The following is a 109735-nucleotide window of genomic DNA, read 5'->3' on the forward strand; positions in this document are numbered from 1 at the left end:
CATTCATCCAGCGCGGCCGCTACGTCATGCCATTCAACAAGGATGGCCGCTTTGCTCCGCTGGCCGCGGCCGATACGGCGAAGATCATCGCCAACATCCTGGAGAAGCCGGAAGACCACGGCGGCCAAGCCTACCAGCTGCACGGCCCGAAGGAGTATAGTCACGAGGAGCTCGCAGCAGAGGTTGGTCGGGTCCTCGGAGTCGATCTGCCCTTCGAGCAGCTTACCGTATCGGCCTTTCTGGAGCTCGCGGGGCTCGAGGATGACACCGTCTTGCGGCGGCACTTCGAAGCTGCGGAGCTGGACCAGCAAGAGGGTCTCCTCGCCGGTCTCGATGACATCGGCACGAAGATTATTGGTGGCCCGCTGATGACCGTAGAAGCTTTCGTCAACGCGAACCGGGCGCGCTTCGTCCGTGAAACGCAAACGTCAGTCGACCGAAATTAGAATCCTGTGCGTTTTGGGGCGGATATATCAGGGTGACTAATCCAGGTCGCTAACCGGGGCGATCCGGAACGCATGTTTCGGAGCTGCATCGTCCACCTCGAAAATGCCATGGTTTTGCGATTAATTCACCGGCCACTGAGCTGAATCCTCGAGTGCGTAGCGACTGGCAGCTGCGCACTCGATGGACGATAGCTTTTGGCCGAAGCAGATGCTCACATCCAGGTCAAGGTACGACCTGGAGGGGTCGACAGCAGTCAATGGCCGACCTGCTGATTTAAGCCGATAGCGAATGTCCGCTTTATCAATGCTGCTGCCCGGAACCTGCCGTCCCGCTCTCGGCCCCATATCGGCCACGGCGCCGCGGTCGGCGAATGTCTACTGTTGGCGGATACCGTTGAAAAACTCGGCATTGCGGGCACTTGGGACGCGTGATTCAATCCTCTGAGTGATTTGGCAGGGGATCAGGCGAATGATGGGAACGCAGGCGGCTCCGGCGCAGCTCTTTTACGATTTCAGTCTCGATGAGCACGTGCCAGCCGACCATCTTCTCCGCCGGATCGACAACCACCTGGACCTCGATGGCGTCCGCGCGCAGTTGAAGCCCTATTACAGCAGCACCGGCCGTCCGTCGATCGATCCGGAACTGATGATGCGGATGCTGATCATTGGCTACAGCATGGGCATCCGGTCGGAGCGCCGGCTGTGCGAGGAGGTTCATCTCAATCTCGCCTATCGTCTGTTTTGCCGGCTTGGACTGGACGGCAAGGTGCCGGATCATTCCAGCTTCTCGAAGAACCGCCACGGACGTTTCCGGCAAAGCGATATCCTTCGGCATCTGTTCGAGACGGTGGTTGAGCGCTGCCTGGTACAGGGTCTTGTCGGTGCTGAAGGCCTTGCCGTCGATGCCAGCTTGATCGCCGCGGATGCCAACAAACAGCGCTCGGTATCTAGTGCAGAATGGAGCGCGCAAGAAGCGAAGGAGAATGCAGGCCGCTCCGTTCAGGAATATCTGGCGGTGCTTGATGACGCTGCTTTTGGTGCGGCTTCGCCGGTAACGCCGAAGTTTATTTCCCCGTCAGACCCGGCAGCCCAGTGGACGGGTGCCCATAAAGGCCATGCCTTCTTCGCCTACGCCACCAACTATCTGATCGACACCGACCATGGCGTCATTCTCGATGTCGAGGCCACCCGTGCCATTCGACAGGCTGAGGTTGGCGCTTCGCGCACCATGATCGACAGAACAGAGAACCGCTTTGGCCTGAAGCCAGGCTATCTGGTCGCCGACAGTGCCTATGGCTCCGCTGACAATCTGGCCTGGCTTGTGAAGGAAAAGGAGATTGCTCCGCACATTCCTGTGTTCGACAAGTCCAACCGGACAGACGGGACTTTCTCGCGTGCCGACTTCAATTGGGATGGCGAGGCAGATCGCTACATCTGCCCGGCGGGCAAGGAGCTGGTTCAGTTCCGTCGCACCTACGCGACGCCCCGATCGGGCATCACCAGTGAGGGCACCCGGCTCTATCGGGCCAGCAAGAAGGACTGTGATGTGTGCGACCTGAAACAGCGCTGCTGCCCGAATGCAGTTGCTCGCAAAGTCCCTCGTGATCTCAATGAGGATGCCCGTGACGTCGCCAGAGCCATTGCCGGCACGCCCGATTACGAGCGTTCACGGCATCGTCGCAAGAAGGTCGAGATGCTCTTCGCTCACCTCAAGCGCATCCTGCGGATGGCCAGGTTGAGACTGCGTGGTCCGTGTGGTGCTCGCGATGAATTCCTGCTCGCAGCAACGGCACAAAACCTCAGAAGGCTGGCAAAGCTTAGACCTTCTCGCCTCCCATCCGCCGCCATGGTGGCATAACGGCCGGTTGCCTGGAGCCATCCCACCGCATCACAACGAGAGACACCTTGCCAACTCTTCGAAAAACCGCGTGGAGAGCGTCGCGGATGCTCAAACTACGAGTTTTTCAACGATATCGACGCAAAGCGGCCAAGGCCACCATGACCGATTGGTGGGATTGCTGAGCAACTCCGAGCTTTTCCTACAATAGGGCAGCCTCAGACCCGCCTGAGAAAAGCAAGCACCCGATCCGTCAGCAGCGCCGTTGCCGTCGCGTCGTAGGACGGCAGCGAGCTGTCGGCGAAATAGTGCTGGTCGCCCGGATAGAGGAAGAGCTCGGCATCGTCGGCCTTCTCGACGAGTTCGCGGGCAGCGTCGATGTCGCCTTCGCCGACGAAGATCGGGTCATTGTCCATGCCGTGGATCTGGACGGGCACGCCATCCGGCCAGGGGCCGAAGGACCACTGACCGCTGATCGGGATGCAGGAGTAAAAGAGCAGGGCGCCGCGGGCGCCGGGCCGGGTCTGGGCGAGCTTCTGTGCCGGCAGGACGCCGAAGGAGAAGCCGGCATAGACGAGGCCCTGGGGAAGAGCGTCGGCGAGGCGAACGCCGCGCTCGCGCATCTCATCGAAGCCGACCTCGCCGATATAGGCAAGGCCTTCTTCGATGCTGTTGAAGGTGCGCCCCTCGAAGAGATCGGGCAGGTGCACGGTGTGTCCGGCGGCCCGGAGGTCCTCGGCGAAAGCGTGCATTCCCGGGGTCAGCCCCTGGGCGTGATGGAAGAGCAGGACCTCGGCCATGGACGACTTCTCCTTCAAATTATCCTTCGCGTTCCAATTGTGTCTCGCCGCCTGAAGGGTCAAGCGGTGTTGCGGTCGATTGAGAAAATTTTCCTGTCGCAGCGATAGCACGTTTCCTTGACGTCTTGTTGCCATCTTCGACCGCTTCCTTGCGGATCAGCATTGGCCACGATTCTGAAGGAAAGACGTCATGACAGGGAAGTTGCGCATTGCCGTGTTGTTTGGTGGGCGTTCGGCGGAGCATGAGGTTTCACTGATGTCGGCGCGCAACGTCGTCGCGGCGCTTGACAGAGCACGCTACGAGATCGTGCCGATCGGCATTGCCAAGGATGGGCGCTGGCTGTTGCTCGAGCTTGAAAACGGCGAGCTGCCCCGGACCATTCCGGCGGCAGGAACGCAAGTTGCGCTGATCCCGGGCGGCAAGGGCCGGGCGGTCACCATTGCCGCCGACGGAACGCAAGGGCTGCTGCCGGCCGTCGACCTGATCTTTCCGGTGCTGCATGGGCCGTTCGGCGAGGACGGGACGGTGCAGGGTTACGCCGAGACGGCCGATGTCGCCTATGTCGGCTGCGGCGTTGCGGCTTCGGCAGCCGCCATGGACAAGGTGCTCGCCAAGCGCCTGCTTGCGGCCGAGGGGTTGCCAGTCGCGCGTGCCATCGCGCTGCATCAGGAGGACGCCTATTCCGGCGAAACCATCCTGGAAACACTGGGATTGCCGGTTTTCGTTAAGCCGGCGCGGCAGGGCTCATCCGTCGGCGTCAGCCGTGTCAATAGCCTCGACGGGCTTGCGGCTGCGCTGGAAGAGGCGTTTCGCCACGACGACAAGGTGCTGATCGAAGAGTTCGTGCAGGCCCGCGAGATCGAGTGCTCGGTGCTGGAAGACGCCAAGGGCAGGCTCACCGTGTCGCGGCCGGGAGAGATCATCCCCGCCGAAAGCCACGGTTTCTACAGCTACGACGCCAAATATGTCGACGCTGGCGGCGCGATCGTGAATGCGCCGGCGGACCTTGCCGAAGAGGTGGGCGCGCGGGCGCAGGAGATGGCCGAGCGGGCCTTCCGGGCACTGGCCTGCGCCGGCATGGCGCGCGTCGATTTCTTCCTGCGGCCGGATGGAAGCCTGGTCATCAACGAGATCAACACCATTCCCGGCTTCACCAATATCAGCATGTATGCCAAGGCGCTTGCGGCAGACGGAATCTCCTATGGCGCGGCGGTGGAAACGCTGATTGCGCATGCGCTCGCGTTGCGTGGGGATGGGGCCGCGCGCGCATGAAACACTGGCCGCGGATGCCGCCTTTGGGTTGTATTACATATTAGATGTATCGCATTCATTGTGGGTTCACGTCATTCCGCGAAACTGCCGCCTGTTTCCAAACGGACAGGTGATGAGATGAAGAAGATTGCCATCGTCATAATGGCGGCGGTTACGGCTCTTTCGGGCATCACGCCGGCGAATGCCGTGCCGGCGGTTGCCATCGAGCGGGTGCAGAAGAGCGACGTCGAGTTGGTGCAGCACCGGGAATGGAACGGCGGCCACTATCGCCGGCGTCCGCCGGGTTGGCATGGCGGCTATCGTCCGCGCCCCGGTTGGGACGGCGGCTACCGTCCGCGGCCAGGCTGGCATGGCGGGTATCGTCCGCGTCCGGGCTGGGATGGCGGCTACCGCTATGGACACTATAACGGCTACCGCGGCTATCGCTACGAGCGCTATGGCTATCGCCGCCATAATGACGGCTGGTGGTATCCGCTGGCGGCCTTTGGCACCGGCGTCATCATCGGCGGCGCCATTGCCGCGCCGCCGCGCCGGGCGGATGCCGGCGTGAACCCGCGGCACGTGGACTGGTGCTATGCCCGCTACCGCTCGTACCGCGCTTGGGACAATTCGTTCCAGCCCTATGGCGGCCCGCGCCAGCAGTGCTATTCGCCCTATTTCTGAGCGAAGCGCGTTCCAAAAAAAGGCCCGTCGGTTGTGGTGACCGGCGGGCTTTTCTGTTCATGCTTGCAAGTCAGTTAGCCGCATGTCGTTTATCGCAAAACCGCTGCCCACTTTTGCGCGACATGCCTATCGGCTGCTCTTCGGAAGCTCCTCGTCGAAGCGGGTCTTTTCGCGCGCCGGGTCGTCGTCGAGGATTTTCTCCTCGCCGTCTTCGGGCAGGGCGTCGTCCGGGTTCACATTGGCCTCATCGCGGCTCGGAACCGGCGGCACGCGGCCCTGGTCACCCGGCGGAATGTCATCGCCCTCAGGAACCAGATCGACCGGCAACGGCGGGATCCTGCCGATCGGCACGACGGTCGGTTCTGCGGGTTGCGACAGGTCTTCGGGTGTCTGCCTGAGATCACGTGATTTCGGGTTCGCCTTGCTCATCCTCGCATCTCCTCGGTTGGTCATGTCGAAGGAGTAAGGCGAGGAGGCGGGAAAGGTTCCCGGCTGCCGGGCAAGGGGAACGTCTGTGAGAGGAAGGGAGCCAAAGTGCTCGCTGTCGCCAGTCGACGCTGTCCGCGCTCAAGATGGTGCGGCCCGGCGAACGAGTGGCGCTGCGAAGCGGGCGCTTGCGCGCTTAGCACGTTTCATGGAAGAGCCAGCGGCTCTAAAGCGTCGCGATCTTTCAGATTCGCTCCTTGCGCTTTAAGTTCTTGATATTTCGCATGTCGTTGTCGCAAAACCGCTGCGCACTTTTGCGCGACAGGCTTTAGAACTTCAACCGGGCGTCGTCATGATCGGGAGGACGGTGTGCGTCCTTGCGGCGCATTCCGTAGGCAAGCGCAAGCCCCAGGATGGCGGAGCCGACGACGATGGCGGCGAGTGCGAAGAAATTCTCCATGGCATTTTCCTCCCAAGGGGAAGCTTAACACAGAATGCGCGCAAACAAATGGCGTGGCACCGAGATTGCGCGTCATGGTTACTCAACGCGTTTCGGCGCCGGAGGTTCAATCAGCAAGCGCCGAAGCGAGGCGAACGGTGCCGGCAGGCTCCGTGCATGGCGGTGCTGTCATACGCGGACTGGACAGGCAGCCTGCGGTCGGCGACGCTCGTCACAGGGCCGTTCAGTTTTGGGTTGTCGCAGCAAAACCGCTGCGCACATTTGCGCGACGTGCTTTATTGGTTTGTCGCATGTCGTTATCGCAAAACCGCTACGTACTTTTGCGCGACATGCTTTAGTAGCCGGAGCTTCCGCCGCTCTGGCTCATGCCTTGGCCGCCTTGCGTGCCCTGGTTTCCCTGGCTTGGGGCAGGGGCGGTGCTGCGGCTGGCCTGGTCGGTGGTGCAGCCGGCAAGCGCGACAAGCGCCGCGATAACAGCGGCAAGCAGATATCGTGGGGTCATGGGATCCTCCCGTCGTCGTGGGAACGGCCTTCGACCGCCTCGCCATCGAACCGGACATGGCGCGCTTGGTCCTGGCCGGCGGCCCATCGCCGCGGGGCAAAGGCAGTGTCGCGTGCCGGGCGTAACTATATCACCAAACGATGGGAGCGGGCGGGCGAGACGGCAGGTGGGCGTGAGGCGAGCGACGCAGGCGGCTCGCGAAAAAAAAGAACAAAACAGAAACAAATTTAGGCGGCGGGGCTTGCCAAGCGCCCGGAAGCGGGCTAAGGATATTACAGGCTGGCCGTTTCGTCATTGAAGCGGCCTTTTTGATTCCGGGTCAGCTAAGGCGAGCGGCCTACAGCGCCGCGCGTCTTATCGGACGCGCAAAGGTCGTTGCAGCACTTTGATTTTCTGTATGTCTCCTTAAATCGAGGTCGACTTAAGGAGACATGAAGGTGCGCAATGGCCGCCTGACCGTTGCGGATCGTTACGGTGCTTCGCCAAGGCCGGTTGGCGCTTGCTATGCTTCCTGTTTGGCGATCTTGCCGGAAACGGCGCGGGTGGGCTCAATTCGCGCGCGCGGTTGCCCAATGTTGCGAAGCCAGCGCGAGGCCTCTTTCGGATCGCGCTCGACGCCGAGCCCCCTTTGATAGATGGTGACGAGACGGGCCTGCGCGGCGGGATGACCCTGGCGGGCGGCCTGCCGGTTCCAGTGAAGCGAGGCGGCGTAGTGTTCCTCGCCGCCGTCGTTGAAATAGATTTCGGCCAGTTTTGCCTGGGCGTCGACGTTCCCCGAGGTGGCCAGTTCAAGCAACCTGGGCGAGATATTCGTTGCGGAGGGCCGCGGGGTGAAAATGGTCTTCAACTTACTGAACGCGTTGCGGATCATCTGACACCTGTTGCATCCATCGCACGGTTCCCGCAGCGGGCCTGCTAGGCTGATAAATTACTCAAAATCTTGAACTACTTTGGCTTTTCCCTGGCTAGCAGGGCGCTTGCGATGCATTCCGCCAAGAGGACCCGAAACGGGGCAACCCGGTGGGCCGCATTGATGACCGGATACAACCTGAAGTCAAGGTTGCAAGCGTGACATCCGGCGTGACACCCGAAATTTTCTGTGATCGGCTGTCACGCTCGGCGCGCGTTGCGCTGTCCGCGGTGACGGCGCTCGACGATTGGCAGGTGCGCCGAGCCATTCGAGCAAAGACGAGGTGACGGACCGAAGTCGAGGCCGAGTGCCTTTTCTGTCAAAGCCGCGGCTGCCAGCAGGCTCAGCGGCTCAGCCTGCCCGGAGTAATTTCCATGACAAGCAAACCAGCCAAGGACCCGAAAACCGGGCGTTTTTTGCCGCGCGCCGACCGGGCAGGTGCGGTCATCCGGCCGCGCGCCCGCAAGGCGGTACGCACCAAACTCGGCGAGCTTTTCCTCGAAGACATGCTTTCGGCCTGGGAAAGCCGCGGGGCAGCGGCGATCCACGCGCTGATCGAGAAGAACCCGCATGATTTCCTGAAGGCCGTCGCGGCGCTGATGCCGAAGGACGTGACCATCAATGCCAACCAGATCGGCGAGATGACGGATGAACAACTCCTTCAGCGGATCCGCAAGCTCGACCAAACCATCCGGCCTTTCCTTGCTGCTCAAGGAGCGGATGGAGCTGGCGATGGAGATCGGGCGCCGGCAGAACACGAATAGGCTGCTCTATTACCGGCCCTATGCGAGGCAGACGGCATTCCATGAAGCAGGGGCCACGTTCCGCGAGCGGCTGTTCATGGCCGGCAATCAGCTCGGCAAGACGCTGGCCGGTGCTGCGGAAGCGGCGATGCATCTGACAGGCGACTATCCCTCTTGGTGGGCGGGCCGACGGTTCGAGCGGCCGATCACGATGATCGGCGGCTCGGAATCGCACGAGCTGACACGCGATGGCGTGCAGCGGCTGCTCGTCGGCCCGCCGATGAGCGAGGAGGATTGGGGCACCGGCTATATCCCGAAATCGAATATTTCAGGCTGGACCCGGCGTTCCAGCGCTTCCGGCGCGCTCGACAGCGTGACGGTGCGCCATGCTTCGGGCGGCACCTCGACGCTGCTTCTCAAAGCCTATGAGCAGGGCCGGGCGAAATGGCAGGCAAACACGGTGGACTATGTCTGGTTCGACGAGGAGCCGCCGGAGGATGTCTATTTCGAGGGCATCACCCGCACCAATGCGACGGGCGGCTCGGTCGCCGTGACCTTTACGCCGCTGAAAGGCATGAGCTCGGTCGTCAGCCGCTACCTGCTGGAACCCTCCGAAGACCGGACCGTGGTGACGATGACGATTGACGATGCCGAGCATTACACGCCGCAGGAGCGCGCGAAGATCGTTGCGAGCTACCCGGCGCATGAGAAGGAAGCGCGCACCAAGGGTGTGCCGACACTCGGCTCCGGCCGGATTTTCCCGGTGACCGAGGAACAGATCCGCGTCGAGCCGTTCGAGATACCCAGGCATTGGGTGCAGATCGGCGGGCTCGACTTCGGCTGGGACCACCCCTTTGCCGCAGCGCTTTGCGCCTGGGACCGGGAGGCCGATGTCTTCTATGTGACCCGGGTCTACCGCGAGCGCGAGGCGACGCCGATCATCCATGCAGCGGCGCTCAAACCTTGGGGGCCCTGGCTGCCGTGGGCGTGGCCGCATGACGGGCTGCAGCACGACAAGGGCTCGGGCGAGCAGCTGGCGGCGCAATATCGCGGGCAGGGGCTGGCGATGCTTTCCGAGCGCGCAACCTTCGACGACGGCACCAACGGCGTCGAGGCGGGGATCTCCGACATGCTGCAGCGCATGCAGACCGACCGCTTCAAGGTGTTTTCCACCGCTGGCGACTGGTTCGAGGAGTTCCGCAGTGAACATCCTGTTCGACGGCATGACGGAGGGGCTTTTTACCGGGAAACGGCTTTCCGACTTCGACACGGACGAGAGCCTTTCCGGGGCGGCAACCGGCTATCGTTATGCGGCATCCCGCGCGATTATCAATGGGGATATCAGGCAAAATGGCCCGACGATCGAGGCTTATGGCCGGGCGTTTGAGGCGGCATTGCGGGAGCCGGATATGGCCGGAGTGGCCAGCAAATGGCGGGGTCGGCAGAGTCGGGCGTCGTCGTGGTGCTTCGGCCCGGAAAGTCGGGATCGGAGGCAAAAGGCGAGGGCGCCAGCGCTTCGGCCCCGTCTCTTGGCAACATCTTCGAACGCCTTGTCACCGTGATTGTCTCAATTTTCGCGAGGTGGGCGAAATGAGCGCCGTGATGATCCGTATCGTGTTGCGCTATGGCGCCGGCTTGCTTGTTGCGAAGGGCTTGCTGGCGCCTGAAACCGGTCCCGCGATTGCCGATGATCCGGACATCCAGATGCTGTTGGAGGTTGGCGTCGGCCTTGCTGCCGGCGTCCTCTCCGAAACCTGGTACCTGCTAGCACGCCGCCTTGGCTGGGCCAGATGATGCTGGCCGGGCCGAAGTTGTTGGTCGGCGGCTTGTTGCTCGCCGGCATCGTTTGGCTCGTTCACGAAATCCGGGCCGACGGTGCCCGTTCCATCGCCAATGCTATCGAAAGGCAGAACAATGACGCTCATAGCCGCGCTCGCGAAAAGCGCCTTGATTACGATTCCTGCCTTGATGCAGGCGGGTTGTGGAACTTCGCAACCGGCCAGTGTTCCGGGTCTGCGGGGCGTCGTCGGAACTGATCTCGTCGGCGCGCGCGGCGCGACTGCGGCCGATCAACGCCGGATTGATCGCACGGCCGTTGGCCTCTGCACGGCGGAAATCTGGACACGGGCGGAATGCGCCGGACATGGGGAGCGCGCCGATGTCGGCAGTTGAAATCGATGTTGCCGTTCACCGCCAGCTCGGCGAATTGGTTGCGGGCATGCGCGGCTTGCAGGAATCTATCCGCCGAATCGAGCAGGGCGGCCGCCGCGCCGAGGACAAGTACGCCGCCATTCATGGCAGCGTGCATCTACGCATGGAACAGCTGGTCGATCGCGTGGGTGAGATCGAGGCGTCTGTCTCGGCGATCGGTGCGGACGTCGCGGAGATGAAGCCGGTGACCGACGACGTCAGGCGCTGGAAGCTGATGGGGATCGGCGCATTGGGCGTCACCGGCATCGCGGCGATGGCGCTGGGCGTCAGCTTCGCCGAGGCGATCCGCCGCGTCGTCTTTGTCATCATGGGCAAGGGCTGACGGGGCCGTCTGAGATCGGAGGCGCCGCGAAGGCCTAAGCTGGGTCGACGAGATTTGCCGGCCGAGTTCCGAGACAAGTCAGATCTGGATTGACCGCTCGTCCAAGGAAGATCGTTCCAAACCACTATATTCAATGCACGCCGCGCGCCCCAACGGGCGCGCGGCGGTTTTTGCGTTTTCTATCCCTTCGGGGTCACCAAGACGGCGTTGCCGTCGCCCATGATCGGCTTGTTGTCCTTTATCGGAGGAGCGCCAGGTGGCGAGAACCTACCAGGAGATGCGCTGTGGGCTGTCACTTTGGTCGGGTCTTGAGCGGATGCAGCTTGCTGGCGCGCTCAATCGATGGAGCGCCCTAGGTCACAAAGCCGGCACCGCATTCGGCGCTCCTGCGGCCATTCGCCGGGCACCATCCGATACCGAGAAGCGGAGGCGATATTCCTTTGGCGAGAGACCGAGGATCTTGCGGAAGATCTTGCGGTAGGCGTTGGTGTCGTCATAGCCGCTCTGCCAGGCAACCTGCTCGATCGAGAGATGCGAACGCTCCAGCAGATCGCGTGACTTGGCGATCCGCAGCCGCTGGCAATACTCCGTCGGATTGAAGCCGGTCGCCCTCTGGAAGCGACGCAGGAACGTGCGGTCGCCGAGCCCGGCGCGCTCCGCCATCATCTGCAGCGTCACGCCCTTGGTGCTGGTGCCATGCAGCCAGTGCTGGATCTTGAGGATGACGTTGTCGCCGTGATCGAGCTTCGGCGCGAAGACGCTGTAGTAGCTCTGCTCGCGCGCGCCGGGATCGATAATCATGTACCGCGCCGTTGCCAGCATGACGTCGGTTCCGAGGAACCGGTCGACGAGTTTCAGCCCGAGATCGATCCAGGCCATCATGCCGCCGGCGGTGATGATGTCGCCCTCGTCGATCAGCAGCCTGTCGGTGTCGACGCGGATATTGCCGTAGCGGTTGGCGATCAGGTCCTGGTGCGACCAGTGCGTGGTGATGGTACGGCCAGCAGCGAGGCCCGATTCGGCGAGCAGATAGGCGCCGCCGCAGACCGAACAGATGGTCGTGCCGCGTTGATGCTGCTCGCGCACGAAGGCGGGCAGGGTGCCGATGCGCTCCCCGACCGGCAGATCGGCGAGCGTCGGCGGCAGGATCAGCGCCACCAGGCTCGAAGAGGGATCCTGGTGGGTGTCGCGTGATTTCGCCACCGAGCCGTCTTCCTGCAGCTTCCAATGGCTGATGCGGATCTGGGGAGCGTCTACCCCGCTCTGTTCGACCGATTGCATGCTCGCCACCTGGAACATGTCGGTCAGCCCGTGGATCGCCGACATCAGGGCGCGCGGGTAGACGACGATGCCGATCTCCGCCGGTTCGCTTTCCGCTCGTTTTGTCACTTCTGCCCCCATCGTTGTCAGCTTTGCCGGTCGAGAGGTTAGGCCCCCCGATTTATCAATTCAACCATCGCTTCCACGGGATGGAAGCCGGGCAACAGAGATCAAAGAGGTGAGGACAATGACACAGGCAAAAGCAGTTTCCGCAACCGTTTCCAATGGCCTTTCGCGCCGCAACGTTCTTTCGGCAGCCTTCGGTGCCGCCGCCACCGCCGCCGCGGTCAACGCAATGAACATTCCGGCCAAGGCCGCATCCGCCACCGCATCAACCGCCGGCGCGTCCGGCACCGAGGGAGCAAAGACCATGGGCAGCCGCATCACCACCCGCGATGGCGTCGAGATCTACTACAAGGACTGGGGTCCAAAGGATGGCCCGGTCGTCGTGCTCAGCCACGGTTGGCCGCTGTCGTCGGACAGCTGGGAAGCGCAGGCCTTCCACCTCGCCGCCAATGGCTTCCGCGTCATCGCCCATGACCGCCGCGGCCATGGGCGCTCGTCGCAGCCCTGGGACGGCAACGACATGGATCACTACGCCGACGACCTTGCCGATCTGATCAACGCGCTCGATCTGAAGGGCATCTTTCTTGCCGGCTTTTCCACCGGCGGCGGCGAGATCAGCCGCTATATCGGTCGGCACGGCACGGGCCGTGTCGCCAAGGCCGGTTTGATCTCGGCGGTGCCGCCGCTGATGGTCAAGACCGACAAGAACCCCGGCGGCCTGCCGAAGGCGGTGTTCGACGGGCTGCAGGCGGCAAGTCTGAAGGATCGCTCGAAGCTCTACCGCGATATCGCCTCGGGTCCGTTTTTCGGTTTCAACCGCCCGGGTGCGGTCGCCTCTCAGGGCATGATCGACAGCTTCTGGTTGCAGGGCATGATGGGCGGGCACAAGAACACCTATGACTCGATCGTCGCCTTCTCGCAGACAGACTTTAGCGAGGACCTGAAGAAGTTCGACGTGCCGACGCTGATCATCCATGGCGACGACGACCAGATCGTGCCGATCGATGCGGCCGCCAGAGCTTCGAAGACGCTGGTGCCGCATGCCGAGCTCAAGGTCTATGCCGGCGCGCCGCACGGCATCACCGATACACACAAGGATCAGCTCAACGCCGACCTGCTCGCCTTCGCCAAGGCTTAACGCCTGCTCGCCGGTGCGGCCCACGGAGCGCACCGGCACCCTTCGCCAAACGCTTCAGCCAAGGACCAGAACGATGACCTCTTCCCGTACTCCCACCGACGCATCCGGCCCCGATCGCCGCGAATTCCTTGCCGGATCCAGCGCGATTGCCGCTTCCGCCCTCCTGCCGAAAGGTGTCTACGCCGCCGACGTCCATCGCCTTCAGCACGGCAGTTTCGACATTTCCGTCGTCAGCGACGGCTTCATCATGCTGCCGGTGGGCATCGTGCTGCCGGATGCGACGGCGGAGGAGCGGCCGGACATCATGCGTCGGCTCGGCGGCACACCGGAACGCGCGCCATTTCATACCAATATCCCTGTTATCCGCACCGGCGGTGATGTCATCGTGGTCGACGACGGTTCGGGCAACCACTTCCAGGAAAGCGCCGGCAAGCTGCGCGCCAATCTGCTGGCTGCCGGCATCGATCCGGGTGAGGTCACGAAGGTGGTGCTGACCCACGCGCATCCCGATCATGCCGGAGGGACCCTTGGTGCCGATGGCAAATTGACCTTTCCGAACGCGCAGTATTTCGTATCGGAGGCCGAGTGGCAGTTCTGGACCGATCCGAACTTCGAAAAGACCATGCCGCAGGCGTTGCATGGCTTTGCCAAGGGCGCGCAGCGCGATCTTTTCGCGGGGCAAGATCGTCTGACCCTGGTCAAGCCCGGCGACGAGATCGTCAGCGGCATGCAGGTGCTCGATACGCGCGGCCATACGCCCGGCCACATCTCGCTTCAGCTTGCCGGTGGCGACGGCGCCGGGCATGAGGGCATGGTGATAACGGGCGATGCGGTGACCAGCAATGTCGTCTTTTTCGAACATCCCGACTGGCATTTCGGCTTCGACACGGATGCGGAACTGGCCTTGAAGAACCGCAAGGCTCTGATCGACAGGGCGGCATCGGAGCGGCTGGCGTTGCTTGGCTATCACTGGGCCTATCCGGGGATCGGGCGCGCCGAGCGGAACGGCTCAGCCTATCGTTTCGTCGCGGCGTTGTAACCGCGACGAGCAGTCCTCAACGAACGCGAGCGACGTAGCCGACGGGCGCCTTCTCAAGCGCCCGTCGGTCCTTTCTTTCTCAGAGAGCAAGTTCACTATCCTTGATGTCGCTGATCGGTGCGAGGAACGGCAGGTCGAACGGACGCAGATCGCTGCGTTCGGCGGTCAGTTGCGGCCAGTCGGGATTGACGAGCGCGCCGCGGCCAAGCGCGATCATGTCGGCTCCGGCTGCCATCACCTCCTCGGCGCGCGCAAGATCGTGCAGGCTGCCATTGGCGATGAGGAACAGGCGTGGCGCATGGCGATGGGCAAGCGCCACGAGCGAAGTGTCGCCGCCCTCGAAGGCCGGCTTCCAGGCTTCGAACTCGGTCACGTGAACGAAATCGGCCGGACTTTCAGCCATCGCCTTGAACACGCGCGCTGCCCCCTGTTCACGCTCGGCCCATTTGTGCCTGAAGTCGTTGACCTTGCCCTGCGAGAGGCGCAGGCCGAGCGGGACGCTGGGGCCGATCTCCGTGCGCACCGCCTTCAGCACCTCGAGCGACAGACCGAGCCGCTGCACGATATCGCCGCCCCAGCGATCTGTCCGCCGGTTCGAGAAGTCGGTGCAGAACTGATCGAGCAGGTAGCCGTTGGCGCCGTGGATCTCGATGCCGTCGAAGCTGGCGACCTCGATGGCCAAGCGAGCGGCATTAGCGAAGCCCTCGATCGCTTCGGCAATCTCGACCTCGCTGATCTCGCGCGGCAAAGGATAGGGGCCGTCGCCATGGTAGCCGGTCATCTGGGTGCCCTTCGGACGTATGGCCGAGGGGCCTACCGTATCCGGGCGGTAGGGGTTGCCCTGTGCCAATGCGCCGCCATGCATGAGCTGCGCGAAGATGCGGCCACCAGCGGCGTGGACTGTATCGACGACGCGGCGCCAGGCAGCCGCCTGTTCCCTGTCGGTCAGGCCGGGCTGGTCCCTGTAGGTCTGGGAATAGGCCTTGTCGGTGTAGATGCCTTCGGTCGTGATCAGGCTGAAGCCGCCTCGGGCGAAGCGTTCGTAGTAGTGCTGCATGCGTTCGCCTGGAACGCCCGCGGCCGAAGCGCTGATGCGGGTCATCGGCGCGACCGACAGGCGGGTGGTGAAATTGAGCCCCTTGAGGGTGGTGCCAGTGAAAACGGGAGATGGAAGGATCTGTGGCGCGTTCATCTCAGCGGTCTCCGTCAAGCGCGATCGCTTCGATCTCGATCAGTGCATCGGGTGAATAGAGAGAAGAAACCTCGATCATGCTTTCGGCCGGGTAGGGTGCCGAAAGCCACTTGCGGCGAAGGTCGACCATCTTTCCCGCGTTCTCGGTGGAACGCAGGAAGATCGTGGTCTTGACGACCTTGTCGAGCCCGGAGCCGGCCGACTTCAAGGCGCGGTCGAGATTGCGAAAAGCCTGGTTGGCCTGGCGGTCGAAATCGCCAATGCCGACGATTTCGCCGTCGTCACCGATTGCCGCCTGGCCGGAGACAAAGACGAAGCCATTGGCCCCGATTGCCTGGGAGAGCAGGAACGGCGCGTAGGGATCCGGCGTGGTGACGACCTGTTCAAGATGCATGGAATGTCCTTTCGATGCCGGAACGATTTCCGGCGCTCATCTCAACGGCCTGCGTCGAGCGCGATCGCTTCGATCTCGATCAGCGCGTCTGGCGAATAGAGCGAGGAGACCTCGATGATGCTGTCGGCGGGGTAGGGTGCCGAAAACCATTTGCGACGGAGTTCGATGATCTTCCCGAAATTCTCCATGGAGCGCAGGAAGATCGTAACCTTGACGATCTTGTCGAGGCCGGAACCGGCGGCCTTCAGGGCCCGGTCGAGGTTGCGGAAGGCCTGTTCGGCCTGGCGGTCGAAATCGCCTTCGCCGACGAGCTCGCCGTCATCGCCGATCGCCGCCTGCCCTGAGACGAAGACGAAGCCGTTGGCCTTGATCGCCTGGGAAAGCAGGAAGGGCGCGTAAGGATCCGGCTTGGTGATGACCTGTTCGAGAGACATGCTTTGTCCTTTCATGCTTGAGTTTTTCTCAGCTTGGCGCTGTTGCCTTGGCTGTTGAACTCAATATGCTGAGGAGATAGCAGGCTGACAAAGAGTGATTTCTCAGCTGATAGATGAGATGAATTCTTCCATGAGGATGCGATGAGGAAGCTGCCGCCGCTCGGCGCCTTGCGGGTCTTCGAAGCGGCCGCCCGCCGACTGAGCTTCAAGCATGCGGCGGAAGAGCTGAACGTTTCGGCGACCGCCGTCAGCCACCAGATCCGGCAGCTGGAGGAGATGCTGGAGGTCAAGCTCTTCGAGCGCGAGACGCGACAGGTGCATCTGACGGCTGCCGGCAAGGCGCTGTTTCCGGTGCTGCGCGATGGTCTCGATCGCTTCGAGCAGGCGATTGCCGATGTGCGCCGCCAGCAGGGGAGCAAGGTCGCGCGGCTGACCTCCACCGTCGCCTTCGTCGCCAAGCGTCTGGCGCCGCTCGCCGGCTCGTTTCGCGAAGCCTATCCGGACTGGACGCTGAGGCTCGACGCTTCCAACCGGACGATCGACCTGGAGGCGGACGCGGACGCCGCAATCCGTCTCGGTGGCGGACACTACCCGGGTCTCATAACCGAGCCGCTCTTTGCCGATCGTTTCGCCCCGGTCTGCGCGCCGCGACTGGTGCCGGCAAGTGCTGCGGATCTCAAACGCTCAACGCTCATTCATTTCGATTGGGGTGTGGCGCGCCGAGACGAGCCGCGTGCGCCGGTCTGGCGGCAATGGCTGGAGCGGGCTGGCATCGCAGATGTCGATGCGAACGCGGGTCTTTCGTTTACCGATGAAATCCATGCCGTTCAGGCCGCCGTAGCCGGGCAGGGCATCGGCCTTTTGAGCCTGACGCTGGTCGCCGAGGAACTCGCCTCGGGCATTCTCGTCCAGCCTTTTCCTGTGACGCTCGAAAGCGACCGCTACGATCTCGTCTATAGCCCACGGATGGCAGATCGACCGGCGACGCAGTTGTTGCGCGATTGGGTGATCGCGCAATTCGGCAGCGGCGACTGCCGCTCGCTCCCATAGTCGCCCCACGAAATGCGTCAGTCAAAATCGAAAATATCATCCGGCTGCCAGCGCCGGCTGGTGAGGCGCAACGACCGGTCCGGCTCGATGATATAGGTTTCGTAGACCTTGCGGCCGTACTGGTCGATGAACTGGTGCGGCACGATGCTGCCGACAGGCGACTTCGTGAGCTTGGTGCGCGGCTGGCCGCCATAGGTGATGCTGCCGGGGATCGGCTCGAGGTTCGACGAATAGCCGTAATAGCTTGAGCCGCCGCTTGCGGTACAGCCGCTCAGAAGCAGAACGACGGAGAGGGCGGCAAGGGCGTTTTTCATGTCGGCGATCCTCGGTTACGGGTGCGCTTGGTAGGGGAGGCGCAGTCAGGTTCCTCGCCTTCAAATGGACTACGGAACGCGCTGCAACACTTTGATCTATTGTACAATTTCCTGATGCAAATCCAAGGGCTCGCAATTATCTAGGCAAGCCTAGCGCCTGCTTCGAGCAAGCCTGGGGCGACGCGGTGGAGGAAGCAGATGGTCCGCTGGCACCGGCGGCAAAAGCGGCGGCCAAGGCGCTCCAACACCCTTTGCTAAAGTGTAGGGCGGCAACGGTGTTTTCCAAGTCGGCAACGTCGCGTGAATGCCTTGCGGTCGCTGGAGAATTTCGCCTTCGTACCCAGATTTGTCGCTGAGCCGGATTCCGGTGCGGAGAAAGATGCGTTACTTCTCTCGTGAACGTTCCGGCGGATCGCGCGTTTCGGCCTTGCGCCAACTGCACGTTCCGTCCCGCCCAGTCCTTTCGCCGAACCCGGGTATTGCATGACCGCCGAACAGTCTCTCGCGTTTATCGTCATCGGCGCCATGATGGTCTTCTTCATCTGGGGGCGGTTTCGATACGACGTGATCGCCTGTTCTGCGCTGATGCTGGCGGTGGCCGTCGGCATCGTGCCTTACGATCATGCCTTCGACGGTTTCAGCGACGACATCGTCATCATCGTCGGCAGTGCCTTGATCGTCAGCGCCGGCGTGGCGCGCTCAGGCGTGGTGGATGCGGCGATCCAGCGCTTCCTGCCCAATATCTCGTCGGTCCGGGCCCAGCTTGCGCTGCTGGTCATCACGGTGACGGTGCTTTCCGCCTTCATCAAGAATATCGGGGCGCTGGCGATCATGCTGCCGGTCGCCTTCCAGTTCGCCCGGCGGTCGAATGTCCAGCCTTCGGTCTTCCTGATGCCGATGGCCTTCGGTTCGCTGATTGGCGGGCTGATGACGCAGGTCGGCACCTCGCCGAATATCGTCGTGTCGCGCGTGCGTCAGGAACTGACCGGCGAGAGTTTTACGATGTTCGACTTCACGCCCGTCGGCGCGACCTTGGCGCTGGTCGGCTGCATCTTCCTGCTCTTTGCCTACAAGCTCGTGCCGCAACGGACCAGCAGCCAAGTTTCGGTTCATTCGGCGATCGAGATTACCGACTATACGTCGGAGGCCGTCGTTGCTGCCGGATCTCCCGCGATTGGCAAGTCACTCAGCGCTCTGGTCAAGCTCGGCGATGGCGGTGCCGTCGTCATCGCCATTTTTCGCCGCGGCCTGCATCTGGCGCCGCTGCCCGACATCACGCTTGAAGCCGACGACATCCTGCTGCTTGAAGGCGGGCCGGGGGCGCTCGATCGTATTGTCTCGCAGGCCAAGCTGAAGATCGCCGGAGACCGCTCGCCGGGTAGCCGCGAGAAGGCAGGGTCCGAGATCGAGGCGGTGGAAGCGGTCGTCGGCAGCGGCTCGCCGATCGAAGGCATGTCGGCGCAGCGCCTGGCGCTGTTCAACACCCACAATATCAACCTGCTCGCCGTCAGCCGCCAGGGCGAAAGGCTGAAGCAGCGGCTCGGCAGCATTCGTCTGCGCGCCGGCGACGTCATTGTGTTGCAAGGCGCGCGGCGCGAATTGACGTCTTTTCTGCAGGACTTCGGCTGCCTGCCGCTCGCGCAGCGCGAGATCCTGCTCGGCACCACGCGCAAAGCGCCGTTGCCGCTTCTGGTCCTGGCCGCCGCCATGGGCTCGACGGCAGTCGGCCTCGTGCCGGTGCCGATCGCCTTTTTCGCAGCGGCCCTTGCCATGGTCATCTTCCGCATCATTCCGTTGCGCGACGTCTACCGTTCCGTCGACGGGCCGATCCTCGTGATGCTAGCGGCGCTGATCCCGGTCAGCGATTCCCTGCGCACGACCGGGGGGACGGAAGTCATTGCCGGGTGGCTCGGTACGGTTGCCGCCGGCTTGCCGCCGGCAGGCGCGTTGACCATCATCCTGCTTGCGGCAATGGCGGTCACACCGTTCCTCAACAACGCCGCGACCGTGCTGGTCATGGCGCCGATCGCCGCGAGCTTCGCCGACGCGCTCGGCTATCGGCCGGAAGCCTTCCTGATGGCGACCGCCATCGGCGCCGGCTGCGATTTCCTGACGCCGATCGGCCACCAGTGCAACACCCTGGTCATGGGGCCGGGCGGCTACCGGTTCAGCGACTATCCGCGCCTCGGCCTGCCGCTCTCGCTCGTGATCGTCATCGTCAGCATACCGACGCTGATGGTGGTCTGGCCTCTGCGGTAGCAGTCACTTGATTGGGTATCTGAGCAAACCCGCCCTCGGAGGTGAGTTCATGGATGATCGTCAAAAGCTGGCCCTGAGCGCACTGGCACGGATGGTAAGGCAGTACCTCGAAGAGCGACCCGACGGTTTGGTCGACAACCACGCAATGTCGGCGGGCGAGCAGGCAATCGAGGCGCTTGCGGCCTTCGGCTATATGGAGATCTCAGAGTTCGGCGGGCGGTTTGGGCGCTGGAGCGAAGCAGGGCGTGCGCTCCTGCGCTGGGACGATCTGGCAGCGTCCGCGGCGGAAACCTTCCCAATGCCTCCTATATCTCCTTAGTCAAGGGACATACTGCCGGACAGTGTTTCGGCCACGTTCGCCCGCTACCCAAGAACCGTGACAAGCACGGCGCCCCAGAGCGCCAGCAGGACATTGCCAATGGCGTAGCCAAGGCCGTAGCCGAGGGTTGGCACCTGGCTGCCGGCAGCCTCTTGCACTGCGGCAAGCGCCGGTGCCGAGGTTCCGGCGCCGCAGCAGGTGCCGGCGAGCACGCCTTCGTTCATGCGGAAGACCCAACGGCCAAGCGCAAGGGCTGCGAGGTGTGAGATCAGGCAGATCAGCAGGCTGGCGATCACGAGCGCCGGACCGGACTGAACGAGGCCCGTGACGAAGCTCGGGCCGGCCGAGATGCCGACGCAGGCGATGAAGGCGCAGAGCCCGACGCTGTCGAAGAACCAGAGGGTGGCCTCCGGCACGAAGCCGAAGGTGCGCCGGACCGAGCGCAGCCAGCCGGCAACGAGACCGGCAATCAGCACGCCGACCGCAACGCCGAGGCCGATTTCAAGCGCTCCGAGTTTCAGCGCGGGTATGCCGATGAGGCCGCCGAGGAAGATGAAGACGCCGACATAGACCATGTCGGTCGCCGTCGTCTTGCGATCCGCATAGCCGAGCCGGGCAGCGACATCCTCCACATGGCGCCTGGCACCGGCGATCGACATCACGTCACCCCGGCGGATTGTCAGCCCGGGGAAAATCGGGATCGGCTGGCCGGCACGCAGGATGCCGCGCAGGAAGACCGAGCGCGCCTCGGGCTGCTGCTTGAGCTGCCAAAGGCGTTTGCCGGCGACGTCCTTGTTGGTCACCACCACGTCGAGAATTTCGACCGGAATGTCGAGAAGCTCGCGGTCATCGATCTCGGTGCCGATCCGGCTGGCATATTCCACCAGGAAACCGCGAAGCCCGGCGACCGCAATGATGTCCCCGGCCTGCAGTCGCTCTTGCGGGGCGGGGGAGATGATCTCATTGCCCCTGCGAATCTGCTCGATATAGGCCTTCTGATGCTCAGGGACTCGCGCCTCCGCTTCCGCCACGGTCAGGCCGACCAGATTATCGGCGATCTCAAAGGCGCGCGCTTCGATCTCGCGGCGGGCGGTATCGCCGCTGTTCTCCGGGGCGATGTTGAGTTCGGCTTCGAGCTCGGCGCAGGCTTCCTTCAGGCTGCGGCCGAACATGCGCGGTGCGAGCTGCGACTGGACGAGGATCGCGGTGACGACGCCGACGAGATAGGCGACCGCAAAGCCGGTGGCCACGGCGGATTCGAATTGGGTGACGGCTTCGGGTGTTGGCGCCGTCTTGCGGAAGGTGTCGATGGCGACGCCGACGGTCGCCGATTCCGTTGCCCCGCCCGCAAGGACGCCTGCGGCCGTGCCGAGATCGAAACCGAACAGGATCGAAAGAAGGATCGCCGCCGCGAGCGCCGCGACGCAGAGCGTCACGGTGACGGCGATCTGGGGCAGGGCATCGGCATTGAGGCTCTGGAAGAATTGCGGGCCGGTGCGGTAGCCGATGGCGAAGAGGAACAGCAGGAAGAACGCCTGCTTCACGTCGTTCGACAACACGGCGCCCGTCTGTCCGATCAGCACGCCCGCCAGCAGGCAGCCGGTAACGGCGCCGATGGTCACGCCGAAGATGGTGATCTTGCCGACGGCGTAGCCGATGCCGAGCGCGAGGAACAGGGCAAGCTCCGGATGCGCTCTGAGGATGCCGAACAGGTGATCGATCACGCCGCTTTACTCCCAACTCCATGCCGAAGGAGCGCCTTCAGCCTGATGATGCGCTGCTCACTTGCCGGCAGGACCCTGCCGGAAAATCCGGGGTGGCTGGGTAACAGGACGTCTGCTCACGCCCTACCGCATGTTTCCTTCAATTGTCGCCGATTGAAGGACAAAAACATGCAGCAATTCAAAGTGCTACAGCGACCTTTGCGCGTCTAACTGAACGCGGCGCTGTAGGGGGAGGCGGCCGACGGGTTTGCCGGCCGCCTTGCTCGACTAGCTGATCTTCAGGCCCTTGGCCGCCTGGTAGGTCTGCACGTAGCCACGCGCCACGGAGCGCACGGCACGGCCGATCTGCGAATAGGCGTCGTCATTGAGGTTGGCGAAGGAAACGCGCGCCGACCAGTTTGGCGCGTCGAAGCCGGAGCCGTTCAAGAGAACGATGCCGTGGTCCTCGGCCAGTCGGAAGGGAATGTCGAGCGGATGGATGTTGTCCTTCACCCATTCGACAACATCCTGCCCGACATATTTGCGCAGCCAGAACTCGAAATCGATGATGCCGTAATAGTGGTCGAAATAGATGCCCGGGTTGGACTCGACGCCCATGCCGTTTACGAGGTTCCAGAACCGCTTCGTGCAGATGGCGATGCAGGCCTTCTGGTAGGCCTTCTCGACATCCATCAGCTCGACCAGGCTGAAGAGCGACATCATGACCTGCTGGGGAAGCGACAGGCCGGCGGTGTGGTTCAGCGCCACGTCGCGGCTGTCGGCGACGATGCGGTCGATGAACTTCACCTCGCGCGGCTTCGGCGTCATCGCCTTGTAGCGCTTTTCCAGAAGCTTCTGGATCGGCTCGGGATGCGTCTTGATCCTCTCGTCGAAGATGTTGTCCTGGGCAACGGCCACCACGCCGAGGCGCCAGCCGGTGCAGCCGAAGTACTTCGAATAGGAATAGACGCCGATGGTGTTGCGCGGCAGATGGCCGAGCAGCGACTGGAAGCCCGGGACGAAGGTGCCGTAGACGTCATCGGTAAGGATGATCAGATCGGGACGCTTGTTGTTTACGAGATCGACAAGGCGCTTGATCGAATCCGGATCCATCGCGACGGCGGACGGGTTGCCGGGGTTGACCAGGAACAGCGCCTTCACCTCGGGGTTTTCCAGCGCCTTGATGTCATCGTCGGTGAACTGGAAGCGGTCTTCCTGCTCGGCGCTGACATTGATGGTCTTGAGGGTGTAATCCTCCAACTGCGGCATTTCGAGATAGGGCGTGAAGATCGGCGTTCCGAGCGCGATCGTGTCGCCGGCGTTGAGGATGCGGGCGTTCTTCAAGGCCTTGAAGATGTAGCACATGGCGGCGGTGCCGCCTTCGACCGGGTAGAGGTCGAATTTCACGCTTGGCCGGTGGCCGGCGCACATCGCCCACATCAGATATTCGTGGGTGATGATCTCGTTGTGATGCAGCGCCCGATCGGGGACCGGATAGTTGTCGCCGATGATCGAGTCCGTCAGTTCGTGCACGAATCCATCAGGGTCGAAGCCGAAGGTGTTGATGGCATAGGCGACGGCGTCACCGAGGGTCTTGGCGGCCGGTATGCCTTCGTCGTCCTCGTCCACGTTTTCCGTGATTTGAAGCTGTTTCTTGATCCACTTCTGGAACCGCGCATGCGCGCCGTCCTGGGGCGGCATGCCGGCGACGCCCGCCTTCGGATCGTAGTAGGCGCGTTTAGCCTCCGTCAGGGCGAACTGGCCGAGCAGGAAGAAGGCTTCGCGGGCGCGCGTTGCCGTCCAGTTCGGGTTGCCGCGGCCGGCATTCAGGAAGGCCTTGGCGGATTTCTGCGAGCTCGTCTTGGCGAGCTTGATCAGTTCGTCCTTGATTTCGAACGGGCTGAGATCGGAAATGCTGTCGTAGAATTTTCTGTCCAACATGATCCACACTCCCTGTGATCTATGAAATTGGAACAATGGTCTCGGTTCGCCGGCGCGCCTCAGGCGAGCATGATGACGATGACGAGGCCGAAGATGGTGAGCAGCGTGTTGCCGATGGCGTAGGGCATGCCGTAGCCAAGCGCCGGCACCTTGCTCTTGGCCGCCTCCTGGATCATGCCGAGCGCTGCGGTCGTGGTCCTGACGCCGGCGCAGGCGCCAAACAGGATCGCCGGGTGGAACTTGAAGACATAGTGGCCGATCAGCACCGAGGCGATCATCGGGATGGAGGTTGCAACGACTCCCCAGATGAACAGCGAAATGCCAACCTCCTGGAGGCCTGCGACGAAGCCCGGTCCGGCGCCGATACCGACCACGGCGATGAAGATGTTGAGGCCGAGCGTGTTCAACAGCCACAGCGCCGGCGACGGGATGCGGCCGAAGGCGGGGTAGGTGGTGCGCAGCCAGCCGAGCACGAGACCGGCAAGCAGGGCGCCGCCGGAGGTGGAAAGCCCGATCGGAATACCGCCGATCGTTATCGTCAGCGCCCCGATCATCGCGCCGATGAACAGACCCCAGCCGAGGAAGGCGATGTCGGTGGTTTCGACCGGGCGATCGGCAAAGCCGAGAGCCTTGATCGCCGCTTCGACGTGCCTCCTGGCGCCGCCGATGGTGACGATGTCGCCACGCTCGACGGTCGTGCCGGGAAGGACCGGGATCTCGACCAGCGAGCGCACGATCTTGCGGGCATAGACGCCGCGCGCCCAATCCATCGTGCTGACTTCGGCGAGTGTCTTTCCGGCCAGCGCCTTGCTGGTCACGTAGACGTCGACGATCTCGGCCTCCGCGTTCAGAAGCTCCTTGTCCTCGACCTCCGTCAGCTTGCTGTCCAGGTTTTCGACGAGCAGGGCGCGCCTGCCCGAGAAGGCGACGACGTCGCCCGGCTGCAGCACGGTGTTGCCATCCGCTTCGATGATCTGATCGCCTCTTCGCAGGCGCTCGACGAAGACGCGAATGCCGGGAAGCAGGTTCTTGACCGGCGTTCCGGTTAGCCCGCTTGCTTCGTCGATCCGATAGGCCCGAAGGCCGAAATCATGATAGGCGCGGGTGATGCCGGGTTCGCTGCTCTCGGTGCCGCCGCCGAGCTTGGCCTCATACTCCTTGCAGGCCGCCGGAAGATCGATGCCGAGAAGTTTTGGGCCAAGCTGGGCGAGGATGATGGCAGAGCCGATCGTGCCCCAGATGTAGGTGACCGCATAGGCAATCGGAATCTGGTCGGCAAAGGTCTTGGCCTGCTCCGGCGTCAGCCCGAGCGAATTGATCTGGTCCGTGGCAACGCCGATCGCAGCCGAGATCGTCTGCGACCCGGCATACATGCCGGCGCCGTAGCCAAGCGGAAGCCCGGCGATCAGCGCGCAGAGATAGGGAACGATGAGGCACAGCACCAGGACAGACAGCGCAAAGGCAATCTGCTTCGGCCCATCGGTGCTCAAGCCGCGCACGAATTGCGGGCCGACACCGTAGCCGACGGCGAACAGGAAGATCAGGAACAAGGTGGACTTCAGATCACCGGAAACCTGGATGCCCAGCTGCCCGATGAGAACACCCGCCAGCAGCGTGGCGGTGACGTTTCCGAGATTGAACCCCGCGACCTTGATGGGCCCGATCAGGAAGCCGATGCCGAGGGCGAGGAAGACGGCGACCGGAGGATAGGTCCGAAGCGTCTCGACGAAGAAGTCAATTGGATTCACTGCCATCCCCTGTAGCAAGTTGCGTTGCCATCACTTCATTTCGGGACCTGCGCGGCTAAGTTGATTTTATCGGTGGCTTGTCGATGCCCAATCCTAGCTTTGGCAATTGTCGCTTCGGCTGCTGATTTTCTCAACGGCCTTGGGGTTACGTGAGCGTAACGTACGTTAAATTTCCGGCTTTTGCGCGCAGTGGGGGCTGATGAGCGCTGCGCGGCACCGGTCCGAAAGCGTCGGGCCGGGCGGTCGTGCGAAGGCAAGTTCGAGAGGGTGGCGGCGCGCCGGTCCCGATGAAGGCACACGGTCCCACCAAGGCGGATTTCGCCGGCTATTCAACTCTGGCGTTGTATTTTTATGTTATCGCATAACGGATGGACATGACGAAACGCCGCATGTCGATGGACCCGGAGCACATGCCCCGCAGTTGCTTCATCCGCGCGCCGCGAAGCTTGAAGTGACGGGGGCGCTCATCCGTTCGTTTCACGAGCAAGGCCGGCAATTGCGGCCAGTCTTGCGCTCCGCTTCAGATGGCGACGCCTTCGAGTGCTATGATCCGTGTCCTGGCACAGCGCTCACGGATCGCCTTCAGGCGCTGATAGTCCGGCGATTGGTACCAGGAGAGCAAGGCTTGCATGTCCGGGAACTCGAGGATGACGAGCCGGTGCGGTTCCCAGTCGCCTTCAAGCACCCGGGTTGCGCCACCGCGGCCGAGATAGCGCCCGCCATAGCGGGCCTCCGTCGCCGGCACCTCTCTTTTGTATTCCTCGAAGGTCGCTGCATCGGTGATATCGACATCGGCGATCAAATAGGCAGCCATGGCAGAGATCCTTTCCCGACAAGCCAAGGAGCAAGGATACGCCGGTCGTCGCCGTCAGGCGAGACTCTCGCCCGCGGCGGCCGGCAGGGTGACTTAGGATCATTTCCTTGTTGATTGTCGTTATGTTATTTTATAACAGTCAGTACATGACGAAACGCCGCATGTTGATAGATCCCGGCCGCCCGACCCCATCGGTTGTATCCGCTGCCGATTCATGCGAGGAAGAGCGCGATGGTGCTGCGTCCGCGACAATGCGGAAGCGGCTGAAAAGGGAACACGGAACGGACGACCCTGACGGGACCGAAACCGTGGCTGCCCCCGCAACTGTGAGCGGACAGCGCATTCACACCATGTCACTGGCCAAAGGCCGGGAAGACGTGGATGCGCCGCGACCCGCGAGCCAGGAGACCTGCCATCGAACCGATCAACCACAACGGACGGGGTGTTCCGATGGAAAAGAACTGGCTTTCGCGCGACGGTTTTCCGTCATCCTGCCGCTTCGCCATCTCTTGCCGTCAGTCCGGCGGAGAGAGAAAATGGCTGAGCCGACTTCAAGACAGCATAAGATAACGGTCTGCACCGATTGCCGCTTTACCGGCGGCCCCTGCATGCCGGGCGCCGAGCTGATAAAGCGGCTCAACCGCAGCATTGCCGCCCTCGGCGCGCCGCTCGATCGTGATTTCTCGATTGCCGGCACGGTCTGCATGGCTGCATGCACGCGCCCCTGCACCATCGCCTTCCAGGCGACGGGCAAGGCGACCTATCTCTTTGGCGACATTTCGCCGGAAGAGGACATCGACGATCTCGTCCGCTTTGCCGCCACCTATGTGGAGCGCGGCGACGGCATGACGCGGGCTGCCGAACGGCCGCGCGAGCTGAAGGGCAAGACGCTCGCCCGCATCCCGGCGGCCATGCTCGTCTCCGAAGACCTTGCGGGCCATTTCCAATGAGCGCGACACGCATGCGCTCAAGCGCCCCTGGTGCGTCCGGGATGGACGCGTGGCGCTGCCGGGGAGGGATCAGACCATGACCTGCACCGCAACAGGAGCCGCCCTTCGCGTTAAGGGGCTTTGCTGGGGGCCGCGCCCGGGGCTGACCCTGGTCGACGACATGGACTTCGCGATCGAGGCGGGCAGCCGGCTTGCGATCCTCGGGCCGAACGGGGCCGGCAAGACCTCGCTTCTGCGCTGCCTTTACCGGGCGGTGCAGCCGAATGCGGGCCGCATCGAGGTCGACGGGATCGACCTCTGGTCGATTTCGGCGCGCGAAGCGGCAAAGACGATCGCCGTCGTGCTTCAGGAAATGCCCGGCGATTTTCCCTTCAGCGTGCGCGACGTCGTGATGATGGGCCGCATCCCGCGGCGAGAGGGGCTCAACGGCTGGACGGACACCGACCGCGAGCGCGTGCAGCATGCGCTCTCCCATCTCGATCTCGCCCATCTCGCCGGCCGCCAGTTCTCGACGCTCTCGGGCGGCGAGAAGCAGCGGGTGCTGATTGCCCGGGCGCTTGCCCAGGAGCCGCGCATCATCATCCTTGATGAGCCGACCAACCATCTCGACATCCGCCACCAGCTCGAAATCCTCGAGCTGTTGCAGACGTTGAAGCTGACGATCGTATCGACGCTGCACGACATCAATCTCGCCGCCGAATTCGCGACTGACGTGGCGATCGTGACGGCGGGGCGGCTCACCGCCTTTGGCACACCCGACGCGGTGCTGAGCCCGCGGGCGCTGTCCTCCGCCTTCGGTGTCACCGCCACCGCCCACAGCACCGCCGTTGCCGGCACCGCCCGTTTCTCCTTTTCACTTCCTCGACAGGGATCCATTTCATGAAGATCAACATTGCCTCCTCTGCCTTCCTGTTTCTCATCGCCACTGCTGTGCCGGCGCTCGCCTATCCGGTCACCGTCAAGAGCTGCAACCGCGAGGTGACCTTCGATGCCGCGCCGAAGCGGGCGATCGCCAACGACGTCAATCTGGTCGAGATGATGCTGGCGCTGAAACTGCAGGACCACATGGTCGGCTACACCGGCGTTTCCGGCTGGAAGACGCTGGATGAAAAGCTGCGCGAAGGTGTGAAGGAACTGCCGGAGCTTGCGGAAAAATATCCGACCAAGGAAGTGCTCCTCAACGCCGACGCCGATTTCTTCTTCGCCGGCTGGAACTACGGCATGAAGGTCGGCGGCGAGGTGACGCCCGAGACCTTGGCGCCGTTCAAGATCGGCGTCTACGAACTGACCGAATCCTGCATCCATGTCATGGCCAGGGAAAAGCCTACGATGGACGACATGTTCGTCGATCTCCTCAACCTCGGCCGCATCTTCGGGGTCGAGGATCGCGCCGAGGCGCTGGTCGACGGCTACCGCCGCCAACTGGCCGCGATCACCGAGGCAAATGCCGGCCGCGAAAAGCCGACGCGCGTCTTCGTCTATGATTCCGGCGAGGAAAAGCCCTTCACATCAGGCCGCTTCGGCATCCCGACGGCGATGATCGAGGCGGCCGGTGGCGCCAACATCATGGACGACGTCGACAAGAGCTGGGTGGAGGTCTCCTGGGAGCCGGTGATCGATCGCAATCCGGAGGTCGTGGTGATCGTCAACTACGGCGAGGTGAAAGCCGAGGACAAGATCGCCTTCATGAAGAACAATCCGGCCTTCGCCACTATCGATGCGGTGAAAAACGACCGCTTCGTGGTGCTCGATTATGTCGAGGCGACGCCGGGGCCGCGCAACATCGACGCCATTGCCCGGCTCGCCAAGGTCTTTCACGGCGAAGGCCTGTAACCGATGCTGGCTGAGGATACGTCGCCTGGTCCCGCTGCCGTTTCGCGGGTGGTTCCCGTTCGGGTGATCCGCGGCGGGGTCGGGGTGTTTGCGGCGTTGCTGCTGCTTCTCCTGACCGTGACCGCGGGCGTGTCGCTCGGCTCGGCGCCGATCCCGGTCACCACCGTCTGGTCGATCGTCGCAAGCAAGCTCGCGCCCGGCAGCGTCGAGGCCTTCTGGTCGGCGGGGCGCGAAAGCATCGTCTGGGACGTGCGCCTGCCGCGGGTCATGCTGGCGGGGCTTGTCGGCGCCGGATTGGCGCTGACAGGCGCCGTGCTGCAATCGGTCACGCGCAATCCGCTTGCCGATCCGCATCTGCTCGGCGTCTCCTCGGGCGGCGCGCTCGGGGCGATCGTCGCACTGCTCCACACCGGAATGATCCTCGGTCTTCTCACGGTGCCGCTCTTTGCCTTTGGCGGCGCGCTGCTGGCAACCGTGCTGGTCGCCTTCGTTTCCCGCGTGCTCGGCACCAGTGCCGATCGCCTGGTGCTCGCCGGCGTCGCCGTCGCGTTCGTGCTGACGTCGATCGGCAATCTCATGATCTTCCTGGGGGATCCGCGGGCGACGCACACGGTGATCTTCTGGATGCTCGGCGGCCTTGGCCTGGCGCAATGGCCGCATCTCATCTATCCGGCGCTCGTGCTGTCAGTCTCGCTCGGCTGGCTGGTCGTCCGATCGCGGGAGATCAACGCGCTTGCCATGGGCGACGAGACGGCGATGACGCTCGGCATTCCCGTGCGCCGCTTCCGTCTGACGCTCTTCGTCGTCACTGCGCTCCTGACCGGGGTCATGGTGGCCTTTTCCGGAGCGATCGGCTTCGTCGGGCTGATGGTGCCGCACTTCGTGCGGCTTTTCGCTGGCAGCGACAATGTGCGGGTCATCCCGCTCTCGGCCTTCTTTGGCGCCTTGACGCTGATCATGGCCGACCTCGTGGCCCGCGTCATCATGACGCCGGAGGACATGCCGATCGGCGTCGTTACCGGCATTGTCGGCGGCATCGCCTTTGTTGCCATCCTCACGCGGCGCGCGTAAGGCGTGCATCGACATTGGGCATGCATGGAAATGGGCCGGTCCGCGCCTATGTCTTAGCGCATGTCTCCTTGAATCGAACTCGATTTAAGGACAAAGACATGCAGAAAATCAAAGTGCTACAGCGACCATTGCGCGTCTGATAAGACGCGCGGCGCTGTAGCGCATGCATGGCTGCCCGATCAGGCCTCGAAAGGGGCAGGACCGGCAGAAGAGCGGTGCGAGGGAGCAAATGACGAACGAAGTTGAAATCTGCACGCCGGATGACGTTTTGAATTTCTGGTTCGGCGAGCTCACCTATGACGACTGGTTCACGATGAGCGGCGAACTGGATAAGGCCTGCATTCGTCGTTTCCAGGCATCACATCTGGCGCTTGCCCGCGGGGTCAGCGAGATCTGGCGGGCAACGCCAGAGAACCGGCTGGCGGCGATCATCCTGCTCGACCAGATGCCGCGCAACATGTATCGCGGCACCCCGCTTGCCTTCGCGACCGATTGCCTGGCACTGCACGAGGCGAAGCTTGCCGTCGGCATCGGTGCCGACATGGCGATCAAGCCGGAAGCGCGCGCCTTCGTCTATCTGCCGTTCGAGCATTCGGAAAACCTGACCGACCAGACCATGTCGGTGAAGCTTTTCACCGAACTCGGCGATGCCGACTATCTCGACTATGCCATCCGCCACCGCGAGGTGATCGAACAATTCGGCCGCTTCCCGCACCGAAATGCGCTCCTGGCCCGCGTCTCGACAGACGCCGAGCTTGCCTATCTGGCACAGCCCGGCGCCGGCTTCTGACGAAAAATCCGGCGCTGGAGCGCAATTGGCGGCGTCTTTTGCATCTTTCCGCCGTCTTTCGTATTCACACCGCATTGTGATGACCACTGACGCGATTCCGCACCATGGTCTCAACCTGCAAGGATCATGAAATTGCGTTCTGTCGGAAAATTGCCTGCCATTCTCGTCTGCCTGCTGGCGCTTGCCGCCGCCGGCCCGGTCATGGCGCAAGGCACGACGCAACCGGCAAACACAGCGCAGCCAGAGCAGAAGGCGACGCCGGCTCAGCCGGCCCAGACCGCAACGCAACCAGCTGGGAAAGCGGCGGCACCCGCGCAGGATGGTGCGCAGCCCGCTGACAAAGGCGCGGCACCCGGCGGCGCGACACCCGGCGCTGCCACCCAGCCGGCCGCGACGGCGGTTCAGCCGGCGCAGACGGCAACCCCGCCGGCCGGAGAGGCGGTGCCGGCGGATGCCACGCCGCCGGCCCAGAGCCAGGCGGCCGATCAGCTTTCCAAGGCCGCCGAGGATCTCAAGCGGCTGACGGACCTCGTCGACAAGGCCAAGGACGACGACATCGTGCTTGCCGACCTCAAGGTTCAGGTCGACGCGCTCGCCAAGCAAATCATCGGCGTGTCGGTCTCGACCCGGCCGCGCCTCGACGAAATCAAGGGGCGGCTCACCGAACTCGGCGATCCGCCGGCCGAGGGACAGCCGCCCGAAGCCGACATCGTGACCGCAGAGCGCAAACGGCTGATGGCCGAGCGCGGCGCCATCAACGCGCTCACCGGCGAGGCCGAGGGTCTTTCGATCCAGGCGACGAAGCTTTCCAACACCATTACCGCGACAAGGCGGGCGCTGTTTTCCAACACGCTGCTGAAGAACACCGAAGTCTCGACCGGCATGTTCGACGACGCTCTGACGGCGACGGCGGACGAAACCCGCGTGCTCTCGCGCAGTGTCGGGAGCTGGCTGAGTTTTGCCTGGAACTACAAGCGCGTGCCGCTTTTGACGGCGCTGTTCCTGTCGCTGCTGGCGGCGCTCGTGTTCCTTGCCGGCAGCCGCAGGCTCTTTCGCCCGCTGATCCAGCATGACATTACCGATGAGGAGCCGAGCTACTTCCGCCGCCTGTCGGTCGCCTTCTGGTCCACGCTGATCCCGACGATCGCCTCGGCCGCCTTCGCGATTTCAAGCTTCCTGTTCCTGCGTGGCTTCAACGTGCTGCGCTCCGACATCGCACCGATCATTGCCATTACGCTCGGCGTCGCGGTGGTTGTGTTCTTCGTGACAAGGCTCGCCCAGGCGGTGTTGTCGCCGCGCGATGCGCGCTGGCGGCTCGTCAGGGTTTCCGATCGCGGCGCCAGGATGCTGATGATCGCGATCTTCGCCATGGCGCTGGTCAACGGTCTTGATTACCTGTTCGGCGGCGTCAGCGAGGCGCTCGGCTCGCCGGTGGTGCTGACCGTCGTCAAGAGCTACATCGCCTCCATCGTCATCGGCCTCATCATCATGGCGTCGGCCTGGATCAAGCCGACGCTCAGAAAGGACGAGTCCTTCGATGCTCATGGCCGCGCCTGGCCGCGGCTGGTGTCGTTTGCGCTGCTTGCGACCGGGGCCTTGCTGATCATTGCGGCCGTCTCCGGCTATGTCGGTCTCGCCCGCTTCATCGCCACGCAGATCATCATCACCGGCGCGATCCTGGTGACGATGTATATCGGCATTCTCACCGGCCGGGCCGTGGCCAAGCAGGGTGCGTTTGCCGAGACGGCGGCCGGGCGCTATCTCGAGCGCCGCTACAATCTGGAACAGGTGGCGCTCGACCAGATCGGTCTTGCCGCGGGCCTCAGCATCTATGCCTTGGTCGTGATGGTCTTCATCCCGCTGATCCTCTTGCAGTGGGGCTTCCAGGTCGCCGACATCGAGTCCTGGGCCTACCGGATGGTGACCGAGATCAGGATCGGCTCGATCACCATCTCGCTGGTCGGCATCCTCGCGGGCGTCCTGTTCTTCGCGCTCGGTTTTGCGGTCACCCGCTTCGTGCAGCGCTGGATCGACGGCAACATCATGGCGAGAAGCCGGGTCGATGCCGGCGTGCGCAACTCGATCCGCACCGGCATCGGCTATACCGGCGTCGGCCTTGCGTGCCTCATCGGCCTCTCGGCAGCGGGCATCGATCTCTCGAACCTCGCGCTCGTCGCCGGTGCTCTCTCGCTCGGCGTCGGTTTCGGTCTGCAGAACATCGTTTCGAATTTCGTGTCGGGTCTGATCCTGCTCGTCGAGCGGCCGTTCAAGGTGGGCGACTGGATCGTCAGTGGTACGACGGAAGGCTTCGTCAAGCGCATCTCGGTACGCGCGACCGAGATCGAGACCTTCCAGCATCAGTCGATCATGATGCCGAACTCGCTGCTGATCAACGCCTCGGTCGGCAACTGGACGCACCGCAACAAGCTCGGCCGCTCCGAGATCGCCGTCACCGTCACCTATGCCAGCGATCCGCGCCGGATCATGGAACTGCTGTCCGAGATCGCCGCCGCCCATCCGATGGTCTTGAAAAACCCTTCGCCGACCGTCGGTTTTACCGCCTTTGGCGACGAGCGCATGACCTTCGAGCTCCGGATTTACGTCGCCGACGTCTTGACCGGCGGCGGCGTGCGCAACGACCTGCGCGTGTCGATCTACGAGCGTTTCCGCGACGAGCGGATCGGCGAGCCGTTCCCGGTCAAGATCGAGGACGTGCCGGTCGAGGACCAGACCGGCATCGAAAGCCACCACCCGGAAGAGGTGGGCGAACCGAAGGGCGCCACCTCCGCCGAGGCAAGAGCGTCGGCCAAGGCGACGGCTTCAGGCAAACCGGCTGCTTCCGCAGCGCCGCTCAACGAGGAACGCGAGGCAGAAGAAACGGGCAGTCGCCGAACCGCCAGCCGCCGCGCAAACCCGAACCGCTGATAAACGGAGCGTTCAGCCGCTATTCAGCCGGCGTGCCATAAAAAGCATGCAATTCTTCTGGTGACCGATTACGTTGTCATCGGCTGAAGAGGTGGCCGGCGCAGCGTCGCGAAACCGACGGGGCGGCCGGCTCGGCGAGAGGGCGGCGCTTCGCGCGCCGATGGGCAATGAAGAAATCTGTGATTGCTTTGCTTTCCGGCGTACTGGTGGCCTACGTGCCTATGGCAGGCGCGGCCAGTGCCGCGACGGTCACGAACAAGGACAGCGAGACCGCCGTCCTGGTCGTCGTCGAGGGCGAAAGCCGCATGGAAGTGGCGATCGCCGCAGGCGCCACGGAGATGATCTGCCCGAGCGGCTGTTTCGTGACGGCGCCGAGCGGCGACCGCATCGGCCTGCAGGGCGACGAGAATGTCGAGATCGTCAACGGCAATGTCGTGGTGAAGTAACCGGAAACCAGCCACTGAAGGGCGCGGACTCTTCCGCGCCCCTAGAGCGCCGTGCGTTCAGACGAACGCGCAAAGGACGCTCTAGTACTTTGATCGTAGAGCATCTTTCCGCTTCAAGTGATTCCACTGGGACGCTCTATAGCGCAGCAGTTTCAGACGAACGCACAAAGACGCTCTGGCTCTTGAAGTCGAGAGCAGTTTTCCGCTCTCAATGTTTCCACTTGAGAGCGGAATGCATTGGCGCCCACAGCTAATCACGGCGCGCCAATCCCATTGGATGGCGAATGAACCGGCACTCCCGCCCGTCAATACGACGAGAGACGGGGTGGCCCCGGCGAATGCCTTTGCCATCCCATCGAAGCGCATTGACACGACCCATGCCGGGTAGCAAGCTCGGCTGTTCGGCCGACGTTGCTCGCCACGGTCGTTCGCGCATTGCGGGAGGGGAACCATGCCATTCCTTCGCATCGCCTTGGCCGTCCTATTGGTGTTTTGCGCCACGCAAGCGTTTGCCGAGAAGCGCGTGGCGCTGGTCATCGGCAATTCCGCCTATCAGCATGTGGCGGCGTTGCCCAATCCCGGCAATGACGCTGCCGACATGGCGGCCAAGCTCGAAGGGCTCGGCTTCGAGGTGGTGATCGGTGTGGATCTCGACCTCTCGGGCGTGCGGCGCGTATTGCGCGATTTCGTCGACCGTCTCGATGGCGCCGATCTGGCGCTTTTCTACTATGCCGGCCATGGTCTTCAGGTGGACGGCGAAAATTATCTTGCCCCTGTCGACGCCAAGCTCGCCTCCCATGTCGATCTTGATTTCGAGGCGGTGCCGATGAACCTGATCCTGTCGGCGATGGAGCGCAGCACCAGGGTCAATGTCGTGCTGCTTGATGCCTGTCGCGACAATCCGCTCGCGGTCAATCTCGCCCGCTCCATGGGCACCCGATCGGCCTCGGTCGGCCGCGGACTTGCCAAGGTCGGCACCGGCATCGGCACGCTGATCGCCTTTGCCACCCAGCCCGGCAATGTCGCGCTCGACGGCAGCGGGCGAAACTCGCCCTTTACATCGGCGCTGCTCAAGCATCTCGGCCAGCCGGGACGCGACATCACCCGCGAGCTGATCGAGGTGCGCCGCGACGTTCTTGCGGCAACCGGCGGCAAGCAGGTGCCCTGGGACAATTCCTCGCTGACCGGCGAGGTGGTGCTGAAGCCTGCCGATGGCGGCCAACCGGCGTCGGTCAGGGAGCCGGCGACGGACCAGACTGCTGAGCTTGCCTATTGGGAAACGATCAAGGATGGGACGGAGCGCGATCTGTTCGACGCCTATCTGCAGCAATATCCCGATGGTGCTTTCGCATCCCTGGCGAAGGCCAAGATCCGCATCATCGAGCGGGTCTCCGCCCCGGCAACGGAGGGCGTTACCGACGTGCCCGCCGGCCAGGCCGTGGCGGCCGTTGATCTGGCCGCAGCCGCAGCGGGTACCGACGATCGCGCCTTGACCCGATCGATCCAGCAGCAGCTGAACCGGCTCGGCTGTCGGGCCGGCAGCGAGGATGGGCTGTGGGGCGCCGGCAGCCGCAAGGCGCTGGAGGCATTTGCCAGGCACAGCAAGGCTGAACTCGCAACGCTCGAACCTTCCAGCGACGTGCTCGAGCGCCTGAAGGCCGAGAAGGCGCGGATCTGCCCGCTTGCCTGCGCGCGAAACCAGGAGGCAAAAGACGGCCGTTGCGTGACGATCCGGCGCGAGGCCAAACTGCCCGAGCCGAGCGCGACCCAGGGCACCGCCAAGACACCGGCGAAGAGCACCGGCACGCGAGCGATCAGCCCGCCGGCCGAGCTGAAAAAGAAGAGCTTTGCCGGCTGCCCCGACAATGCGGACGTCGCCTTCCGGCAGATGTTTTCCCGCGGCTCTGGCCGCGGCAGGACGACGATAGCCGCCACGCACTCCTGCGGTCGTGCCTTCGCCTGTCACCGGGCGGCAAGGGGCCAGCCCTGGGATTGTGGCTGGCGGTGAAGCTGCGTGTGGCAAGCGGCGATCCGTACGCTGCCGGCGTTGGCTGGAGCGTCTCAGCTCCGCCGGCCGAACGCCGTTGCGCGCCCTTTGGCGGCGTGGCAGAGGGCAAATTTCGGCTCTTGATTTTACCGCCGCCTCAGCAAGGATCACGGCGACATCCGTCACCGCTTTCCGGCAAGGGAGGACTCCCCATGAAACTCCAGCTTATCCGCAACGCCACGCTCAAGCTCGACTATGCCGGCCATACCGTGCTCATCGATCCCTTTCTGGGGCCGAAAGACAGCCTGCCGTCCTTTGCCGGGCGCTCGCCCAATCCGACGGTCGAGCTGCCGGTCGATATCGACACCATCCTGGCCGGTGTCGAACTCGTCATCATCTCGCATCTGCATGAGGATCACTTCGACGACACCGCCAAGGAGCGGGTGCCGAAGGGGCTGCCGATCCTCTGCCAGCCGGGCGACGAGGAGGCGATCCGTGCCGCCGGCTTTCGCGACGTCACGCCGCTTTCCGACAAGGCCAGCTGGCAGGGGCTGACGCTGACCCGGCGCGATGGCAGTCATGGGCTCGGCCCTGTGGTCCAGGACATGGGGCCTGTCATCGGTTTCAGCCTTGAGGCGAGGGGCGAGCCGACGGTCTACTGGGCCGGCGACACGGTTTTCTACCCGGCGATCGAGAAGACGATCCGCGAAACGAAGCCTGACATCATCGTCACCCATTCCTGCGGAGCGAAGTGGGATGGCGATCTCATCGTCATGGATGCCGAGCAGACGATCAAGGTCTGCGAGACGGCGAAAAACAGCACCGTCATTGCAACGCACATGGAGGCGCTGGATCACGCGACGGTCAGCCGAAAGGAGCTGCGGGCAGCAGCCGATGCCCATGGCATCCCCTTGACGAAGCTGGTGATCCCTGATGACGGCGACGTGCTGACGCTGATACCGCCGGTGGTCTAAGCAATTCCAGGAAAAGTGCGAAGCGGTTTTCCGTCCGGAATTGCGGAGATACCAAGCAATTCCAGGAAAAGTGCGAAGCGGTTTTCCGTCCGGAATTGCGGAGATACCAAGCAATTCCAGGAAAAGTGTGAAACGGTTTTCCGTCCGGAATTGCGGAGGTTCCAAGCAATTCCAGGAAAAGTGTGAAACGGTTTTCCGTCCGGAATTGCGGCGATCCAGAAGGCCGGCCGCGCTTACGGGATCGAGAAGATACTGATCTCGTTGGTGATGCCGCGCAGAGCGACATTGTGCGACTGCGGATTGAGGCCGCGGTCGCTGAGCAGGCCGGAGGTGCGCGGGTCGTCGAGCACGGAGCTGGTGGCGAAGATCTCGCGCGAACTCGCGAGATGCTGGACGCGCGAGGCGATATTGACCGTCTGGCCGAAATAATCCTGGCGCTCGTTGAGGTTGACGGCGATGCACGGCCCCTCGTGGATGCCGATCTTCAACAGCAGATCCTCGGAGCCCCGGTCCTCGTTGAGCTGTCGCATCGCCTCGCGCATGCGCATGGCCGCGGCAACCGCGCGATCCGGCGTCGGGAAGGTTGCCATGACCGCGTCGCCGATCGTCTTGACCACGGCGCCCGCCTCGGCGGCAACGATCTCGTTGACGGCGCTGAAATGGGTCTTCACCAGATCGAAGGCTGCGAGATCGCCGACCCGCTCGTAAAGTTCGGTGGAGCCGCGCAGATCCGAGAAGAGGAAGGTGAGGCTGGTGATCTTCAGCCGCTGGTCTACGTCGATCGTGTCGGTGCGGTAGATATCGCGGAAGGTCTGGTTGGAAAGCAGCCGCTTGGCGGTGAGGAACGGACGCCGACGGCCGAGAATATCGTGCAGGGTGTCATTGGCGATACAGACCGAGGGCAGGGTGCGCACATCCGTATGGTTTTCCACCTGGATGCGCAGCGGACCCGGCTGCATGGTCAACGCCTCGTCGTGGCGATGGCCGCGATCGAAGACGAGCGACAGCGTCCGCCGTTCCTTGGTCGGCTCGCCCTTGACGTCAATGAATTGCGCGGCATGGGTCACCGGCTCGAAGACGATGATGAATTCCGCCGGCATCTGCAGCGAGATCACCGCCTTTTCGCCGGGCGGCAGTTCGAGCGCCTCGATCATGAAATCGTCGACCTGGGCCTCGTAGTCGTCCTCCGGCAAATCTATGCCGGAGCCCCAGTAGATCTGGCGGAAATATTCGAGCGGCGGCAGCTCGTGCGGGTTGTGGGCCTCGATGTGGCGTACCCGCGGGTTGACGGTGAAGGTCACTTCCACCATCTCGTCGAGCGTCGGCTCATAGCCGGCGGCGCAGAGCGAGCAGGTATAGGTGTCGCTCTGCACGGTCTTCAGCGAGGTATTGCTGTCAAGCACACCGCCGCAGCCGGGGCAGAGCACATTCCACGACAGCTCGAAGAGCCCGAGGCGTGAGGCATGCAGGAAGGCGGCGATGACCTTTTCTTCGTCCAGCCGATGTTCGGCGGCAAAGGCGAGCGCATTGACGCGGCAGAGCTTGCGGTCCGGCGCTTCCCGGACAAATCGCTCCAATACGCCGGCGATGTCAGGCTGCACGTTTTGGCGCAGCATGTCGAAGAGAGGCTGAGCGTCACTCATGATTGCATCCTACACTGAAAAGAGCCGGCGGGGCAGCCGGTTTGTCGGTGTGGGTTCGCGTGCCGGAGATTGGCCCTGGCCGGCTTTCCCGCCACTTTAATCCGCCTTGGCGACGAGGCTGAAATAGGCCTCGCCGCTCACGGGTCGATCGCGTGCTCTACGCCGCCTTGCGGTCGCGGCCGAAGGGATCGCCGAGCACCGATTCCGTGTGCAGGGAGGCCAGCCATCCACCGTCCTTGCGGATCCAGGTGGTGGCGTCGGCCGCCTTTATCGTCAAAGGCTCTCCCTCGACTTCCATCTCTTCCGTCACCGTGTAGGCGATGACGGCGACGTCCTCGCGCGGAAAGATGACGCTGACGTCGTCGAGGCGAAACGCGTTGAGCTTCCAGGATCCTTCGGCCTGGTCGGCCATCCTGCGATAGTCATCGCGGGTAAGAATGGCCGCCCCTTGCGCCCCCACGACGATCGACCGTTCGGGCAGCATGGCCACGGACGCCTCGGTATCCTTCTCCAGAATGGTTCGCCAGAATTCCTGTTCGAGATCGATGATCTCCTGTTCGTCGGCATGTGCCATGGTTTGATTCCTCCGTTTACAATTTGCAGAAGCCATGGGACGGCCAAAGGTTCCGACCAGACAGACCTCGCCGCACAGCGGCCCTGTTGCGCGGCCGCGTGACATCGAAGCCGAACCGCCCCGCGGGAACCCAACACCCGCCTCTGTCGTTTTCCGGATCCAGCAGTTGCGAAGCAGGATGAGACACATGAGGATCTTCTCGGGAAAATGCCTCTGCGGCCAGGTGCAAGTATCGCTTCGTGGCGAACCTCTGCGCGTCGGTATCTGCCATTGCATGGATTGCCGGAAGGAAAGCGGTTCGGCCTTCACCTTCTATGGCATCTGGCCCGCGGATCAATTTGAACGTACCGGCGACACGTCGGAGTTTCAGGGACGGTGTTTCTGTCCCGGTTGCGGGTCGCGGGTTTTTTCGGTCGATGCGCGTGAGGCGGAGGTCAAGCTCGGTATCTTGTCCGACGCGCCGACCTCGCTTAAGCCGAGCTACGAGCTCTGGATCAAGCGGCGCGAGCCATGGCTAAGGCCGGTCGAGGGGGCCGAACAGTACCAGGAGGATCGCGAACGGGCAGCCGACGAAGGGCCGGTCGACACGCGCTACTAGAGCGCGCGTCACCGTCAATCTACCATCCCTTAATTAAGCGTCGATTCATCGATGGAATTGTGCTTAAGATCAAAGCGTTACTGCGCTGCTGGCATGTCGGGCCGAGGTATCGCCTGAGAGCGCGGGTCGCTGGGGGAGTGAATGTCGGCACGGCCTTTCCTGAAAATCTCCGCGCCGCTCAACGGGCTGTTGGCGGCGGCGGGGCTTATTACGGTCGCGGCGCTGACGGCGCGGGATATTGGCCTGACGGCCAAGCTGTCGCTGGAGCTTGTGCTGGCCGGTATCTGGGCCATCTATGTTCTGCAACTGGCCGATACGGTGATGCGGCAGCGGGCGAAGGACGATCGCGGGCGGACGCCCGAACTCATCATCGATCTGCTTGCCGTCGTGGTTCCGCTTGCCGGATTTCTTCTCGCTGGCCCGCGTGACCAGAGCCTTTATTGCGGTATCTGGCTGTTGAAGCCGCTGCGTCATTTCACCTTCTTCCGGCTGCTTGGCCGGGTGGTGGCGCGGGCGGCACCCAATCTCGTCGGTGTCACCTCGGTCTTCGGCATCGTTCTCTTCGGCGCATCGCTTTTTGCCTATCTCATCGAGCGCGATATCCAGCCCGACAAGTTCGGCAGCATTCCCCAGGCCATGTGGTGGGCGGTGGTGACACTTTCGACCACGGGCTATGGCGACGAGATTCCGATGAGCTTTGCCGGTCGGGTGCTGGCGGGCCTCGTCATGATGTGCGGCATTGGCATCTTCGCGCTGTGGGCCGGCATTCTTGCCACCGGCTTTTTCGAGGAGGTGCGCCGCCAGGATTTTGTGCGCAACTGGCAGCTGGTTGCGGCCGTGCCGTTGTTCCAGAAGCTCGGCTCGGCCGCCTTCGTCGAGATCGTGCGGGCACTGCGCCCGCGGGTGGTCCCGGCGGGTGCCATCATCTGCCGCAAGGGCGAGGCGGGCGACCAGATGTTCTTTATCGTCGAGGGCCGCGTCAGCATTACGACCCCTTCGCCGACACCGATCGAACTCGGCCCCGGCAGCTTCTTCGGCGAAATGGCGCTGATCACGGGCGAGCCGCGCTCGGCGACCGTCAGCGCAGCCACGGAGGTCTCGCTGCTGTCGCTCTATGCGGAGGATTTCCAGATGCTGTCGAGCAGCAATCCGGAGATCGCCGAAGTCATCCGCAAGACGGCGGAGGCGCGGCGTGGCGGGACGTCCAGGGATTGACGGGATGGTGGGATCCGGCGGCCCTCGTGTCATGCCGGCACGCGACCTCGTCATTTCGTCGGTTGCTCATTAACACGAGAGAAAGCCTTTCTCCTCTAGCATGACGGCTGCAAGTTACAGTGACTTTGCGGGCACGAAGAACGCTTGGGCGCTGTAGGGGGACACTCTTTTACATAGGCGTTCAATGTCGTTTTTTGGCATTTCCGGAATGTATTATTCCGGCGAATCCCTTGCCCAGCACCGTATCGTGCTTGCCGAGGACTCCAACCTCTTCTCGTCGATGGTTTCGAAGCGGCTGAAAGAGCTGTTCGACATCGATGTCATCGTCTGCCGCGACTATGACGATTTGCAGTTCGCGGTCGAAAACGCGACTTTTCCGGCGTCGCTCGCCATCTCCAACATCAACCTGCCGGGGGCGGAGAACGGCGAGGCGCTCAACTATCTGATCGACATGAGCGTGCCGACCGTCGTCTTTACCGGCTCGTTCCAGGAGTCGACGCGCGAAAAGATCCTCGCCAAGGAGATCGTCGACTACGTTATCAAGGATAGCGTCTTTGCCGTCGACATGTTGGCGGAATCGGTCTGCCGCTTCCTCACCAACCACAAGCACCACGTGCTGATCGTCGACGACAGCCCGACGGCGCGCGCACTTCTGACGACACAGCTGAAGCGCTACAATTTCCGCACCAGCTCGGCCGACAGCGGCGCAGCCGCGCTCGAACTTCTCAAGAGCAATCCCGATATCGGCCTCGTCATCACCGACTACAACATGCCCGATATCGACGGATTCGAGCTGACGCGGCGCATCCGCGGTTCCTACGGGCCGCATCAGCTGCGCATCATCGGCGTCTCGTCCTCCACCAACCGGCTTTTGTCGGCGCGTTTCCTGAAAGCGGGCGGCAACGACTTCATCGTCCGCCCCTTCGTCAATGAGGAATTCTACTGCCGCGTCAACCAGAACCTGGACACGCTGACCAAGATCCGCACCCTCAGCGAAAAGGTTAGGGTTCCGGCGCAAGCTTCGGCCTGATACGAGAAATAATCCCCAAAATTTTGTGGCAATCTGCGCGAAATCCCGCGCGCAGGTTGCTCCATTAACGAAATTGCAATCCGATCGGTCTTCAATCCGCCCCAGCAGGAGCGGGGAGCCCGGTCACACCAGACCACGCCGGCCAGTGGGTCGGTGCGGTCAGTGGCAGGTCTATTCATATATTCGGAGCCAGCGTCACCCCCTTCAAGGGAAGCACGCCTGCGGCTCGAGAGGGGTTGCAGGGACGTGAGATTGCGCCGCACGCCAGGCCGGCTGAATTCTGTGCAAAAGCACAGCGACAAGCGCATGCTCCTTGTCGAAGATTCCCGGATGTTCGCGACGGCGCTGAAATACGGGCTCGAGTCCGTCCACGGCATCCGCGTCACCCATTGCAGCTCGCTTGCGGCGCTCAGGGAAACGCTGGAGCAGGCGCCGGAAAGCTTCTCGCTCGCCGTGCTCGACCTCAACCTGCCGGACGCGCCCAATTGCGAGGCGCTCGAATTCGTTCTTGCCCATCAGGTGCCGGCCGTCGTCTTCACCGCAGCCTTCAACGACCAAACGCGCGAAGAGATCCTCGGGCGCGGCGTGCTCGATTGCGTCATCAAGCATCAGCCTGAATCGATCAACCTCCTGATCGGCGCCGTCGACCGTGCGCTGACCAATGGCAAGACGACGGTGCTGCTTGCCGATTCCGATGCCGCCTCGCGCAGCGAGCTTGCCGGCATTCTGAGAAAGCAGCGGATTTCCGTCTGCGAGGTCGCGTCCGCTGCCGATGCGCTGCAGGTGCTCGACAGCGGCGAGGCGGTCGATCTGGTCGTCACCGATCTCGATCTCGCCGACATGACCGGGGCAGCACTTCTTGCCGAAGTGGAACGCCGGCAGGGCGATGGCGCGCTGCCGGTGATCGGGCTTTCCGACAGCGGCGACCGAAGGGCGGGCGCCCGCTTTCTCGAAGCAGGCGGTACCGACTTCATCCAGAAACCGTTCCTCGAAGCGGAGTTCAACGGCCGCATCGCGCAAGCCGCCAGCATCCAGAAGCGCCTGCAGACGCTGCAGCGGCAGGCGGCCAGCGACTATCTCACCGATCTCTACAACCGCCGCCATTTCTTTCTTGCAGGCCCGCGCCTGGTGGAGCAGTGCCTGAGGCGCGGCGAGCCGACGGCGATCGCCATACTCGATATCGACCATTTCAAGCGGCTCAACGACACCTACGGCCACGAGATCGGCGATATCGTGCTGAGACACGTGGCCAAGCGCCTGGGGGTGCTGGTGGGCGAGGAGCACCTGCTTGCCCGCCTGGGCGGCGAGGAGTTCGGCATCCTCTTCAACGGCTGCGATGTGCGCCGCGCCTTCGCCTTCTGCGATGCGCTCAGGCTGGAGCTGGCGAAATCGCGGATCGTCGCCGACGACGAGGAATTGACGATCACCGTCTCCATCGGCCTTGCCACCATCGAGAGCCCCGAATCCTTCGAAAACTACCTGCACGCCGCCGACCAGTTTCTCTATATGGCCAAACATGCGGGGCGAAACCGGGTGATCTCGGAATTGGCACTGCTCGACGCGCTGGCATCTTAAACGGTAGTGCGTATCAAGATACCTTTGGAGATTTTAGAGACAGTCATGACATTTGATCCCGCGGCGCTCGTGGAGCACAAAAAGGCCGAATTTTCTTCTTTGCTCGATAATCTTCGTAATGAGAACGCGTTTCAGTCGTATCTGGAGCAGGAGACATATCATCTTCCAACGCCTGTCCTGCTCAATCACGATGTTCTGTTCGGGTCCATTTTCTCGAAGGTCCATTTACATCACAACAGGCGGATCACAGACTATAGCTATGCCACCAAAAGCAGTGATGAATTTCGGCTCTGCCACGTCGAACTAGAAGATCCGAAGAAGGCAATCTTTCGAACGGCGAAAGACGTTCTGGAGTGCCATCCTGATTTTCTACAGGCGCTCCATCAGGTGAGAACCTGGAAGAGCCAGCTGGAGGAGACGAATCAGGATCGGACCCTGTTCGAAGCTCCATTTGGACGCTGGATGAACGAGCTTTCGTTCTCTCGGTCCTACATTTTGATCTACGGCCGAAGCAGAGAAATTGACAGCCCGCAGAAACAGCGCCTCTGGCACACAATGCAGAAGGAGACCGGATTCATTATCAAAACGGCGGATCAGGCATTCGAGGCCGGTGGTCAGCGGCGCAATGGCTATCTCAATGTTTTGAAACGGGTTCAGGATCGTTTTGCCTTTAAACACCTCCACGTCGAACCGATTCAGATCTTCAGCTACTTAGGGCCACTGGAATTTTCGTTGAAGAAGGATGAAATCTCACGGTTGGAAGGCTGGGGATTTTCGATGGACGATTGGCGCAAAGGCAACAGGCTTGTAGTCAACGGAAAGTATCCCTCGGCTGAGAAGGCACTTGAGCAAATGCGTACCGAGACTTCCCGCTAGCTCGCCCCGGCTCCGTCGTCGCCTTCCGGTACGGAGTGGTACCTCCTGTGTCGCCAAGTCGCGACGCGCATAAGAAACGAGACGGCACTGTCGGTTTGGAACGGCTTCGATCGTCCTTCGGTCACTTGGGCAAGGCCCAGTATTACGAAGAGGAGCCAACAGATGACGACTGTAGTTTCAAATCTCTGGTTTGCGAAGGTGGCGCGCGAGGCGGTCGACTTCTATATTTCCCTCGTTCCCAACTCGGCGATCACCCGCATCACCACCTTGCCGGCGGAAAGCCCGAGCGGACCGCCCGGCAGCGTTCAGGTCATCGAGTTCATGCTTGGCAATCAGCAGTTCATGGCGCTCGAAGCCGGGCCGCTCGACCCGTTCAACCATGCCTTCTCGATCATGATCCAGTGCGACAGCCAGGAGGAGATCGACCGGCTGTGGAGCGCGATCCTCGATAACGGCGGCGAGCCCGAGCAATGCGGCTGGATCCGGGATCGCTGGGGGCTGTGCTGGCAGATCGCGCCGCGCGTTCTTGGCGACATGGTCGCCCATTCTGACCGCGAACGCGCCAAGCGAGCGACCGAGGCGATGCTGGGCATGATCAAGCTCGACATCGCCGAACTGGAGCGCGCCTTCCACGGGCAGGGATAGCAGGCGGCCCGGATGGCCGTTTTCGCTATCCTTGCGGCGGCCGAAGGCGCGGCTGCGGCGTTCTATTTCAGCTTCTGCGGATAGATCGTCTCGCCGCGCTTCAGCATTTCGACAAAGGTTTCGATCTTCTTTTTCCGCCCCGCCTCGGTCTTCATGTTGTGGGTGCGGAAGGCGAGTGCGAAGCGGTTCTGGGCGCTGAGTGTTGCCAGCGTTTCTTTCGCTTTCGGCTCGGCATCGATCGCCGCCTGCAGGTCGTCGGGGATCTTCATGTCCTTGCCGCTGGCATAGGCCCGATCCCAGCGGCCGTCCGCCTTGGCGGCGTCCACCTGGCGCAGGCCAGACTCGGTCATGCGGCCTTCCTTGATCAGCCGCGCGACATTGTCGACGTTGATCTTGCTCCAGATGCTCTTCTTGCCCCGCGGCGAATAGCGCTGCAGGAAGCTCTTGTCGTCCAGCCCCTTGCGCACGCCGTCAATCCAGCCCCAGCAGAGCACCACATCGATCGCCTCCTTCGGCGTGATCGAGGCGAGGCCGGAGTTCACCTTGTGGGTCCTGATCCAGACTTCGTCTTCGCTGTGATGATGGGCGCCGAGCCAGTCGTAGAAACTCTCGAAATCCTTGAATTCGCGAACCTTGGCGGGATTGATCTGGACGGGTGCCATAAGACGCGTTGCTCCTGTGTGCCGAAGTGTCAGCCATTCAACCCAAAAAGAAGGAGCGTGCAAGCGGCACGACGATACAAGCTGAACGTGTCACCGGCAAAACGAAAAAGGGCGGATCGCTCCGCCCTTCGACTTGTCTTTATGTCGCTCTTTACCGCGCCATCTGCAGTGTCAGTTTGCGGTCGGCGCGCTCCTGCTGCGGCGAGCGGTTGTAGAGTTCGCGATAACACTTGGAGAAGTGCGAGGCGGAGACGAAACCGCAGGCAACGGCGACTTCCACGACCGGCATCGACGACTGGATGAGCAGGTGCCGGGCGCGGTCGAGGCGGATCTCCAGGTAGTAGCGGGCCGGCGAACGGCCCATTTCCTGGCGGAACAGCCGTTCGATCTGGCGGCGCGAGAGATCGGCGCCCTCGGCGATTTCGAGCAGCGACAGCGGCTCGGCGAGGTTTGCCTCCATGAGTTCGATGATCGACAGCACCTTGGCGTTCTGCACGCCGAGGCGGGCGCGCAGTGGCAGGCGCTGGCGGTCATGCGGCCCGCGCACGCGGTCGGTCAGCGCCTGCTCGCAGACGCGGTTGACGAGGTTCTCGCCGAAATCCTGGTCGATCAGGTTCAGCATCATGTCGAGCGAGGCGGTGCCGCCGGCGCAGGTATAGATGTTGCTGTCGATCTCGTAGAGGTCGGCATAGACGTCGACCTGCGGGAAGCTTTCGGAAAAGCCCGGCAGGTTTTCCCAGTGGATGGCGCAGCGCTTGCCGGTCAAAAGGCCGGCGGACGCCAGCACATGGGCGCCGGTACAGAGGCTGCCGACGGCGACGCCGCGGTTGTAGACCTCGCGCAGCCAGGCATTGACCGACTTGTTGTTGAAATCCTCGACGTAGATGCCGGAACAGACCAGCACCATCGAGGGGCGGTTCTCGCCGCCCAGGAACTTGCGCTCGTCGGCGAGCGACGAATTGACTTCGAGCGCGATGCCGCTCGAAGAGAGGACCTTTTCGCCGTCGGACGAAGCGAGGCGCCAGGTATAGGCCTCGTAGCCGAGCATGCGGTTGGCGATGCGGAGCGTTTCGATCGCCGCCGAAAACGGCAGCATGGAAAAGTTCGGCACCAGGAAGAAGACGAGAGAACGCTTTTTGGTCAGTGGCTTGTTCATGAGGCTTCCCATGCTTGGCGATGGTGTATATTCGTCGCTTGGAAGATACTCTTCGGCTTGTCTGTTTGCGACATTGGCATGGAAAGCAGCGACCGCAAAGAGATTTCGCATTGCGACATTGCACGGCAAAAGGCGGTTCCACCGGTCTTTCAGGCTTTTGTAAGGAAAGCGACGGTTTTTCCAGCACAGTTGACGTTATCTGACAAGAACTGCCAGAGATACGCAACAATCACAAAGCGCGCTCCAGGGTTGTGTTTGCCGATTGCGACGTTTTCGGCGGCTGCGGCGGGTGTCGGTAAAAGACAAGTGACGTTCGTACTGCCCCACGGCGGAAGGCTACCGGGTCCCAATGCATTCGCGGCAAGGGTGCAAGGCGGGTTGGATGCGCACGCTTGGTTGGCGGTAAAGGCGATTTTTGCATGAGTCAGGATCCACCAACAGCTGCGCATCGCGTTGTCTGGCTGATGAAGGTTCTTTGGGCCGGTTCGATCATCACGACAACGACCGCCATCGGTGCCTACAGTGGGTGGGTAGGCCACGGCATCGTGGGAGCGTTGGCGCTCGCGTTCGTGGGGTTCGTTGCAGGGTGCTTTGTCTGGCGGCCGTCGATGATCATGCAACTGCTGACTTAAATCTCGCGCGCGTTTTTCGAGGCGCGCCTTTGCCGTGCCGTGCTCCCGTTGCCTGAGATCAGAATAAGGGCGCGATGGGTTCTTGCACGGCATGGCAGGGGCCATCCGCGCAAAGAAAAAGGGCATCGCCTTCTCGGCGATGCCCTTCGTCGTATCCGGCTACCTCGACCGGCCCGGGGCCGGTCAAGCCGTCATTCATTGTTCGGTCTTATGCACGGCGTCGTCGACCGACGGGAAGCCGATGTCCTTCAGCGTGTCATAGGACAGGTTTTCCAGTGCCCGTTCCTGGCGATGGCGCTTCCACGCTGCCCAGGCACGAACCTGCAGATTGAAGAGACCCGGAAGGGACGAGTGGGAGGATGCCCGTTCCGAGGCCGATGAAAACTGAATGTTGGACATTTCATGGCTCCTTCTGAGTGTCTCAGCAGGTCGCGACCATAATCGTATATATGGCGCAACCCGATCTATCATTCCAACGAATATGTTTGATGCTTTCCATCAAACTTGGTGATTGATTAGCGGGTCCGCAAACATCACGTCGTCGCGGACTCTCTTCGGCAGTTTTGCCAGTTCGCGCCGGGCTTCCACCCGATTTCGTGCGATCTGCTTTTCGCGTCTCTGCCGGACAACGCCGTCGAGTACGGCGATCACTTGGGTAAGGGTGTTGAGGACCATGTCGTTGCTCCTTCGATGCTGAATTTGTACCACTGCCTGCGACGCGGGGCTGTTACACAGGGAACTCTGTCGAGTGGCGATAACAAGCGGGGCGGCGGACATGGGCTTCTCCTTCCTTCGTCGTCCTTGAGCTTGACTATCGGTCATTGCTGATGTTCAATCAAACGAAATGAAGTGAACTTATCTTTCAGTTTTTCTGATCGAGGATGCCGCCATGAACATGATGATGCGCCACGCGCTTCCGCTTCTTGAAATGGACGTGCTGAAGACCTTTGTCGCCATCGCCGAGACCGGCAATTTCACCACCGCCGCCGAAACCGTCTACCGCACGCCGTCTGCGGTCTCGATGCAGATCAAGAAGCTCGAGGAAATGCTCGGCAGCACGCTCTTCCTGCGTGACGCGCGCTCGGTGACGCTGACGCCGAAAGGGGAAATGCTGCTCGGCTTTGCCCGCCGGTTGCTGTCGCTCAACAATGAAACGGTGTCGCGCTTCCTGCTGCCGGACATGAACGGCGTCGTGCGCGTCGGTGCGCCCGAGGATGTCGGCGAACGCATCCTGCCAGAAGTGCTGAAGCGTTTTGCGGAGTCCTATCCGAACGTGACGATCGATGTGTCGATCGGCATGAGCAATGCCATGCGCAAGAAGGTCGACGAGCACCGGCTCGACATTGCCATCTTCAACAGCCTCACCGAGGGAACGCCGAGAAACGGCGAAATCCTGATGCAGGAGAAGCTCGTCTGGGCCGGCGCCAAGTGCGGCAACGCGCATCTGAAGGATCCGCTGCCGGTGTCGATGTGGGAGGATGGCTGCGTTTGGCGGGCAGACGCCGTGGAGAAATTGTCGCGCGCCGGCCGCAAGTTCCGCATCGCTTTCTTGAGCGCCTATACGACCGGCCAGCGCGCCGCCGTTCTCGCCGGCCTGGCGATCGCGCCGCTGCCGCGCTACCTCGTCCAGGGCGAGATGGTGCAACTCGGCGAGCGCGACGGCCTGCCGGATCTCGGCCACTACAATATCGGCCTGCAGGTGATCACTGACGCGCCGGCGCCGGTGCTGGCGGTTGCCGATCACGTGCGTGACGCCTTCGCTGACCTGCAGATGCAATAGGGGGGCCGCATGCGGTTTGCCGCCTTCCGCCCCCTGCCTGCCGCCCTTCGGTTCTTCTCGCGGGGCGGACAACCTTGAGCGACCAAACGCGTCCCGTTCTCGATCCGATCGATCGCCTCTCGGAAATCATCTTCGGGCTGCTGATGGCGCTTTCCTTCACGGGAACGATGAGCACGGTTACGGGCAGCGAGGGTGGGGTCAATGCCGTGCTTGTCGCCGCCCTCGGCTGCAACATCGCCTGGGGCATCGTCGATGGCGTCATGTATGTGCTGACGACGGCTGTCGAGAGGGTGCGCCGCCGCGGCTTTCTTGACGCCCTCCGGCGCGAGCCGCTTGCCCGCGCCCGCGAAATGTTTCTCGAAAGCCTCCCGGATGACGTGCGCCGCGTGTCCTCGCCAAAGGAGACCGAGGCGCTGCTTCTCAGGGTGAGGGCGCTTGCCGCCGATCCCAGGCACAGGGCGGTAACGGGGCATGACCTGAAAGCGGCTTTCGCCATCTTCCTGCTCGTCGTCACCTCGACGCTGCCGCCCAGCATTCCCTTCCTGTTGATCGACGATGTCGCGCTGGCGATGCGCGTTTCGAACGGTATTGCGCTCGTCATGCTCTTCGTCGTCGGCGCGCGGCTCGGGCAATATATGGGGCGCAGCCCCTGGCCGATGGCCTTTGCGATGACGGCGATCGGCGCGGTGCTGGTGGCGGTGACGATCCTGTTTGGCGGTTAGCTTTCGCCGCGGACGCCGCGATCGGATCAATCGCAACGGGCGTTGGGGCGCGAAGCGGCCGTGGCGTCTCGACCGAAAGGGGCCGGTTCCTGGTCTGCTTCTGGTGCCGCATTATCGAAAGCGGACGCGATGCTCCAATCCATCGTCACCCATTGACGTGGGCATTTTTCTTCACAATAGGGTCAAGCCGACGAATGTGGCGACCGCCAGCCACACAGCAACAGGAGTGTGACAGTGAGCGAACCGACCGTAGCAGAGGCAACAAACCGCATTTATGAATCGCTCCAGGCGGACAATGCCGACATCGACGTGCATATTGCGGCCCTCAAGGCAGCGATGGCGCGGGCGGGGTTGAAGGAAGCCGTATTCGACCCGGCCAGGCTCGTGCAGAACAACCGTTCCGGCAGGAAGCTGATGCAGGCATACTTTCGCCAGCGCGGCGTGACGGTGAAATTCGCGGCTGAGTGAAGCCTACGCATGACATCAAACGGGGCCAACGCCGATGGTCCCGGGACCTGCCTGCTTGAGCAGGACCGCTATGGAAGCCGCGCAATCACGCGGCTTCAAAATCCGGCAGCCTGAAGCTCGAGTTGTTTAAGGCCTCCCCTTGGCGCACAGTTGCCGTCGGCGGGGCGGCGAACCGGTCGCCCGACCGGCGAAGCGCCGAAAGGCCAGACGCTCAGGTCCTGATCGGCGCCTGGCGGATGTGGATCTCGATCAGACGTTTCAGTTCAGCCAGATCCCGGGCTTCCAGCGCATCGACCATCAGGTGGTGCTCGCGCGCCGATTGCTCGATGCGGGCCCGCGTGCGCCATTGCGAAACCGGGGCCGATACCGTTCGCTGGCGGATTTCGGCGACGACGTCGACAAGTTCGGAATTGCCGGCAAGAAGCAGAAGCGCGCGGTGAAAGGCGAGGTTGGCGTCGTAGTGCTCCATGATGGAGCCTCGGAACGACATTTCGTCGAACCGACGGGCAAGCCCGCGCAGCTCGGCAATGGCCGCAGGCGTGACATTGGCGATCATCCGGTCGGCGACGCCGGTCTCCAGGATCACGCGGATATCGCTGATCTCCCGCGTGCGCTGGTCGTCAAGTTCGTAGACCTGATAGCCGCGGTTGGGATTGTGCTGCACCAGCCGTCGCTGCGACAGCCGGTCGAGTGCCCGGCGCACCTCCGGCCGGGTGCAATCGTAGCGGCGCTCCAGGTCGATCTGCTTCAGCCAGGTGCCCGCCGGCAATGTCCCGGTCAGGATGTCGTGCAGCAACAGGTCGGTGACATCCTTCTTCTCCTCGGGCTTTTCCTCGGCCGCCAGCATTTCCGTCAGATCGTCGCTCATTCCTGCCTTACACTCTCTCTTGCCGCATGGTCTTCCTCGCGCCTCACGTCGCCTGCGCGTGGCTCACGTCGCCTGCTGCGGCGAAATTGGTTCCATTTTTGGAGAAACTATGATGCTGCCCTGGACAATTCAATGCGCCAGAACGGCTTTCCTTGTCCGCCTTTCGCTGTTGTGCACATCGGTGGAAATATTTCATGACCCTCTTGTGTATCCAAAAATGTTATCATAAATTGGCGCCAATTCTGGTTACTATTGTTGCGGAAGTTAATAAACGATGAAAAATGCCGATGCCGTCTGGGACCTCCTTGAAGCCAAGCGCGAGCGGTTTTTCGTGCTCAGCGACCGGGTCTGGGATACGCCGGAAACCAACTACGAGGAGTTTCGCTCGTCGGCCGAGCATGCGCGCCTCCTGGAGGCCGAGGGTTTCCGCGTGTCGCGTGGCATTGCCGGCATGCCGACGGCGGTCATGGGCGAGGCGGGCGAGGGCGGACCGGTCATCGCCATTCTCGGCGAGTTCGATGCGTTGCCGGGCCTGAGCCAGGAGGCAGGTGTTGCCGAGGAACGGCCGCTCAGCGAAGGCGGCAATGGCCACGGCTGCGGCCACAATCTGCTCGGCGCCGGTTCGCTGATGGCGGCCACCGCCGTCAAGGATTACCTCGCCGCCAACGGCATCAAGGGGCGGGTCCGCTATTACGGCTGCCCGGCGGAAGAGGGCGGCTCTTCCAAGGGTTTCATGGTTCGTGCCGGCGTGTTCGACGATGTCGATATTGCGATCTCCTGGCATCCGGCGCCCTTTGCCGGTGTCAACAACCCGATCTCGCTCGCCTGCAACGAGCTCGACTTCCGCTTCAGCGGTCGGGCGTCGCATGCGTCGGCGGCACCGCATCTCGGCCGCAGCGCGCTCGATGCGCTTGAGCTGATGAATGTCGGGGTGAACTATCTGCGTGAGCACATGCCGTCTTCGGCGCGGATCCACTATGCGGTGACGGATACGGGCGGCAATGCGCCGAACGTGGTCCAGGCCCGGGCGAAGGCGCGCTATCTCGTCCGCGCCCGCAGCCTGCCGGAACTGCTTGATCTCGTCGAACGCGTCCGCAGCGTGGCAAAGGGTGCGGCGCTGATGACGGGAACGACGGTCACGGACGAGATCGTCAGCGGCGACGCCAACCTGATCGGCAACACGCCGCTCGAGGCGCTGATGCACCGCCAGCTCGAGCATCTGGGGCCGCCTGAGTTCGATGAAGACGACCGCAGGATGGCGGCAAAATTCCAGGAGACCTTTACCGGCGAGGATATCGCCTCCGCCTTCGAGCGGTTCGGCCTGAAACTGCGCCGCGGCATTTCGCTCTGCGACGCGATCTTCCCGCCGGAAAACGGCGCCGGAACCCTCGTCGGCTCCACCGATGTCGGAACGGTCAGCTGGGTGGTGCCGACGGTGCAGCTGCGCGGCGCAACCTACGCGATCGGCACGCCCGGCCACTCCTGGCAGCTGGTTGCGCAAGGCAAGCTTCCGGCCGCCCACAAGGGCATGGAGCACGCGGCAAAGGTGATGGCGAGCACGGCGGTCGAGCTGATCCTCGATCCGGCGCTGATCGCCGCCGCCAAGGCCGACCACGCGGCACGGCTGGAGGGCACGCCCTTCGTCAATCCCATTCCAGATGATGTCGACCCGCCGATCCCCGGAGTGAGCCATGGTTAAGTCATCGGTCGACAAGCGAAGGGAGGCGCTGCGATGACTGGGCCCGGTTTCCTTGACATCATCAGCTTCGGGCCCGACGGCTGGGGGCCGGCGCTTGCCGCCGGCGCGTGGATGACGATCCTGATCGCGATCGCAGGGTTTGCGATCGGCGGCGTCATCGGCACCTTCGGGGCCTGGGCGAAGATTGCTGGCGGTCCGCTTCTCCGAGGTTGCGCCGAGGCCTATACCACCGTCCTTCGCGGCATTCCCGACCTCTTGGTCATCTATCTGTTCTATTTCGGCGGCAGTGCCGTGGTGACGGCCGTCGGCCAATTGTTCGGCGCGGAGGGTTTCGTCAGCTTCCCGGGCTTCATCGCCGGCGCGCTTGCGGTCGGCATCACCTCGGGCGCCCAGCAGACCGAGGTCTATCGCGGCGCCTTTCGTGCCGTGCATCCGGGCGAACTGGAGGCGGCAACTGCCTGCGGCATGGGACGGCTCCTCAAGTTCCGCCGCATCACCGCGCCGCTGACGCTGCGTTATGCGCTGCCCGGGCTCGGCAATGTCTGGCAGGTGGTGCTGAAGGAATCGGCGCTGGTCTCGGTCACGGGCGTCGTCGAACTGCTGCGCCAGGCGCAGATCGGCGCCGGATCGACCAGCCGCCCCTTCGACTTCTTCTTTATCGCAGCGATGATCTATCTCGCCATTTCCACGGTCTCGGGCCTCGTTCTTCAGGTCACCGAACGCCGGTTCTCGCGCGGCGTCAGGAGGGGCTGATGGATATCAAATTTGCCCTCGAAACCTTCTGGAGCTTGGCGGCGGCGCTGCCACTGACGCTGGAGCTTGCCGTCACGTCGATCGTGCTCGGCTCGGTGCTGGCCCTGGGGCTGGCGCTTGCGCGTCTGTCCGGCATTCTCGCGCTCGATCTCTTTGCCCGCGTCTATGTGTTCCTGTTTCGCGGTACGCCGCTGCTCGTGCAGATCTTCTTGATCTATTACGGTCTCAGCCAGTTTCCGGCCGTGCGCCACAGCATTTTCTGGCCGGTCCTCCGTGAACCCTATTGGTGCGCGGTGCTGGCGCTGATGCTGAACACGGCCGCCTATGCCAGCGAGATCATCCGCGGCGGGCTGCTTTCGGTGCCGCACGGCCAGGTCGAGGCAGCGCGGGCCTGTGGCATGGGGCGCGTCATGATCTTCCGTCGCATCGTCATGCCGCAAGCGCTTCGCCAGGCGCTGCCCGGCTACGGCAACGAGATGATCTCCATGGTCAAGGCAACCTCGCTCGCCTCGATCATCACGCTGATGGAAATCACCGGCGTCGCTGCCAAGCTCATTTCGGACAGCTACCGCGTCATCGAGGTCTTCGTCGTCGCGGGGATCATCTATCTCGCCATCAATTTCGCGCTGACCCGGCTCGTCGCTTTCGCCGAACACAGGCTGAACCCGCAACTGCGCGCGCCGCTGGCGATCTCTGCCGAACTCAAGGGAGAAGCCCATTGAACATGTCCGCCGCCGTCACTGCACCGGTTGCCATCCGCGTGCACGATCTTCACAAGAGCTTCGGACCGGTCGAAGTGCTGAAAGGCGTGTCACTCGACGCACGCGAGGGCGAAGTGATTTCCATTCTCGGATCCTCCGGCTCCGGCAAGTCGACGCTGCTTCGCTGCATCAACATGCTGGAGGTGCCGAATTCGGGCACGATCGAGGTCGCCGGCGAGGCGATCCGGCTGAAGACGCTGAGCGATGGGCGCAGCCGTCCGGCCGATCAGAAGCAGGTGGACCGCATCCGCTCCGAACTCGGCATGGTGTTCCAGAGCTTCAATCTCTGGTCCCACAAGACCGTGCTCGAAAACGTCATCGAGGCGCCGGTGCACGTGTTGAAGCGCCCGCGGGCGGAAGCGATCGAGGAAGCCGAAGCGCTGCTTGCCAAGGTCGGCATCGCCGACAAGCGCAACCACTATCCCTCGCATCTCTCCGGCGGCCAGCAGCAGCGCGCCGCGATCGCCCGCGCACTCGCCATGCGCCCGAAGGCGATGCTGTTCGACGAACCCACCTCGGCGCTCGACCCGGAACTGGTGGGCGAGGTGCTGCGCGTCATGCGGGGGCTCGCCGAGGAAGGGCGGACCATGCTGGTCGTGACCCACGAGATGGGCTTTGCCCGCGACGTCTCGAGCCGCGTCGTGTTCGTGCACAAGGGAACGATCGAGGAGGAGGGACCGCCGCACGAGGTCTTCACCCGTTCGAAGTCCGAACGCTTCCGCCAGTTCATCAAGAATTGAAGTCTGCCGTTACCGGCGGACCGAGAGAACAAACAAACCAATCAACATCCACAAAAAGGGGAATGCTGTAATGAAAAAGATGACCGCAATCATGGCTTCGGCGCTTGCCGTTGCCGCGGGGCTGATGTCCATGCCGGCTCAGGCCGAAGACAAGAAGTGGACCAAGATCACCATCGCCACCGAAGGCGCCTTTCCGCCCTATAACCTGACCAAGGCGGACGGCACGCTCGACGGCTACGAGATCGAGCTCAGCAAATATCTCTGCGACCACATGAAGGTCGAATGCACCGTCATCGCCCAATCCTTCGACGGCCTGATCCCGGCGCTCAACGCCGGCAAGTTCGACGCGATCATAGCCGGCATGTCGGCGACCGAAAAGCGCAAGGAAGTCATCGACTTCTCGATGTCCTACGGCAGCACCGGCCAGGCCTTTGCCACGCTGAAGGGCGGCGAGCTGGAAACGCTGCCGATGAAGGGCGAACTGTTCTCGCTCGCCTCCAACGAGGCCGGCGCGCGCAAGGCGGTCGATGAATTGAAGCCGCTGGTCGAAGGCAAGACCGTCGGCGTCCAGACCGCCTCGATCGCCGCGCGCTTCATCGACGAATACCTGAAGGACGTCGTCGAGGTGCGCGAATACAAGACGACCGAGCAGCACGACCTCGATCTCGTCGCCGGCCGCGTCGACCTCATCATGGCATCGATGGGCTATCTGAAGACCGCGGTCGAAAAGCCCGCCAACAGCGACATGGTCATCGTCGGCCCCCGTTTCCAGGGCGGCTTCCTCGGCGCCGGCAGCTCCGTCGGTCTGCGCAAGAGCGATACCGAGCTGAAGGCGCTGTTTGACGACGCCATCGCCGCAGCCAAGGCCGACGGCACCATCAAGCGCCTGTCGGAAAAGTGGTTCGGCTTCGACCTGACGCCGCAATAAGGCGGTCCGCCACCGCTCTCAACCCAAGCGCCGCGTGTTCCGTCGGACGCGCGGCGCTTTTGCGTGGCGGCGCTAGCGGTTGACTCTCATAAGTAGTGCCTTATGATAAGTCATGGCTTATGAAGGAAAAGTGCTCACTGCGCTCGCAGACCCGACGCGCCGGGCGATCTTCGAGAAGCTTGCCAAGGGACGTTCCTCGGTTGCTGATGTCGCCCGGTCCTTGCCGGTCTCGCAGCCGGCGATCTCGCAGCATCTGAAGGTGCTGAAGGAGGCGGGGCTGGTCACCGACGAGCCTCAGGGCCAGAGGCGCATCTATTCGATCGATCCGGCGGGCCTCGGGCCGCTCAGGCAATGGTTGGACCGCTTCTGGGAGGATCAGCTGGCCGCCTTCAAGGCGCTGGCCGACAGCGACGAGGCTTCGGGAACTGAGCCGAGGGAACCGGAGCGATAGGGGGCGGAAGCCCTACGGTCGACACGCCTCCGCCGCGACCACGTCAGCAATGGGAGGAAAGGATATGCATATGATCGAGCCGGCGCCGGTGCGCAAATCCGTAACCGTCAGCGCTCCTCCGGAGCGCGCCTTCGAGATCTTCGTCGCGCGCATGGGCGACTGGTGGCTGACGACCCACAGCCTGACGGCGAGCGGCCAGAGGGCTGTTATCGTCGAGCCCGCCGCCGGCGGCCGTTGGTATGAGGTGGGCACCTCGGGCGAGGAAGAGGACTGGGGCCGGGTGCTCGCTTACGAGCCGCCGAAGCGGATCCTCTTCGCCTGGCAGCTCAATGCCGAATGGACCTTCGATGCCGATTTCGAGACCGAGGTGGAGGTGACCTTCGAACCGACGCCGGAAGGCGGCACCACCGTGCGGCTCGAACATCGCGACCTCGCCAACTACGGCGCGAAGGCGGAGGTAGCCCGTGCCTCGCTTGATTCCGACGGTGGCTGGGCAGGGCTGCTCGCAGCGTTTGCGGCGAAGGTGGGGTGAAGCGTCGAGCCCGGTTGGTTTGGCGTCGCATCGAAGGCGGCGCGCTTCCAACCTTGTTTCGAACACAATCGCCCCGTATACACCCGGCCATCGGCATTGCTTATGAGCGCTGAAAATTCTCGCCGCTCGCAATCGCCGCGTCGCATTAGACTTTTGACCACGGATGTACTGGCACTGGTGTAAGAGCGATGATGAGGAAGGTCGGTGCGGTTTCGCCCCGGCCTTTTTTGTTGGCCCCACTACGGAATGATGATCTTCATCTGGTCATGGGCTCCCGCTGCTTTGAGGTTCGACGCTGCGCCAAGCTGCGCACGTTCATCTGAGGTTCATGACGGGTGCCGGAAAATGACCCGACGAACAACAGTTGGACGATGCCATGAAAAGAATAGGTGCAGTACTCGTAGCCGCGGCTACGGCACTGTCGGCGGTCTCGGCGCAGGCCATGCCCATGTCTCCCGTTTCGGTGGGGCAGTCAGTTTCCCAGCCTGTCGAGTTGATCCACCACAAGCCAGGTCATTACGGCGGACCGCCGCACAAACGCGGGTATAACGGCTACCGTTACGGCGGCAACCGTCACAATGCGGCTCCACGATACGGCTATTACAATGGCTACGAGGGCTACCGCTACCGTCGCGACGGTTACCGTCGGCACAGTGACGGATGGTGGTATCCTCTGGCGGCATTCGGGGCAGGAGTGGTTATCGGTGGCGCGATCGCGCAGCCACCTCGCAGGGTCTATTCCAACGCGCCGTCTGCGCATGTCGAATGGTGCTATGACCGCTACCGCTCGTACAACGCCTACGACAACACTTTCCAGCCCTATTACGGGCCGCGCCAGGAATGCGTGTCGCCGTATTACTGATCAGCACGCCTGCTTGACGGTGGCCATGGGTTCGAAGCCTTGATGGCCATCGATGCGCCGTGTGGCCGCCTTCGTCCGCCGCCAGTTTGCACTTCGGCAATGACGGCGGCCGAAAAGCTTGGGGACGGCCGTCGTCTCCACCTTCCGACCAATCTGGTGGGTTGCCCGATTTCGCGCGAGGAGCGGCAGGGTTGGCGGCCGAGAGCGTTGCGGCGAGCCTTTACTTGGTTGGTGTCGGCCGCACCAGCGTGACGACGCGTGGCTTTGATGGCGCATCCAGCCATTCGATCCACTTGTCCCGTTCCTCGATCGTGTCGAAGAACCGCCAGAGCTTGTAATCTTCTTCGGTGGTCTGCAGCATCTCGCCGAGCGAGACGAGCTCCATCGGCAGCTCCACCTCGTTGCCGTCGTAGCGGATGAAATAGATGCCTTCGGCGGCGAGACGGATCACCTGGCCGGTGCCGTAGGTGCCATCGGGATCGTCGACGGTGAAGTACATGCCGGTCAGGGTATCGAGAATCTTGTCGTTCATGGGTTTTGGATGCCAGTTCAAAGAATACGATTCATCAGACCGTCGCCTGCCGCCGGAATTAAGGCAAGCCGAAATATCGAGTGTCCACGTCTGGTGAAGAGGTCAGGCAGCGTTCCAGACGGTGCGAGGCGGCAGAAGAGTTGACAAAGTGGTGGCTGACCGGAACCATCTCGTCGTCAACAGAAACAGTGCCCACAATCAAATCATGCAGATATCGATACCGCAGGAGGCTTTTCCCGCGTTGGGAACTGTCGCAAATCCCGCTGTGCTCTACGATGGGCTCAGCGCTTTTGTCTGTTATGAAGCTGCTCCGAGCGCTGGCGGCGGTAATGTCGTTCTCAAGTTCGGCGACGTTATCGATTTCCGGATTACGCCGATGAATGTCGATGGCCTGCCGGAGTGCAGGTACCCAATCCGTCCATGGGCGTTCAATGAAGTCGTGGACGGTGACGAAGCGGCCAAATGGAAAGTCCTCAATCCGCGTTTCTGGCTCATATCCTTTAACGACGTAACGATCGAGGTTCTGTTCGAGACGGTCTCGCTCGAGCTTCATGACGAGCGAGGCGGGCCGCTGCCCAGGACGCTGATGAGCGCCTTGAGATGACGGTCTGAAGACGGCAGCTTAGCCGACTCACTCTACTCCCGGCTTCTTCTCCGCCGACGACCGCCACCCTCGCCATCATCGCCCGCCACCTTGCGCTCCGGCAAAGTCACCACAGCAGAGAGCTTCGGGAAGGCGTCGACCTTGTTCGGCATCGCCATGGCGTTGATGAAATGCTCCTGAAATTTTGATTCAAGCGCCGTCTCTATCTTCTCGATTTTGCTGACGGTTTGCTCGACCTCGCGGCGGTGGCCGCGGTTCAGGAGCGCCATCAGCGCGCCGGTGCCGGCGGCGTTGCCGACGGCCTTCACTTCCTCAAGGTCGCAATCCGGGATCAGCCCCAGCACCATCGCGTATTTCGGGTCGATGAAGGAGCCGAAGGCGCCGGCGAAGCGGATGGTGTCGACATGGTTGACATCAAGCTTTTCCATGAGCAGCTTGATGCCGGCATAAAGCGCTGCCTTGGCGAGCTGGATGGCGCGGATGTCGTTCTGCGTCACGGTAATGCGCTGTTCGCCCTCGTGCAGCAGATAGGAGAAGGTGCGGCCGTTGGGGATGATGCGCGGGCTTTTCGCCGCCATCGCGCCATCGACGACGCCATCCTGCGAGATGATGCCGGAAAGGTACATCTCGGCGACGATCTCGATGATCGCCGAGCCGCAGATGCCGGTCACGCCGACGCTGGCAGCCGCTTCGGCAAAGCCTTCCTCGTCCGACCACTTGTCGACGCCGATCACCCGGAAGCGCGGTTCCAGCGTTTCGGGGTCGATACGCACGCGCTCGATGGCGCCGGGGGCGGCGCGCTGGCCAGAGGAGATTTCCGCACCCTCGAAGGCGGGGCCGGTGGGCGAGGAGGCGGCGACGACGCGGTCCTTGTTGCCGAGCACGATCTCGGCATTGGTGCCGACATCGACGAGCAGCATCATCTTGTCCTGGCGATAGGGGCCTTCAGACAGCGTCGCGCCGGCCGCATCGGCGCCGACATGGCCGGCGATGCAGGGCAGCATATAGAGCCGCGCGCCGCGGTTGACGTCGATGTCGATCTCGTGCGCCCAATATTGCAGGGCACCGGAGACGGCGAGCGCAAACGGCGCCTGACCGAGTTCGGTCGGGTCAATGCCGAGGAACAGGTGGTGCATGATCGGGTTGCCGACGAAGACCATGTCGAGAATGTCGTGGCGGTCGACTTCGCCCTCGGCGCAGACCTTGCCGATCAGGCCGTTGACCGCCTCGCGCACCGCCTTGGTCATGGCTTCCCGGCCGTCCGGGTTCATCATCACATAGGAGACGCGGCTCATCAGGTCTTCGCCGAAGCGGATCTGCGGGTTGGAGGCGCCCGAGGAGCCGACGATGCGGCCCGAGAGCAGCGACACCAGATGCATGGCGATGGTCGTCGAGCCGATGTCGCAGGCAACGCCATAGGCCTCGTTCTTCAGGCCCGGCCACAGGCCGACGATGAAGGGGCGGGACGAATCCATGTCGCGGTGGATGGCGGCGGTGACGGCCCAGTTGCCCTTGCGCAGGATGGTCTGGACCTGCGGGATCAGGTGCGGCGCAATCAGGAGATCCTTCCAGCCCCAGTCTTTTTCCAGCATCACCTTCAGCCGGTCGAGGTCGCCGAGCGGCTTGTGCATGTCGGGCTCGTCCACCTCGACATAGCAGAGCTGGACGGCGGCATTGCGCTCGATCACCCGATCGGTCGCGGCCTTGCGCACGACCTGGGCGTTGATGACAGTGTCCTGCGGCACGTCGATGACGAGGTCGCCGAGGATCTGGGCGGAACAGGAGAGGCGGCGGCCATCGGGGAGACCGCGGATCTTTTCGTAGCGATCTTCCTTGGCGCCCTTTTCCGAGATGTGCTCGTTGGAGGAAACGATCTTGTGCTTGGCGAAGTTACCTTCCTGCACCACGATCTGACAGCGCCCGCAGGTGGCCCGCCCGCCGCACACACTTTCGACATAGACGCCGAGCTTGCGGGCGGCATCGAGAACCGGGGTGCCGACCGGGAAGCGGCCGCGTTTGCCCGAAGGCATGAACAGCACCAGAGGTTCCTTTTGCGCGGCTTCGGTCATGTTGGTCTCGATCTCGGAAGTGCCTTCGATGCGCATGCTCTAGTCTTTCGTCAGGTCCGCTTCAACAGGTGAGCGAAGCACGGCTAAACGGTTTCAGACTGCACCGGAACGCCGCCCGATAGTTGTCCAATCCCGACATGGAAGCATCTGTTTCAAACAGTTAAGGCGTGAGGCTTGGCGGCCGGTCAGGCTACTTGCGCGACAGACGCCGGGCGTTGCTGCGCACCCGCTTGCCATAGGGCCTGAGCGCTGCGGACGCAATCGCCGTTCCGTGGCCGGAGGCCGTGCCGCCGGCCATCAGCCGCAGCGTGTTGTCGAAGGCAGCTTTCCAAAGGGCCATGTTCACGGCCATGACGCTTTCCGCTGAGGCCGCGATCTTCTCGGAGATCATGCGGTGAAGCTCGGTTACGTCGTGGGACTTGCCCGTAAGCGCCGCCATCTGCATTTCCTGCAGCCGGACGGCGATGACGAAGGGTGCTTCAAACCAGAGGGTCGCGGCATCGAGTCGAAGGCGGCGTGTCATGGGTGATCCCTTGTGCTGCGAGGTTGGGTGCCGAAGTCGGTGTTATAGCGCTCCCGTTTGTATCACCGCGAATGCGACGGGAGGAGGGCGGCGACGAGACGCGGATGGCTTCTCATGCCGTTCCCCTCCCAAGACGTAACCTACTCGCTCGCTGCCGCACCGCCGGTGCGGGCCGCGCGACCGCCGCGGCGTCCACCGCTGGCGGCTGCCGGTGCGGCCGCAACGACGTGACCGCCTTCGGCCGGCTTGTGGTCGCGATAGGTCTTGATCCAGTGGGTGCAGTTCGGATCGGTGCCGTTCAGAACGTTGGCGGCGCGCACGGCTTCCATTTCCTGCGGGCGGCAGGGGTTCATGATCGCCGACGTCATGCCGGCGCCGATGACCATCGGGATGAAGCCGGCATTGATGCCGTGGCGGTGCGGCAGGCCGAAGGAGATGTTGGAGAGGCCGCAGGTGGTGTTGACCTTGAGCTCCTCGCGGAGCCGCCGCAGGAGCGCGAAGACCTGCCGGCCAGCGTCGCCCAGGGCTCCGATCGGCATGACCAGCGGATCGACAACGATGTCGTGCGGCTTGATGCCGTGATCCAGGGCGCGCTCGACGATCTTCTTGGCGACGGCGAAGCGCACGTCCGGGTCCATCGAGATTCCGGTTTCATCGTTGGAGATAGCCACCACCGGTACGTCGTATTTCTTGACGAGCGGCAGAATCGCTTCGAGCTTCTCCTCTTCGCCGGTGACGGAATTGACCAGCGGGCGGCCCTTGGCAACGCGCAGTGCCGCCTCGATCGCGGCGGTGACGGAACTGTCGATCGCCAGCGGTACATCGACGAGGCCCTGGACGATTTCGAGCGTCTTGACGAGCAGCGGCGGCTCGGTCTCGTTCGGGTTGACGGCGGTGACGCCGGCGTTAACGTCGAGCATCGTCGCGCCCGCTGCCACCTGCTCCAGCGCATCCTTGATCACCGTGTCGAAGTTGCCCTCGATCATTTCGGCGGCGAGTTTCTTGCGGCCGGTCGGGTTGATGCGTTCGCCGATGACGCAGAACGGCTGGTCGAAGCCGATGATGATCTCGCGGGTGGCGGAAGCGACGATGGTCCGGGTCATGCAGGGTCCTTTGTCAATTGGCGTCGGGCTATGTAATCACGCCCAGGAAGTCGATGATAGGCGCCTTCTGATAGGCGCCGGTTTTGTCTGCGGTCTGGTCAGTGCGGATGATGGGCTGCGGCTTCGGCCATCTCCTGCTGGTTTTCTTCCTTGCCTTCGCGAATATGCTCCAGCCGCTCGGCAACGAGCGCATCCTCAGGCAGCGTCTCGTGCTTCCAGGGCCGGCGGCCCTTCAGCACGCCCGATTCATGCACGATCTCTGCGACATATTCTTCCTGGCGATAGGCCATCACGTGGATGCCGGAGACACCTTCGATCTCCTTCACCTCGTTGATGATGTCGATGCAGAGCTGCTTGCCTTCCTTCTTCTGGTCCTGCGCGCCTTCCAGGCGGGTAATGACGCTGTCGGGGATATGGATGCCCGGAACGTTGGAGCGGATCCAGCGGGCGGTCTTGGCCGATGCCATCGGCCCGACGCCGACGAGGATATAGCACTTCTCGTGCAAGCCGAGGTCGCGCACCTTCTTCATGTATTCGCGGAACATCGGCACGTCGAAGCAGTACTGGCTCTGCACGAACTGCGCGCCGGCCTCGATCTTCTTGGCGAGACGATAGGGGCGGAAATCGTAAGGCGGGGCGAAGGGGTTGATGGCGGCGCCGAGGAACACCTGCGGCGGCGTCGTCAGCTTGCGGCCGGAAAGGAACTTCGAGTTGTCGCGCATGATGCGCACGGTTTCGAGCAGCGACATGCAGTCGAGGTCGAAGACCGGCTTTGCGCCCGGCTGGTCGCCGGCCTGCACGCCGTCGCCGGTCAGGCACATGATGTTCTGCACGCCCATGGCCGAAGCGCCGAGCACGTCGCCCTGGATGGCGATGCGATTCTTGTCGCGGCAGGCGATCTGCATGATCGGCGCATAGCCCATGCGGGTCAAAAGCGCGCAGATGCCGACCGAGGACATGTGGCAGTTGGCGCCGGATGCATCCACCGCGTTGATGCCGTCGACCCAGCCGTCGAAGACCGCAGCGCGTTCGTAGACGTCCTGCGGGTTGGCGCTGTCGGGCGGGTTGAGCTCGGCGGTGACGGCAAATTCGCCGCGACGCAGAACACGCTCCAGACGGCCGCGGGAGGAATGGCCGGGCAGGGGCTCAAGCGGCGCGCCGGGATCGAAGGGATTGATATCGGGGCTCATGCCTGGCCTTCCTTGGATGCCGCTTCACGCTGCGCTGCGGCTTCCGCCGTCACGCGCAGCCAGGACGAAGTTTCGCGCAGCGACTGGTTGACCGGCTTCTGCACGTTCATGATCGCATTGCCCTTCTCCATGTTCTGCGAGCCCTTCCAGGCCTGCACCCAGACGCAGGGCATATCCGGCTCGACCTCGCAATTGCCGTTGGCGCGCACGCCGCCGCAGGGGCCATTGCGCAGCTGCTTCGGACAGTTCATCGGGCAGGACATGCCAGTTGAAGACAGCGCGCACTGGCCGCACATGCGACAGTCGAAGAGGAAACCCTTGACGTGACGCTCGACGAAGGTGATCGGTCGCTCGACCCGGCCGTAGCCGAGGGCGTTCCAGAGCGGATGCAAGAGCAGGAATACATCGGCGAAGCGGTTGTAGAACCACTCGAGGAAACGGGAGTTGCGCACGGCCCAGAGGCGAACCGTATATTTGTGGCGCGACCGGCGGCTCGGAGAAACCCCGGTCGGGGTATAGGCGCCGGTCGCAGCCTTTGCCCCAGGTGCTGCGTTGCCCTTCATGATCTTCTGTTCGCCTGCAGGTTTGGCATCAGCCATTGTCGCGGCCTCCGGCCTTGACCAGTGCGACGAGCCGCTCGCGGTCATAGGCGGCTTCGAGTTCGGCGGCAGCGCTGTCGGCTTCCGCTTCCAGATCGTCGGACACCGGCACCGGATCGGCCTTGCGCCATTCTGCGAGATAGTCGTCGGTTTCGGCGGCACCGGTGCGCATCGCGCACATGTCGATCGCCTCGGTGAAACGCAGCGACAGCTCGCGCTTCGCCGTCGTGCGGCCCTTCTTGATGATGATCTGGGCCGGAATGTCGCGCCAGTAGACGATAATGCGATCTGCCATCGGGTGTCGTTCTCCTCCCCTGCATGTTTCCTTTAATCGGAGCCGATTAAGGATCAAAAACATGCAGCACTCTAAAGCGCTACAGCGACCTTTGCGCGCCTGATACGACGCGCGGCGCTGTAGGTGCGACAATGCGCATGTACAGGCGTCCGGGCTCATCTCGCCACGACGTCGGATATGTCCAAAAACGACGCTGGGCGACGAGCCGCCGCGGGCGCGCTTCAGGAGACGCGCGAGCGTCGGCCGGGTGGTCCGGCGCGTCAATGCCGTTCGGAGCGGATTGCCCACAGTTTCAGGCTTTTAGCGCGCATGCGACAGGAACGATAACCCTTTGCACCGCTTACCAGATACGACGTGTGAGCCCATTCCACACCCAGGCCCAGATTGGCGGGTGAAACCATTGCCGTGACGGACCTGCGACATCGACGGGCCGCAGTTTTCCGTCAAGCGCATCTGTGACTGCGGCAATCGCAATATCGGTGGAAGCAGCCGTCTGCAGCAGCGGATAGGTGTGCATCGTGTCGCTTTGGCTCGGCCTTTGGCGTGACTGGTAGAGTACGCCGCCGGTGTCGACGCCGGCATCGACCAGATGCACGGTCGCGCCGAAGTTCTCCGCATCGTCGTTGACCAGCGCCCAGTAGCCGCCCATCAGGCCGCGATAGGTGGGGTTGATGCCGGCATGGAAATTGAGGACCGGGCAGGGGATCGCGGCAAGCGTTTCGGCCTTCAGCAAGCGGCAGCTGATGAGGAAGATGACGCCGGGTTTCAGCGCGCGGATTTGCTTGATGGCGTCGGCGTCGTTGATCGAAGCCACGGATTTGATCGGGATCGACGAATCGAGTTTTCCCGAGACCTTGTAGGTGGCGAAGATTTCTTCCGCGCGGCTACGGGTAAAACGCTTGCCGAAGCGCGAGGCGATCATGGTGGCAAGCTGCCCGAGCGCCATCGGCCAGCCGAGCTTGCGGGCGCGGCGACGCAGGAACAGGCCCTTGGATTCCGGCTGTTCCTCGATGACGGTCACATCGGAAAAGCGGCCAGCGAGCGCGTTGATCATGATCCACGGGTTCTCACCGCCCGCCGTGACCACGACGATAGGGCCGGGGCGCTTGCCGGCGGCTTGATTCGGACTGGCGATTTCGGTCATGGCGGCCCCATGCGTGAACAGGGCCAAGATATGCAGGCTCGCCCGTTACCGGCGGCTTAACTGGTTCCAGTACCATTCGGCCACACCGCCGCCGAGCACGACCAATGCCACGGACTCGAGCAGCGCTACGTCTTCCGTCAGGTTGCAGACCGCACCGATCAGCAGAGCCAGAAGCAGGCCGGCCGCACATCCAAGCGCATAGGGCAGATATTCGAGGAATTTCACTGCTGTCTCCTCCGACAGGCGTGGCGATCTTCTTCAACATAGCCTCACGGCAAGGGCGCCGCGCTGCTGATGGTTCGCCGCATGGTTGCCGATGGCTATGAGATCACCTTGACTCCCTCCATTGCCTTGTCAAGCTGCGCTTGGCAGGAAAGCCTGAATTCGTTCCGCCGGTAACGCACCCAGCCATCCAGGACGATGAAGCAATGGGCGACATTCAATCCAGACGCATGATCCTCGACTTCTTGAGGCAGCACACCTTGGCCGTGATCGCGACCTGCGGCCGGGATGGCAGGCCTGAAGCGGCGGCTATCGATTTCTCGGTGCGAGACGACCTGGAAATCGTGTTCGACACGTTCGAACACACCCGCAAGTTCGTCAATCTCTCCGACCAGAGCCGTGTCGCGCTCGTCATCGGCTGGGACAACAACATCACCGTTCAATATGAAGGCGACGCGACGAAGGTCTCCGCCGATGATCTCGAGCGATACCAGGAAGCGCATGTGAAAAGCGTTCCGGCCGAGAGAGAATTTGTCGAGAAGGGTGCCGTGGTGTTCCGGGTCGAACCGCGCTGGATTCGCTACTCCGATTGCAACAGCAATCCTCCGGACGTGATCGAGCTTCGCTTCTGAAGTTTGGACCTTGCCGTCACGAAGCCGCGGTGATGCGGCGGTGAATACCGCCGAGACTTTCCTTGAACCGCTCGAACGTCCCGTGCTCCGTCAGTTCTCGCAGCACCTGTTCGTTGATGCCGCCGCGTGTCGCGTAATCCTCGGCGAGATGCGCGAAGCTGGCATCCGGTGTCGTTGCCGGTGCCTGACCCAACGCGGCAAACAGCGAGGCCACATAGTCGCGGCCCTTGGCGTCCTCCACGCCGTTGTCCTTCAGCCAGCCATGGATCGTTTCGAGATATTTGAAGTAGCTGGCATAGGTGGCAGTCGCCACGCTCAGCACATCGAACTCGCTCTCGCTTTCAACCTCGATCGCCTTGCCGAGCCTGCCGAAAAACGCTGCCATTTCCGGATCCGGCGGGAAAATGATCGTCGGCCCCTGGCGGATCGCGATCATCGGCATCGGCAATGCCTTGGTCACCCGCTTCACCGGGCCCACCATGGCGGCGATCTCATTGCAGGAGAAGGTCGCGATCAGGCTGACGACATGGTGATCCGGCCGGAAGCGCAACAGCGGCAGCACTTCGCGGGCGATCTGTGGCCGGACGGCCAGCATGACCGTGTCGCAATCGTCCAGGACCGCCTGATTGTCGGCCGCCACCCGCACATCGGGAAACCGCGCGGCAAGGCCCGCCGCGATCTCTTCGTTGCGTGGCGACAGCACGACCGGCGTGGTTTCGCCCGGAAGCGATTTGAGCCCGGTGACGATCGCAGACGAGAGTGCGCCGGTGCCGATGAAGCCGAGTTTCATGAGAAGTCCTGTCGCTTGGTGATTTCAGCAGATCCGTGAAACTGCCGGGTGCCGCATGCACGGCTCCTGGTTTGTGGTTCGCGGAACAATAATACCAAAGGCGCTGGCGACAAGCGGTCGCGACAGCGTCGCCCACAGGCTACAGCGCCGCGCGTCTTATCAGACGCGCCAAGGTCGCTGTAGCACTTTGAATTGCTGCATGTTTTTGTCCTTCAATAGGGTACGATTAAAGGAAACATGCAGTAGCGGGACGCATTTCAACAACGGAGTTGAGGTTGCCACACCCTGTCGCCGCCTGCGGGGAGAGGGGACGTGGACAGTGATGTCGCCGAACAGGGCGGCGATCCTGTGAGACCAGGGGGTGTTGGGCGCGAGCGGGTGCCGCGGGTTTCCTTCCGAGATCTAGCGGCCGAGATCTAGCGGAAGTCCGCGGCTGTGAGGATATAGATTGTCCGGCGCCCGTTGGCATAGGCTGCCCTTGCGACTTCGTAGATCGAGTTGCGTGCGGCGTCGAATGCCTGGAGGCAGGCCGCCTCGGTCGTCCGGGTGGGCGCGCCACGGGCCAGAGCCGCCGCCTCGACATAGAAGGGCACTTCGAACATGCCGTCGTGGCCAAGGAAGCGAACGGCGTTCCTCGCACCATCGAAGCTTCGGGATTGGTTTGGGAAGCTCAGTGGCATGGTGTGATCCTTTTAGCGGTAAGCCAAGTTGGCCAGCGGTGGGTCGGCCGGGTAGACGCGTGAAGACGTGCATTCATCTTCGCGCCGCGCCATCACAAGATCCGCCCGAAGAGGATTGTGGTAACGACGACGGCGATCGCGAGCGAAAGGGCAATCCAGGCAAGCAGACCACGATAGTCGAAGAGATAGATCTGAGCCGGTATGTGGTACTTCATGATCGCCTCCTGTGGCTGATCTGTTCGGACCGCTTGGCTTGGTGTTTACAAGATGTGTGCAGTTCTGAACGCCCGTTCGGCCCGTGCGATCGCGTCGTTGCCGGCATTGACGAGTTCGAGATTGCCTTCATCGGTTACCCGCTCATGGCATTCGCCGTTGCTGCGTATGCGGTACTGGAGCGCATTGTCGCGGATCGGCAGCGTCGCGGTAATGCGATATGTTTCTCCGACAATTGACTCCCTCGTCAGCGCCCCTCTGGAGCGAACGAGCTGGCCAACGTGAAAACGGTGGACAGGCGACTGGTCGCGCGGACTGCGGATGATGCGTTTGGTGAACGTTAGCGTGTTCATGATGGTCTCAGTCCTCTTAAAATGTGCTTGGGCACGGTCGGCCGGACAGCTGCTCAAAGATGGCTTGGCGCGGGCGAACAGATGTCCCGAAGCGAGATGTGCTTCGAGACGAAGCGTTGGCCCAAGCACTGGAACCGAAGCTTGCGTATCTGTCGAAAATTTAGGAGATCGGGGCGGTTCGAAGTTCTGATACCGCGAAAGCCACATCGGCCAAATCTACTTGGTTTAATATAGCGCGTCGATTGAGTTTCAATTGAGGCGGTTGTGTCTGCTGGTGGGGATGCGCGCTCCTGTTAACCGTCACTCCATCACGGTTTTCCGTTGTCCGCTCGATAAAGCCCCGCGTCAATTGCCGATGTGGTAAGCTCATCGTTTGGAATTGGAGACTGCGATCGAAGGGGCCCTGAACCGAACGGCTGCCGACACCTTGCAAAAGGCGCTTGCACGTTTCCTTACTTAAGCCTGATGACGCCCGACCGCGATGATCTCATTCGAAGAAGGAGAGGCGCAATGTCCTCCCGTTTGGTCTTCTGCCTGCTTCTGGTTGCCCTGTCGGTTGTCCATGTCTGGGCCTTCAGACCGCCTCAGGGCAACGCCGATGGTCGCTCAGCCATGCCGCATCTGGCGGATCAGGGCCAGGTCGTGAACCCCGATTGTGGACTGGGCTGAGCCATGGCAACGCTACGGTACGGTCTCAAGGTCGAAGCCAACAATGTCTGGGCGGTGGTCGATGTCTTCACCGGGCAGCCGGTCGTTCTTCACGGCTCTCTGCTGTCGAACTTGCCGCGCGATGAAGCGGATGATCTTCTGGATATTCTCAATCTCAAAGACGGCATACGCAGGGGCACGATAAAGGTTCCGCCCCGCCCGCCGGAAGATGAGAGCTAGATCAGCTGAGCGGAATAACCATCCGCGATGGTTGACGCCACCGGACAAGGCGGGCGGCTTTATGGCCGCCCGCCTCTGGGCGCCGGAACGAAGGCACATCTGGCGCGTTACATCCTACGTTGGAGTACAGCAAAAAATAGCATCGTCCATCATCTTGATCGACGATAACCAGGGTACTCCCAGGAGACCCAAATGGATATCACCACACTACTCATCATCGTTCTCATCGTTCTCTTGCTCGGCGGCGGCGGTTGGTACGGTCGCGGTCGCTGGTATTGAGCCATTCGTCCACGGGCTGACACCGAGGGAGACCTCGCAAGGCGGGCAATTGCCCGACATTGCGTCGTATCAGTTCGTGAGCGAGCCACGTTGCGGTCACTTAAATCTCTAGCCTCGTCGGACCTGCGCCGGCAGTCCATCGGATGCGGGCCTAGGCTCGTCGTATGCTCGATCCGGCGAGTGTGTCGGGCGAGTGTGTCGTCTGTCAAATGTGCCCCTGGAGGAGGCGGATCGGGCAATGTCAGGTTCTCGCAGATGGATAGGGCCTGTTCTCGGTACGGGCGCGCTTGCCCTGCTGGTGATCGGTTGCGCCCTGGTCCTCTGGCCCTTCCTGTCGGCTTTGTTGTGGGCTGCGGTGATCTGTTTCTCGACCTGGCCGCTCTACCGCCAATGCGAACGTGCCGTCGGAGGATATCGCCCAGCTGCCGCGGCGATAATGACGATGCTGGTCGTCTTTGTCTTGGCAGCACCCCTTGCGTTCCTTGTGACCGCGCTCGTGGACGATATAAAGACTGTTGCCGAAGCGATTGCGCACGTCCTGGAAGAGGGGCCGTCGGCGCCGCCCAACTGGGTCAAGGGCCTGCCAATTATTGGCGAAGGCGTTGCGACCTACTGGGAGAACCTCGCTCATGACGCCCCAGCGTTCATAGCTGAACTCAAGAAACTGACGGGCCCCGTCACCGATATTGCGCTTGCAGGCGGAGCGGCCCTCGGGGCCGTCCTGCTTGAGCTCGCGCTCAGCATATTCATCACCTTCTTTTTGTTCCTGCATGGTCGCCGCATGATCGGCTTCATGCGTCAGATCAGCGAGCGCGTTGCCGGTCCCCGCGCCAAGAGATTGCTGATGGTCATCGGTATGACCGTGAAGGGTGTCGTCTACGGCATGATCGGAACTGCCCTTGCGCAGGGCTTGCTGGCCGGCACCGGTTTCTGGATCGCCGGTGTGCCCCAACCGATATTGTTGGGCGGCCTGACCTTCGCGCTGTCATTCGTGCCGGGAGGCCCGCCGTTTCTCTGGGTACCGGTGGCGCTTTGGTTGCTGTTGCAAGGTTCCATGGGCTGGGCGATCTTCGTCGCCGTCTGGGGGCTCCTGCTCGTCAGCAGCATTGACAACTTTCTTCGGCCGTATCTGCTCAACCAAAACAGCAACCTGCCGGTGTTGCTCGGCTTGTTTGGACTCGTCGGCGGAGTGCTTGCCTTTGGGCTGATCGGGCTCTTTCTCGGACCCACCCTGTTGGCGGTCGCTTACAACTTGTTTCTCGAGTGGGTCGCAGCCGAGCTCGAAGAACGGGCGCAAACAGCGTCCCCTTCCGGCGTGCCCGAGGATACGAGAACCACGGCAAGGAACTGAGCTCCGATCAATAGAACGTTCCAGGTGTTGCGGCGCGATCAAACGCCCTGCCGCCGCCCTCATTTTCCCATCGGTCCAATTCTTCAGACGAAAAAGGCGAGGAGAGCATTTGCGGTCTGATTGACGACCTTGGTGGCGATGGCGATCGCGGTCAGGGCAATGTCCGTCGCCTGCTCTTCGTCGAGCGTCGTCTGAAGCAGCTTGGCGGGGGATGCCGCTAATTCCGGCGGCGGAGGCGGTGTCCTTTCCGCCCGGCCTATTTCATATAGGCGCGCACCACGTCGACCAGTTCGGCCGCGGCTTCATCCCGATCCTTCTGCGACAGGTCGGCCGCGGCCAGATGCATGTGGATGTGGTCCTCGACAACTTCCGCCATCAGGCCGTTGACCGCGCCGCGGATGCCGGCGATCACCTGCATGACCTCGGCGCAGCCCTTTTCTTCCTCAAGCATCCGTTCGACCGCCTCCATCTGGCCCCGGAGCCGACGGACCCGGTTGATGAGCTTCTGTTTTTCACGGATGGTATGGGTCATCGGTCACTCCGGTTTCGGGCGCTGTCACTATGCGGCCCGTGCTTCCACCTCCACGGTGACATGCGACAAATCGTGAATGGCGGCAAGCTTCTCACGATAATAGGACGGTGCCCGCGGGTTGTCGGCGACAAGCGAGACGATCGCGCCGTGGTGACCCGGTCCGAGCTGCCAGACGTGCAGATCGACAATCTCGGCATCTTCCTTGGCGACGATCTCGCCGATTTCTTCGGGCAGGTCTTCGCCTTCGGGAAGGTAATCCAGCAAGGTTGCTCCGGTGTCGCGGATGAGACCGAAGGACCAGCGCGCAATGACGATTGCGCCGACGATACCCATGGCGGGATCGAGCCACAGCCAGCCATAGATCGCGCCCAGACCGAGCGCGACAATTGCGAGAACCGAGGTCAGCGCATCGGCGAGGACGTGCAGATAGGCGGCGCGCAGGTTTCGATCCTGCCCGCCATGGTGTCCGTGGTGATGCCCATGGTGTTCGTGATGGTGATGGCCGTGATCATCCTTCAGCAGCCAGGCGCAGACCAGGTTGACGACGAGGCCGGCCACGGCGACGAGAATGGCCTCGCTGAAATCGATGCTGACAGGTGCGCTCAGGCGCTGGAGGCTTTCCCAACCGATCAGCAGCGCGATGAGCGCCAGCACGATGGCGCTGGAAAAGCCGGCGAGGTCGCCAAGCTTTCCGGTGCCGAAGGTGAAGCGGCGGTTGTTCGAATGCTTGCGCGCATAGAGATAGGCGAGTGCAGCAATCAGCATCGCGGCGGCATGGGTCGACATGTGCCAGCCGTCGGCAACGAGCGCCATCGACCCGAAGACCTGCCCGGCCGCGATCTCGATCACCATCATCGTCGCGGTGACCGCGATGACGATCCAGGTCCGCCGCTCGTTGCGCTCGTGATTGCCGCCAAGGAAGACGTGATCGTGGCGCGCCGCGAGCACGCGTCCTTCGCCATGCGAATGCCCGTGGTGACTGTGGTGGTGATGATGGTCGTGTTGGTGATTGCTCATGCCGCTGGCTCCAATATTATATAGGGGGGTACCCTATATAAGGCTCGCCGTAAAGTGCTCGGTTCCTGCTTCCGCCGCCGTCAGACAATGTCGTTGCCGGCGGCAATGGGCGCTGGCGGCATCAGCCTCCGTGATCGGCTCTAGTCGGCTCGACCGAGGGCGATGGCCGAGCCCGTGAACGGCAGCACCCGCTTGTAGCCCACCGGCGTCGGCTCGATCTGCGTGGCGGCGGACGTGCCGAATTGCGTGATGCCCGCGCCGAGATAGTGTGCCACATCATGGCGGAGACCGCCGAAATCAAACGGTGCGCTTGCAATCAGGCGGGCCGAAAACACATTGGTGCCGAACAGCACGGCCGTCGTCCCAGCGATGGTGTCGGAGACCGTCGTCCCCACCACCAGGCTGGTCCGCCGGAACGTGGCGATGCATTCTCCCTTGGCGAAGGAGGTGGGGTCATCGAAGGTTCCAGCCGGCTTGCGCTGAAGATAAAGCGAAAATTCGCCGACCGGGTCGAGGCCGAGGGACAGGACACCGTTTGCTGCCGCTTGCGCCTTGAAAGGCTTGGCGGCGAAGGTGAAATGGGCAGTCGTTTCGCCCGGTTCTCCATCAAACATCTGGGCATCAAGAAAAGGCAGGTGCAGGAAATAGCCGTAGTCGGCCAACGTGCCGTCGTTCGCCTCGTAGAAGCGGCCGGTGGCGTACCAGGCGAGTTCGGCGGAAAGCAGTGCGCTCATGACGGGCAATCCTGTGGTCAGCGGTGGAGTTGCAGCCAGCAGGTTGTGCAGCGTTCTGTCCTATGCGGGAAGGCCCATCGTGGCGCGTGTGCCGGTCGGAGCGCCCAATCAGCCGATAGAGTAAATGCGCGCTAGCAGGGCCAGCGTGTGATGCCCCAACCTGCGACACCGCGCGCCATGCGCGACAAGTCGCATACTCACGCCCTGATCAGCGAGGTCGCGAGATCGCCATAGCCGGTGAAGCGGTACTCGTATTCAAGCCCGAGATAGTCCGCCGCCTTCTTCGCCTTTTCCTGCAGGGCCAGATCCTCCTGCTGCGAGAGATAGACCAGCTTGCGGTAATGGCCGAAATACATGTCCCTCAGCTCCGGATGCCGGTCCAGGCCGAGCGGTTCGATGACGAAGGTTTCGAACTGGCGGGCGAGGAAATCGGTGAGGAAAAAGGCGGTGATGTCGTCGTCCCGGCGGCGGGCGAAATCCCTGTTGCGGGCGAAGAAGGAATAACGGTGCGGGCCGGGGATGCGCTCGACCTCTTCAATTCGCAGAGAGGGTCGAGATGGCCGCCGGAACCGCAGCCTTTGCCCGGCTCGATAAAGGATCAAGCCGGGCTGGTGCTTGTGTCAGGCCGCTTTTTCGGCGGACTGATTGACGACCTTGGTGGCGATCGCGGTCAGGGCAATGTCCGTCGCCTGCTCTTCGTCGAGCGTCGTCTGAAGCAGCTTGGCGGCGTCTTTCATGCCCAGTTCCAGCGCCCAGGTCCTCAGCGTGCCATAGCGTGACATTTCGTAGTGTTCGACAGCCTGTGCGGCTGCAAGCAGTCCGGCGTCGAGCGCGGGCGAGCCTTGATACGCTTCCATGATCGAGGCGCCTTCCTTGGTGATGCCCATGATCGCGTCACAGGTCTTCTTCTCAGGCTTCTTGCCGATGATCTTGAACACTTCGTCCAATCGCTCGACATGGACCTTTGTCTCTGCGAGATGCTTGATAAACGCGTCCTTGAGCGGCTTGCTCTTGGCGGCATCGCGCATCTTCGGCAGTGTGTCGACGATCTTGTTCTCGGCGAAGTAGACGTCCTTCAACGTATCGTGAAAAAGCACGTCCAGTGTCTTGATGTCCTTGGCCATGATGGCTCCTGTTGTTCGAGGGCTCACTGTCATGTTCCAGGCGACGCGCCTGGCCGTGCTGGCTGCCCGTGAGCGGCGGCCAGATAGCGGAGATCGGACGGTTGGAATGGCGGTTACAGTTGGACGGCTAGAGCGACGACTGACAGTAAATCTGTTGCCTGTGTTCAGCCGAAATCGTGGTTCTCTCGGGCCAATGCTGTTCGCATGTCAACGAGCGAGTGGCGCTTCGCCTCGGGCAAGATGCCCCGTGTTTCATGCCATAGGGCACATTCAAGGAGCGAAGCCTCGTCGGTATTGCCGAAGCCAAACTCGTCCACAATGAATCTGGCCAGGCGGTCGGCATGGTCGCCGGGACGCTGAATACATATTTTCGAGCAGGTCGCTTCAAAAACCCTCCGGACCACCACGATGTCGTGGGGGCTGAGATTATGGCCCGTCAGGTTGGGCAGCGTGTACATAGAATTCTCCCTTCACCGGCGCCGGAATAGCGCACGCGATCAATCGGTTAGCCGCAAGCGGCGGTCAGGCCGCAGGCTTGGCGACGACATCCGAAACGGCGCCGCCTTCGTCATCCCATCGGTCAATCGCCTCAGCTTTCAACTGTGCCGGCGTCTGATGTTCGCCGTTTGAGGCATCCGCACGCTCTACAAGTGCTGCGGCGAGCGTCGCGCTGGTGTCGATGCCGCTTTCGAGAGCAGTCATCAGAAAGCGTGCCGCGGCAAGCCGTCCGGCCGGATCTGCCGTCGCTGTCGTTCCGTAGAAACCGGCAACGGTAAGCACCTCGACCAACAGGCTGAGGTCGTCTGAATCAAGATAGTGTTCTGGATTGCTGGAAGACATTACGTCCTCCTTTGGTTGGGGCGCAGGCACGGAAAGGCCTGTTTGCGACAGCGCCCGCTTCAATCGCTGTCGATGGAGCACCCTGCACGCGTTGTCGCGCCAGCGCAACGAACTTCACTCAAGCACCTTGAGTGTGTCTCGACTGGTCCCGGGGCGCCGTTATGTCTCGTGCGTCCATCGCATTTGCCAGATCGAGGCGGCGGGGGCCGGCCTTTGCGAAGATTTCGCGCGCGGCAAGCGGTGGCAGGCGATAGGCCACAATGAACTCTTCGAGATCGTAGACTGCGTCCCAGCCACGAAGCAGGGCCTCTTTGTTATACTTGAAATGCCTGGTCACTGGAGACGCTCCCGCGTGTTGGATCGGTGCTTGGCGCAAAGACGGCCAATTGTCAGGCGGCAGAGGAAGCGTCAGGGGTGGAGATATGATCTGGTAGCTAAACGAGGTGGAGCGCACATGGTTCCAAAATAAATTCTGAAGTCGACGAGATTTAAATTGAATAGTTACAGATCGTGAGGCCTGGTTTTTCTCGAGATATGTTTTCGAGTGTTTCTTCTCTTGAAGATTGTTTCGGTTTGTCTTGCGCATGTCATTGTATATGCGCGTGGATCCAATTTTTTGTGTGTTTGTCTATTTGTGTAGGTCGAGCGATCGTGCCTATATGCTTGGATCGAGGAATTTTCCCAGGCCTTAGCCATGACCCTTGCTGTTATCTCCACCTGTGCTCTGGCACTGTTCCTGGCCGCGGTCACTCCGGGGCCTGCCATGTTCGCGGTCATTTCCACCAGCATCAGCCGCGGTGTTGGCCCGGCGCTGGCCTGTGGCTTCGGTATCGCGCTCAGCGATATGGTGCTCGTAAGCGTCGCACTTGCTGGCCTCACGGTCATTGCACAGACGTTCGGCTGGCTGTTTCTTGCCATCAAATATGCTGGCGCCGGCTATCTGATTTTCCTCGGATATCGGATGTGGCGCGCGGCTGCGACGGTTGAGGCGGAGGTGGCATCGGGCGAGCGCAGATGGATGCGCTCGCTGGCGCTTGGCGCTGCCATCGGCTTCGGCAATCCGAAGGCGATCCTCTTTCATGCCAGCCTGATGCCGCTGATCCTCGACCTCGAAAGCCTTGATCGCTTCGGGATCGGGACGGTGCTTGCCGTCGTTTTCGCGGTCAATGTTGTCACGATGGGTGGCTATGCGCTCTTGTCTGCGGCATCGTCACGGTGGTTCCGCACCACCCGGGCGGTCCGGGCGCTGAACCGGGTGGCCGGCAGCGCCATGATTGCCACCGGCCTCGCGATCGCCGCGCGCAGCTAGATCTGCCGCGGCCACTTCGGCCGCCGTTCCATCACGCCCTGATCAGCGACGTCGCCAGATCGCCGTAACCGGTGAAGCGATATTCGTATTCCAATCCGAGCGTTTCGGCTGCCTTCTTCGCTTTTTCCTGCAGGGCTTTGTCCTCCTGCTGCGAGAGATAGACCAGCTTGCGGTAATGGCCGAAATACATGTCGCGCAGCTCCGGATGCCGGTCGAGGCCGAGCGGTTCGATGACGAAGGCTTCGAACTGGCGGGCGAGGAAATCGGTGAGGAAAAAGGCGGTGATGTCGTCGTCCCAGCGGCGGGCGAAATCCGCGTTGCCGGCAAAGAAGGAGTAACAGTGCGGGCCGGGGATGCGCTCGACCTTTTCTTCTTCGCACAACCGGTCGAGATGGCCGCCGGTGCCGCAATCGGCATAGGCGACGAAAATGCGCTCGAAGCCTTCGGCGCGCGCCTTGGCGATGGCATCGCGCACGCCGGGGGTGATCTTGTCCGGGGTGTTGTGCCAGATGGCGGGCAGACAGTTGAGGTCGATATGGGCGAGCCCGTTTGCCTCGCAGATCGCCAGGATTTCGCGCGCGATGGCGCCACAACCGATCACGTGAACTTTTTTCGGTTGTGCACGTTCTATTGCCGACGATATTTTTTCCATCTTGATTCCATGTGGCTATCAGCGGGAAGGAACCTGACCATGACAGTAAAGACCCTTGCAACCGTCGGCGCCGTTCTCGTCGCCCTCTCAACGCTCACCGCCTGCGGCAACACCATCCGCGGCATCGGGCAGGATACTGCAAACACTGTCAACGCGACACAGTCGGCCGGGAAGAAGGTGGCACACTCCGTCAACTAAGCCTGACGGCAAACGACTGGGCACGGCCTCCGTCGGCCACGCCGAACCAGCCAGACATAAGAAAGCCGGCCGCGGATTTCACTTCTGCGGCCGGCTTTTTCATCTCGGATTGCCCGAAGCTTAGCCAGCTGCCAGCCGGTTGTGCTTGCGCTTCATGAAGTCCTTGGCGGTTTCGACGGCGATCGCCGCGTCGCGGCAATAGGCGTCGGCGCCGACGGCCTTGCCGAATTCTTCGTTCAGCGGCGCACCGCCGACGAGAACGACGTAGTCGTCGCGTAGTCCCTTTTCCTTCAGCGTGTCGATCACGACCTTCATATAGGGCATGGTGGTGGTCAAAAGCGCCGACATGCCGAGAATGTCCGGCTGCTCGCGCTCGATCGCTTCGAGGTAGTTCTCGACCGGGTTGTTGATGCCGAGGTCGACGACGTCGAAGCCGGCACCTTCCATCATCATGCCGACGAGGTTCTTGCCGATGTCGTGAATGTCACCCTTGACGGTGCCGATCACCATCTTGCCGAGCTTCGGCGCGCCGGTTTCGGCAAGCAGCGGACGCAGGATGGTCATGCCGGCCTTCATGGCGTTAGCCGACAAAAGTACTTCCGGCACGAACAGGATGCCGTCGCGGAAGTCGATGCCGACGATGCGCATGCCTTCGACCAGCGCCTGGGTCAGGACATCGTAGGGCGTCCAGCCGCGCTTGAGCAGGATGTGGGTCCCGTCCTCGATTTCTTCCTTCAGACCGTCATAGAGGTCGTCGTGCATCTGCTGCACAAGTTCTTCGTCGGAAAGGTCCTCGAGAATGATTTCATCGTCTGCCATATTGGGGTTCCTCGGTTCCTGGCACGGCCGCGCAAATATTCCGGGCGCGTCCATCAATCCATAGCGTTCGATTTCTAAAAATCTGTTTTCGAAAGCGACGTCGCATATGACAAAAAGCGACGGGAGGGCAGCTTCTTTTGACGCCTGCATATTCTTAACAAAAACAATATATTCGCGCCACGCGGTTTTTGGCGTCCTGTGGTCGCTTCTCGGTAGTGTTCGAGTTGCGCCACTCCTTGGCGCATTGAGACCCGCAAGGCCCCCTATGCTTGGTAGCATTAGGACCAATTGATGCTTGAAGGCGCAAAAAGTGATGCGCGGGAGAGGAAAAGCGAATGAGCGACGTGACAGATCAGGGCGCGGGTGAAGGCGGCGGTCGCCGCTCGCGTGGCGAGGGACGGGGAGCGGCAGCACGGCGTGCGTCGCGCACCGGCGGCGGTCCGGGACCGTCTCTGCCCTATATCCAGCGCAAGATTCGCGAATATGAGGTCCTCGACGAGGAAGGCCTGCAGCTCATCGAGCGCAATGCCGACACGATCCTTGAGGAAATCGGCATCGAATTCCGCGACGACGCGGAAGCGCTCGAACTCTGGAAAGAGGCCGGTGCCGACGTGCGCGGCCAGCGCGTGCATTTCCCCAAGGGGCTCTGCCGCGAACTCCTGAAGACGGCGCCTTCAGAATTTACCTGGCATGCCCGCAATCCGGAGCGCAGCGCCCAGGTCGGCGGCAAGGCGACGATCTTCGCGCCGGTCTACGGCCCTCCCTTCGTGCGCGACCTCGAGGGCAACCGCCGCTATGCGACGATCGAGGATTTCCGCAATTTCGTGAAGCTTGCCTATATGGCGCCGTCGATACATTCGTCGGGCGGCACGGTCTGCGAGCCGGTCGATATCCCGGTCAACAAGCGCCATCTCGATATGGTCTACAGCCATATCAAATATTCCGACAAACCCTTCATGGGCTCGGTGACGGCGCCGGAGCGCGCGGAAGACACGATCGCCATGGCGAAGATCGTATTCGGCGATGAGTTCGTCGAAAACAATTGCGTCACGCTGAACCTGATCAACGCCAACTCGCCGATGGTCTTCGACGAGACCATGGTGGGGGCGCTGAAGGTTTATGCCCGCCACAACCAGGCCTGCGTGCTTTCGCCGTTCATCCTCTCGGGCGCCATGAGCCCGGTGACGGTTGCCGGCACGCTGACGCAGATCCTTGCCGAAGTTCTCGCCGGCGCCTCCTTCACCCAGCTGATCCGCAAGGGCGCGCCGGTTCTGTTCGGTACGTTCGCGGCCTCGATCTCGATGCAGTCGGGCGCACCGACCTTCGGCACGCCGGAGCCGTCGCTGGTTTCCTACGGTGCTGCCCAGCTCGCCCGTCGCCTGAAGCTGCCGTTCCGTACCGGCGGCTCGCTCTGCGGCTCCAAGGTTCCGGATGCACAGGCAGCGCACGAATCGGCCAGCACGCTCAACATGACGCTGCTTGCCGGCACCAACTTCGTGCTGCATGCGGCCGGCTGGCTCGAAGGCGGTCTCGTCTCGTCCTACGAGAAGTTCATGATCGACCAGGACCAGCTCGGCATGATGCAGAAGATGGCCGAGGGCATCGATCTCTCCGAAGAAGCCCAGGCGCTGGACGCAATCCGCGAAGTAGGCCCCGGCAGCCATTATCTCGGCTGCGCCCATACCCAGGCCAACTTCCAGACCGCGTTCTATCGCTCGCCGCTCGCCGACAACAATTCCTTCGAGCAGTGGGAAGTGGAAGGCGAAAAGCGCATCGAGCAGCGTGCCAATGCGCTCGCCCGCAGCTGGCTGGAACACTACGAAGCGCCTTACCTCGATCCCGCGATCGACGAAAAGCTCAAGGCCTTTATCGACCAGCGCAAGAATTCGATGCCGGACGCTTTCACCTGAAAGGGTCCCGAGCGAGCCAGGGAGCAAGGCGGCGCGGCGCAGGTGGCCGACATGATCCAGAAGGAGGTCTGGCGCCCGCATTACGAACACCAGGGGCCGAAACCGAAATGACGGCGCCTTCCGCGACAGCGGACAAGATTGTCGAGATAGTCCGTGCGGCGCTGGCGCCGCACGGACTTTTTTTGCGCGGAACGCTGAACTTCTCTTCCGCAGAGGCAGCACCGCTGCTGGCCGATGGGCGACCGGCGGCAAGCGTGCTGCTGATCGGCAATATCGGCGGCTCGCTGTGGCAGGCCTTCAATGCCTGGCGGGAGGGCCTGCCGGATCGTGGCGGTGCCGATCCGCTCGACACCTGGTCGAAGATGGTGATAGGGCCGGTTGCCGCAGCCTGCGGGGCGACCGTCTATTTCCCATCCGATCCGCCGTGGCAGCCCTTCCAGCAATGGGCGATGCGGGCAGAGGGCCTGCAACCTTCGCCGCTCGGCATCCTCATCCATCCGCGTTACGGGCTCTGGCACGGTTATCGTGGCGCCCTTGCTTTCGACAGGCCGCTTCCCGAAACCGGCGAGCGGGCGGCGCAGCACCCTTGCGATCGTTGTGCCGCAAAGCCCTGCATGTCAGCCTGTCCAGCAAATGCGCTTGTCGAAGAGCGCTTCGATGTCGGCCTCTGCCGCGGGCATCTGCGCAGCGAAGCGGCCAGGGGTTGCCTGTCGGCAGGCTGTCTTTCGCGCGATGCCTGTCCTGTCGGGAGTGACTATCGCTATCGTCAGGAACAGCTTCGCTTCCATATGGCAGCGCTTAGCCTCTAAAGCTTGATCCCGGTGGGTCCGCAGTTTTCCTCTGCATCACGCTCTAACTTACGAGAATCGATCACCTTTATGACTGGGGTCGGCGCCCCAAAATCGCTGTGGTCTCGGCCGCCCGGCTGACCTCCTTGTCTGCAAAGATGGTGCAAATCTCCAAAATGACTAAAATTGGAGATGTCTTGGAAAGATAATATTATCGAATTTACACCGATCTGGACGGCGTGGCGTTGGAGTCCATCGTATGAGAGGTAGCCCAGTCGTATCCGTGAGTAACTATCCTCCGCACCTTTCGCGTGAGGAGGTGGAAGCGCAGATCTCTCGCCTTAACAGCATCCACGCCGCAAACAGCCAGGTCCTCGATGAAGCCTTCAAGCGCCTGCTGGCGATCGGCGCCGGCCACGCCGCCGTCATTGCCGCCTGCATCACCGGCTTCGATGCGCTGGTGGACCGTTCGGTCTTTTCGGGCGGTTTCCTTCCCGACGCCATCGACCTGCTCCGGAAATTCGCACTGACCATCAGCGCCCTTGGCCTGTTGCTGACCTTCCTCGCCATCGGCAACAATTTTGGCGAGGTGCGGAAGGAAGCGAAGCGCCATGCGGTGAAGCTCGCGACGACGCTCAGGGAAAAGCGCCTGCTGCTTTCGCTGTCGCAGGATGTGCTGAACCGCGATCCCAAATCCTATGCGCTCGCAGGTGTCGGCGGCTTTGCCTGCCTTTGCGTGATCTTCGGGCTGGCGGCTGCGGTCGGGAGTTATGGACTTGTGATTGCCATGGGGCTGATCGCCGCCGGCTGAGGGCGGATGCTTGTCGTTGGCGTTGCGCCAGAACCGCCGCAATCTCCGTCATGCTTGGTGGCTGATTCGATTGGACCTTTCGCCATGCCGCTTTTTCCAAAACCTTTTCTCGTAGGTGCCGTTCTTTCCGCTGGTCTTGCCGGTCCGACGGCTGGCGCCTGCCGTGACGTCAGCCATCTCGGGCAGGACTACGTTGCCTGCAGCTTTGATCCTGCCGAGAGCGATATCCGCCTCTACAATAAAGACCAGGCGGGCGTGCCCTTCCGGTCGTTCCGGGCGCTGTCACTCGAATTGCGCCACCGTGACGAGTATATGAGCTTCGCCATGAACGGCGGCATGTATCACGACGACCTGTCGCCGGTCGGGCTGCACATCGAGGAGGGGCGCGAGCAGGCGCCGCTCAACACCAATACCGGCTGGGGCAATTTCCATCTGCTGCCGAATGGGGTGTTCTACATCGACGACGGCAAGGCGGGGGTGATGGCGGCGGAAGCCTATCGTGATGCCGGGATCACACCGCGCTTCGCCACGCAATCCGGGCCGATGCTGGTGATCGACGGAAAGCTGCATCCGCGCTTCCTGCCCGATAGCACCAGTCTAAAGACCCGCAACGGCGTCGGCGTGACGGAGAATGGCGAGGTTGTCTTCGTCATCTCGAAACGCCCGGTGCGTTTCCACGATTTCGCGACGCTCTTTCGTGACACGCTTGATTGCCCCAATGCGCTTTTCCTCGACGGTACGATTTCCAGCGTCTACGCGCCCGAGATCGATCGTCACGACCGGCTGTTTCCGATGGGGCCGATGATCGCCGTCGTCGGGAAATTTCCCCGCTGATTTTCTCTGGACGCGGGATGCGGGCGGAAAACCGCACACACTTTTTCTCATCCCGTTCGAAAAAAATATGTCTTCCACCCAAGGAACGGGCAGCCTGCAACGTCTAAGGTTCAAATGAGGTGAGGGCGGGCACGGATTTGGACGCTGAACTCGTCGAAAAGGCGGTAGGTGGAGACCGGCAGGCTTTTGGTGAGCTGGTCGAACGACACTATGATTTTGTCCATGCGGTCGCCTGGCGCTGGTCCGGCAACGCGTCGGATGCCGAGGATATCGCCCAGGATGTCTGCCTGCGCTTAGGCGCTGCGATCCGCGGTTTTCGCGGCACCAGCCGGTTTCGCACCTGGCTTTACACGCTGACTTTGAATGCCGCCCGCGATCACAAGAGACGGCAGGCGCGCGATGACCGGCGCATGCAGGCCTATGCCAGCGAGCAGGCGACGATCGCTCCGCCCGAGGATCCCGATGAGGCGCAGCGCGAGGCGCTGTGGGCGGCGGTGCGGGACCTGCCGGAAAAGCAGTGCGATGCGGTGCTGCTCGTTTACGCCGAGGGGCTGAGTCATGCGGCTGCCGCCGACGTGCTCGGATGCTCGGAAGCAACCATATCCTGGCATGTGCACGAGGCGCGCAAGCGACTGAAGACATTGCTCGGCAAGGAGGCGGTGTGACCATGAGCGACGATTTCGAAAAGCTTGGCCGGCTTACGCCGCCGAAGGCATCTGCGGAAGCGCGCGCCCGCGCGCTCACTGCCGCCATGCAGGCCTTCGACGAGCGGCAAGAAAATTCGACTGCCACCCAAGGATCGGTCCAGCCGGTTCGTCAAAGCTCCATCTTCAACCGGATATGGAGCCCCATCATGAACCGGAAACTGCTTGCCGGATCGGCACTCGCCACCCTGCTCGTCGTGCCCGCCGCAGCCTTTCTGACGCTCGAACTGACGCGCAACGGTGCGCCCTTCGGCGAGAGCGCGCAGGAGATCGCGCTGAAGGACGAGGCGAAGAAGGAAATGCAAAGGCAAAGGCCCGAGCCGCAGATGGTGGCCAAAAAGGCGGCCACAGATGAACTCGCGCGCCAGCGGGAGGCAAAAACCCTGGAGGCGCCCGCCAGCGCAGCGGTGGAGAGCGAGGCCGCAGCGCCCGCTGCGGATGCAATGGCCAACGGCGTTGCGCGCGACAGCGCCGCCCCGCTGTCGGCCGTCGGTGGCATGCAGCCGCAGATGACCTATCAGCCTGCGCCGATCGCCCAAGAGGAGAGCCTGATCGCACCGCCGGAAAACCGCGAGCGCTTCGGCAAGGCCGACAGCAATCCGGTCAAAAGCGTTCTGACCGAGCCGGTCTCCACCTTCTCGGTTGATGTCGACACCGCGTCCTACGCCTTCGTGCGCCGCTCGCTGATGGAAGGGCAGATGCCGGAGCGTGACGCCGTGCGGGTCGAGGAGATGGTCAATTACTTCCCCTATGATTGGCCGCGCCCGGAAACCGCCGCCGAGCCGTTCAAGGCGACGGTGACGGTGACCCCGACGCCGTGGAACGGCGGCACACGGCTGATGCATGTGGCGATCAAGGGCTACGACGTCGTGCCAGCGCAAGCGCCGAAGGCAAACCTCGTTTTCCTGATCGACGTCTCCGGCTCCATGGACGAGCCGGACAAGCTGCCATTGTTGAAGAGCGCCTTCCGGCTGCTCGTCGAGAGATTGAAGCCTGAAGATACGGTTTCGATCGTCACCTATGCCGGCAATGCCGGAACGGTGCTGGAGCCGACCGCCGTCAAGGACAAGGCGAAGATCCTTGCCGCGATCGATACCCTGCAGCCGGGCGGTTCGACGGCCGGCGCCGAAGGCATCGATGCGGCCTATGCGCTCGCCGAGAAAGCCTTCGTCAAGGGCGGGGTCAACCGCGTCATGCTGGCGACGGACGGCGATTTCAACGTCGGCCCGTCGAGCGACGAGGACCTGAAGCGGCTGATCGAGGACAAGCGCAAAAGCGGCATCTTCCTGTCGGTCCTCGGCTTCGGCCGCGGCAACTACAACGACGCGCTGATGCAGACGATTGCCCAGAACGGCAATGGCACGGCCGCCTATATCGACACGCTCGCCGAAGCGCAGAAGACGCTGGTGGAGGAGGCGGGCTCGTCGCTCTTCCCGATTGCCAAGGACGTCAAGCTGCAGGTCGAGTTCAATCCGGCGGCGATCGCCGAATACCGGCTGATCGGCTACGAGACGCGCGCCTTGAAGCGCGAAGACTTCAACAACGACAAGGTGGACGCCGGCGATATCGGCTCCGGCCATAGCGTCACGGCGATCTACGAGGTGACGCCGACGGGCAGCCCGGCGGTGCTGAACGACGACCTGCGCTATGCGGAGGCACAGAAGCCGGCGGCAGACGCAAGCCCGCATGGCGGCGAGCTCGCCTTCCTGAAGATCCGCTACAAGAAGCCTGACGGCGACAAAAGCGAACTGATCACCACGCCGGTGACCGAGGCCAATGCAGTGCCGGCGCTCGCTGAGGCGCCCAACGATGTCCGCTTCTCCGTCGCGGTTGCGGCCTTCGGGCAGAAGCTCTCGGGCGCATCGGCCCTCGCTGACTATTCCTATGACTCAGTCATCGACCTTGCCACCGCTGCCAAGGGCGCCGACCCGTTCGGCTATCGCAGCGAGTTCGTCAATCTCGTGCGGCTGGCGAAGGGACTCAATGGTTCGCGCAATTGAAGGTGGCTCGGTTTGAGTGGGCTCGCCCCTCATCCACACGGTGAGGGAAGCCCCTCATCCGGCTGCCGCCACCTTCTCCCCGCCTGCGGGGAGAAGGAAACGCATGGCACCCGCTCATACCCACAGCGGCCCATTCGCGCCTTGCCCTGGAGATCGAGGACAAGTGGAGACGTAGCCGTCGCTCTCCCCGCCTGCGGGGAGAGGTTAGGGTGAGGGGCGATTGGCGGCCTCATCCGCCCTCATTCCTGTGACAAGCACAGGAATGAGGGCGGATGAGGTTTGGAGCTTGCACTATCGCCCCCCACGACGGTCGGGCTCATATCGAGGAGGGGCTGTCGTTTCACGCCTTCGGAAAAGCGCGGTCCAGACCGCCGGCCTTCGAAAGCCCGGCCTTGAACGCCTGGTAGGCGGCGTGCTGGCTGGAGCGGCCGGCTTCCATCAGGCGCATCTGCAGGCGCGCTGGGGCCGTGTTGCCGAACCATTGCCCGAGCTTTTCCAGTTTCAGGGAGTTCAGGAACTTGGCCTCCGAGGCGAGGTCGAGGTGGCGATAAAGGCCATCCATCAGACGCTCGTCCTGCTCGGGGTTTTCCATCAGCAGGCGCAGGAAGGACTGGTCTGCTTCGGCGAAAGCCCCAAGCTTCTCGGCGACCGTATCCCGGTCGGGAAAGGAGGCTGGGCCGGCGTTCATGTAAGTCTCCCGTCTGCGTTTCCGACCGCGCGGCGCGTCTTGTGAGGCGCGCATGGGGTCGCTGTAGCACGTTGAATTGCTGCATGTTTTCGTCCGTTTCCGGTACGAACAGGCGAGCAGCGAATCTTCCTGTCATCGGGGATAGGCCAGCGGCTATCGGTACGCAAGCTGTAGCGCATATGTCATTACTGAGCAAATCGTCCAATATTGACAATAAATCCAAATTCAGAAATAAGCGGGCATGACCATTGCACCCGCCTTCGCCTCCATCCTCGCCACGCATGCGCCGACGGCCGCTGCGATCAGCGCCTTGCTCTATCCGCATGGAGAAGTCGTGCTGCACGATCTCAGGACCGGTACGGTTGCAGGGATCTGGAACTGCTTTTCCGGGCGCGCGGTCGGCGAAGATTCGCTGATCGAGGAAGAGTTCGCCGCGGTCGGCAGCGCCGACGCCGTGCTCGGTCCTTATGAAAAAACCGGCACGGATGGCCGGCGCTTCAAGTCGATCTCCGCCGTGCTGCGTGACGGGGCGGGCGAAGCGGTCGGCCTGCTTTGCATCAATCTTGACATGTCGATGATCGATACCGCGGTGAAGCTGCTTTCGGCTTTCGCCGGCGCCGAACAGCCGAGGCCACAGGCGCTTTTTGCGCGCGATTGGCGCGAGGAGATCAATGCGACGCTGCATGGCTGGCTGAAGGAGCGGGGGCTGGCACTTTCGGCCCTGAAGCGCGGCGATCGCGTGGCGCTGGTGGCAGCACTCGATGGACGCGGACTGTTCCAGACGCGCAATGCCGTCGATCACCTGGCAAGCCTCATCGGCGCCTCCCGCGCCTCGATCTACAATTATCTTGCTGCGGCACGCGGCGAGGCACCCTGATTTGAAACACGCGCAATTCCGGACGGAGACCGCTTCGCGTCTCCCCGTAGTTGCCTGATCTGCAACCGTTTCGCGCGCCGCCGGGCGCCGAGAAGAGGAGACTTCCATGACGACCTTGCCCGATTTCCGCCTCGAAACCCATTTCTCCCGCTGGGAGTTCAATGCCCGCCACCACATGACGGCGAGCGACAGCCAGACGATAAGCATGAGCGATCTGCTCGCACTTGCCGACGACGAGGACCGCGCCGCCTGGGAAAGCGTGACGCTCGGCTATACCGAGACCCATGGCGCGCCGGCGTTGAGAGCGGCGATCGCTGCCACCTATGAAGGGCTTTCGGCCGCAGACATCCTCTGCTTCGCCGGCGCGGAGGAGGGGCTCTATTGCGCCATGCTGGCGCTGCTTGGGCCGGGTGACCATGCGATCGTGACGGTCCCGAACTACCAGTCGATGGAAACTTTGCCGGTAACGATCGCCGGTGCCGTCACCGGTGTGCCGCTCCGCCCGGAAAACAACTGGCGGCTCGATATCGCCGACGTGCGCGCTGCCTTGAGACCCAATACCCGGCTGATCTGCATCAACTTCCCCAATAACCCGACCGGCGCCATCGCCGACCAGGAAACGTTCCGGGCTCTGGTGGCGCTCTGCGCCGAGCGCGGCATCCATCTCTTCAGCGACGAGGTCTATCGCGGCCTGGAACGCGATCCCTCGCTTCGGCTGCCGCAGGCGGCCGAGTGCTTCGAGCGCGGCATCTCGCTGAACGTCATGTCCAAGGCCTACGGGCTTCCGGGCCTCAGGATCGGCTGGATCGCCTGCCGCGACCACGCACTGCTCGAGCGCATGGAGAAGATGAAGCACTACCTGTCGATCTGCAATTCGCGACCGTCGGAAGTGCTGGCGACGATCGCGCTCAAGGCCCGCGCTGTTATCCTCGATCGCAACCGGGCGCTGGTCGCTGCCAATCTCGAAAAGCTCGGTACCTTCTTCGCCGAGTTTCCCGATCTCTACGAATGGCGGGCACCTGACGGAGGTTGCGTCGGATTTGCCCGCTATCTCGGCGCCGACGGTGTCGAGACCCATTGCCGGCGTCTCGTGGAGGAGTCGGGCGTCTTGCTCCTTCCTTCGAGCCTCTTCGTTTCCGATCTTCTTCCGGTCGCAACCGATCGCTTCCGTGTCGGTTTCGGCCGCAAGGACATCGAGATCGGGCTCGATGCCTGGCGCCGGCATCTCACCGGGCTTCGTGCATCCGCCTGACACCCGCAAGCCGAAGGATATCTCGTGCTTTCCCGCGGCGGCATTCGGTCGCCGCGGTGCCGGTTGGCGGCCGTGCCCAGAAATCGCGCGAATGTGGATATAGACCGGGCAGCAATGGTCCTGTCGTTAGGGCCGTGTTAACCAGCGGCCCCTGCCACCGAGTGTTCCCCCTGCTGATGCATTACAGACCCGAAATCGATGGACTGCGCGCGCTTGCCGTGGTGCCAGTCCTCCTGTTCCATGCCGGTTTCGGCCTTGTTGCCGGCGGTTTTGCCGGCGTCGACGTCTTCTTCGTCATTAGCGGCTTTCTGATCACCTCGATCATTCATAGCGAAATCCACGACGGGAGCTTCAGCATCGTCCGCTTTTACGAGCGGCGGGCCCGCCGGCTCGCGCCCGCGCTCCTGCTGGTTTGTGCCGTTTCGATCCCTTTCGCGCTTCTGTGGATGCTGCCGCAGGAGCTCAACACGTTTGGCAAGAGCCTTTATGCCGTGAATTTCTTCGCCTCGAATTTCCTGTTCTGGGATCAGACGGGATATTTCGAGCCGAGCACCGATCTGATGCCGCTGCTGCACACCTGGTCGCTGGCGGTCGAGGAGCAGTTCTATCTCGTCTTTCCGCTGCTCCTGCTTGTGCTGCGCCGTGTGTCTGCGGCAACGACGCTGAAGGTCGTGCTGGCACTCGTCGCCTTGAGTTTTGCGATGACGCAGCTCCTGGCGCGGGTCGATCCGGCCGCGAATTTCTATCTTCTGCCCAGCCGTTTCTGGGAGCTTGGCATCGGTGCGGCCCTGGCGCTTATGGGCGCCGTGAGGCTCGATCTGGCAAAAGGCCGCCGCGAACTGCTCTCGGGCCTCGGCCTGGCCGCGATCGTCGCGAGCTATCTCTTCGTGCCGGAATCGGCCTTCTATCCCGGCTTTACGACGGTGCCCGTGGTGCTCGGAACGGCGCTGGTTCTTGCCTTTGCGCGCGGCGACACTGCCGTCGGCCGGCTGCTGTCACTGAAGCCGCTGGTCGCGATCGGCCTCATCAGCTACAGCCTTTACCTCTGGCACCAGCCGGTCTTCGCCTTCGCGCGGCTGAGGGCGATCGACGGCATCCCGGCCGAGGGCTATGCGCTCTTGATCGTGCTGTGTTTCGCGCTCGCCTATCTCAGCTGGCGTTTTGTCGAGCAGCCCTTCCGCAATCCCAAGCGCTTCGGGCGCGGCGCGGTCTTCGGCGCAACGCTTGCCGCCGGATCGGCGGCGATCGCACTCGGCTTCGGCTTCGATGGTTCGGACGGACTGGTTGCCCGGAACGGCGAGCTCGCGCAGTTGACACAGCCGAGCGTCGGTCTCGGCAAGAAATGCGATGCGGTTGCCGATCTCACATGCGCCACCAGCCCGAAGCCGGAAGTCGCGGTCTGGGGCGATTCCTTTGCTCGCCATCTCGTCGATGGCGTCATCGCCTCGAAGCCGGACGTGCGGCTGGTGCAGCTTGCCAAGAACAATTGCGGTCCGTTCCTGAACCTGGCGCCCGTCGTTCCCCGGCTCGGTCGCAACTGGCCGCAGGACTGCGCGCGCTACAACGACGACGTCCGCCGCTTTCTGCTCGCCAACCGGTCGATCCGCTACGTCGTTCTGTCCTCGCAACTCAGCCAGTATCTGCAGCAAGAGAAGGTGCTCGTCGACGGCCGCAAGGAAATGCCGTCGGAAGTGAGCCTCCTCAGCGATGGCCTGCGGACGACGCTCGCCTGGCTGGAGGCCAACGGCTTCGAAGCCGTCTTCGTGGCGCCGACGCCGCATGACGGCCGCGACACGGGGCTCTGCGTGGCGAGGGCACGGCTGCTCGGCGAACCGGATCAGCGCTGCGAGCCGGCGCTGAAGGACGTGCGCAAGTATGATCAGGACGTGCTGAAGGTGGTCGCCGATATCGCCGACGAATATCCGGTCGTCAGCTTCATGAACTATCTCTGCGATGCGGATAGCTGCAAGGTCGAGGACAAGGGCGTCTCGCTCTTCGAGGACTTCGGGCATTTCTCCGCGCAAGGGTCACGCCAGATGGGCCGTGCCTTCGACTTCTACCGCTCCTTCATCCAGGCGGCGGAGCGCGATGCTCTTTCCTGGCGTGAGCCTGGTGGCCTGCCGCTCTTCGGGAGCGCCGATCTTTAACGGCGTGTGCCACTACCGGGCGCTGTCCATCAATCTCCAAAAAACAAACGCCCCGGATCATGCGATGCCGGGGCGTTTGCTTTTGATTTGGCTTGTCGCTCAGATCAGGCGCGACGGCTGCGACGCTCGCGGGCCGGCGCGGCTGCCGTTTCGTTGGCGGTCTTGTTGCGCATGGGGCCGATCTTTTCGATGATCAGCTCCAGCGTCGGGCGCTCGCGGCGCACATGCTCGTCCAGCGCCACGCGCATGGCGGCGAGGTGGTCGCAGGTGGTGCCGCAGCAGCCGCCGATGATCTTGGCGCCGGCATCGGCCGCAAGCCGTACATATTCGGCCATCAGCGGCGGCGTGCCGGAATAGTGGATCTCGGAGCCGCGGAATTCCGGAATGCCGCAATTGCCCTTGACGATCACGGTCGCCTCAGGGGCGGCTTCGGTCATGTCGAGCAGCGAGGAAAGGATGTCCGAAGCGCCGACGCCGCAATTGGCGCCAACGGCCACGGGCCCGTTGCCGAGATCGCTGACGACACCGTGGATATCCTTCGGATGCAGGCCCATCATCGTCTTGCCGGCGGTGTCGAAGGAGCCGGTATAGACGTAGGGCAGGCCCACCTTGGCAGCGGCTTCGGCGGCGGCGCGGATTTCGTCCGGCGAGGACATGGTTTCGATCCAGGCGACTTCGGCGCCTCCGGCCTTCAGGCCTTCGATCTGCTCGATGAAGGCGACAACCGCGTCCTCATAGGAAAGCGCGCCGAGCGGAATCAGCAGTTCGCCGGTCGGGCCGACGGAGCCGGCCGTGATGACCTTGCGCGGTGCCTTGTCGGCAACGGCGCGGGCGATCTCGGCGGCGCGCTTGTTCAGCGCATGCACGCGGTCGTCCGCCTGGTGCAGTTTCAGGCGATGGCGGGTGCCGCCGAAGGTGTTGGTGAGGATGATGTCGGCGCCGGCGTCGACGAAATCCTGATGCAGCTTGGTGATGTTCTCCGGCTTGCTCTCGTTCCAGAGTTCCGGCGCTTCGCCGGCCTCCAGGCCCATGGCGAAGAGCGACGTGCCGGTGGCGCCGTCGGCGAGAAGAATGCCTTTTTCGGCGAGGAGAGAGGAGAGGACATTGGATGCTGCGGTCATCGGTTTTTCCCGGCTAGAAGAGATTACACTAAGATATAAAGATATCTTTATGTCTTGGCAAGCGTTCAGCGTCGGGAGGCTGGCGCTTCCGCGCGCATGCTCATGCGGCCGGCAAGCCCGAGCCCGAAGACGGCAAGCGCGGTCAGCAGCCACATCGGGTCGGCACGATTGAGGAAGAAGCTTTCGAGCATGGCATTATAGGTCATGAAGATGACCACCATCACGCAGAAGTCGGCAAAGATCCGCGCCTGCGGGCGACGATAGGCGCGGATGTAATCGAAGAGCGGTTTGACGAAGAGGAGGGCCGTCATGAGGATGCCGCCCGGCACGCCGAACATCAGCACCGCGTCGAGATAGCTGTTGTGACCGGTAACGATGCCGCGCACGTCCCAGCTCGCCTCGAAATTCGCTTCCATTCCCATGATCACGGGCGATAGCCAGAAACTCGCATAGCCCTGGCCGAGCCACGGGCGCTCGGCGATGCTGGCACTGGCGAATTTCCAGATGTCGTCGCGGCCGGTAAATGTCGGATCGTCGATCAGGGCCTTGGTGATCGAAAGCAGCGTGTCGGAATAGATGCTGCCAAGCGTCAGGCCGAAGATCAGAGCCGACATGGCGAGGTGGGCGAGGATCATCAGGCTGGGGCTGCGCACGGCGCGCCCGGCAAAGACGAGGCCGATCGCGATCGGCAGGAAGCCGATCGTCGTCTTCGACCCGGTATGAAGCACGAAATTGGCCGCAAGAAGCGTGATTGCCCAGCCGCGCAGCGGCGCACCGGCACGCAGGCAATAGATGCCGAACATGCAGAGGATGGAAAAGACCGGCGCCGAGACGTTCTTGTGCAGCAGGTGGCCGCGCCAGAAGCCGGCGTGCCAAGGTTCGTCGCCGAAGGCCGAATGGATGGCGCGGTCGGGCGCCACGAAGAGCGCGGCATAGTCGATCAGGATCAGAAGCAGGATCGCGTTGGCGCCGGCATTGACGAAATCCCGCTCGCTCCTCGGCAGCACCAGTACGCCCGCCACCATGATCATCGCAATGAGGCTCAGCGTCAGGCCGCGGGCGGAAGCCGCAGGGTCATAGGACTGCAGGCAGGAGAGATAGGCGATCGCGAAGATCGCGATCCAGCTTGGCGAGACGAGGCGCGCCAATATCCGCCTGTCGACCGTAAGCAGCATGGCGAACAGATAGATCGCGCCGAGCACCAGGTAGCCGACCTGGTTGATGATATTCCCTTCGTTGGCGGCGTTGGGGTCCGTGGTTACCGCGCCCTCAAACGGGATCAGCGTGAAGACGATGAGGAACAGGCCAAGGCCCGAGAGCAGCGCGGCAAGACCGTGGACGAGCTCCGCCAGGCCGGCATCGAAGGCAGCCGGCACCCGCTGACGCTCGGTGGATAGGTTTGCCGTGGCTGAGTTCGGGTGCATGGCCTGCCGAAACGGGTGGAAGTTTGCCGCGTCGCGGGCGACGCCTTCGTTTGTGAACCCACGCCGGTGTCGCCGTTGAGGCTGGCCGGGCAGGGGAGACGGTCACCTTGGCGCAATCAGGTTAAACCTCGGTGAAGCGCGAGATGGTCCTGCCCGCGGCGACGGCTTGGTGCCTCGGTCGCCGGGAATGTGATATTTGCAGACGGATTGCCGCAGGTGCTTGCCGCGCCGGCCTCCTACCCGTAAAAAGGCGGGGATGTCTTGGCCGTGGAAAACGCGGCCGCTGCCGTTTTCAGCGGCATGTCTTCCATAATTCGATCACGATTTTCGTCCCGAGGTCGTTCGATAGCGTCGAAACGAGAAAACACGATATGCAGTCCCTTATCCGTATGGTCGCGTCCGCCGCGGTCTCCGTGAGCCTGCTCATTGGCAGCGCCTCCTTTGCCGCTGCCGGGCAGGCGCATTTTGTCGTCAACGCCGAGACCGGCTCGATTCTCGAAGCCGACAATGCGGACGAGCTGAACTTTCCGGCCTCGCTGACGAAGATGATGACGATCTATCTCGCCTTCGAAGCGCTGAAGAACGGCACCCTGCAATGGGACCAGAAGTTGACCGTTTCCGAACACGCCAACGGCCTTGAGCCGTTCAAGCTTGCCGTCGGCGCTGGCCGCCAGATCACCGTGCGCGAAGCGGTCATGGGCATGGTCGTGCTTTCGGCCAACGACGCAGCCGTCGTCATCGGCGAGACGCTTGCCGGCAACGAGCCCGCCTTCGGCGAGATGATGACCCGCAAGGCCAAGGCTCTCGGCATGAGCCGCACCGTGTTCAAGAACGCCAACGGTCTGCCGGATCCGGCCCAGGTGACGACGGCGCGCGACATGGCGACGCTTGGTCTCGCGCTGATGCGCGACTTTCCTCAGGAGTTCCAGCTTTTCGCCAACAAGACGATCGAGTTTCGCGGCATGAAGCTGCGCGGCCATAACGGCGTGATGAAGCGCTACGAAGGCGTCGACGGCATCAAGACCGGTTATACGGACGCCTCCGGCTACAACCTGGTGACGTCTGCCAAGCGCGGCGGCACCCGCCTCGTCGCCGTCGTCATGGGCGGCAAGACTGCACAGGCGCGCGACGACGACATGATCGCTCTGCTCGACAAGTTCCTGCCGCCGAAGGAAGACGCAAGCGCTGCAAGCGTCGCCGAGCCGGTTGCAGCGGCAACGGCAGCGAACACGACGAACTAACACGCGTTTCGATTTCGATTGTCGGGGGGCAGACTCGCCTTCCGATACAGGTTCAATCCGCCTCTAAGCCGAATCTTCGGTTCTTGTGATTGATCATCGGCGAGAAAGTCTGTCCCTCACCCTAACCCTCTCCCCGCAGGCGGAGCGAGGGGACGTGCCCGGTCGCCAACCGCCAGCCATTGGCTGGGGAGCTGGATGATCTTGTCAGGTTAGGGAATGCGGCCTTGCCGCGAGTCCCTTCTCCCCGTCAGAACGGGGAGAAGGTGCCGGCAGGCGGATGAGGGGCGCCTCGTCAGTTGGCGCGGCTGACCCCGATCATCCCGTTTCAAGCCGCCGCGCGATCCTCGTGGCTCGTTGGCGTGACCATGGCGGAGATGACGGTGGAAAGGTCGAGTGCACCGATCGGGCGGCCGTTGACGTCGACCACATGGGCGCTTGTGACTCGGGCAGCGGTCATCATGCGGGCGGCCGATTCCAGCACGGTGCCGGTCACGAGCGGTACGCCTTCGGCATTGCCCGAGAGCGGGCGCATGATCGTTTCGACATTGATCACCCGCCCACGGTTCACTTCCTTGACGAAAGCGGTGATGTAGTCGTCGGCCGGCGAAAGCACGATCTCCTGGCCGGTGCCCTGCTGCACCACGCGTCCGTCGCGCAGGATGGCGATCTTGTCGCCGAGGCGCAGCGCCTCGTCGAGGTCGTGGGTGATGAAGACGACGGTCTTCTTCAGTTCCTTCTGCAGGTCGAGAAGCACGGTCTGCATGTCGACGCGGATCAGCGGATCGAGCGCCGAATAGGCTTCGTCCATCAAGAGGATATCGGCATCGTTGGTGAGCGCGCGGGCAAGGCCGACGCGCTGCTGCATGCCGCCCGAAAGCTGGTTCGGATAGTGGTTCTCGAAGCCCTTGAGGCCGACGCGCTCGATCCAGCCGCGCGCACGCTTCTCGCTCTCCTTGCGCTCGATGCCCTGGATTTCGAGGCCGTAGACGGTGTTGTCGAGCACGGTACGGTGTGGCAGCAACGCGAATTTCTGGAACACCATCGCCGTCTTGTGGCGGCGGAATTCCCGGAGAGCGTCGTCGTTCATCTTGCAGACATCGACACCGTCATAAAGCACTTCGCCCGAGGTCGGGTCGATCAGCCGGTTGATGTGGCGGATCAGCGTCGACTTGCCGGAGCCGGAGAGACCCATGACCACCATGACGCCGCCGGCGGGCATGGAGATGTTGATGTCCTGCAGGCCGAGCACGTGGCCGTGCTTCTCGTTGAGCTCGGCCTTGCCCAAGCCTTTCTTGACGGCGTCGACAAAGTCGCCGCCGCGGGGTCCGAAGATCTTGTAGAGGTTCTTCACCTCGATCGCGTGACTAGCCATGGATAACCTCCGAGTGCTTTTGCAGCCGCTTGCCGAAGGCCTGGCTGGTACGGTCGAAAATGATGGCTATGCCGACAAGGGCAAAGCCGTTGAGGAAGCCGACGGTGAAGAACTGGTTGGCGATCGCCTGCAGCACGTTCTTGCCGAGGCCGCCGACGCCGATCATCGAAGCGACGACAACCATCGCCAGCGACATCATGATCGTCTGGTTGATGCCGGCCATGATGGTCGGCAAGGCGAGCGGCATCTGCACATTCTTCAGTTTCTGCCAGGACGACGAGCCGAAGGCGTCGGCCGCTTCCATCACTTCCTTGTCGACGAGACGAATGCCGAGATTGGTCAGCCGGATCATCGGCGGCACGGCGTAGATGACGACCGCGATGAGGCCCGGCACCTTGCCGAGGCCGAAGACCATGACGACAGGGATCAGGTAGACGAAACTCGGCATCGTCTGCATGACGTCGAGGATCGGGTTGATAAAGGCCTGCACCCGGTCCGAGCGCGCCATCAGAATGCCGATCGGAATGCCGATGACGATCGAGATGAGCGTGCAGACGGTGACCATCGCAAGCGTGACCATCGTGTCGTTCCAAAGCCCGACAAGGCCGATGGCGATCATCGACAGCGCCGTCCCGATGGTGACGTTGATGTTGCGGCTGCCGAAATAGACGACCGCCACCATGAGCACCAGGACCAGGATCCAGGGCGAGCCGACGAACAGGCTTTCGAGGTAGTTCAGGAACCATTGAAGCGGCTGGACCATCCTGTCGATGATGTCGCCATAGGACCGCACGAATCCCTTGAAGCCGTCGTCGACGGTCTTGCGAGCGAGCCGGATCGTGCCTTCGTCAATGGCAGGGAACTTGCAGAGCAAAGCTGGCAAGACACTGCAGATGGATGCCATATGTATCCCCTTCTTGGCCGGAAGTCTTTTGTCTCGCCGGTTGCGTCTCGGCATCGATTTGCGTCGATGCCTGCGCACACTGCTGGTGACCTCTTTGGGCCCGGCTCTTGAACTGTGTCAGCGAAATGTGGCGTCCGCTTTACTGTTTGCGACGCGGACGGCCTCGCTTCGCCGCCTCTGGAACGACGCGCGTTCGAACGGAACCCGCAAGAGCGCTGCATTGTCCCCGTTCCGATATCACAACCGGAACGGACAGGCGGCCGTCAGGGACGGCGCGCCTGCCCTTGTGTCGTGTCAGAGTGCCGCCTTGACCTTTTCGGCCACTTCCGGGCTCACCCACTGGGTCCACATGTCCGGGAACTCGGCGAGGAAGTGCTTGGCGCCATCCTCGTTGGTACCCTGGTTCTGGTCCATCCAGGCGAGAACCTTGTTGACGGTGCCGTTGTCCCACTTGCGCGCCTTGACGTAATCCATGGCGACGCCGGCCTTCTCGGAGAAGGACTTGGTCACGACCGTGTAGACGTCGGAAACCGGGTAGGAGTTGACCTTCGGTGTCGGGCAGTCCGGCACGGCGGTGCAGGCGTCCCAATCGGCCTTGTCGTGGTCGACGCCGAAGGAGAGGCGGGTCATTTCGTACTTGCCGAGAATGGCGGTCGGCGCCCAGTAGTAGCCGAGCCAGCCGGTCTTCTTTTCGAAGGCGTTGGCGATCGAGCCGTCAAGGCCGGCGGCCGAACCGGTATCGACCAGCAGGAAGCCGGCCTTTTCCGCGTCCAGTGCCCGATAGAGATTGGCGGTCGAGACCTGGCAGTTCCAGCCCGACGGGCAATTGTGAACGGCGGCCTTCGACGAATCTTCCGGCGACGGGAAGAGTTCCGGATGCTTCAGGGCGTCCTGCACCGTCTTGATGTCAGGATGCGCGTCTGCGAGGAATTTCGGGATCCACCAGCCCTCGATGCCGCCTTCGCTCAAGATCTTGGCGGCTTCGATCAGTCGGCCTTCCTTGATCGCGGCGTCGAGCGGCGTGCGCACGGCGTTGACCCAGAGTTCCGGCGCCATGTCGGGTTGCGACTTTTCGTTCATGGAAGCGAAGGTCGGCATGGTGTCGCCGGTGACCAGCGTCACGGTGCAGCCGTAACCGTTTTCGAGAATGAACTTGTCCACCTGGGCGGCGACGCCGGCGGAAGCCCAGTTCATTTCGGCAATGCTGACTTCACCGCATTCCGCAGCCTGCGCGGAACCCGCCAGAGCATAGAGGCCCGCGGCGAGAATGGTGGAAGCGAGGAGTTTCTTCATGTTGCAAGACCTCCCAGTCTTTATTTGCAGCCAATTTCCAAACGGGAACCCACGGCGGATGCCGAGCATCCTCCGTCACCCGGAGCAACTATGCAGCCTGGGGTTCGGCATCAAATTAAGCCAAGGTTCACCCTTGCTGCGGACGGTGCGGGAGTTCGTTTTCAGCCCTGGCCGCGGAACCCTGTCGCCAGCCAATCTCCTCTTATACCGCCAGCCAAGCCTAAGTATTCTCATTGAGAAATCAACCTCTTCAATCGGAACGTCGGGTCGCCGCCGCTCTTTACGCGTTCTGTCTGCGACATCGCCGGCGGGCGCTTTTTGAGCATGAGGAAGGCCGAATTTAAGCAATACCGACAATTCCTGCCGCAAAAAATGGCGCTATGCGCCACATCGTTCGAATCCCTGTCGAGATCCTGACGTTTCCTGTCGTGATTGCGTCACGGCGATTGTCGCGCATGTCGCGAAAAAAATTCAAAAAAAGCCGGAATTCATCTTTGGTTAAATCCTCAATAACCATCCGGTAACGATGTCCAGCTAATTGTTCTTCTCGCGGCGGGGGACTGCCGCGGGTCCGGATCAGGTAGTGCGTCCCGGATTTCAAGCGAACCTTCGGTGCGTTACCCCGAAGTGACCAGGCGTTTTTTTGGCGGCCGCATCCCTCTGTCGAGGTTGATGCGGCCTTCGCATTTCAGCACCATCCCGGACATAAAAAAACCGCCCCGGATGGGGCGGTGGAGGAGGCTCTGGGAGGAGAGCTCGAAGGGGCATCTACGCCCCGATCGCGGACCTAGCCGACGTTCGACGTACGGATGAAGCCGAGCGGGCCGAAGGGGGCGTCGACGACGAGGTTGCGCACGCGCGACTGGCTGGTCGGAACCTTGGAGTTCCAGGCGATCTGAACGAAGTTGGGCTTGCTGAAGATGTACAGCATGGACGTGAACCTTGAGAGGCCGGAGGCCTATCCCCCGGAGCTTGTTGCTATGCCGTTGATATAGGTGTGCGCCGCAACAAAATGAATGCCAAACTCGCCACGTGATGTCGCATTTTGGCTACCAGCCGCGGCATTTTCGACAAGCCTTGCGAAAGGCCGAAACAATGCGTGAGAAGCCTCGCTCAATTGCGGCGAAATCGTGTCGAAACAGACCTTTGCCGCTGACCGTTTCAGTGTTACCGATGGCCGCATGACACGCAGGATCATGTTGCAGGGAACCGGCTCGGATGTCGGAAAATCGGTACTGGTGGCGGGGCTCTGCCGGCTCGCCGCCAATCAGGGCTTAAAGGTCCGGCCGTTCAAGCCGCAGAACATGTCGAACAACGCCGCCGTTTCCGACGACGGCGGCGAGATCGGCCGGGCGCAATGGCTGCAGGCGCTGGCCGCGCGCGTGCCGTCGTCCGTGCATATGAACCCGGTGCTTCTGAAGCCGCAGTCCGATGTCGGCAGCCAGATCGTCGTGCAGGGTAAGGTGGCGGGGCAGGCCAAAGGCCGGGAGTACCAGGCGCTGAAGCCGAAGCTGCTTGGCGCCGTGCTGGAAAGCTTCGAACAGATCTCGGTCGGCGCCGATCTCGTGGTCGTGGAGGGCGCAGGCTCGCCGGCCGAGATCAACCTGCGCGCCGGCGACATCGCCAATATGGGCTTTGCGACACGCGCCGACGTGCCGGTCGTGCTCGTGGGCGATATCGACCGCGGCGGGGTGATCGCCTCGCTCGTCGGCACCCATGCGATCCTTTCGGACGAGGACCGGCGCATGGTCACCGGGTACCTCATCAACAAGTTCCGCGGTGACGTTACGCTGTTCGATGATGGCACCGCCGCCGTCAATCGATTCACCGGCTGGCCCTGTTTCGGCGTCGTGCCATGGCTGAAGGCAGCAGCCAGGCTGCCGGCAGAAGATTCGGTCGTGCTGGAGAAACTGACGCGCGGCGAGGGACGGGCGCTGAAGGTTGCCGTGCCGGTGCTGTCGCGAATCGCCAATTTCGATGACCTCGATCCGCTGGCCGCCGAGCCGGAGGTCGATCTCGTCTTCGTCCGGCCGGGCAACCCGATCCCCGCCGATGCCGGCCTCGTCGTCATCCCCGGGTCGAAATCGACCATCGGCGACCTCATCGATTTTCAGGCGCAAGGCTGGGATCGCGATCTCGAGCGCCATGTGCGCCGCGGCGGCCGTGTCATCGGCATTTGCGGCGGCTACCAGATGCTCGGCCGGCGCGTGACCGATCCTCTCGGTATCGAAGGCGGCGAGCGCGCCGTCGAGGGCCTCGGGCTTCTCGACGTCGAGACCGAGATGGCGCCGGAAAAGACGGTGCGCAACAGCCGCGCCTGGTCGCTGGAGCATGACGTGGCGCTTGAGGGCTACGAGATCCACCTGGGCAAGACGCAAGGGGCCGATTGCGACCGGCCTTCGGTGCGCATCGACAACCGTGCGGATGGCGCGCTTTCTGCCGACGGCCGGGTGATGGGCACCTATCTGCACGGGCTGTTCACGAGCGACGCCTATCGCACAGCACTTTTGCAGAGTTTCGGCATCGAAGGCGGGGCGAGCAACTACCGCCAGTCGGTGGACGCGGCGCTTGACGATGTCGCCGGCGAGCTGGAGGCGGTACTCGACCGGCGCTGGCTGGACGGGCTGCTTGGCAGATAGCCGAAGAAGGGGGCGTCAGCGGAGATCGTCGGGATCCGGGCGACAGAAGGGACCAGCCTCAAACCCCAGCATCTTCCACCGTTCCGCTGTAGAATTCACTGGGAAGAAAGGAGCGCTCAACTACGGCCGCGCGCTCGGAGACAGGTGTTGCAATGCAGGACGAAACCAGACGAGCCCATTGGGACAAAGCCTATCAATCGAAAGGCGAAGCGGGGGTCAGCTGGTTCGAAGATGCGCCCGCCGTTTCGCTCGATCTCATCCGCAGGCACGTGACGATCGCCACCGCGTCGCTGATCGATGTCGGCGGCGGCGCCTCGCGGCTGGTGGATGCGCTGCTCGACGAGGGCATGAAATCAGTTACGGTGCTCGATCTGTCGCCGGCGGCGCTCGATGCCGCCAGGGCAAGGCTCGGGCTGCGGGCCGACGCGGTCCACTGGGTTGCGGCCGATGTGACCGCGTGGCGGCCGGATCGGACCTACGACATCTGGCACGACCGCGCCGCCTTTCATTTCCTGACCGATCCGGACGACCGGGCTGCCTATATCGAGCGCCTGACGGCGGCCGTCGCGCCTGGCGGGTACGCGGTTATCGCCACCTTCGCGCCCGATGGTCCGGAGCGCTGCAGTGGCCTACCGGTGGTGCGCTACGATCCGGCGGCACTCGCCGAAGTGATCGGACCGTCCTTCCGGCTTGTCGAGCATGTCAAGCACCAGCACACGACCCCGTGGAATTCGACCCAGGCCTTCCAGTTCAGCGTGCTGCAGCGGGTGACGCACTAGGGCCGCAACCGGTTTGGCGCCTGCGTCGCTTCTGCCATGGCTAGCGCACCTGCGAGAAGGTGAAGGCTCTGTCGCCATGGTACCAGATGAACTCGTTTTCCCGGGCGCTCAGTCCTCCGGGGTTCCGCGAGACCACCCCACAAAGGTTCGTCGTTTTCAGCCACAGGAAACAAACCTCGTCCTTCTCGAACCGGACCTCGACGTTGCTCATCCTGCCGGCGCCGAGCGAAGCCCAGTCTCCCGTCAAGGTGGCGATGCCCTCGGGCGAAACGACAGCTTCTTGTTCCTCGCCCGAATCCAGCATGCGTCCACGCAACCGGTGCCCGAAGAACAACGAACGGAGCTCATCGGCTGGCAGCCTGTCGCGAATGCTGACGTCGGTGTTCATCAGGGTCTCAGGCACGCCCGCCAGACGCAGTCCCTGATAGAGCTTCTCGCTGGCATGCGGCTGCGCCAGGTCCAGCGGCGGGCGCTCTGAAATGCAGACGGGCGTTCCGCCACGGCTGATGCGAAGCGCGTCGTAGCGGGCGACTGCCGCCTCAGCCTCCGCGCGGTGACCGAGATGTCCGGCGGCAGAGGCAAGGAGAAGGAAAGGACCGTCATCCTGGGGGTTGAGTGCGATACTGCTTTTCGCCGCTGCCGCTGCCGCTTCGAAATCCTCCAGGCTGAACTGCGTCAGGCCGAGGACGTACAGGAAGAAGGACGGGGAGTGCGGATCGAGGCGGATCGCCGTGCGGATATAGGGCAGGGCCTCCGCCGGCCGGCCGGCGGATGTCAGCACGAAGGCCGTCAATGCGTAGCTCCAGGAGTCGCCGGGTTCCAGCGCGATCGCTTCCTTAAGGTCTGCGAGCGCGTCGGCATGCCGCCAATCCGCTTCGGCAAGGAGGGCCGCTGCCTGATAGGTGAGTGCCGTCTTATGTTTCTGCGCCATCCGCAGAAACTGCCGCGCCTTGGCTCGCGCCTCGAAGCGCGTGATGCCCAGCTGATAGTGCCAGCGCCACAGATAAATGCGCGCATAGACCATGGCTGCGGCGGCATAGGCACGTCCATAGGCGGGATCGAGCGCAATCGCCTGGTCGAAGTAGGGCAGTGCCTTCGCGAAGTCTTCGGGCGTGGTGCGCCGGTGATGCTCCCAGCCGCGCAGGAACGCATCAAAGGCCGCCGGCACGGCCGTTTCCTTGCGCCCGAAGGCCATCTGCTGGTCAGGGTCCAGCCGCAACGCAAGCGCTTCGGCAATGCCGCGCATCACTTCGTCCTGCAGCGCAAAGGCGTCGGTGAGCGATCCGTCGAACTTTCCGGCCCAGACGTGTCCGCCATCAAGGGAATCTATGAGCTGAGCATTGATGCGAAGCTGCTCTCCGGCACGCTGGACGCTGCCTTCAAGCACATATCGGACACCGAGCTCTTCCGACACCTGCCTGGCTGTCACCGACTTGCCCTTGTAGGTGAACGTCGAGTTGCGCGCGATGACGAACAGGCCGGAGATCTGGGCCAGTTCGGTGATAAGGCCGTCGGTCATGCCATTGGCGAAAAATTCCTGCTTGGGGTCATCGCTGACATTGGCAAACGGAAGCACGGCGATCGAGGGCTTGTCTGCCTGGCTGAAGTCCACGGCCTGAGCCGGTCGGATGTCGGCAGGCGGCTGCCACGGGCGCCACCAGGCGGCACCGACGGCGGCTGCGAATGCCAGGGCAGATGCCGCGGCCAGCGCGACCCAGCGTCTTCCACGGTGTGCTTTGGCCTTCGGCTTGCCGGCGTGGGCTTCGTCCAGCCAGAGACGGTAGGTCCGAACCGGTTTTTCGACGTGTTTCAGGCGTTGCTCGCCGAGAAAGACGAAACCGACGTCGAGGTGCTTCTCGACCTGGTCATAGGCGGTGCCGGAGATGACGATGCCGCCCGGTTCGGCCAGGCTCTGCAGGCGCTCGGCGATGATGACGCCATCGCCGTGAATGTCGTCGCCCTCGACGATCACGTCGCCAAGATTGATGCCGATGCGAAATTGCAGCCGCCCCGCGTCCACGCCGCGACTTTCAGATTTGGCGCGCTGCACCTCGACCGCACATCGGACCGCCTCGACGACGCTGTGGAACTCGACCAGCAGGCCGTCGCCCATGGTCTTGATCAACCGGCCGCGATGCGTCTCGATGCTTTGTTCGAATAGTTCGTGCAGGTCGGCCTGAAAGCGGGCGCAGGTACCCTCCTCGTCGGCCTGGGTAAGCAGCCCATAGCCGCAAACGTCGGCAATCATCACGGCGGCGAGCCTGCGTTCCATGTGCCTACCGGATAAACGAAGCCCCTCGGGTCGGTTGCGGGATGGTTCAGCGACCTTTGCGCGTCCATAGGACGCGCGGCGCTGCAGTTTAACGCAACATCTGTAATTGCTAAAATATGTTCGTTCGCGATCTGCCATTCGCCTAATGTCCGGTGCGGCTTCGCGCTCGACAAATCGTCGCGCGACGCAAGTCGGCCGGGGAGGTGTCGCAAGCGTCGATTGACTTTGCGGCGCCCGCTTCCTAATCATCGGATGTTGGATGGTTCCCCCTTGTCGTGGCGATCGGGGGGAATAATTGGGAATGTGACGGATGGACCCAAATCGGGCATCCTTATCGCAGCCGACCCCGCGACTGTAGAACGGTCAGGGTTCGCCATCGGGTTCAGAATCGGGCTGTCAGCCGATTGCATGGGGCAATCGAAGCAGGTCGGGATCGAGCCGGAAAAGCCACTGGCGTGGCATCGTGATCAGCCGGGTTGGACGCCTCTTCTTCTACGAATCGTCCGCCTTTCACGAAGCCGCCCACAGCGCCGCGCGTCGGAGACGACGCGCAAAGGTTCGCTGTGGCACCGGAAAGCGCCGGGAAGGTGAGGCGGGCCGCTCGGGTCCTGACATCGGAACCTCGTCCATTCTGAGCGAGGCGATGTGGGGCCTCGTGACGCCGTGAGCCAGGAGACCTGCCACCCGACATGGGCATTCCGCCCGAGGAGACGTGTCGTCTCCAACGCCATCACGGAGGTTGTTTTGGCTCTCAGATACTTTCCCGAACGCGCCGCCGGCGCGTCGAACGGCTGTTGCCATCTGCCGCTGACCTTGGCGCGGTCGCGATGAGCAATCCCAGCGCCGGACCCGTTCTGGTCCTCGGCGGCGCCCGTTCCGGCAAATCCAGCTTTTCCGAGAAGCTCGTCGAAGCGTCCGGTCTCACCAAACATTATGTCGCCACCGGCCGCGCCTGGGACGACGAAATGCGCGCGCGCATCGACCATCACAAGATGCGCCGCGGCGAAGGCTGGACGACGCATGAGGAGCCGGTCGATCTCGTCGGCATCCTCAGTCGCATCGATAATCCCGATCACGTCGTGCTGATCGACTGCCTGACGCTGTGGGTCACCAATCTCATGCTCGAGGAGCGCGACATCGAGGCGGAGTTCGCAGCGCTCGCCGCCTACCTGCCGCAGGCGCAGGCGCGCCTCGTTTTCGTTTCCAACGAGGTCGGCCTCGGCATTGTGCCCGAGAACCGCATGGCGCGCGAGTTTCGCGACCATGCCGGCCGGCTTCACCAGATCGTTGCGGAGAAATCCGCTGAAGTTTACTTTGTCGCGGCCGGTTTGCCGCTGAAAATGAAGGGTTGAATAATGACCACTGCGAGAACCAGCCACGGCAAGATCCCGGCGACTGTCATCACCGGCTTCCTCGGCGCCGGCAAGACGACGATGATCCGCAATCTGTTGCAGAACGCCGACGGCAAGCGCATCGCGCTGATCATCAACGAGTTCGGCGATCTCGGCGTCGACGGCGACGTCTTGAAGGGCTGCGGTGCGGAGGCCTGCAGCGAGGACGACATCATCGAACTTACCAATGGCTGCATCTGCTGCACCGTGGCCGATGATTTCATCCCGACCATGACCAAGCTGCTCGAGCGCGAAAACCGCCCGGATCATATCATCATCGAGACCTCGGGCCTGGCTTTGCCGCAGCCGCTGATCGCCGCCTTCAACTGGCCGGATATCCGCAGTGAAGTCACCGTCGATGGCGTCGTCACCGTGGTCGACAGCGCTGCCGTTGCCGCCGGCCGCTTTGCCGATGACCATGACAAGGTCGATGCGCTGCGCGTCGAGGACGACAATCTCGACCATGAAAGCCCGATCGAGGAACTGTTCGAGGATCAGTTGACCGCTGCCGACCTGATCGTGCTCAACAAGACCGATCTGATCGACGCGTCCGGCCTCAAGGCGGTACGCGACGAGGTTTCCTCGCGCACCAGCCGCAAGCCGACCATGATCGAGGCGAAGAACGGCGAGGTGGCCGCCGCCATCCTGCTTGGCCTCGGCGTCGGCACCGAAAGCGATATCGCCAACCGCAAGTCGCATCACGAGATGGAGCATGAGGCGGGCGAGGAGCACGACCATGACGAGTTCGACAGCTTTGTCGTCGAGCTCGGCGCCATCGCCGATCCGGCCGCCTTCATCGATCGCCTCAAGGGCGTGATATCAGAGCACGACGTGCTGCGTCTCAAGGGTTTTGCCGATGTGCCTGGCAAGCCGATGCGCCTGCTGATCCAGGCGGTCGGTGCCCGCATCGACCAGTATTACGATCGCGCCTGGGCGGCCGGCGAAAAGCGCGGCACGCGTCTCGTCGTCATCGGCCTGCACGACATGGACGAGGCGGCGGTTCGCGCTGCGATTGCTGCGCTCGTCTGATCGTTCATTGAATGAAATGATCTAACGCATTGAAATAACGCAATTCCGGACGGAAGCCGCTTCACGCGTTTCCGTTCGGAATTGCCCGAACGGACAAGACCATGCATCTGCTTCTCGCCCAGAAAGGAACGATCGCCGACGGCAACGAGGCGATCGACCTTGGGCAAACGCCGGCCGACATCCTGTTCCTGTCTGCCGCCGACACCGAGCTCTCCTCGATCGCCGCCGCCCACGGCCGGCGTGACGGTGGCCTGAGCCTGCGCATTGCGAGCCTGATGAACCTGATGCATCCGATGTCGGTCGACACCTATGTCGAGCGCACGGCGCGTCATGCGAGGCTGATCGTCGTCCGGCCGCTCGGTGGCGCCAGCTATTTCCGCTATCTGCTCGAAGCCTTGCATGCGGCCGCCGTCACCCACCGTTTCCAGATCGCGGTGCTGCCGGGCGACGACAAGCCGGACCCGGGCCTTGAACCGTTTTCTACGGTTGAGGCCGATGACCGCCAGCGGCTCTGGGCCTATTTCAACGAGGGCGGCGCCGACAATGCCGGCCTGTTCCTCGACTATGCCGAGGCGCTGGTTTCAGGCGCCGAGAAACCGCAGCCGGCCAAGCCTTTGCTGAAAGCCGGCATCTGGTGGCCGGGGCGGGGCGTGATCGGGGTTTCGGATTGGTTGAGTGTTGTGGGGGCTGGAGCCCCCGCATGCGCAAATCCCACCATCGCCATCTGCTTCTACCGCGCCCTCGTCCAGAGCGGCGAGACGCGGCCGGTCGAAGCGCTGATCGATGCGCTGAAGGTGCAAGGGGTTCGGGCACTGCCGGTCTTCGTCTCCAGCCTCAAGGATGCGGTCTCCGTCGGCACGCTGCAATCGATCTTTTCCGAAGCCCCACCCGACGTGGTGATGAATGCCACCGGCTTTGCCGTTTCTTCGCCCGGCGCCGATCGTCAGCCGACGGTGCTGGAATCAACCGGCGCGCCGGTGCTGCAGGTGATCTTCTCCGGCTCATCACGGCAGCAATGGGAGACATCGCCGCAGGGGCTGATGGCGCGCGATCTGGCGATGAACGTGGCGCTACCGGAGGTCGATGGCCGCATCCTTGCGCGCGCCGTCTCGTTCAAGGCGGCGTCGATCTACGATGCGAAAGTCGAGGCTAACATTGTCGGGCATGAGCCGCTCGAAGATCGGGTGCGTTTTGCCGCCAGCCTTGCCGTCAACTGGGCGAAGTTGCGTCGCACCGAACCCGCCGACCGGCGGATCGCCATCGTCATGGCCAATTATCCGAACCGCGACGGGCGCCTCGGCAATGGCGTCGGTCTCGACACACCGGCCGGCACCGTCGAAGTGCTGCGTGCCATGACGGCAGAAGGCTATGCGGTGGGCGACGTCCCGGAGGATGGCGACGCGCTGATGCGTTACCTGATGGCCGGGCCGACCAATGCGGCAGGCCGTGATCGTGAAATTAGAGAAACAATTTCGCTCAGCGATTACAACGCCTTCTTCGATTCGCTTCCGAAACAGATTCAGGATGAAGTTGGCGGCCGTTGGGGCGCGCCCGAGGCCGATCCGTTCTTCCTCGACGGCGCCTTCGCGCTGCCGCTCGCCCGCTTCGGCGATGTCATCGTCGGCATCCAGCCGGCGCGCGGCTACAACATCGATCCGAAGGAAAGCTACCACTCGCCGGACCTGGTGCCGCCGCATGGCTATCTCGCCTTCTATGCCTTCCTGCGCCATCAGTTCGGCGCGCAGGCGATCGTGCATATGGGCAAACACGGCAATCTCGAATGGCTGCCGGGCAAGGCGCTGGCGCTGTCTGAGACGTGTTACCCCGAGGCGATCTTCGGGCCGCTGCCGCATATCTATCCGTTCATCGTCAACGATCCGGGCGAAGGCACGCAGGCCAAGCGCCGCACCAGCGCCGTCATCATCGACCACCTGACGCCACCGCTCACGCGCGCTGAATCCTACGGGCCGCTCAAGGACCTCGAGGCGCTGGTCGACGAATATTACGACGCCGCCGGCGGCGACCCGCGACGGCTGCGGCTCTTGAGCCGCCAGATCCTCGACCTCGTGCGCGACATCGGCCTCGACAGCGATGCCGGTATCGACAAGGGCGACAGCGACGACAAGGCGCTGGAAAAGCTCGACGCCTATCTCTGCGACCTCAAGGAAATGCAGATCCGCGACGGCCTGCACATCTTCGGCGTGGCGCCGGACGGGCGCTTGCTGACCGATCTGACCGTGGCACTGGCCCGCGTTCCGCGCGGGCTTGGTGAAGGCGGGGACCAGAGCCTGCAGCGGGCGATCGCGGCGGATGCGGGGTTCGCCTTCGACCCGCTCGATTGCGTCATGTCGGACGTCTGGACCGGCGTAAAACCATCGATCCTCACCGATATCTCCGACGCCCCCTGGCGCACCAACGGTGACACCGTCGAACGCATCGAGCTCCTCGCCGCAAGCCTCGTCTCGGGTGAGCAGCCTTGCCCAGCGGACTGGACCCACACGCAAGCCGTGCTCGACGAAATCGAGACGCGTCTCAAGCCCTCGATCTCCGGCTCCGGCGCTGCCGAAATGGCGGGCTTTCTCACCGGCCTCGACGGCCGCTTTGTCGCCCCCGGTCCTTCCGGCGCGCCGACCCGCGGCCGCCCGGACGTGCTGCCGACGGGGCGCAACTTCTACTCCGTCGACAGCCGCGCCGTGCCGACACCTGCCGCCTATGAGCTCGGCAAAAAATCCGCCGAACTGCTGATCCGCCGCTACCTGCAGGATCACGGCGAGTGGCCTTCCTCCTTTGGCCTCACCGCCTGGGGCACGGCGAACATGCGCACCGGCGGCGACGACATCGCCCAGGCGCTGGCGCTGATCGGCGCCAAGCCCGTCTGGGACATGGTTTCACGCCGGGTCACGGGCTACGAGATCGTGCCGCTTGCCATGCTCGGCCGGCCGCGCGTCGACGTAACGCTGCGCATTTCCGGTTTCTTCCGCGATGCCTTCCCGGACCAGATCGCCCTCTTCGACAAGGCGATCCGCGCCGTCGGCGCGCTGGAGGAGGACGATGCCGACAACATGATCGCCGCGCGCATGCGGGCGGAAAGCCAGCG

General features: G+C 62.7%; 116 protein-coding genes, 2 pseudogenes and 2 riboswitches (1 of these 120 cut by a window edge). Of the genes and pseudogenes, 64 read left to right on the top strand and 54 right to left on the bottom strand.

Annotated features, from left to right (window positions below):
- Positions 1 to 446, top strand: a pseudogene (locus ACTJKM_RS24165) (hypothetical protein); the annotation flags it as partial.
- 469 nt (positions 447 to 915) lie between these two features.
- Positions 916 to 2304, top strand: a complete 1389-nt coding sequence (locus tag ACTJKM_RS24170) for an IS1182 family transposase (protein ID WP_058327061.1) — start codon at positions 916 to 918, stop codon at positions 2302 to 2304.
- A 197-nt stretch (positions 2305 to 2501) separates the two neighbouring features.
- Here ACTJKM_RS24170 and ACTJKM_RS24175 read toward each other — a convergent pair whose 3' ends face one another.
- Together ACTJKM_RS24175 and ACTJKM_RS24180 are read right to left on the bottom strand one after the other, a co-directional pair.
- Positions 2502 to 3083: a dienelactone hydrolase family protein gene (locus ACTJKM_RS24175; RefSeq protein ID WP_058327060.1), complete on the bottom strand. Its 582-nt coding sequence runs from the start codon at positions 3081 to 3083 to the stop codon at positions 2502 to 2504.
- A 19-nt stretch (positions 3084 to 3102) separates the two neighbouring features.
- Positions 3103 to 3246 carry a hypothetical protein gene (locus tag ACTJKM_RS24180; protein ID WP_156414718.1) on the bottom strand — a complete coding sequence of 48 codons (144 nt, stop codon included), beginning with the start codon at positions 3244 to 3246 and terminating at the stop codon, positions 3103 to 3105.
- Positions 3247 to 3273: 27 nt separating this feature from the next.
- On the opposite strand from ACTJKM_RS24180, the gene ACTJKM_RS24185 reads away from it, so the two are divergent.
- Both ACTJKM_RS24185 and ACTJKM_RS24190 read left to right on the top strand, forming a co-directional pair.
- A complete protein-coding gene (locus tag ACTJKM_RS24185; protein ID WP_058327059.1) occupies positions 3274 to 4356 on the top strand; it encodes a D-alanine--D-alanine ligase family protein in 1083 nt (360 codons plus the stop codon).
- A 117-nt stretch (positions 4357 to 4473) separates the two neighbouring features.
- Positions 4474 to 5019, top strand: coding sequence for a BA14K family protein (locus ACTJKM_RS24190; protein ID WP_058327058.1), 546 nt, complete (start codon positions 4474 to 4476; stop codon positions 5017 to 5019).
- A gap of 126 nt (positions 5020 to 5145) precedes the next feature.
- Here the strand turns inward: ACTJKM_RS24190 and ACTJKM_RS24195 are convergent, their stop codons facing one another.
- The 4 genes from ACTJKM_RS24195 to ACTJKM_RS24210 all read right to left on the bottom strand — a co-directional run bounded on the left by ACTJKM_RS24195 (position 5146) and on the right by ACTJKM_RS24210 (position 7278).
- Positions 5146 to 5448 carry a hypothetical protein gene (locus tag ACTJKM_RS24195; protein ID WP_113398944.1) on the bottom strand — a complete coding sequence of 101 codons (303 nt, stop codon included), beginning with the start codon at positions 5446 to 5448 and terminating at the stop codon, positions 5146 to 5148.
- Positions 5449 to 5773: 325 nt separating this feature from the next.
- The gene (locus ACTJKM_RS24200) at positions 5774 to 5905 is read right to left on the bottom strand and encodes a hypothetical protein (protein ID WP_255571009.1); all 132 of its coding nucleotides are present in this window, start codon (positions 5903 to 5905) and stop codon (positions 5774 to 5776) included.
- Between the two features lie 334 nt (positions 5906 to 6239).
- The gene (locus ACTJKM_RS24205; protein WP_156436845.1) at positions 6240 to 6407 is read right to left on the bottom strand and encodes a hypothetical protein; all 168 of its coding nucleotides are present in this window, start codon (positions 6405 to 6407) and stop codon (positions 6240 to 6242) included.
- A 502-nt stretch (positions 6408 to 6909) separates the two neighbouring features.
- Positions 6910 to 7278, bottom strand: a complete 369-nt coding sequence (locus ACTJKM_RS24210) for a tetratricopeptide repeat protein (RefSeq protein ID WP_058323293.1) — start codon at positions 7276 to 7278, stop codon at positions 6910 to 6912.
- Between the two features lie 413 nt (positions 7279 to 7691).
- Between ACTJKM_RS24210 and ACTJKM_RS24215 the strand changes: the two genes are divergently transcribed.
- From ACTJKM_RS24215 to ACTJKM_RS24235, 5 genes are all read left to right on the top strand, one after another.
- A complete protein-coding gene (locus tag ACTJKM_RS24215; RefSeq protein WP_113133112.1) occupies positions 7692 to 8081 on the top strand; it encodes a hypothetical protein in 390 nt (129 codons plus the stop codon).
- Complete coding sequence (locus ACTJKM_RS24220) at positions 7966 to 9447, top strand: terminase large subunit domain-containing protein (protein WP_082663489.1); 1482 nt, start codon at positions 7966 to 7968, stop codon at positions 9445 to 9447. Before ACTJKM_RS24215 ends, ACTJKM_RS24220 begins: the two co-directional genes overlap by 116 nt.
- Positions 9448 to 9650: 203 nt before the next feature.
- Positions 9651 to 9854: a hypothetical protein gene (locus ACTJKM_RS24225; protein WP_058327057.1), complete on the top strand. Its 204-nt coding sequence runs from the start codon at positions 9651 to 9653 to the stop codon at positions 9852 to 9854.
- Positions 9855 to 9974: 120 nt separating this feature from the next.
- Positions 9975 to 10232, top strand: coding sequence for a hypothetical protein (locus ACTJKM_RS24230; protein ID WP_058327056.1), 258 nt, complete (start codon positions 9975 to 9977; stop codon positions 10230 to 10232).
- Positions 10219 to 10593 (top strand): DUF1515 family protein, encoded by a 375-nt coding sequence (locus ACTJKM_RS24235; protein WP_058327055.1) that lies wholly within the window; start codon positions 10219 to 10221, stop codon positions 10591 to 10593. Before ACTJKM_RS24230 ends, ACTJKM_RS24235 begins: the two co-directional genes overlap by 14 nt.
- Positions 10594 to 10950: 357 nt before the next feature.
- Here ACTJKM_RS24235 and ACTJKM_RS24240 read toward each other — a convergent pair whose 3' ends face one another.
- Positions 10951 to 11982 carry a GlxA family transcriptional regulator gene (locus ACTJKM_RS24240; protein ID WP_286161594.1) on the bottom strand — a complete coding sequence of 344 codons (1032 nt, stop codon included), beginning with the start codon at positions 11980 to 11982 and terminating at the stop codon, positions 10951 to 10953.
- A gap of 118 nt (positions 11983 to 12100) precedes the next feature.
- On the opposite strand from ACTJKM_RS24240, the gene ACTJKM_RS24245 reads away from it, so the two are divergent.
- Positions 12101 to 13117, top strand: a complete 1017-nt coding sequence (locus ACTJKM_RS24245) for an alpha/beta fold hydrolase (protein ID WP_113512305.1) — start codon at positions 12101 to 12103, stop codon at positions 13115 to 13117.
- Positions 13118 to 13190: 73 nt separating this feature from the next.
- Complete coding sequence (locus tag ACTJKM_RS24250) at positions 13191 to 14156, top strand: MBL fold metallo-hydrolase (protein ID WP_058327053.1); 966 nt, start codon at positions 13191 to 13193, stop codon at positions 14154 to 14156.
- Between the two features lie 79 nt (positions 14157 to 14235).
- Here the strand turns inward: ACTJKM_RS24250 and ACTJKM_RS24255 are convergent, their stop codons facing one another.
- From ACTJKM_RS24255 to ACTJKM_RS24265, 3 genes are read right to left on the bottom strand one after another with little or no spacing between them, the layout of a single operon-like run.
- On the bottom strand, positions 14236 to 15348 hold the full coding sequence (locus ACTJKM_RS24255) for an NADH:flavin oxidoreductase (protein WP_058327052.1): 1113 nt from the start codon (positions 15346 to 15348) through the stop codon (positions 14236 to 14238).
- Position 15349: 1 nt separating this feature from the next.
- Positions 15350 to 15742, bottom strand: a complete 393-nt coding sequence (locus tag ACTJKM_RS24260) for a RidA family protein (protein WP_058323454.1) — start codon at positions 15740 to 15742, stop codon at positions 15350 to 15352.
- Between the two features lie 41 nt (positions 15743 to 15783).
- The gene (locus ACTJKM_RS24265; RefSeq protein WP_057254022.1) at positions 15784 to 16176 is read right to left on the bottom strand and encodes a RidA family protein; all 393 of its coding nucleotides are present in this window, start codon (positions 16174 to 16176) and stop codon (positions 15784 to 15786) included.
- 141 nt (positions 16177 to 16317) lie between these two features.
- Between ACTJKM_RS24265 and ACTJKM_RS24270 the strand changes: the two genes are divergently transcribed.
- Positions 16318 to 17226: a LysR substrate-binding domain-containing protein gene (locus tag ACTJKM_RS24270; protein WP_057254024.1), complete on the top strand. Its 909-nt coding sequence runs from the start codon at positions 16318 to 16320 to the stop codon at positions 17224 to 17226.
- A gap of 17 nt (positions 17227 to 17243) precedes the next feature.
- Here the strand turns inward: ACTJKM_RS24270 and ACTJKM_RS24275 are convergent, their stop codons facing one another.
- Positions 17244 to 17540: a hypothetical protein gene (locus ACTJKM_RS24275; protein WP_057254026.1), complete on the bottom strand. Its 297-nt coding sequence runs from the start codon at positions 17538 to 17540 to the stop codon at positions 17244 to 17246.
- A gap of 483 nt (positions 17541 to 18023) precedes the next feature.
- Here ACTJKM_RS24275 and ACTJKM_RS24280 point away from each other — a divergent pair, with 483 nt between their 5' ends.
- Together ACTJKM_RS24280 and ACTJKM_RS24285 are read left to right on the top strand one after the other, a co-directional pair.
- Positions 18024 to 19799 carry an SLC13 family permease gene (locus ACTJKM_RS24280; RefSeq protein ID WP_058327051.1) on the top strand — a complete coding sequence of 592 codons (1776 nt, stop codon included), beginning with the start codon at positions 18024 to 18026 and terminating at the stop codon, positions 19797 to 19799.
- Positions 19800 to 19848: 49 nt separating this feature from the next.
- Positions 19849 to 20118: a hypothetical protein gene (locus tag ACTJKM_RS24285; protein ID WP_058327050.1), complete on the top strand. Its 270-nt coding sequence runs from the start codon at positions 19849 to 19851 to the stop codon at positions 20116 to 20118.
- 44 nt (positions 20119 to 20162) lie between these two features.
- Here ACTJKM_RS24285 and aspT (ACTJKM_RS24290) read toward each other — a convergent pair whose 3' ends face one another.
- From aspT (ACTJKM_RS24290) to ACTJKM_RS24305, 4 genes are all read right to left on the bottom strand, one after another.
- Positions 20163 to 21842: an aspartate-alanine antiporter gene (gene aspT, locus ACTJKM_RS24290; RefSeq protein WP_058327049.1), complete on the bottom strand. Its 1680-nt coding sequence runs from the start codon at positions 21840 to 21842 to the stop codon at positions 20163 to 20165.
- A 267-nt stretch (positions 21843 to 22109) separates the two neighbouring features.
- Entirely contained in the window at positions 22110 to 23762 is a 1653-nt protein-coding gene (locus ACTJKM_RS24295) for a bifunctional aspartate transaminase/aspartate 4-decarboxylase (protein ID WP_058327069.1), read from the bottom strand.
- Between the two features lie 59 nt (positions 23763 to 23821).
- Positions 23822 to 25510, bottom strand: coding sequence for an aspartate-alanine antiporter (gene aspT / locus ACTJKM_RS24300; protein WP_245296076.1), 1689 nt, complete (start codon positions 25508 to 25510; stop codon positions 23822 to 23824).
- Between the two features lie 520 nt (positions 25511 to 26030).
- Positions 26031 to 26324, bottom strand: a complete 294-nt coding sequence (locus tag ACTJKM_RS24305; protein WP_058327048.1) for a DUF1330 domain-containing protein — start codon at positions 26322 to 26324, stop codon at positions 26031 to 26033.
- Positions 26325 to 26539: 215 nt separating this feature from the next.
- Positions 26540 to 26755, top strand: a riboswitch (cobalamin riboswitch).
- Positions 26756 to 26860: 105 nt separating this feature from the next.
- On the opposite strand from ACTJKM_RS24305, the gene ACTJKM_RS24310 reads away from it, so the two are divergent.
- From ACTJKM_RS24310 to ACTJKM_RS24350, 9 genes are all read left to right on the top strand, one after another.
- Positions 26861 to 27274: a DUF1636 family protein gene (locus ACTJKM_RS24310; RefSeq protein WP_058327047.1), complete on the top strand. Its 414-nt coding sequence runs from the start codon at positions 26861 to 26863 to the stop codon at positions 27272 to 27274.
- Between the two features lie 76 nt (positions 27275 to 27350).
- Positions 27351 to 28157 carry an ABC transporter ATP-binding protein gene (locus ACTJKM_RS24315; RefSeq protein WP_058327046.1) on the top strand — a complete coding sequence of 269 codons (807 nt, stop codon included), beginning with the start codon at positions 27351 to 27353 and terminating at the stop codon, positions 28155 to 28157.
- The gene (locus ACTJKM_RS24320; RefSeq protein ID WP_058327045.1) at positions 28154 to 29107 is read left to right on the top strand and encodes an ABC transporter substrate-binding protein; all 954 of its coding nucleotides are present in this window, start codon (positions 28154 to 28156) and stop codon (positions 29105 to 29107) included. The genes ACTJKM_RS24315 and ACTJKM_RS24320 overlap by 4 nt, the downstream gene beginning before the upstream one ends.
- Before the next feature lie 3 nt (positions 29108 to 29110).
- A complete protein-coding gene (locus tag ACTJKM_RS24325) occupies positions 29111 to 30178 on the top strand; it encodes a FecCD family ABC transporter permease (protein ID WP_440661150.1) in 1068 nt (355 codons plus the stop codon).
- A 229-nt stretch (positions 30179 to 30407) separates the two neighbouring features.
- Positions 30408 to 30968 carry a DUF924 family protein gene (locus tag ACTJKM_RS24330; RefSeq protein WP_058323460.1) on the top strand — a complete coding sequence of 187 codons (561 nt, stop codon included), beginning with the start codon at positions 30408 to 30410 and terminating at the stop codon, positions 30966 to 30968.
- Positions 30969 to 31094: 126 nt separating this feature from the next.
- On the top strand, positions 31095 to 33893 hold the full coding sequence (locus ACTJKM_RS24335) for a mechanosensitive ion channel domain-containing protein (RefSeq protein ID WP_082663487.1): 2799 nt from the start codon (positions 31095 to 31097) through the stop codon (positions 33891 to 33893).
- 167 nt (positions 33894 to 34060) lie between these two features.
- Entirely contained in the window at positions 34061 to 34339 is a 279-nt protein-coding gene (locus tag ACTJKM_RS24340) for a hypothetical protein (protein ID WP_057254041.1), read from the top strand.
- A 451-nt stretch (positions 34340 to 34790) separates the two neighbouring features.
- Positions 34791 to 36347, top strand: a complete 1557-nt coding sequence (locus tag ACTJKM_RS24345; RefSeq protein WP_058327044.1) for a caspase family protein — start codon at positions 34791 to 34793, stop codon at positions 36345 to 36347.
- Between the two features lie 191 nt (positions 36348 to 36538).
- Positions 36539 to 37300, top strand: coding sequence for an MBL fold metallo-hydrolase (locus ACTJKM_RS24350; protein WP_058327043.1), 762 nt, complete (start codon positions 36539 to 36541; stop codon positions 37298 to 37300).
- A 233-nt stretch (positions 37301 to 37533) separates the two neighbouring features.
- Here the strand turns inward: ACTJKM_RS24350 and ACTJKM_RS24355 are convergent, their stop codons facing one another.
- Entirely contained in the window at positions 37534 to 38943 is a 1410-nt protein-coding gene (locus ACTJKM_RS24355; protein ID WP_058323463.1) for an adenylate/guanylate cyclase domain-containing protein, read from the bottom strand.
- Between the two features lie 157 nt (positions 38944 to 39100).
- On the bottom strand, positions 39101 to 39517 hold the full coding sequence (locus ACTJKM_RS24360; RefSeq protein WP_057254051.1) for a nuclear transport factor 2 family protein: 417 nt from the start codon (positions 39515 to 39517) through the stop codon (positions 39101 to 39103).
- 187 nt (positions 39518 to 39704) lie between these two features.
- Between ACTJKM_RS24360 and ACTJKM_RS24365 the strand changes: the two genes are divergently transcribed.
- The 6 genes from ACTJKM_RS24365 to ACTJKM_RS24390 all read left to right on the top strand — a co-directional run bounded on the left by ACTJKM_RS24365 (position 39705) and on the right by ACTJKM_RS24390 (position 45456).
- On the top strand, positions 39705 to 40115 hold the full coding sequence (locus ACTJKM_RS24365) for a GFA family protein (RefSeq protein WP_057254052.1): 411 nt from the start codon (positions 39705 to 39707) through the stop codon (positions 40113 to 40115).
- Positions 40116 to 40256: 141 nt separating this feature from the next.
- Positions 40257 to 41330, top strand: a complete 1074-nt coding sequence (locus ACTJKM_RS24370) for a cyclic nucleotide-gated ion channel (protein WP_058323465.1) — start codon at positions 40257 to 40259, stop codon at positions 41328 to 41330.
- A gap of 184 nt (positions 41331 to 41514) precedes the next feature.
- Entirely contained in the window at positions 41515 to 42360 is an 846-nt protein-coding gene (locus ACTJKM_RS24375; protein ID WP_057254056.1) for a response regulator, read from the top strand.
- Between the two features lie 306 nt (positions 42361 to 42666).
- A complete protein-coding gene (locus tag ACTJKM_RS24380) occupies positions 42667 to 43935 on the top strand; it encodes a diguanylate cyclase (protein ID WP_063893340.1) in 1269 nt (422 codons plus the stop codon).
- A 45-nt stretch (positions 43936 to 43980) separates the two neighbouring features.
- Positions 43981 to 44811 (top strand): Shedu anti-phage system protein SduA domain-containing protein, encoded by an 831-nt coding sequence (locus ACTJKM_RS24385; RefSeq protein WP_440661151.1) that lies wholly within the window; start codon positions 43981 to 43983, stop codon positions 44809 to 44811.
- Positions 44812 to 44973: 162 nt separating this feature from the next.
- On the top strand, positions 44974 to 45456 hold the full coding sequence (locus ACTJKM_RS24390; protein ID WP_058327039.1) for a VOC family protein: 483 nt from the start codon (positions 44974 to 44976) through the stop codon (positions 45454 to 45456).
- Between the two features lie 62 nt (positions 45457 to 45518).
- Here ACTJKM_RS24390 and ACTJKM_RS24395 read toward each other — a convergent pair whose 3' ends face one another.
- On the bottom strand, positions 45519 to 46118 hold the full coding sequence (locus ACTJKM_RS24395; RefSeq protein WP_058327038.1) for a YdeI/OmpD-associated family protein: 600 nt from the start codon (positions 46116 to 46118) through the stop codon (positions 45519 to 45521).
- Positions 46119 to 46269: 151 nt separating this feature from the next.
- Positions 46270 to 47274, bottom strand: a complete 1005-nt coding sequence (locus ACTJKM_RS24400; protein WP_057254457.1) for a GlxA family transcriptional regulator — start codon at positions 47272 to 47274, stop codon at positions 46270 to 46272.
- A 78-nt stretch (positions 47275 to 47352) separates the two neighbouring features.
- On the opposite strand from ACTJKM_RS24400, the gene ACTJKM_RS24405 reads away from it, so the two are divergent.
- A complete protein-coding gene (locus ACTJKM_RS24405) occupies positions 47353 to 47697 on the top strand; it encodes a hypothetical protein (protein WP_156436843.1) in 345 nt (114 codons plus the stop codon).
- Positions 47694 to 47906 carry a hypothetical protein gene (locus ACTJKM_RS24410; RefSeq protein WP_058327037.1) on the top strand — a complete coding sequence of 71 codons (213 nt, stop codon included), beginning with the start codon at positions 47694 to 47696 and terminating at the stop codon, positions 47904 to 47906. The genes ACTJKM_RS24405 and ACTJKM_RS24410 overlap by 4 nt, the downstream gene beginning before the upstream one ends.
- A gap of 195 nt (positions 47907 to 48101) precedes the next feature.
- Here the strand turns inward: ACTJKM_RS24410 and ACTJKM_RS24415 are convergent, their stop codons facing one another.
- Together ACTJKM_RS24415 and ACTJKM_RS24420 are read right to left on the bottom strand one after the other, a co-directional pair.
- Positions 48102 to 48305, bottom strand: a complete 204-nt coding sequence (locus tag ACTJKM_RS24415) for a hypothetical protein (protein WP_058327036.1) — start codon at positions 48303 to 48305, stop codon at positions 48102 to 48104.
- Between the two features lie 99 nt (positions 48306 to 48404).
- Positions 48405 to 48581, bottom strand: coding sequence for a hypothetical protein (locus ACTJKM_RS24420; RefSeq protein ID WP_156436842.1), 177 nt, complete (start codon positions 48579 to 48581; stop codon positions 48405 to 48407).
- A gap of 214 nt (positions 48582 to 48795) precedes the next feature.
- Between ACTJKM_RS24420 and ACTJKM_RS24425 the strand changes: the two genes are divergently transcribed.
- From ACTJKM_RS24425 to ACTJKM_RS24435, 3 genes are all read left to right on the top strand, one after another.
- The gene (locus tag ACTJKM_RS24425) at positions 48796 to 49686 is read left to right on the top strand and encodes a LysR substrate-binding domain-containing protein (protein ID WP_057254074.1); all 891 of its coding nucleotides are present in this window, start codon (positions 48796 to 48798) and stop codon (positions 49684 to 49686) included.
- Positions 49687 to 49760: 74 nt separating this feature from the next.
- The gene (locus ACTJKM_RS24430) at positions 49761 to 50408 is read left to right on the top strand and encodes a VIT1/CCC1 transporter family protein (protein WP_058327034.1); all 648 of its coding nucleotides are present in this window, start codon (positions 49761 to 49763) and stop codon (positions 50406 to 50408) included.
- Between the two features lie 234 nt (positions 50409 to 50642).
- Positions 50643 to 50876 carry a hypothetical protein gene (locus tag ACTJKM_RS24435; RefSeq protein WP_058327033.1) on the top strand — a complete coding sequence of 78 codons (234 nt, stop codon included), beginning with the start codon at positions 50643 to 50645 and terminating at the stop codon, positions 50874 to 50876.
- A 211-nt stretch (positions 50877 to 51087) separates the two neighbouring features.
- Here ACTJKM_RS24435 and ACTJKM_RS24440 read toward each other — a convergent pair whose 3' ends face one another.
- A complete protein-coding gene (locus tag ACTJKM_RS24440) occupies positions 51088 to 51744 on the bottom strand; it encodes a GntR family transcriptional regulator (RefSeq protein ID WP_058327032.1) in 657 nt (218 codons plus the stop codon).
- A 274-nt stretch (positions 51745 to 52018) separates the two neighbouring features.
- Between ACTJKM_RS24440 and ACTJKM_RS24445 the strand changes: the two genes are divergently transcribed.
- The 8 genes from ACTJKM_RS24445 (at position 52019) to ACTJKM_RS24480 (ending at position 58470) form a co-directional block, all read left to right on the top strand.
- Complete coding sequence (locus ACTJKM_RS24445) at positions 52019 to 53443, top strand: M20 family metallopeptidase (RefSeq protein WP_058327031.1); 1425 nt, start codon at positions 52019 to 52021, stop codon at positions 53441 to 53443.
- Between the two features lie 33 nt (positions 53444 to 53476).
- The gene (locus ACTJKM_RS24450) at positions 53477 to 54196 is read left to right on the top strand and encodes an ABC transporter permease (protein WP_058327030.1); all 720 of its coding nucleotides are present in this window, start codon (positions 53477 to 53479) and stop codon (positions 54194 to 54196) included.
- Entirely contained in the window at positions 54196 to 54918 is a 723-nt protein-coding gene (locus ACTJKM_RS24455; RefSeq protein WP_058327029.1) for an ABC transporter permease, read from the top strand. Before ACTJKM_RS24450 ends, ACTJKM_RS24455 begins: the two co-directional genes overlap by 1 nt.
- A gap of 2 nt (positions 54919 to 54920) precedes the next feature.
- On the top strand, positions 54921 to 55697 hold the full coding sequence (locus tag ACTJKM_RS24460) for an ABC transporter ATP-binding protein (RefSeq protein ID WP_058323477.1): 777 nt from the start codon (positions 54921 to 54923) through the stop codon (positions 55695 to 55697).
- Positions 55698 to 55767: 70 nt separating this feature from the next.
- Positions 55768 to 56625 carry a transporter substrate-binding domain-containing protein gene (locus ACTJKM_RS24465; protein WP_058327028.1) on the top strand — a complete coding sequence of 286 codons (858 nt, stop codon included), beginning with the start codon at positions 55768 to 55770 and terminating at the stop codon, positions 56623 to 56625.
- Between the two features lie 112 nt (positions 56626 to 56737).
- On the top strand, positions 56738 to 57076 hold the full coding sequence (locus ACTJKM_RS24470) for an ArsR/SmtB family transcription factor (protein WP_057254095.1): 339 nt from the start codon (positions 56738 to 56740) through the stop codon (positions 57074 to 57076).
- A 64-nt stretch (positions 57077 to 57140) separates the two neighbouring features.
- On the top strand, positions 57141 to 57608 hold the full coding sequence (locus tag ACTJKM_RS24475) for an SRPBCC family protein (protein ID WP_058323479.1): 468 nt from the start codon (positions 57141 to 57143) through the stop codon (positions 57606 to 57608).
- 376 nt (positions 57609 to 57984) lie between these two features.
- Entirely contained in the window at positions 57985 to 58470 is a 486-nt protein-coding gene (locus ACTJKM_RS24480) for a BA14K family protein (protein WP_440661154.1), read from the top strand.
- A 220-nt stretch (positions 58471 to 58690) separates the two neighbouring features.
- On the opposite strand, the gene ACTJKM_RS24485 is transcribed toward ACTJKM_RS24480, so the two are convergent.
- On the bottom strand, positions 58691 to 59002 hold the full coding sequence (locus ACTJKM_RS24485; RefSeq protein ID WP_058327027.1) for a hypothetical protein: 312 nt from the start codon (positions 59000 to 59002) through the stop codon (positions 58691 to 58693).
- A 151-nt stretch (positions 59003 to 59153) separates the two neighbouring features.
- Between ACTJKM_RS24485 and ACTJKM_RS24490 the strand changes: the two genes are divergently transcribed.
- A complete protein-coding gene (locus ACTJKM_RS24490) occupies positions 59154 to 59606 on the top strand; it encodes a hypothetical protein (RefSeq protein WP_245296075.1) in 453 nt (150 codons plus the stop codon).
- A 32-nt stretch (positions 59607 to 59638) separates the two neighbouring features.
- Here the strand turns inward: ACTJKM_RS24490 and ACTJKM_RS24495 are convergent, their stop codons facing one another.
- The 8 genes from ACTJKM_RS24495 to ACTJKM_RS24530 form a co-directional block, all read right to left on the bottom strand.
- Positions 59639 to 61711: an ASKHA domain-containing protein gene (locus tag ACTJKM_RS24495; protein WP_058327026.1), complete on the bottom strand. Its 2073-nt coding sequence runs from the start codon at positions 61709 to 61711 to the stop codon at positions 59639 to 59641.
- Between the two features lie 154 nt (positions 61712 to 61865).
- Positions 61866 to 62198, bottom strand: coding sequence for a hypothetical protein (locus ACTJKM_RS24500; RefSeq protein ID WP_057254103.1), 333 nt, complete (start codon positions 62196 to 62198; stop codon positions 61866 to 61868).
- Between the two features lie 140 nt (positions 62199 to 62338).
- Entirely contained in the window at positions 62339 to 63301 is a 963-nt protein-coding gene (locus ACTJKM_RS24505) for a methyltetrahydrofolate cobalamin methyltransferase (protein ID WP_057254106.1), read from the bottom strand.
- Between the two features lie 98 nt (positions 63302 to 63399).
- On the bottom strand, positions 63400 to 64491 hold the full coding sequence (locus tag ACTJKM_RS24510) for a methylenetetrahydrofolate reductase (RefSeq protein WP_057254108.1): 1092 nt from the start codon (positions 64489 to 64491) through the stop codon (positions 63400 to 63402).
- Complete coding sequence (locus ACTJKM_RS24515) at positions 64488 to 65090, bottom strand: methylenetetrahydrofolate reductase C-terminal domain-containing protein (RefSeq protein WP_058323482.1); 603 nt, start codon at positions 65088 to 65090, stop codon at positions 64488 to 64490. Before ACTJKM_RS24515 ends, ACTJKM_RS24510 begins: the two co-directional genes overlap by 4 nt.
- Positions 65083 to 65385, bottom strand: a complete 303-nt coding sequence (locus ACTJKM_RS24520; protein WP_057254112.1) for a virulence factor — start codon at positions 65383 to 65385, stop codon at positions 65083 to 65085. Before ACTJKM_RS24520 ends, ACTJKM_RS24515 begins: the two co-directional genes overlap by 8 nt.
- 340 nt (positions 65386 to 65725) lie before the next feature.
- Positions 65726 to 66529 (bottom strand): formyl transferase, encoded by an 804-nt coding sequence (locus tag ACTJKM_RS24525; protein ID WP_058327067.1) that lies wholly within the window; start codon positions 66527 to 66529, stop codon positions 65726 to 65728.
- Positions 66530 to 66574: 45 nt separating this feature from the next.
- Entirely contained in the window at positions 66575 to 66754 is a 180-nt protein-coding gene (locus ACTJKM_RS24530) for a hypothetical protein (RefSeq protein WP_058327025.1), read from the bottom strand.
- Positions 66755 to 66957: 203 nt separating this feature from the next.
- Here ACTJKM_RS24530 and ACTJKM_RS24535 point away from each other — a divergent pair, with 203 nt between their 5' ends.
- Positions 66958 to 67383: a pyridoxamine 5'-phosphate oxidase family protein gene (locus ACTJKM_RS24535; protein ID WP_058327024.1), complete on the top strand. Its 426-nt coding sequence runs from the start codon at positions 66958 to 66960 to the stop codon at positions 67381 to 67383.
- Between the two features lie 16 nt (positions 67384 to 67399).
- On the opposite strand, the gene ACTJKM_RS24540 is transcribed toward ACTJKM_RS24535, so the two are convergent.
- From ACTJKM_RS24540 to ACTJKM_RS24555, 4 genes are all read right to left on the bottom strand, one after another.
- Entirely contained in the window at positions 67400 to 68173 is a 774-nt protein-coding gene (locus ACTJKM_RS24540) for a pyrroline-5-carboxylate reductase (RefSeq protein WP_058327023.1), read from the bottom strand.
- Between the two features lie 416 nt (positions 68174 to 68589).
- Complete coding sequence (locus ACTJKM_RS24545) at positions 68590 to 68853, bottom strand: DUF1488 domain-containing protein (RefSeq protein ID WP_057254121.1); 264 nt, start codon at positions 68851 to 68853, stop codon at positions 68590 to 68592.
- A 92-nt stretch (positions 68854 to 68945) separates the two neighbouring features.
- The gene (locus ACTJKM_RS24550; protein ID WP_093234627.1) at positions 68946 to 69068 is read right to left on the bottom strand and encodes a hypothetical protein; all 123 of its coding nucleotides are present in this window, start codon (positions 69066 to 69068) and stop codon (positions 68946 to 68948) included.
- Positions 69069 to 69113: 45 nt separating this feature from the next.
- Positions 69114 to 69419 (bottom strand): hypothetical protein, encoded by a 306-nt coding sequence (locus tag ACTJKM_RS24555; RefSeq protein WP_058323487.1) that lies wholly within the window; start codon positions 69417 to 69419, stop codon positions 69114 to 69116.
- 510 nt (positions 69420 to 69929) lie between these two features.
- Here ACTJKM_RS24555 and ACTJKM_RS24560 point away from each other — a divergent pair.
- The 3 genes from ACTJKM_RS24560 (at position 69930) to ACTJKM_RS24570 (ending at position 71937) form a co-directional block, all read left to right on the top strand.
- A complete protein-coding gene (locus ACTJKM_RS24560) occupies positions 69930 to 70088 on the top strand; it encodes a hypothetical protein (protein ID WP_156436841.1) in 159 nt (52 codons plus the stop codon).
- Positions 70089 to 70091: 3 nt separating this feature from the next.
- Positions 70092 to 70307: a hypothetical protein gene (locus ACTJKM_RS24565; protein ID WP_058327022.1), complete on the top strand. Its 216-nt coding sequence runs from the start codon at positions 70092 to 70094 to the stop codon at positions 70305 to 70307.
- Between the two features lie 517 nt (positions 70308 to 70824).
- Complete coding sequence (locus ACTJKM_RS24570) at positions 70825 to 71937, top strand: AI-2E family transporter (RefSeq protein ID WP_058327021.1); 1113 nt, start codon at positions 70825 to 70827, stop codon at positions 71935 to 71937.
- Between the two features lie 256 nt (positions 71938 to 72193).
- Here ACTJKM_RS24570 and ACTJKM_RS24575 read toward each other — a convergent pair whose 3' ends face one another.
- The 8 genes and pseudogenes from ACTJKM_RS24575 to ACTJKM_RS24610 all read right to left on the bottom strand — a co-directional run bounded on the left by ACTJKM_RS24575 (position 72194) and on the right by ACTJKM_RS24610 (position 76521).
- Positions 72194 to 72469: a metal/formaldehyde-sensitive transcriptional repressor gene (locus tag ACTJKM_RS24575; RefSeq protein WP_043619696.1), complete on the bottom strand. Its 276-nt coding sequence runs from the start codon at positions 72467 to 72469 to the stop codon at positions 72194 to 72196.
- Between the two features lie 27 nt (positions 72470 to 72496).
- Positions 72497 to 73486, bottom strand: coding sequence for a CDF family Co(II)/Ni(II) efflux transporter DmeF (gene dmeF / locus ACTJKM_RS24580; protein WP_082663483.1), 990 nt, complete (start codon positions 73484 to 73486; stop codon positions 72497 to 72499).
- A 140-nt stretch (positions 73487 to 73626) separates the two neighbouring features.
- On the bottom strand, positions 73627 to 74220 hold the full coding sequence (locus ACTJKM_RS24585; protein WP_058327019.1) for a hypothetical protein: 594 nt from the start codon (positions 74218 to 74220) through the stop codon (positions 73627 to 73629).
- 197 nt (positions 74221 to 74417) lie between these two features.
- Positions 74418 to 74794: pseudogene (locus ACTJKM_RS24590) on the bottom strand (DUF1638 domain-containing protein); the annotation flags it as partial.
- Positions 74795 to 74840: 46 nt separating this feature from the next.
- Positions 74841 to 75344 (bottom strand): YciE/YciF ferroxidase family protein, encoded by a 504-nt coding sequence (locus ACTJKM_RS24595; protein WP_057254133.1) that lies wholly within the window; start codon positions 75342 to 75344, stop codon positions 74841 to 74843.
- Positions 75345 to 75508: 164 nt separating this feature from the next.
- A complete protein-coding gene (locus ACTJKM_RS24600; RefSeq protein ID WP_058327018.1) occupies positions 75509 to 75802 on the bottom strand; it encodes a hypothetical protein in 294 nt (97 codons plus the stop codon).
- 64 nt (positions 75803 to 75866) lie between these two features.
- Positions 75867 to 76184 (bottom strand): hypothetical protein, encoded by a 318-nt coding sequence (locus tag ACTJKM_RS24605; protein WP_057254138.1) that lies wholly within the window; start codon positions 76182 to 76184, stop codon positions 75867 to 75869.
- A 118-nt stretch (positions 76185 to 76302) separates the two neighbouring features.
- Positions 76303 to 76521 carry a hypothetical protein gene (locus ACTJKM_RS24610; RefSeq protein WP_058327017.1) on the bottom strand — a complete coding sequence of 73 codons (219 nt, stop codon included), beginning with the start codon at positions 76519 to 76521 and terminating at the stop codon, positions 76303 to 76305.
- A gap of 357 nt (positions 76522 to 76878) precedes the next feature.
- On the opposite strand from ACTJKM_RS24610, the gene ACTJKM_RS24615 reads away from it, so the two are divergent.
- Positions 76879 to 77493, top strand: coding sequence for a LysE family translocator (locus ACTJKM_RS24615; RefSeq protein ID WP_440661156.1), 615 nt, complete (start codon positions 76879 to 76881; stop codon positions 77491 to 77493).
- Positions 77494 to 77524: 31 nt separating this feature from the next.
- Here the strand turns inward: ACTJKM_RS24615 and ACTJKM_RS24620 are convergent, their stop codons facing one another.
- The gene (locus ACTJKM_RS24620) at positions 77525 to 78145 is read right to left on the bottom strand and encodes a DUF1638 domain-containing protein (protein WP_058327016.1); all 621 of its coding nucleotides are present in this window, start codon (positions 78143 to 78145) and stop codon (positions 77525 to 77527) included.
- A 39-nt stretch (positions 78146 to 78184) separates the two neighbouring features.
- On the opposite strand from ACTJKM_RS24620, the gene ACTJKM_RS24625 reads away from it, so the two are divergent.
- Positions 78185 to 78343, top strand: coding sequence for a hypothetical protein (locus tag ACTJKM_RS24625; protein WP_057254143.1), 159 nt, complete (start codon positions 78185 to 78187; stop codon positions 78341 to 78343).
- Positions 78344 to 78463: 120 nt separating this feature from the next.
- On the opposite strand, the gene ACTJKM_RS24630 is transcribed toward ACTJKM_RS24625, so the two are convergent.
- A complete protein-coding gene (locus ACTJKM_RS24630; RefSeq protein ID WP_057254147.1) occupies positions 78464 to 79162 on the bottom strand; it encodes a corrinoid protein in 699 nt (232 codons plus the stop codon).
- Positions 79163 to 79497: 335 nt separating this feature from the next.
- Between ACTJKM_RS24630 and ACTJKM_RS24635 the strand changes: the two genes are divergently transcribed.
- From ACTJKM_RS24635 to ACTJKM_RS24660, 6 genes are all read left to right on the top strand, one after another.
- Positions 79498 to 81072, top strand: coding sequence for a trimethylamine methyltransferase family protein (locus ACTJKM_RS24635; protein WP_058323207.1), 1575 nt, complete (start codon positions 79498 to 79500; stop codon positions 81070 to 81072).
- A 107-nt stretch (positions 81073 to 81179) separates the two neighbouring features.
- Positions 81180 to 81881: a 4Fe-4S dicluster domain-containing protein gene (locus ACTJKM_RS24640; protein WP_058327015.1), complete on the top strand. Its 702-nt coding sequence runs from the start codon at positions 81180 to 81182 to the stop codon at positions 81879 to 81881.
- Positions 81882 to 82119: 238 nt separating this feature from the next.
- Positions 82120 to 82671 (top strand): hypothetical protein, encoded by a 552-nt coding sequence (locus ACTJKM_RS24645; RefSeq protein WP_156436840.1) that lies wholly within the window; start codon positions 82120 to 82122, stop codon positions 82669 to 82671.
- Positions 82672 to 82755: 84 nt separating this feature from the next.
- Entirely contained in the window at positions 82756 to 83505 is a 750-nt protein-coding gene (locus tag ACTJKM_RS24650; protein ID WP_440661158.1) for a phosphodiester glycosidase family protein, read from the top strand.
- Positions 83506 to 83642: 137 nt separating this feature from the next.
- Positions 83643 to 84170: an RNA polymerase sigma factor gene (locus ACTJKM_RS24655; protein ID WP_058323214.1), complete on the top strand. Its 528-nt coding sequence runs from the start codon at positions 83643 to 83645 to the stop codon at positions 84168 to 84170.
- On the top strand, positions 84167 to 86209 hold the full coding sequence (locus tag ACTJKM_RS24660) for a vWA domain-containing protein (RefSeq protein ID WP_440661160.1): 2043 nt from the start codon (positions 84167 to 84169) through the stop codon (positions 86207 to 86209). Before ACTJKM_RS24655 ends, ACTJKM_RS24660 begins: the two co-directional genes overlap by 4 nt.
- Before the next feature lie 340 nt (positions 86210 to 86549).
- On the opposite strand, the gene ACTJKM_RS24665 is transcribed toward ACTJKM_RS24660, so the two are convergent.
- Positions 86550 to 86897, bottom strand: a complete 348-nt coding sequence (locus tag ACTJKM_RS24665) for a hypothetical protein (RefSeq protein ID WP_058323203.1) — start codon at positions 86895 to 86897, stop codon at positions 86550 to 86552.
- Between the two features lie 241 nt (positions 86898 to 87138).
- Between ACTJKM_RS24665 and ACTJKM_RS24670 the strand changes: the two genes are divergently transcribed.
- The 3 genes from ACTJKM_RS24670 to ACTJKM_RS24680 all read left to right on the top strand — a co-directional run bounded on the left by ACTJKM_RS24670 (position 87139) and on the right by ACTJKM_RS24680 (position 91173).
- Positions 87139 to 87774: a helix-turn-helix transcriptional regulator gene (locus ACTJKM_RS24670; protein WP_058327012.1), complete on the top strand. Its 636-nt coding sequence runs from the start codon at positions 87139 to 87141 to the stop codon at positions 87772 to 87774.
- 106 nt (positions 87775 to 87880) lie between these two features.
- Complete coding sequence (locus tag ACTJKM_RS24675) at positions 87881 to 89026, top strand: aminotransferase class I/II-fold pyridoxal phosphate-dependent enzyme (protein ID WP_058323201.1); 1146 nt, start codon at positions 87881 to 87883, stop codon at positions 89024 to 89026.
- A 176-nt stretch (positions 89027 to 89202) separates the two neighbouring features.
- The gene (locus ACTJKM_RS24680; protein WP_440661162.1) at positions 89203 to 91173 is read left to right on the top strand and encodes an acyltransferase family protein; all 1971 of its coding nucleotides are present in this window, start codon (positions 89203 to 89205) and stop codon (positions 91171 to 91173) included.
- Positions 91174 to 91277: 104 nt separating this feature from the next.
- Here ACTJKM_RS24680 and bmt read toward each other — a convergent pair whose 3' ends face one another.
- Both bmt and ACTJKM_RS24690 read right to left on the bottom strand, forming a co-directional pair.
- Positions 91278 to 92294 carry a betaine--homocysteine S-methyltransferase gene (gene bmt, locus ACTJKM_RS24685; RefSeq protein ID WP_058323199.1) on the bottom strand — a complete coding sequence of 339 codons (1017 nt, stop codon included), beginning with the start codon at positions 92292 to 92294 and terminating at the stop codon, positions 91278 to 91280.
- A 65-nt stretch (positions 92295 to 92359) separates the two neighbouring features.
- On the bottom strand, positions 92360 to 93718 hold the full coding sequence (locus tag ACTJKM_RS24690; RefSeq protein WP_058327010.1) for an O-antigen ligase family protein: 1359 nt from the start codon (positions 93716 to 93718) through the stop codon (positions 92360 to 92362).
- Positions 93719 to 94089: 371 nt separating this feature from the next.
- Here ACTJKM_RS24690 and ACTJKM_RS24695 point away from each other — a divergent pair, with 371 nt between their 5' ends.
- Entirely contained in the window at positions 94090 to 94959 is an 870-nt protein-coding gene (locus ACTJKM_RS24695) for a D-alanyl-D-alanine carboxypeptidase family protein (protein WP_057254171.1), read from the top strand.
- Positions 94960 to 95284: 325 nt separating this feature from the next.
- On the opposite strand, the gene ACTJKM_RS24700 is transcribed toward ACTJKM_RS24695, so the two are convergent.
- The 5 genes from ACTJKM_RS24700 to ACTJKM_RS24720 all read right to left on the bottom strand — a co-directional run bounded on the left by ACTJKM_RS24700 (position 95285) and on the right by ACTJKM_RS24720 (position 99459).
- Entirely contained in the window at positions 95285 to 96331 is a 1047-nt protein-coding gene (locus tag ACTJKM_RS24700; protein WP_057254173.1) for a quaternary amine ABC transporter ATP-binding protein, read from the bottom strand.
- Positions 96324 to 97235 carry an ABC transporter permease gene (locus ACTJKM_RS24705; protein WP_057254175.1) on the bottom strand — a complete coding sequence of 304 codons (912 nt, stop codon included), beginning with the start codon at positions 97233 to 97235 and terminating at the stop codon, positions 96324 to 96326. The genes ACTJKM_RS24700 and ACTJKM_RS24705 overlap by 8 nt, the downstream gene beginning before the upstream one ends.
- A gap of 294 nt (positions 97236 to 97529) precedes the next feature.
- Positions 97530 to 98528 carry an ABC transporter substrate-binding protein gene (locus tag ACTJKM_RS24710; RefSeq protein WP_057254177.1) on the bottom strand — a complete coding sequence of 333 codons (999 nt, stop codon included), beginning with the start codon at positions 98526 to 98528 and terminating at the stop codon, positions 97530 to 97532.
- Between the two features lie 340 nt (positions 98529 to 98868).
- Entirely contained in the window at positions 98869 to 99129 is a 261-nt protein-coding gene (locus ACTJKM_RS24715) for a hypothetical protein (protein WP_143032967.1), read from the bottom strand.
- Positions 99130 to 99315: 186 nt separating this feature from the next.
- Positions 99316 to 99459: a hypothetical protein gene (locus ACTJKM_RS24720; protein WP_093234608.1), complete on the bottom strand. Its 144-nt coding sequence runs from the start codon at positions 99457 to 99459 to the stop codon at positions 99316 to 99318.
- Positions 99460 to 99709: 250 nt separating this feature from the next.
- On the opposite strand from ACTJKM_RS24720, the gene ACTJKM_RS24725 reads away from it, so the two are divergent.
- Both ACTJKM_RS24725 and ACTJKM_RS24730 read left to right on the top strand, forming a co-directional pair.
- A complete protein-coding gene (locus ACTJKM_RS24725) occupies positions 99710 to 101167 on the top strand; it encodes a cobyric acid synthase (RefSeq protein ID WP_058327065.1) in 1458 nt (485 codons plus the stop codon).
- Positions 101168 to 101319: 152 nt separating this feature from the next.
- Complete coding sequence (locus tag ACTJKM_RS24730) at positions 101320 to 101946, top strand: class I SAM-dependent methyltransferase (RefSeq protein ID WP_058323196.1); 627 nt, start codon at positions 101320 to 101322, stop codon at positions 101944 to 101946.
- A 40-nt stretch (positions 101947 to 101986) separates the two neighbouring features.
- Here ACTJKM_RS24730 and ACTJKM_RS24735 read toward each other — a convergent pair whose 3' ends face one another.
- A complete protein-coding gene (locus tag ACTJKM_RS24735) occupies positions 101987 to 104218 on the bottom strand; it encodes an adenylate/guanylate cyclase domain-containing protein (RefSeq protein ID WP_440661164.1) in 2232 nt (743 codons plus the stop codon).
- A 243-nt stretch (positions 104219 to 104461) separates the two neighbouring features.
- Positions 104462 to 104683: riboswitch (cobalamin riboswitch) on the top strand.
- A 362-nt stretch (positions 104684 to 105045) separates the two neighbouring features.
- Between ACTJKM_RS24735 and cobU the strand changes: the two genes are divergently transcribed.
- From cobU to cobN, 3 genes are all read left to right on the top strand, one after another.
- Positions 105046 to 105570 carry a bifunctional adenosylcobinamide kinase/adenosylcobinamide-phosphate guanylyltransferase gene (gene cobU, locus ACTJKM_RS24740; protein WP_058327007.1) on the top strand — a complete coding sequence of 175 codons (525 nt, stop codon included), beginning with the start codon at positions 105046 to 105048 and terminating at the stop codon, positions 105568 to 105570.
- 3 nt (positions 105571 to 105573) lie between these two features.
- Positions 105574 to 106638 (top strand): cobalamin biosynthesis protein CobW, encoded by a 1065-nt coding sequence (cobW, locus tag ACTJKM_RS24745; RefSeq protein WP_058327006.1) that lies wholly within the window; start codon positions 105574 to 105576, stop codon positions 106636 to 106638.
- A gap of 101 nt (positions 106639 to 106739) precedes the next feature.
- A protein-coding gene (cobN, locus tag ACTJKM_RS24750) for a cobaltochelatase subunit CobN (RefSeq protein WP_440661165.1) crosses the window boundary here: on the top strand, positions 106740 to 109735 show its 5' portion. Its footprint extends 766 nt past the window's final position; the window shows 2996 of its 3762 coding nt (coding positions 1-2996); the start codon lies at positions 106740 to 106742; its stop codon lies beyond the right edge, outside the window.

Origin of the sequence: Ensifer sp. 22460 (assembly GCF_052044935.1) — a bacterium.
Classification (GTDB): Bacteria; Pseudomonadota; Alphaproteobacteria; order Rhizobiales; family Rhizobiaceae; genus Ensifer.

Coding starts and splice junctions, on each gene's coding strand:
- dmeF (WP_082663483.1), bottom strand. CDS start 73,486: ATGAGCAATCACCAACACGACCATCATCACCACCACAGTCACCACGGG.
- ACTJKM_RS24475 (WP_058323479.1), top strand. CDS start 57,141: ATGCATATGATCGAGCCGGCGCCGGTGCGCAAATCCGTAACCGTCAGC.
- bmt (WP_058323199.1), bottom strand. CDS start 92,294: ATGACCGCAGCATCCAATGTCCTCTCCTCTCTCCTCGCCGAAAAAGGC.
- ACTJKM_RS24180 (WP_156414718.1), bottom strand. CDS start 3,246: ATGCTGATCCGCAAGGAAGCGGTCGAAGATGGCAACAAGACGTCAAGG.
- ACTJKM_RS24535 (WP_058327024.1), top strand. CDS start 66,958: ATGGGCGACATTCAATCCAGACGCATGATCCTCGACTTCTTGAGGCAG.
- cobW (WP_058327006.1), top strand. CDS start 105,574: ATGACCACTGCGAGAACCAGCCACGGCAAGATCCCGGCGACTGTCATC.
- ACTJKM_RS24340 (WP_057254041.1), top strand. CDS start 34,061: ATGAAGAAATCTGTGATTGCTTTGCTTTCCGGCGTACTGGTGGCCTAC.
- ACTJKM_RS24375 (WP_057254056.1), top strand. CDS start 41,515: ATGTCGTTTTTTGGCATTTCCGGAATGTATTATTCCGGCGAATCCCTT.
- ACTJKM_RS24525 (WP_058327067.1), bottom strand. CDS start 66,529: ATGACCGAAATCGCCAGTCCGAATCAAGCCGCCGGCAAGCGCCCCGGC.
- ACTJKM_RS24175 (WP_058327060.1), bottom strand. CDS start 3,083: ATGGCCGAGGTCCTGCTCTTCCATCACGCCCAGGGGCTGACCCCGGGA.
- ACTJKM_RS24400 (WP_057254457.1), bottom strand. CDS start 47,274: ATGAACAAGCCACTGACCAAAAAGCGTTCTCTCGTCTTCTTCCTGGTG.
- ACTJKM_RS24220 (WP_082663489.1), top strand. CDS start 7,966: ATGAACAACTCCTTCAGCGGATCCGCAAGCTCGACCAAACCATCCGGC.
- ACTJKM_RS24515 (WP_058323482.1), bottom strand. CDS start 65,090: ATGGCTGATGCCAAACCTGCAGGCGAACAGAAGATCATGAAGGGCAAC.
- ACTJKM_RS24570 (WP_058327021.1), top strand. CDS start 70,825: ATGTCAGGTTCTCGCAGATGGATAGGGCCTGTTCTCGGTACGGGCGCG.
- ACTJKM_RS24395 (WP_058327038.1), bottom strand. CDS start 46,118: ATGGCACCCGTCCAGATCAATCCCGCCAAGGTTCGCGAATTCAAGGAT.
- ACTJKM_RS24245 (WP_113512305.1), top strand. CDS start 12,101: ATGACACAGGCAAAAGCAGTTTCCGCAACCGTTTCCAATGGCCTTTCG.
- ACTJKM_RS24275 (WP_057254026.1), bottom strand. CDS start 17,540: ATGAAAAACGCCCTTGCCGCCCTCTCCGTCGTTCTGCTTCTGAGCGGC.
- ACTJKM_RS24405 (WP_156436843.1), top strand. CDS start 47,353: ATGGAAAGCAGCGACCGCAAAGAGATTTCGCATTGCGACATTGCACGG.
- ACTJKM_RS24480 (WP_440661154.1), top strand. CDS start 57,985: ATGAAAAGAATAGGTGCAGTACTCGTAGCCGCGGCTACGGCACTGTCG.
- ACTJKM_RS24705 (WP_057254175.1), bottom strand. CDS start 97,235: ATGGCATCCATCTGCAGTGTCTTGCCAGCTTTGCTCTGCAAGTTCCCT.
- ACTJKM_RS24205 (WP_156436845.1), bottom strand. CDS start 6,407: ATGACCCCACGATATCTGCTTGCCGCTGTTATCGCGGCGCTTGTCGCG.
- ACTJKM_RS24505 (WP_057254106.1), bottom strand. CDS start 63,301: ATGACCCGGACCATCGTCGCTTCCGCCACCCGCGAGATCATCATCGGC.
- ACTJKM_RS24425 (WP_057254074.1), top strand. CDS start 48,796: ATGAACATGATGATGCGCCACGCGCTTCCGCTTCTTGAAATGGACGTG.
- ACTJKM_RS24620 (WP_058327016.1), bottom strand. CDS start 78,145: ATGGAAAAAATATCGTCGGCAATAGAACGTGCACAACCGAAAAAAGTT.
- ACTJKM_RS24285 (WP_058327050.1), top strand. CDS start 19,849: ATGGATGATCGTCAAAAGCTGGCCCTGAGCGCACTGGCACGGATGGTA.
- ACTJKM_RS24455 (WP_058327029.1), top strand. CDS start 54,196: ATGGATATCAAATTTGCCCTCGAAACCTTCTGGAGCTTGGCGGCGGCG.
- ACTJKM_RS24540 (WP_058327023.1), bottom strand. CDS start 68,173: ATGAAACTCGGCTTCATCGGCACCGGCGCACTCTCGTCTGCGATCGTC.
- ACTJKM_RS24605 (WP_057254138.1), bottom strand. CDS start 76,184: ATGTCTTCCAGCAATCCAGAACACTATCTTGATTCAGACGACCTCAGC.
- ACTJKM_RS24410 (WP_058327037.1), top strand. CDS start 47,694: ATGAGTCAGGATCCACCAACAGCTGCGCATCGCGTTGTCTGGCTGATG.
- ACTJKM_RS24385 (WP_440661151.1), top strand. CDS start 43,981: ATGACATTTGATCCCGCGGCGCTCGTGGAGCACAAAAAGGCCGAATTT.
- ACTJKM_RS24360 (WP_057254051.1), bottom strand. CDS start 39,517: ATGGCACATGCCGACGAACAGGAGATCATCGATCTCGAACAGGAATTC.
- ACTJKM_RS24555 (WP_058323487.1), bottom strand. CDS start 69,419: ATGAACACGCTAACGTTCACCAAACGCATCATCCGCAGTCCGCGCGAC.
- ACTJKM_RS24725 (WP_058327065.1), top strand. CDS start 99,710: ATGACACGCAGGATCATGTTGCAGGGAACCGGCTCGGATGTCGGAAAA.
- ACTJKM_RS24600 (WP_058327018.1), bottom strand. CDS start 75,802: ATGTACACGCTGCCCAACCTGACGGGCCATAATCTCAGCCCCCACGAC.
- ACTJKM_RS24355 (WP_058323463.1), bottom strand. CDS start 38,943: ATGAGTGACGCTCAGCCTCTCTTCGACATGCTGCGCCAAAACGTGCAG.
- ACTJKM_RS24390 (WP_058327039.1), top strand. CDS start 44,974: ATGACGACTGTAGTTTCAAATCTCTGGTTTGCGAAGGTGGCGCGCGAG.
- ACTJKM_RS24625 (WP_057254143.1), top strand. CDS start 78,185: ATGACAGTAAAGACCCTTGCAACCGTCGGCGCCGTTCTCGTCGCCCTC.
- ACTJKM_RS24255 (WP_058327052.1), bottom strand. CDS start 15,348: ATGAACGCGCCACAGATCCTTCCATCTCCCGTTTTCACTGGCACCACC.
- ACTJKM_RS24520 (WP_057254112.1), bottom strand. CDS start 65,385: ATGGCAGATCGCATTATCGTCTACTGGCGCGACATTCCGGCCCAGATC.
- ACTJKM_RS24565 (WP_058327022.1), top strand. CDS start 70,092: ATGGCAACGCTACGGTACGGTCTCAAGGTCGAAGCCAACAATGTCTGG.
- ACTJKM_RS24365 (WP_057254052.1), top strand. CDS start 39,705: ATGAGGATCTTCTCGGGAAAATGCCTCTGCGGCCAGGTGCAAGTATCG.
- ACTJKM_RS24270 (WP_057254024.1), top strand. CDS start 16,318: ATGAGGAAGCTGCCGCCGCTCGGCGCCTTGCGGGTCTTCGAAGCGGCC.
- ACTJKM_RS24235 (WP_058327055.1), top strand. CDS start 10,219: ATGTCGGCAGTTGAAATCGATGTTGCCGTTCACCGCCAGCTCGGCGAA.
- ACTJKM_RS24615 (WP_440661156.1), top strand. CDS start 76,879: ATGACCCTTGCTGTTATCTCCACCTGTGCTCTGGCACTGTTCCTGGCC.
- ACTJKM_RS24720 (WP_093234608.1), bottom strand. CDS start 99,459: ATGCTGTACATCTTCAGCAAGCCCAACTTCGTTCAGATCGCCTGGAAC.
- cobU (WP_058327007.1), top strand. CDS start 105,046: ATGAGCAATCCCAGCGCCGGACCCGTTCTGGTCCTCGGCGGCGCCCGT.
- ACTJKM_RS24700 (WP_057254173.1), bottom strand. CDS start 96,331: ATGGCTAGTCACGCGATCGAGGTGAAGAACCTCTACAAGATCTTCGGA.
- ACTJKM_RS24225 (WP_058327057.1), top strand. CDS start 9,651: ATGAGCGCCGTGATGATCCGTATCGTGTTGCGCTATGGCGCCGGCTTG.
- ACTJKM_RS24735 (WP_440661164.1), bottom strand. CDS start 104,218: ATGGAACGCAGGCTCGCCGCCGTGATGATTGCCGACGTTTGCGGCTAT.
- ACTJKM_RS24350 (WP_058327043.1), top strand. CDS start 36,539: ATGAAACTCCAGCTTATCCGCAACGCCACGCTCAAGCTCGACTATGCC.
- ACTJKM_RS24185 (WP_058327059.1), top strand. CDS start 3,274: ATGACAGGGAAGTTGCGCATTGCCGTGTTGTTTGGTGGGCGTTCGGCG.
- ACTJKM_RS24460 (WP_058323477.1), top strand. CDS start 54,921: ATGTCCGCCGCCGTCACTGCACCGGTTGCCATCCGCGTGCACGATCTT.
- ACTJKM_RS24215 (WP_113133112.1), top strand. CDS start 7,692: ATGACAAGCAAACCAGCCAAGGACCCGAAAACCGGGCGTTTTTTGCCG.
- ACTJKM_RS24470 (WP_057254095.1), top strand. CDS start 56,738: ATGGCTTATGAAGGAAAAGTGCTCACTGCGCTCGCAGACCCGACGCGC.
- ACTJKM_RS24170 (WP_058327061.1), top strand. CDS start 916: ATGATGGGAACGCAGGCGGCTCCGGCGCAGCTCTTTTACGATTTCAGT.
- ACTJKM_RS24550 (WP_093234627.1), bottom strand. CDS start 69,068: ATGAAGTACCACATACCGGCTCAGATCTATCTCTTCGACTATCGTGGT.
- ACTJKM_RS24305 (WP_058327048.1), bottom strand. CDS start 26,324: ATGGCTGCCTATTTGATCGCCGATGTCGATATCACCGATGCAGCGACC.
- ACTJKM_RS24630 (WP_057254147.1), bottom strand. CDS start 79,162: ATGGCAGACGATGAAATCATTCTCGAGGACCTTTCCGACGAAGAACTT.
- ACTJKM_RS24200 (WP_255571009.1), bottom strand. CDS start 5,905: ATGGAGAATTTCTTCGCACTCGCCGCCATCGTCGTCGGCTCCGCCATC.
- ACTJKM_RS24445 (WP_058327031.1), top strand. CDS start 52,019: ATGAAAAATGCCGATGCCGTCTGGGACCTCCTTGAAGCCAAGCGCGAG.
- ACTJKM_RS24645 (WP_156436840.1), top strand. CDS start 82,120: ATGAGAGGTAGCCCAGTCGTATCCGTGAGTAACTATCCTCCGCACCTT.
- ACTJKM_RS24330 (WP_058323460.1), top strand. CDS start 30,408: ATGACGAACGAAGTTGAAATCTGCACGCCGGATGACGTTTTGAATTTC.
- ACTJKM_RS24730 (WP_058323196.1), top strand. CDS start 101,320: ATGCAGGACGAAACCAGACGAGCCCATTGGGACAAAGCCTATCAATCG.
- ACTJKM_RS24335 (WP_082663487.1), top strand. CDS start 31,095: ATGAAATTGCGTTCTGTCGGAAAATTGCCTGCCATTCTCGTCTGCCTG.
- ACTJKM_RS24195 (WP_113398944.1), bottom strand. CDS start 5,448: ATGAGCAAGGCGAACCCGAAATCACGTGATCTCAGGCAGACACCCGAA.
- ACTJKM_RS24510 (WP_057254108.1), bottom strand. CDS start 64,491: ATGAGCCCCGATATCAATCCCTTCGATCCCGGCGCGCCGCTTGAGCCC.
- ACTJKM_RS24640 (WP_058327015.1), top strand. CDS start 81,180: ATGACGGCGCCTTCCGCGACAGCGGACAAGATTGTCGAGATAGTCCGT.
- ACTJKM_RS24695 (WP_057254171.1), top strand. CDS start 94,090: ATGCAGTCCCTTATCCGTATGGTCGCGTCCGCCGCGGTCTCCGTGAGC.
- ACTJKM_RS24545 (WP_057254121.1), bottom strand. CDS start 68,853: ATGCCACTGAGCTTCCCAAACCAATCCCGAAGCTTCGATGGTGCGAGG.
- ACTJKM_RS24675 (WP_058323201.1), top strand. CDS start 87,881: ATGACGACCTTGCCCGATTTCCGCCTCGAAACCCATTTCTCCCGCTGG.
- ACTJKM_RS24495 (WP_058327026.1), bottom strand. CDS start 61,711: ATGCGCATCGAAGGCACTTCCGAGATCGAGACCAACATGACCGAAGCC.
- ACTJKM_RS24485 (WP_058327027.1), bottom strand. CDS start 59,002: ATGAACGACAAGATTCTCGATACCCTGACCGGCATGTACTTCACCGTC.
- ACTJKM_RS24710 (WP_057254177.1), bottom strand. CDS start 98,528: ATGAAGAAACTCCTCGCTTCCACCATTCTCGCCGCGGGCCTCTATGCT.
- ACTJKM_RS24420 (WP_156436842.1), bottom strand. CDS start 48,581: ATGGTCCTCAACACCCTTACCCAAGTGATCGCCGTACTCGACGGCGTT.
- ACTJKM_RS24500 (WP_057254103.1), bottom strand. CDS start 62,198: ATGACACGCCGCCTTCGACTCGATGCCGCGACCCTCTGGTTTGAAGCA.
- ACTJKM_RS24635 (WP_058323207.1), top strand. CDS start 79,498: ATGAGCGACGTGACAGATCAGGGCGCGGGTGAAGGCGGCGGTCGCCGC.
- ACTJKM_RS24265 (WP_057254022.1), bottom strand. CDS start 16,176: ATGTCTCTCGAACAGGTCATCACCAAGCCGGATCCTTACGCGCCCTTC.
- ACTJKM_RS24310 (WP_058327047.1), top strand. CDS start 26,861: ATGGCTGAGCCGACTTCAAGACAGCATAAGATAACGGTCTGCACCGAT.
- ACTJKM_RS24280 (WP_058327051.1), top strand. CDS start 18,024: ATGACCGCCGAACAGTCTCTCGCGTTTATCGTCATCGGCGCCATGATG.
- ACTJKM_RS24210 (WP_058323293.1), bottom strand. CDS start 7,278: ATGATCCGCAACGCGTTCAGTAAGTTGAAGACCATTTTCACCCCGCGG.
- ACTJKM_RS24575 (WP_043619696.1), bottom strand. CDS start 72,469: ATGACCCATACCATCCGTGAAAAACAGAAGCTCATCAACCGGGTCCGT.
- ACTJKM_RS24345 (WP_058327044.1), top strand. CDS start 34,791: ATGCCATTCCTTCGCATCGCCTTGGCCGTCCTATTGGTGTTTTGCGCC.
- ACTJKM_RS24190 (WP_058327058.1), top strand. CDS start 4,474: ATGAAGAAGATTGCCATCGTCATAATGGCGGCGGTTACGGCTCTTTCG.
- ACTJKM_RS24260 (WP_058323454.1), bottom strand. CDS start 15,742: ATGCATCTTGAACAGGTCGTCACCACGCCGGATCCCTACGCGCCGTTC.
- ACTJKM_RS24595 (WP_057254133.1), bottom strand. CDS start 75,344: ATGGCCAAGGACATCAAGACACTGGACGTGCTTTTTCACGATACGTTG.
- ACTJKM_RS24665 (WP_058323203.1), bottom strand. CDS start 86,897: ATGAACGCCGGCCCAGCCTCCTTTCCCGACCGGGATACGGTCGCCGAG.
- ACTJKM_RS24415 (WP_058327036.1), bottom strand. CDS start 48,305: ATGTCCAACATTCAGTTTTCATCGGCCTCGGAACGGGCATCCTCCCAC.
- ACTJKM_RS24670 (WP_058327012.1), top strand. CDS start 87,139: ATGACCATTGCACCCGCCTTCGCCTCCATCCTCGCCACGCATGCGCCG.
- ACTJKM_RS24465 (WP_058327028.1), top strand. CDS start 55,768: ATGAAAAAGATGACCGCAATCATGGCTTCGGCGCTTGCCGTTGCCGCG.
- ACTJKM_RS24315 (WP_058327046.1), top strand. CDS start 27,351: ATGACCTGCACCGCAACAGGAGCCGCCCTTCGCGTTAAGGGGCTTTGC.
- ACTJKM_RS24370 (WP_058323465.1), top strand. CDS start 40,257: ATGTCGGCACGGCCTTTCCTGAAAATCTCCGCGCCGCTCAACGGGCTG.
- ACTJKM_RS24325 (WP_440661150.1), top strand. CDS start 29,111: ATGCTGGCTGAGGATACGTCGCCTGGTCCCGCTGCCGTTTCGCGGGTG.
- ACTJKM_RS24650 (WP_440661158.1), top strand. CDS start 82,756: ATGCCGCTTTTTCCAAAACCTTTTCTCGTAGGTGCCGTTCTTTCCGCT.
- ACTJKM_RS24680 (WP_440661162.1), top strand. CDS start 89,203: ATGCATTACAGACCCGAAATCGATGGACTGCGCGCGCTTGCCGTGGTG.
- ACTJKM_RS24230 (WP_058327056.1), top strand. CDS start 9,975: ATGACGCTCATAGCCGCGCTCGCGAAAAGCGCCTTGATTACGATTCCT.
- ACTJKM_RS24320 (WP_058327045.1), top strand. CDS start 28,154: ATGAAGATCAACATTGCCTCCTCTGCCTTCCTGTTTCTCATCGCCACT.
- ACTJKM_RS24250 (WP_058327053.1), top strand. CDS start 13,191: ATGACCTCTTCCCGTACTCCCACCGACGCATCCGGCCCCGATCGCCGC.
- ACTJKM_RS24560 (WP_156436841.1), top strand. CDS start 69,930: ATGTCCTCCCGTTTGGTCTTCTGCCTGCTTCTGGTTGCCCTGTCGGTT.
- ACTJKM_RS24690 (WP_058327010.1), bottom strand. CDS start 93,718: ATGCACCCGAACTCAGCCACGGCAAACCTATCCACCGAGCGTCAGCGG.
- ACTJKM_RS24450 (WP_058327030.1), top strand. CDS start 53,477: ATGACTGGGCCCGGTTTCCTTGACATCATCAGCTTCGGGCCCGACGGC.
- ACTJKM_RS24440 (WP_058327032.1), bottom strand. CDS start 51,744: ATGAGCGACGATCTGACGGAAATGCTGGCGGCCGAGGAAAAGCCCGAG.
- ACTJKM_RS24295 (WP_058327069.1), bottom strand. CDS start 23,762: ATGTTGGACAGAAAATTCTACGACAGCATTTCCGATCTCAGCCCGTTC.
- ACTJKM_RS24380 (WP_063893340.1), top strand. CDS start 42,667: ATGCTCCTTGTCGAAGATTCCCGGATGTTCGCGACGGCGCTGAAATAC.
- ACTJKM_RS24585 (WP_058327019.1), bottom strand. CDS start 74,220: ATGAGCGCACTGCTTTCCGCCGAACTCGCCTGGTACGCCACCGGCCGC.